This window comes from Dyella choica (genome assembly GCF_003977665.1).
Classification (GTDB): Bacteria; Pseudomonadota; Gammaproteobacteria; order Xanthomonadales; family Rhodanobacteraceae; genus Dyella_B; species Dyella_B choica.
This window is the reverse complement of sequence record NZ_RYYV01000010.1, coordinates 1-115,343: the sequence shown is the minus strand read 5'-3', so window position 1 is coordinate 115,343 and position 115,343 is coordinate 1. Positions and strand designations below refer to the sequence as shown.

99 protein-coding genes and 4 tRNA genes (1 of these 103 running past the window's edge) are annotated in these 115,343 nt (G+C 62.9%); 37 read left to right on the top strand and 66 right to left on the bottom strand.

Annotation, left to right across the window (positions count from 1 at the left end; translation table 11 throughout):
• On the bottom strand, window positions 1–1,272 hold the 5' portion of the coding sequence (locus EKH80_RS14430) for a M1 family metallopeptidase (RefSeq protein ID WP_230473695.1). 951 nt of this gene lie to the left of the window's left edge; 1,272 of the gene's 2,223 nt are visible here — the first part of the coding sequence; it begins with the start codon at window positions 1,270–1,272; the stop codon falls past the left edge of the window.
• Between the two features lie 202 nt (window positions 1,273–1,474).
• Here EKH80_RS14430 and EKH80_RS14425 point away from each other — a divergent pair, with 202 nt between their 5' ends.
• Both EKH80_RS14425 and EKH80_RS14420 read left to right on the top strand, forming a co-directional pair.
• Entirely contained in the window at window positions 1,475–2,149 is a 675-nt protein-coding gene (locus tag EKH80_RS14425; protein ID WP_126685474.1) for a response regulator, read from the top strand.
• Window positions 2,146–3,549, top strand: a complete 1,404-nt coding sequence (locus EKH80_RS14420; RefSeq protein ID WP_126685473.1) for a sensor histidine kinase — start codon at window positions 2,146–2,148, stop codon at window positions 3,547–3,549. The genes EKH80_RS14425 and EKH80_RS14420 overlap by 4 nt, the downstream gene beginning before the upstream one ends.
• A 184-nt stretch (window positions 3,550–3,733) precedes the next feature.
• Here the strand turns inward: EKH80_RS14420 and EKH80_RS14415 are convergent, their stop codons facing one another.
• Window positions 3,734–5,143, bottom strand: coding sequence for an aspartate aminotransferase family protein (locus EKH80_RS14415; protein ID WP_126685472.1), 1,410 nt, complete (start codon window positions 5,141–5,143; stop codon window positions 3,734–3,736).
• 131 nt (window positions 5,144–5,274) lie between these two features.
• Entirely contained in the window at window positions 5,275–5,976 is a 702-nt protein-coding gene (locus EKH80_RS14410; protein ID WP_425481150.1) for an HAD-IB family phosphatase, read from the bottom strand.
• Window positions 5,977–6,225: 249 nt separating this feature from the next.
• Between EKH80_RS14410 and EKH80_RS14405 the strand changes: the two genes are divergently transcribed.
• From EKH80_RS14405 to EKH80_RS14390, 4 genes are read left to right on the top strand one after another with little or no spacing between them, the layout of a single operon-like run.
• The gene (locus tag EKH80_RS14405; protein WP_230473694.1) at window positions 6,226–7,677 is read left to right on the top strand and encodes a TolC family protein; all 1,452 of its coding nucleotides are present in this window, start codon (window positions 6,226–6,228) and stop codon (window positions 7,675–7,677) included.
• Window positions 7,677–8,810, top strand: coding sequence for an ABC transporter permease (locus tag EKH80_RS14400; protein WP_126685470.1), 1,134 nt, complete (start codon window positions 7,677–7,679; stop codon window positions 8,808–8,810). The genes EKH80_RS14405 and EKH80_RS14400 overlap by 1 nt, the downstream gene beginning before the upstream one ends.
• Complete coding sequence (locus EKH80_RS14395; protein ID WP_425481149.1) at window positions 8,807–9,592, top strand: ABC transporter ATP-binding protein; 786 nt, start codon at window positions 8,807–8,809, stop codon at window positions 9,590–9,592. Before EKH80_RS14400 ends, EKH80_RS14395 begins: the two co-directional genes overlap by 4 nt.
• A 51-nt stretch (window positions 9,593–9,643) precedes the next feature.
• Window positions 9,644–10,546, top strand: coding sequence for an efflux RND transporter periplasmic adaptor subunit (locus tag EKH80_RS14390; protein WP_126685468.1), 903 nt, complete (start codon window positions 9,644–9,646; stop codon window positions 10,544–10,546).
• A gap of 1,120 nt (window positions 10,547–11,666) precedes the next feature.
• On the opposite strand, the gene EKH80_RS14385 is transcribed toward EKH80_RS14390, so the two are convergent.
• The 5 genes from EKH80_RS14385 to EKH80_RS14365 all read right to left on the bottom strand — a co-directional run bounded on the left by EKH80_RS14385 (window position 11,667) and on the right by EKH80_RS14365 (window position 18,760).
• On the bottom strand, window positions 11,667–12,977 hold the full coding sequence (locus EKH80_RS14385; protein ID WP_126685467.1) for a glycosyltransferase: 1,311 nt from the start codon (window positions 12,975–12,977) through the stop codon (window positions 11,667–11,669).
• Complete coding sequence (locus EKH80_RS14380) at window positions 12,970–16,968, bottom strand: non-ribosomal peptide synthetase (RefSeq protein ID WP_158628843.1); 3,999 nt, start codon at window positions 16,966–16,968, stop codon at window positions 12,970–12,972. The genes EKH80_RS14385 and EKH80_RS14380 overlap by 8 nt, the downstream gene beginning before the upstream one ends.
• 521 nt (window positions 16,969–17,489) lie before the next feature.
• Window positions 17,490–17,807, bottom strand: a complete 318-nt coding sequence (locus tag EKH80_RS14375; protein WP_126685465.1) for a non-heme iron oxygenase ferredoxin subunit — start codon at window positions 17,805–17,807, stop codon at window positions 17,490–17,492.
• Entirely contained in the window at window positions 17,804–18,343 is a 540-nt protein-coding gene (locus EKH80_RS14370) for a GNAT family N-acetyltransferase (protein WP_126685464.1), read from the bottom strand. Before EKH80_RS14370 ends, EKH80_RS14375 begins: the two co-directional genes overlap by 4 nt.
• Before the next feature lie 48 nt (window positions 18,344–18,391).
• Entirely contained in the window at window positions 18,392–18,760 is a 369-nt protein-coding gene (locus EKH80_RS14365; RefSeq protein WP_126685463.1) for a hypothetical protein, read from the bottom strand.
• 99 nt (window positions 18,761–18,859) lie between these two features.
• Between EKH80_RS14365 and EKH80_RS14360 the strand changes: the two genes are divergently transcribed.
• From EKH80_RS14360 to EKH80_RS14350, 3 genes are read left to right on the top strand one after another with little or no spacing between them, the layout of a single operon-like run.
• On the top strand, window positions 18,860–19,309 hold the full coding sequence (locus tag EKH80_RS14360) for a hypothetical protein (protein ID WP_126685462.1): 450 nt from the start codon (window positions 18,860–18,862) through the stop codon (window positions 19,307–19,309).
• A 15-nt stretch (window positions 19,310–19,324) separates the two neighbouring features.
• Complete coding sequence (locus tag EKH80_RS14355; protein ID WP_126685461.1) at window positions 19,325–19,894, top strand: RNA polymerase sigma factor; 570 nt, start codon at window positions 19,325–19,327, stop codon at window positions 19,892–19,894.
• Window positions 19,891–20,304: a hypothetical protein gene (locus EKH80_RS14350; RefSeq protein ID WP_126685460.1), complete on the top strand. Its 414-nt coding sequence runs from the start codon at window positions 19,891–19,893 to the stop codon at window positions 20,302–20,304. Before EKH80_RS14355 ends, EKH80_RS14350 begins: the two co-directional genes overlap by 4 nt.
• A gap of 78 nt (window positions 20,305–20,382) precedes the next feature.
• Here the strand turns inward: EKH80_RS14350 and EKH80_RS14345 are convergent, their stop codons facing one another.
• The 5 genes from EKH80_RS14345 to EKH80_RS14325 form a co-directional block, all read right to left on the bottom strand.
• The gene (locus EKH80_RS14345; protein WP_126685459.1) at window positions 20,383–21,630 is read right to left on the bottom strand and encodes a cysteine desulfurase; all 1,248 of its coding nucleotides are present in this window, start codon (window positions 21,628–21,630) and stop codon (window positions 20,383–20,385) included.
• An 8-nt stretch (window positions 21,631–21,638) separates the two neighbouring features.
• A complete protein-coding gene (gene sufD, locus EKH80_RS14340) occupies window positions 21,639–22,952 on the bottom strand; it encodes a Fe-S cluster assembly protein SufD (protein WP_126685458.1) in 1,314 nt (437 codons plus the stop codon).
• On the bottom strand, window positions 22,949–23,713 hold the full coding sequence (sufC, locus tag EKH80_RS14335) for a Fe-S cluster assembly ATPase SufC (protein ID WP_425481153.1): 765 nt from the start codon (window positions 23,711–23,713) through the stop codon (window positions 22,949–22,951). The genes sufD and sufC overlap by 4 nt, the downstream gene beginning before the upstream one ends.
• A gap of 133 nt (window positions 23,714–23,846) precedes the next feature.
• Window positions 23,847–25,313 (bottom strand): Fe-S cluster assembly protein SufB, encoded by a 1,467-nt coding sequence (gene sufB, locus EKH80_RS14330; protein ID WP_126685456.1) that lies wholly within the window; start codon window positions 25,311–25,313, stop codon window positions 23,847–23,849.
• Window positions 25,310–25,771, bottom strand: a complete 462-nt coding sequence (locus tag EKH80_RS14325; RefSeq protein WP_126685455.1) for an SUF system Fe-S cluster assembly regulator — start codon at window positions 25,769–25,771, stop codon at window positions 25,310–25,312. Before EKH80_RS14325 ends, sufB begins: the two co-directional genes overlap by 4 nt.
• Before the next feature lie 257 nt (window positions 25,772–26,028).
• Here EKH80_RS14325 and EKH80_RS14320 point away from each other — a divergent pair, with 257 nt between their 5' ends.
• From EKH80_RS14320 to murU, 4 genes are all read left to right on the top strand, one after another.
• Window positions 26,029–26,367, top strand: coding sequence for a P-II family nitrogen regulator (locus tag EKH80_RS14320; protein ID WP_126685530.1), 339 nt, complete (start codon window positions 26,029–26,031; stop codon window positions 26,365–26,367).
• Window positions 26,368–26,398: 31 nt separating this feature from the next.
• On the top strand, window positions 26,399–27,736 hold the full coding sequence (locus EKH80_RS14315; RefSeq protein WP_230473693.1) for an ammonium transporter: 1,338 nt from the start codon (window positions 26,399–26,401) through the stop codon (window positions 27,734–27,736).
• Between the two features lie 211 nt (window positions 27,737–27,947).
• Complete coding sequence (locus EKH80_RS14310; RefSeq protein WP_126685454.1) at window positions 27,948–28,961, top strand: aminoglycoside phosphotransferase family protein; 1,014 nt, start codon at window positions 27,948–27,950, stop codon at window positions 28,959–28,961.
• A complete protein-coding gene (gene murU, locus EKH80_RS14305; RefSeq protein WP_126685453.1) occupies window positions 28,958–29,650 on the top strand; it encodes an N-acetylmuramate alpha-1-phosphate uridylyltransferase MurU in 693 nt (230 codons plus the stop codon). The genes EKH80_RS14310 and murU overlap by 4 nt, the downstream gene beginning before the upstream one ends.
• Before the next feature lie 78 nt (window positions 29,651–29,728).
• Here murU and motB read toward each other — a convergent pair whose 3' ends face one another.
• The 15 genes from motB to EKH80_RS14230 form a co-directional block, all read right to left on the bottom strand.
• Window positions 29,729–30,646 carry a flagellar motor protein MotB gene (gene motB, locus EKH80_RS14300; RefSeq protein ID WP_126685452.1) on the bottom strand — a complete coding sequence of 306 codons (918 nt, stop codon included), beginning with the start codon at window positions 30,644–30,646 and terminating at the stop codon, window positions 29,729–29,731.
• Window positions 30,643–31,515, bottom strand: coding sequence for a flagellar motor stator protein MotA (motA, locus tag EKH80_RS14295; protein ID WP_126685451.1), 873 nt, complete (start codon window positions 31,513–31,515; stop codon window positions 30,643–30,645). Before motA ends, motB begins: the two co-directional genes overlap by 4 nt.
• A gap of 201 nt (window positions 31,516–31,716) precedes the next feature.
• On the bottom strand, window positions 31,717–32,682 hold the full coding sequence (secF, locus tag EKH80_RS14290; RefSeq protein WP_126685450.1) for a protein translocase subunit SecF: 966 nt from the start codon (window positions 32,680–32,682) through the stop codon (window positions 31,717–31,719).
• A gap of 12 nt (window positions 32,683–32,694) precedes the next feature.
• Window positions 32,695–34,614, bottom strand: a complete 1,920-nt coding sequence (secD, locus tag EKH80_RS14285) for a protein translocase subunit SecD (protein WP_126685449.1) — start codon at window positions 34,612–34,614, stop codon at window positions 32,695–32,697.
• A gap of 79 nt (window positions 34,615–34,693) precedes the next feature.
• Complete coding sequence (yajC, locus tag EKH80_RS14280) at window positions 34,694–35,023, bottom strand: preprotein translocase subunit YajC (protein ID WP_126685448.1); 330 nt, start codon at window positions 35,021–35,023, stop codon at window positions 34,694–34,696.
• Between the two features lie 159 nt (window positions 35,024–35,182).
• Window positions 35,183–36,307, bottom strand: a complete 1,125-nt coding sequence (gene tgt / locus EKH80_RS14275; RefSeq protein ID WP_126685447.1) for a tRNA guanosine(34) transglycosylase Tgt — start codon at window positions 36,305–36,307, stop codon at window positions 35,183–35,185.
• Window positions 36,308–36,537: 230 nt separating this feature from the next.
• On the bottom strand, window positions 36,538–37,581 hold the full coding sequence (queA, locus tag EKH80_RS14270) for a tRNA preQ1(34) S-adenosylmethionine ribosyltransferase-isomerase QueA (RefSeq protein WP_126685446.1): 1,044 nt from the start codon (window positions 37,579–37,581) through the stop codon (window positions 36,538–36,540).
• 152 nt (window positions 37,582–37,733) lie between these two features.
• On the bottom strand, window positions 37,734–38,957 hold the full coding sequence (locus EKH80_RS14265; protein WP_126685445.1) for an RtcB family protein: 1,224 nt from the start codon (window positions 38,955–38,957) through the stop codon (window positions 37,734–37,736).
• Between the two features lie 54 nt (window positions 38,958–39,011).
• Window positions 39,012–40,133 (bottom strand): slipin family protein, encoded by a 1,122-nt coding sequence (locus tag EKH80_RS14260; RefSeq protein ID WP_126685444.1) that lies wholly within the window; start codon window positions 40,131–40,133, stop codon window positions 39,012–39,014.
• 395 nt (window positions 40,134–40,528) lie between these two features.
• Window positions 40,529–40,596: transfer RNA gene (locus EKH80_RS14255), tRNA-Leu, on the bottom strand.
• Between the two features lies 1 nt (window position 40,597).
• Window positions 40,598–40,673: transfer RNA gene (locus tag EKH80_RS14250), tRNA-His, on the bottom strand.
• 666 nt (window positions 40,674–41,339) lie between these two features.
• Window positions 41,340–41,942, bottom strand: coding sequence for a response regulator transcription factor (locus EKH80_RS14245; RefSeq protein WP_126685443.1), 603 nt, complete (start codon window positions 41,940–41,942; stop codon window positions 41,340–41,342).
• Window positions 41,939–43,117, bottom strand: a complete 1,179-nt coding sequence (locus EKH80_RS14240) for a sensor histidine kinase (RefSeq protein WP_126685442.1) — start codon at window positions 43,115–43,117, stop codon at window positions 41,939–41,941. Before EKH80_RS14240 ends, EKH80_RS14245 begins: the two co-directional genes overlap by 4 nt.
• Window positions 43,118–43,161: 44 nt before the next feature.
• A complete protein-coding gene (locus EKH80_RS14235) occupies window positions 43,162–43,959 on the bottom strand; it encodes an ABC transporter permease (RefSeq protein ID WP_126685441.1) in 798 nt (265 codons plus the stop codon).
• On the bottom strand, window positions 43,959–44,873 hold the full coding sequence (locus EKH80_RS14230) for an ABC transporter ATP-binding protein (RefSeq protein WP_126685440.1): 915 nt from the start codon (window positions 44,871–44,873) through the stop codon (window positions 43,959–43,961). The genes EKH80_RS14235 and EKH80_RS14230 overlap by 1 nt, the downstream gene beginning before the upstream one ends.
• Window positions 44,874–45,149: 276 nt before the next feature.
• On the opposite strand from EKH80_RS14230, the gene EKH80_RS14225 reads away from it, so the two are divergent.
• From EKH80_RS14225 to upp, 3 genes are all read left to right on the top strand, one after another.
• Complete coding sequence (locus EKH80_RS14225; RefSeq protein WP_126685439.1) at window positions 45,150–46,646, top strand: aminotransferase class III-fold pyridoxal phosphate-dependent enzyme; 1,497 nt, start codon at window positions 45,150–45,152, stop codon at window positions 46,644–46,646.
• 223 nt (window positions 46,647–46,869) lie between these two features.
• The gene (locus EKH80_RS14220; protein WP_230473692.1) at window positions 46,870–47,187 is read left to right on the top strand and encodes a PsiF family protein; all 318 of its coding nucleotides are present in this window, start codon (window positions 46,870–46,872) and stop codon (window positions 47,185–47,187) included.
• A 97-nt stretch (window positions 47,188–47,284) separates the two neighbouring features.
• The gene (gene upp / locus EKH80_RS14215) at window positions 47,285–47,923 is read left to right on the top strand and encodes a uracil phosphoribosyltransferase (RefSeq protein ID WP_126685438.1); all 639 of its coding nucleotides are present in this window, start codon (window positions 47,285–47,287) and stop codon (window positions 47,921–47,923) included.
• A 184-nt stretch (window positions 47,924–48,107) separates the two neighbouring features.
• Here upp and pip read toward each other — a convergent pair whose 3' ends face one another.
• On the bottom strand, window positions 48,108–49,067 hold the full coding sequence (gene pip / locus EKH80_RS14210) for a prolyl aminopeptidase (RefSeq protein WP_126685437.1): 960 nt from the start codon (window positions 49,065–49,067) through the stop codon (window positions 48,108–48,110).
• Between the two features lie 97 nt (window positions 49,068–49,164).
• Entirely contained in the window at window positions 49,165–50,550 is a 1,386-nt protein-coding gene (locus EKH80_RS14205) for an FAD-binding oxidoreductase (RefSeq protein ID WP_126685436.1), read from the bottom strand.
• A 109-nt stretch (window positions 50,551–50,659) separates the two neighbouring features.
• Between EKH80_RS14205 and serA the strand changes: the two genes are divergently transcribed.
• From serA to pbpC, 4 genes are all read left to right on the top strand, one after another.
• The gene (serA, locus tag EKH80_RS14200) at window positions 50,660–51,892 is read left to right on the top strand and encodes a phosphoglycerate dehydrogenase (protein WP_126685435.1); all 1,233 of its coding nucleotides are present in this window, start codon (window positions 50,660–50,662) and stop codon (window positions 51,890–51,892) included.
• 140 nt (window positions 51,893–52,032) lie between these two features.
• Window positions 52,033–53,694: a methyl-accepting chemotaxis protein gene (locus EKH80_RS14195; RefSeq protein WP_126685434.1), complete on the top strand. Its 1,662-nt coding sequence runs from the start codon at window positions 52,033–52,035 to the stop codon at window positions 53,692–53,694.
• A 213-nt stretch (window positions 53,695–53,907) separates the two neighbouring features.
• Window positions 53,908–58,851, top strand: a complete 4,944-nt coding sequence (locus EKH80_RS14190; protein ID WP_484481970.1) for an alpha-2-macroglobulin family protein — start codon at window positions 53,908–53,910, stop codon at window positions 58,849–58,851.
• 49 nt (window positions 58,852–58,900) lie between these two features.
• Entirely contained in the window at window positions 58,901–61,309 is a 2,409-nt protein-coding gene (gene pbpC / locus EKH80_RS14185; protein WP_126685432.1) for a penicillin-binding protein 1C, read from the top strand.
• Between the two features lie 40 nt (window positions 61,310–61,349).
• Here pbpC and EKH80_RS14180 read toward each other — a convergent pair whose 3' ends face one another.
• The 10 genes from EKH80_RS14180 to thrS form a co-directional block, all read right to left on the bottom strand.
• A complete protein-coding gene (locus EKH80_RS14180; RefSeq protein ID WP_126685431.1) occupies window positions 61,350–62,015 on the bottom strand; it encodes a hypothetical protein in 666 nt (221 codons plus the stop codon).
• 95 nt (window positions 62,016–62,110) lie between these two features.
• Window positions 62,111–62,187: transfer RNA gene (locus EKH80_RS14175), tRNA-Pro, on the bottom strand.
• A gap of 57 nt (window positions 62,188–62,244) precedes the next feature.
• On the bottom strand, window positions 62,245–62,601 hold the full coding sequence (locus tag EKH80_RS14170; RefSeq protein WP_115493718.1) for a MerR family transcriptional regulator: 357 nt from the start codon (window positions 62,599–62,601) through the stop codon (window positions 62,245–62,247).
• Window positions 62,582–62,884 carry an integration host factor subunit alpha gene (gene ihfA, locus EKH80_RS14165; protein WP_115477488.1) on the bottom strand — a complete coding sequence of 101 codons (303 nt, stop codon included), beginning with the start codon at window positions 62,882–62,884 and terminating at the stop codon, window positions 62,582–62,584. Before ihfA ends, EKH80_RS14170 begins: the two co-directional genes overlap by 20 nt.
• 1 nt (window position 62,885) lies before the next feature.
• The gene (pheT, locus tag EKH80_RS14160) at window positions 62,886–65,330 is read right to left on the bottom strand and encodes a phenylalanine--tRNA ligase subunit beta (RefSeq protein ID WP_126685430.1); all 2,445 of its coding nucleotides are present in this window, start codon (window positions 65,328–65,330) and stop codon (window positions 62,886–62,888) included.
• 21 nt (window positions 65,331–65,351) lie between these two features.
• Window positions 65,352–66,347, bottom strand: a complete 996-nt coding sequence (pheS, locus tag EKH80_RS14155; protein WP_126685429.1) for a phenylalanine--tRNA ligase subunit alpha — start codon at window positions 66,345–66,347, stop codon at window positions 65,352–65,354.
• 126 nt (window positions 66,348–66,473) lie between these two features.
• Window positions 66,474–66,833, bottom strand: a complete 360-nt coding sequence (rplT, locus tag EKH80_RS14150) for a 50S ribosomal protein L20 (protein WP_026635108.1) — start codon at window positions 66,831–66,833, stop codon at window positions 66,474–66,476.
• 17 nt (window positions 66,834–66,850) lie between these two features.
• Window positions 66,851–67,048 carry a 50S ribosomal protein L35 gene (gene rpmI, locus EKH80_RS14145; RefSeq protein ID WP_019467379.1) on the bottom strand — a complete coding sequence of 66 codons (198 nt, stop codon included), beginning with the start codon at window positions 67,046–67,048 and terminating at the stop codon, window positions 66,851–66,853.
• A gap of 277 nt (window positions 67,049–67,325) precedes the next feature.
• Entirely contained in the window at window positions 67,326–67,850 is a 525-nt protein-coding gene (infC, locus tag EKH80_RS14140) for a translation initiation factor IF-3 (RefSeq protein ID WP_329955487.1), read from the bottom strand.
• A 197-nt stretch (window positions 67,851–68,047) separates the two neighbouring features.
• Window positions 68,048–69,949, bottom strand: coding sequence for a threonine--tRNA ligase (gene thrS, locus EKH80_RS14135; RefSeq protein ID WP_126685427.1), 1,902 nt, complete (start codon window positions 69,947–69,949; stop codon window positions 68,048–68,050).
• A gap of 383 nt (window positions 69,950–70,332) precedes the next feature.
• Here thrS and EKH80_RS14130 point away from each other — a divergent pair, with 383 nt between their 5' ends.
• Window positions 70,333–71,346, top strand: a complete 1,014-nt coding sequence (locus tag EKH80_RS14130) for an NAD-dependent epimerase (RefSeq protein WP_126685426.1) — start codon at window positions 70,333–70,335, stop codon at window positions 71,344–71,346.
• Window positions 71,347–71,437: 91 nt separating this feature from the next.
• On the opposite strand, the gene EKH80_RS14125 is transcribed toward EKH80_RS14130, so the two are convergent.
• From EKH80_RS14125 to uvrB, 3 genes are all read right to left on the bottom strand, one after another.
• A complete protein-coding gene (locus tag EKH80_RS14125) occupies window positions 71,438–71,887 on the bottom strand; it encodes a CopD family protein (protein WP_126685425.1) in 450 nt (149 codons plus the stop codon).
• Window positions 71,888–71,942: 55 nt separating this feature from the next.
• Window positions 71,943–72,017: transfer RNA gene (locus EKH80_RS14120), tRNA-Val, on the bottom strand.
• Between the two features lie 50 nt (window positions 72,018–72,067).
• Window positions 72,068–74,101, bottom strand: coding sequence for an excinuclease ABC subunit UvrB (uvrB, locus tag EKH80_RS14115; RefSeq protein WP_126685424.1), 2,034 nt, complete (start codon window positions 74,099–74,101; stop codon window positions 72,068–72,070).
• 133 nt (window positions 74,102–74,234) lie between these two features.
• Here uvrB and EKH80_RS14110 point away from each other — a divergent pair, with 133 nt between their 5' ends.
• The gene (locus tag EKH80_RS14110) at window positions 74,235–74,765 is read left to right on the top strand and encodes a GspH/FimT family pseudopilin (protein WP_158628842.1); all 531 of its coding nucleotides are present in this window, start codon (window positions 74,235–74,237) and stop codon (window positions 74,763–74,765) included.
• A gap of 12 nt (window positions 74,766–74,777) precedes the next feature.
• Here EKH80_RS14110 and EKH80_RS14105 read toward each other — a convergent pair whose 3' ends face one another.
• From EKH80_RS14105 to EKH80_RS14090, 4 genes are read right to left on the bottom strand one after another with little or no spacing between them, the layout of a single operon-like run.
• Window positions 74,778–75,284, bottom strand: coding sequence for a TPM domain-containing protein (locus EKH80_RS14105; protein WP_126685422.1), 507 nt, complete (start codon window positions 75,282–75,284; stop codon window positions 74,778–74,780).
• 1 nt (window position 75,285) lies between these two features.
• A complete protein-coding gene (locus tag EKH80_RS14100; protein ID WP_126685421.1) occupies window positions 75,286–76,179 on the bottom strand; it encodes a TPM domain-containing protein in 894 nt (297 codons plus the stop codon).
• A gap of 1 nt (window position 76,180) precedes the next feature.
• Window positions 76,181–76,801, bottom strand: coding sequence for a LemA family protein (locus EKH80_RS14095; RefSeq protein ID WP_126685420.1), 621 nt, complete (start codon window positions 76,799–76,801; stop codon window positions 76,181–76,183).
• Window positions 76,802–76,853: 52 nt separating this feature from the next.
• The gene (locus EKH80_RS14090; RefSeq protein ID WP_126685419.1) at window positions 76,854–77,228 is read right to left on the bottom strand and encodes a diacylglycerol kinase; all 375 of its coding nucleotides are present in this window, start codon (window positions 77,226–77,228) and stop codon (window positions 76,854–76,856) included.
• Between the two features lie 249 nt (window positions 77,229–77,477).
• Between EKH80_RS14090 and EKH80_RS14085 the strand changes: the two genes are divergently transcribed.
• From EKH80_RS14085 to EKH80_RS14075, 3 genes are all read left to right on the top strand, one after another.
• Window positions 77,478–79,028 (top strand): peptide MFS transporter, encoded by a 1,551-nt coding sequence (locus EKH80_RS14085; RefSeq protein WP_126685418.1) that lies wholly within the window; start codon window positions 77,478–77,480, stop codon window positions 79,026–79,028.
• A 49-nt stretch (window positions 79,029–79,077) separates the two neighbouring features.
• Complete coding sequence (locus EKH80_RS14080; RefSeq protein ID WP_126685417.1) at window positions 79,078–80,358, top strand: ATP-binding protein; 1,281 nt, start codon at window positions 79,078–79,080, stop codon at window positions 80,356–80,358.
• Window positions 80,359–80,473: 115 nt separating this feature from the next.
• Window positions 80,474–81,061: a response regulator transcription factor gene (locus EKH80_RS14075; protein ID WP_126685416.1), complete on the top strand. Its 588-nt coding sequence runs from the start codon at window positions 80,474–80,476 to the stop codon at window positions 81,059–81,061.
• Window positions 81,062–81,126: 65 nt separating this feature from the next.
• Here EKH80_RS14075 and EKH80_RS14070 read toward each other — a convergent pair whose 3' ends face one another.
• Window positions 81,127–82,119, bottom strand: a complete 993-nt coding sequence (locus EKH80_RS14070) for an isoaspartyl peptidase/L-asparaginase family protein (RefSeq protein WP_126685415.1) — start codon at window positions 82,117–82,119, stop codon at window positions 81,127–81,129.
• Between the two features lie 220 nt (window positions 82,120–82,339).
• Here EKH80_RS14070 and EKH80_RS24390 point away from each other — a divergent pair, with 220 nt between their 5' ends.
• Window positions 82,340–83,695 (top strand): 3-oxoacid CoA-transferase subunit B, encoded by a 1,356-nt coding sequence (locus EKH80_RS24390; protein WP_126685414.1) that lies wholly within the window; start codon window positions 82,340–82,342, stop codon window positions 83,693–83,695.
• A gap of 48 nt (window positions 83,696–83,743) precedes the next feature.
• Here the strand turns inward: EKH80_RS24390 and EKH80_RS14060 are convergent, their stop codons facing one another.
• The 3 genes from EKH80_RS14060 to EKH80_RS14050 all read right to left on the bottom strand — a co-directional run bounded on the left by EKH80_RS14060 (window position 83,744) and on the right by EKH80_RS14050 (window position 86,213).
• The gene (locus tag EKH80_RS14060; RefSeq protein ID WP_126685413.1) at window positions 83,744–84,730 is read right to left on the bottom strand and encodes a sensor histidine kinase; all 987 of its coding nucleotides are present in this window, start codon (window positions 84,728–84,730) and stop codon (window positions 83,744–83,746) included.
• A gap of 18 nt (window positions 84,731–84,748) precedes the next feature.
• On the bottom strand, window positions 84,749–85,480 hold the full coding sequence (locus EKH80_RS14055; RefSeq protein ID WP_126685412.1) for a response regulator transcription factor: 732 nt from the start codon (window positions 85,478–85,480) through the stop codon (window positions 84,749–84,751).
• A 106-nt stretch (window positions 85,481–85,586) separates the two neighbouring features.
• The gene (locus tag EKH80_RS14050) at window positions 85,587–86,213 is read right to left on the bottom strand and encodes an arylesterase (protein ID WP_126685411.1); all 627 of its coding nucleotides are present in this window, start codon (window positions 86,211–86,213) and stop codon (window positions 85,587–85,589) included.
• On the opposite strand from EKH80_RS14050, the gene EKH80_RS14045 reads away from it, so the two are divergent.
• The 4 genes from EKH80_RS14045 to EKH80_RS14030 all read left to right on the top strand — a co-directional run bounded on the left by EKH80_RS14045 (window position 86,212) and on the right by EKH80_RS14030 (window position 91,304).
• Window positions 86,212–86,913, top strand: coding sequence for an ABC transporter ATP-binding protein (locus tag EKH80_RS14045; protein ID WP_126685410.1), 702 nt, complete (start codon window positions 86,212–86,214; stop codon window positions 86,911–86,913). The genes EKH80_RS14050 and EKH80_RS14045 overlap by 2 nt on opposite strands.
• Complete coding sequence (locus tag EKH80_RS14040; protein WP_126685409.1) at window positions 86,910–89,393, top strand: ABC transporter permease; 2,484 nt, start codon at window positions 86,910–86,912, stop codon at window positions 89,391–89,393. Before EKH80_RS14045 ends, EKH80_RS14040 begins: the two co-directional genes overlap by 4 nt.
• 83 nt (window positions 89,394–89,476) lie before the next feature.
• Entirely contained in the window at window positions 89,477–90,106 is a 630-nt protein-coding gene (locus tag EKH80_RS14035) for a glutathione S-transferase family protein (RefSeq protein WP_126685408.1), read from the top strand.
• Between the two features lie 67 nt (window positions 90,107–90,173).
• Window positions 90,174–91,304 (top strand): SLC13 family permease, encoded by a 1,131-nt coding sequence (locus tag EKH80_RS14030; protein ID WP_126685407.1) that lies wholly within the window; start codon window positions 90,174–90,176, stop codon window positions 91,302–91,304.
• 2 nt (window positions 91,305–91,306) lie between these two features.
• Here the strand turns inward: EKH80_RS14030 and EKH80_RS14025 are convergent, their stop codons facing one another.
• The 7 genes from EKH80_RS14025 to EKH80_RS24180 form a co-directional block, all read right to left on the bottom strand.
• Entirely contained in the window at window positions 91,307–92,071 is a 765-nt protein-coding gene (locus EKH80_RS14025; protein WP_126685406.1) for a DUF4097 family beta strand repeat-containing protein, read from the bottom strand.
• A gap of 134 nt (window positions 92,072–92,205) precedes the next feature.
• Window positions 92,206–93,012, bottom strand: a complete 807-nt coding sequence (mazG, locus tag EKH80_RS14020; protein WP_126685405.1) for a nucleoside triphosphate pyrophosphohydrolase — start codon at window positions 93,010–93,012, stop codon at window positions 92,206–92,208.
• Entirely contained in the window at window positions 93,009–93,830 is an 822-nt protein-coding gene (gene cysQ / locus EKH80_RS14015; protein ID WP_126685404.1) for a 3'(2'),5'-bisphosphate nucleotidase CysQ, read from the bottom strand. The genes mazG and cysQ overlap by 4 nt, the downstream gene beginning before the upstream one ends.
• Window positions 93,827–94,387: an ADP compounds hydrolase NudE gene (gene nudE, locus EKH80_RS14010; protein WP_126685403.1), complete on the bottom strand. Its 561-nt coding sequence runs from the start codon at window positions 94,385–94,387 to the stop codon at window positions 93,827–93,829. Before nudE ends, cysQ begins: the two co-directional genes overlap by 4 nt.
• Before the next feature lie 58 nt (window positions 94,388–94,445).
• Window positions 94,446–95,228 carry an inositol monophosphatase family protein gene (locus EKH80_RS14005; protein WP_126685402.1) on the bottom strand — a complete coding sequence of 261 codons (783 nt, stop codon included), beginning with the start codon at window positions 95,226–95,228 and terminating at the stop codon, window positions 94,446–94,448.
• Window positions 95,228–95,998, bottom strand: a complete 771-nt coding sequence (gene gspN / locus EKH80_RS14000) for a type II secretion system protein N (RefSeq protein ID WP_126685401.1) — start codon at window positions 95,996–95,998, stop codon at window positions 95,228–95,230. The genes EKH80_RS14005 and gspN overlap by 1 nt, the downstream gene beginning before the upstream one ends.
• Window positions 95,999–96,074: 76 nt before the next feature.
• Window positions 96,075–96,212, bottom strand: coding sequence for a hypothetical protein (locus EKH80_RS24180; RefSeq protein ID WP_230473708.1), 138 nt, complete (start codon window positions 96,210–96,212; stop codon window positions 96,075–96,077).
• On the opposite strand from EKH80_RS24180, the gene bioA reads away from it, so the two are divergent.
• Window positions 96,201–97,487, top strand: a complete 1,287-nt coding sequence (gene bioA / locus EKH80_RS13995) for an adenosylmethionine--8-amino-7-oxononanoate transaminase (protein WP_230473701.1) — start codon at window positions 96,201–96,203, stop codon at window positions 97,485–97,487. The genes EKH80_RS24180 and bioA overlap by 12 nt on opposite strands.
• A 132-nt stretch (window positions 97,488–97,619) precedes the next feature.
• Here bioA and EKH80_RS13990 read toward each other — a convergent pair whose 3' ends face one another.
• Window positions 97,620–97,937: a hypothetical protein gene (locus EKH80_RS13990; RefSeq protein WP_126685399.1), complete on the bottom strand. Its 318-nt coding sequence runs from the start codon at window positions 97,935–97,937 to the stop codon at window positions 97,620–97,622.
• Between the two features lie 156 nt (window positions 97,938–98,093).
• On the opposite strand from EKH80_RS13990, the gene EKH80_RS13985 reads away from it, so the two are divergent.
• Complete coding sequence (locus tag EKH80_RS13985) at window positions 98,094–98,828, top strand: 16S rRNA (uracil(1498)-N(3))-methyltransferase (RefSeq protein ID WP_126685398.1); 735 nt, start codon at window positions 98,094–98,096, stop codon at window positions 98,826–98,828.
• An 85-nt stretch (window positions 98,829–98,913) separates the two neighbouring features.
• On the opposite strand, the gene EKH80_RS13980 is transcribed toward EKH80_RS13985, so the two are convergent.
• The 7 genes from EKH80_RS13980 to pilG all read right to left on the bottom strand — a co-directional run bounded on the left by EKH80_RS13980 (window position 98,914) and on the right by pilG (window position 110,873).
• Window positions 98,914–99,390, bottom strand: a complete 477-nt coding sequence (locus EKH80_RS13980) for a chemotaxis protein CheW (RefSeq protein ID WP_126685397.1) — start codon at window positions 99,388–99,390, stop codon at window positions 98,914–98,916.
• Window positions 99,387–101,168 carry a chemotaxis protein CheB gene (locus EKH80_RS13975; protein ID WP_126685396.1) on the bottom strand — a complete coding sequence of 594 codons (1,782 nt, stop codon included), beginning with the start codon at window positions 101,166–101,168 and terminating at the stop codon, window positions 99,387–99,389. The genes EKH80_RS13980 and EKH80_RS13975 overlap by 4 nt, the downstream gene beginning before the upstream one ends.
• Complete coding sequence (locus EKH80_RS13970; RefSeq protein WP_126685395.1) at window positions 101,161–107,313, bottom strand: Hpt domain-containing protein; 6,153 nt, start codon at window positions 107,311–107,313, stop codon at window positions 101,161–101,163. The genes EKH80_RS13975 and EKH80_RS13970 overlap by 8 nt, the downstream gene beginning before the upstream one ends.
• 97 nt (window positions 107,314–107,410) lie before the next feature.
• Window positions 107,411–109,444 carry a methyl-accepting chemotaxis protein gene (locus EKH80_RS13965; protein ID WP_126685394.1) on the bottom strand — a complete coding sequence of 678 codons (2,034 nt, stop codon included), beginning with the start codon at window positions 109,442–109,444 and terminating at the stop codon, window positions 107,411–107,413.
• Between the two features lie 111 nt (window positions 109,445–109,555).
• Window positions 109,556–110,101 (bottom strand): chemotaxis protein CheW, encoded by a 546-nt coding sequence (locus EKH80_RS13960; RefSeq protein ID WP_126685393.1) that lies wholly within the window; start codon window positions 110,099–110,101, stop codon window positions 109,556–109,558.
• A gap of 7 nt (window positions 110,102–110,108) precedes the next feature.
• Window positions 110,109–110,480 carry a response regulator gene (locus tag EKH80_RS13955; RefSeq protein WP_126685392.1) on the bottom strand — a complete coding sequence of 124 codons (372 nt, stop codon included), beginning with the start codon at window positions 110,478–110,480 and terminating at the stop codon, window positions 110,109–110,111.
• 33 nt (window positions 110,481–110,513) lie between these two features.
• The gene (gene pilG, locus EKH80_RS13950; protein ID WP_188795642.1) at window positions 110,514–110,873 is read right to left on the bottom strand and encodes a twitching motility response regulator PilG; all 360 of its coding nucleotides are present in this window, start codon (window positions 110,871–110,873) and stop codon (window positions 110,514–110,516) included.
• Between the two features lie 401 nt (window positions 110,874–111,274).
• Between pilG and gshB the strand changes: the two genes are divergently transcribed.
• The 5 genes from gshB to EKH80_RS13925 all read left to right on the top strand — a co-directional run bounded on the left by gshB (window position 111,275) and on the right by EKH80_RS13925 (window position 115,176).
• Window positions 111,275–112,243, top strand: coding sequence for a glutathione synthase (gshB, locus tag EKH80_RS13945; protein WP_126685390.1), 969 nt, complete (start codon window positions 111,275–111,277; stop codon window positions 112,241–112,243).
• Window positions 112,240–113,106 (top strand): energy transducer TonB, encoded by an 867-nt coding sequence (locus EKH80_RS13940; protein WP_126685389.1) that lies wholly within the window; start codon window positions 112,240–112,242, stop codon window positions 113,104–113,106. Before gshB ends, EKH80_RS13940 begins: the two co-directional genes overlap by 4 nt.
• A 125-nt stretch (window positions 113,107–113,231) precedes the next feature.
• The gene (locus EKH80_RS13935; RefSeq protein ID WP_196240394.1) at window positions 113,232–113,810 is read left to right on the top strand and encodes a YqgE/AlgH family protein; all 579 of its coding nucleotides are present in this window, start codon (window positions 113,232–113,234) and stop codon (window positions 113,808–113,810) included.
• Window positions 113,807–114,229, top strand: coding sequence for a Holliday junction resolvase RuvX (gene ruvX, locus EKH80_RS13930; RefSeq protein WP_126685387.1), 423 nt, complete (start codon window positions 113,807–113,809; stop codon window positions 114,227–114,229). The genes EKH80_RS13935 and ruvX overlap by 4 nt, the downstream gene beginning before the upstream one ends.
• 20 nt (window positions 114,230–114,249) lie before the next feature.
• The gene (locus EKH80_RS13925; RefSeq protein ID WP_126685386.1) at window positions 114,250–115,176 is read left to right on the top strand and encodes an aspartate carbamoyltransferase catalytic subunit; all 927 of its coding nucleotides are present in this window, start codon (window positions 114,250–114,252) and stop codon (window positions 115,174–115,176) included.
• Window positions 115,177–115,343: the final 167 nt, after the last annotated feature.

Genomic DNA, 115,343 nt, shown 5'->3' with positions numbered 1-115,343 from the left:
ATAGCCGTGGCCGAACTCGTGGATGTTCACGAAATCGCTGGAGGTCTGATACAGCGTGTCAGGCTCGACCTTTTCATAGCCTTCCGAGGTGAAGAAGGTCGGATACTCCATGCCGCCGGCTTCATCAGCGTTATAAGGCGGAATGACCGCCGTGACCGTTTCATAGGGATAGGCACCCAGCGTACGCGAGAAGTAGCCGAGCGAATCGATGGTCGACTTCAGCGTTGGCGCGGCGGTGGCTTCGTATTCCGATGGATAGATCACGCGTACCGCGACTTTCGGGCTGCCCGGCCCTTCATAACTGCCGTCCATGGTCTTGAAGCCCTTGGCGGCCACCCACGCGAAATCGTGCACGTCACCTTGCACAAAGTGGTAAATCGTCTTGCCGTTCTTCTGTTCCGGCGCGCCTTGCAGTTTGCCGACCGCGCCCACGGTGTAATCACTGGGCGCCGTCAGATGTACATCGTACAGCCCGAAGTCCGCATAGAACTCGCTCATAAAATGGAACTCATGCACGTTCCAGCGCACTTGCGTGGCGCCCCGCTCCCCGGGCAGCTCCAGCACACCGATCTTCGGGAACCACTGCGCGACCAGGTTGAAATCGCCCCACCATCCGGTGCGTTCCACCACGCGCGGCAATTGGCTGAGGAAGTCGATGTCCAGCGCCAGGCTGCCACCGGCCGGCACGGGTTGCGCCAGGTCGATACGCACTACCGTTTGATCCGTGTCCGGTCCGCCATCCGGATGCACGAAGCTCCACTTCAACGTCGCACCATTCTGCTGCACGCTTTGCAGACGGATACCACCCCACTGCCCTTTTTCCAGTACTGCATTGCCGCGCGATTGACCATGCGCGGTGAGCACCTTGCGCTCGGTGAAAAAGGTGCTGCCCTCACTCTGGAAAGCGTTGAGGTAGAGATGGAAATAGACACTGCTCACCGCGCGATCGCTGCGGTTGCGCCAGGTCATGTGTTCCTTGCCGGCCACTGCATGTTTGGCGGCATCCAAGTCCGCATCGATGGTGTAGCTCACCACGCGATCGGAAAGGGTCGGTTCCGTGCCGGTACGCTCCCCGCCCCAGGCGTTGGGCGCGCTCTGCGTGGTGATGATGGTGTCGTGCGCGGGCGCGAATGGAATTTCCTGCAGCGCGGCGGCCGATGCCGTGCCCGCCGGCTGTGCGGCGGGCGGCGTGGTCTGCGCCATGGCCTGGCTGGACCACAGCACCGCGCACGCCGCAAGCCACAGCCCGCTCCTGCTCGTTGCAAAGCTCATCGATGACCTCCCCTTCCCAAGTTGATCGAGCGTGCGCCATGCCCGACCGCAAGGGCATCGGCCAAACGTCATGTCGCGCGGTACATCTGGGCGAATCCGGATACAAGCGCTAAGCTGATCCTTAACTCGGCCTTTTCGACTGGAACCCGCTGAAAATCATGGCCCTACCGCAACATCCATGGCCTGACGGAGCCCTTCGACCATGCGTATCCTGATTGCCGAAGACGATCCCTCCATTGCCGCCGGCGTCAGTGCAGCGCTGCGTCAGGGCGGCCACGCGGTCGATCATGTGGCCGACGGTGTACGCGCCGACGCCGCGCTGAAAGATACCCCCTACGACCTGCTGGTGCTCGATCTTGGTCTGCCCGGCCTGGACGGCAGCGAAGTGCTGCAGCGCGTACGCAGACGCGGCAGTGGCCTACCGGTGCTGGTGATCACCGCGCGCGAAGGTTTGCGCGAGCGTGTGCGCGTGCTGGACCTGGGTGCGGATGATTACCTGGTCAAGCCCTTTGCGCTGGCCGAGTTCGAGGCGCGCGTGCGCGCCTTGTTGCGCCGCTACACCACGCAAGGCGCGCCGGAAATCAGCATCGGCCGCCTGCGCCTGGATCTGCCGGGCCATCGCGCCTGGGTTGACGACAAGCCGCTGGAACTGACCGCACGCGAATTCGGCCTGCTCGAAGCGCTGGCCGCGCGCCCCGATCGCGTTACCAGCCGTGCGCAATTGATCGAAGCCCTGTGCAGTTGGGACCAGGAACTCACCGACAATGGGCTGGACATCGCCATTTATCGCCTGCGCCGCAAGCTGACCGACTCGGGCACGCAGGTGCGCACCATCCGCGGATTGGGCTACCTGCTGGAAGGGGTCAAGGAAGCATGAGCCAGCGCCTGCGGTGGCGCCATGCCCGCCAGAGCCTGCGCAAGCGCCTGCTGACCACCCTGCTGGTGCCGCTCACCGCATTGCTGCTGTTGAACAGCCTGATCACCTACGTCGGCGCCCTGATCTACGCCAACCACGTGCATGACGTGAACCTGGTCAACGACACGCTGACCCTGGCGCAGCTGATGGCCGACAAGAGCCCGGATGGCCTCGTCACGCCGCAGGCGCAGTTCCTGCTGGAGTACGAACCGGAAGGGCGCAACTATTTCAGCGTATTCAGCGAACACCACGGCCTGATCGCCGGCAACCCGGCGCTGAAGCCGCCTAGCGGCTTGTTCACCGATGGCCACGCGCCGCAGCGTTACGACGTCCGGATCGAACGGCACGCTTTGCGCGCAGCCAGCATCCAGATGCGCAATCCGCGCGAGCCTGGCGACCAGTTGGAAGTGACCATCGCCGAGACACTGCGCGACCGGCATCTGGAAGCCAGGCAAATTCTGCTGCTCAGCATTCCGGCACAGGCATTGCTGATCATCGCGGCCTTTTTGCTGGTATGGCTGGGTGTGAGCACCAGCTTGCGCCAACTTGAGCCGCTCACCAACCAGCTCGCCAATCGCGAACATGATCTGGCGCCGATCGGCGACGCCGAAGTGCCGGTGGAAATCCTGCCGCTCACGCGCACCATCGATGGCCTGTTCGCGCGCCTGCGCGGCATGCTGGCCTTGCATGAGCGCTTCATCGCCGATGCCGCGCATCAGCTGCGTACGCCACTTGCCGGCTTGAGCGTGCACGCGGATCGCGCGCAAGCCACTGCTGATCCGGCGACGATCAAGGACGCCCTGAATCACATCCAGCGTTTGATCCTGCGGGCCAATCGCACTTCGAGCCAGCTGCTTGCGCTTACGCGGGCACAAACGGCCGGACACGAAGCAGGCGATACCGAACGGCTGGATCTGGCCATGCTGGTGCCCGAGCTGGTCAGCCAACGCGTGCATGAAGCATTGGTTGCCGACATCGATCTGGGTTACGAAGGCCCCACCGGCCCACTGCTGGTTGACGGCGACCGCCATCGCCTGCAGGAAATGCTGGACAACCTGATCGACAACGGCTTGCGCTATGCCGGACGCGGCAGCGTGATGACGGTGTCGCTTGATCGCGAAGACAAGCACATCTGCCTGGCCGTGGAGGACAACGGCCCTGGCGTGCCGCCCGCATGGATCGAACGCCTGGGTGAGCGTTTTTTTCGCGTGCCCGGCAGCGAGGAACAAGGCAGCGGGCTCGGCCTGGCGATCGTGCAGCGCATTGCCGAATGGCATGCCGCGCGCGTGCGTTATCGCAGCGGCAACAACGGACGAGGTTTGCGCGTGGAGATCGTCTTTCCGCCGGCGCACGGCACGTGAAAATCAGTAGGCTGGGATGACAATCCCAGCACCGCGACACCGCATAGATGACAATGCAGGGATTGCCGTCCAAGCCTACAAAAAAAGGCGGCGCTGCGCACCGCCATGTTTGTCAGCTTCCCCTGCATGGGAACATCGACAAAAAAATCCGGCCCTGTCCCGAGAGGGAAAGAGCGTAAAGGCTTTACATGGCCTTCTTCGCCTTGGTCAGCAGCTGGTCAAGCAGCACCATGGCTAGATCGATTTCCTCATAGCTGATGTCCAGCGACGGCGCGAACGTGATCACGTTCTTGTACCAGCCGCCCACGTCCAGCACGAGGCCGATCTTCTTGCCGTTGTGTTCGAGGTCCCCTGCCAGGCCGATGTCGACCATCTTGTCCAACAGTGCTTTGTTCGGCGTGAAGCCATCGTCAGTGCAGATCTCCGCACGCAACGCCAGCCCCAGCCCGTCCACGTCGCCGATTTCCTTGTGGCGCTTCTGCAGATCCTTCAAGCCGTCGAGGAAGTAGGCACCCTTTTGCGGCACGGTCTTTTCGTAATCCAGCTCGTAGCCCATCTTGATCACTTCCAGACCCAGCGAGGTGCCCAGCGGATTGGAATTGAACGTGGAGTGCGTGGAGCCGGGCGGGAAGATGGTCGGGTTGATCATCTCCTCGCGCGCCCACAGGCCGGACAGCGGATTCAGGCCATTGGTGAGCGCCTTGCCGAACACGATGATGTCGGGGGTGACGCCGAAATGCTCGATCGACCACAGCTTGCCGGTGCGCCAGAAACCCATCTGGATTTCGTCCACCACCATCAGGATGCCGTATTTGTCCAGCACGCGCTTCAAATCCTTGAAGAAGTTGCGCGGCGGTACGACGTAGCCGCCGGTGCCCTGGATCGGCTCCACATAGAAGGCGGCGTATTCGGCCTGGTTGACCTTCGGGTCCCACACGCCGTTGTACTCGGTCTCGAACAGGCGCTCGAACTGGCGCACGCAATGATCGGAATACTCCTCCGGCGTCATGCCCTTCGGGCGGCGGAACGGGTACGGGAACGGAATGAACATCGCGCGCTCGCCGAAGTGGCCGAAGCGGCGGCGATAGCGGTAGCTGGAAGTAATCGACGAAGCGCCCAGCGTACGGCCGTGATAGCCACCTTCAAAGGCGAACATCAGGCTCTTGCCGTTCTTGTAGTTGCGCACCAGCTTGAGCGAATCCTCCACCGCCTGCGCACCGCCCACGTTGAAGTGCACCCGGCCCTTCAGGCCGAACTTCTTCTGGGCGTCGACCGCGATGGTCTTGGCCAGTTCGATGCGCGTCTGGTGCAGGTACTGGCTGGCGACTTGCGGCAACACATCGATCTGGCGCTTCAGCGTGTCGTTCAGGCGCTTGTTGCCGTAACCGAAGTTGACCGCCGAATACCACATCTGCAGATCGAGGAACGGCACGCCGGCCGTGTCGTACATGTAGCTGCCCTGGCCGTGACGGAAAATCTTCGGCGGATCGACATAGTGCACGGTGTCGCCGAAGGAGCTGTATTGCGCTTCGTCGGCAAGCAGTTGTTCGTCGGGGATGACGTAGGAGGCGGCGTTGGGGTCGTAGGTGTTCATGCAAGAGAAGAGGGAATGGAATGAAAAAAAGGGCGACCGTGCTGGCCTGAGGCTGCCTGACCGCCGTTCCCGCATCCGCGGGAACGGCGAGGCAAGCAATCAGCTGTCACGAAAAATGGGCGGCTGCTCGACTAAAAATTCGAAACCGCCGGCAACACCCGCGGCCCGTGTTCAGCCAGCAGGCTGCCGTCCAGCAAACGTGGCAGCAGTTCCAGCGCATCCTCGAAGCCGGTGATCGGCACATAGGGAATGCCGGAAGCGCGGCAATGCTCGATCAAACGATGCTTGGCGAAGACGAAATCCACTCGGTCGGCCGCGCAGAAATCGGATGCGCCGTCGCCGATCAGCAGAGTCTTGCCGCCATCCTTGCGCGCTTGCGCTACGCACGCGCACTTGCAGGTACCGCTGCGGCAGCCTTCGCTCTGGAACGGCGAAGTGAGCTGCCACTGGCGAGGCGGGCTGCCCGGGGCCAGGTGATTGGCGGCGAGCGGAAGATTATCCAAACCGTAGCGTCCAAGAATTCGATGGATGGCGTAGTCGAGGCCGTCGCTTACGATGCGCATCGGCGTGCCGAGTTCTACCGTGCGCGCCACGAATGCCGGGAAAGCATGGTCGATCCACAACCCGTCCAGGTGCTCATCAAGGGCTTCGCGACTCACGTCCAGCAGGGCCACCTGGCCGCTCATGCACTCGCGCGACCCGATGCGGCCGGCGCGCCAATCCTGCTCCAACGCTTCCCAGCCAGGGCGGCCGAAACGATCCAGCAGCGAGTCGATCACGTCCTCGACGGAGATGGTTCCGTCGAAATCGCACAGGATGTTCCAAGCAGCCACTCGCACCCACTCCTACCCTAAGACGAAGTGCATCTTGACGAGGGACCCCTTTCGGTCGCCTTTCCAGCCCTTCCAGCCCTCCTGCGGCCCAGGCCTGGGGCCGTTTCCCCTTTTGCGACGCCAAACGTCTTCCTCCCATGCCCACCTGGATTCGCTTTCGCTCGGGCCAGGCGCGCCATGCGTAAACCAAATGGTGGCCTGAGCCGCTATGCTTAGCTTTTGCACGCCTTCATTGACGGTCACCAGCCCGTGCACGATTCCGCACCGCGCCAAGTCCTCCCTATCCTCCGCCTGCTGCCGGCGCTGCTGCTGACCCTTCTGGTTGGCTGCACCGCGCCCCCCCTGCCGGCCCTGAAGCCGCCGCTACCGCAGGCTTGGCGCAACGCGCCCACGGCAACCGCGGCAAACCCCGCGCAGCCAGACCTCAAGAACTGGTGGCAGGCGCTCAACGATCCCCAGCTGGACGCGCTGGTGAAGCGCGCGCTGGACCATAACCTGGAAGTCAAAGCCGCCTCCGAACGGCTGGTCGCGGCACGCATCCTGTATCGGCACAGCAACGACCCTTATTTGCCCAGCCTGCGCTTCGATACCAACCAGGTGATCCAGCCGGACGCCAGTGCTTCCTATTTCATCGTGGGCTTCGATGCGCTATGGGAAATGCCGTTGTTTGGGGCATTGAAGAGCACGCACCGGCTCGCCACCGGCAATCTCGATGCGGCGCGGGCAAACCTGCAAGGCACCTATGTCACCCTGGTGGCGGAAGTGGCTCGCTGCTGGGTCTCGCTGCGCACGGCCCAGGAGCAGGCGAAGCTGCTTGCCGGCGTGCGCGATGCGAACCAGGAAAAGCTGCACCTGCTGGTGTTGCGCGCGGGTTTGAAGCTGGTCGCCCCGACCGATGTCGCCTCGGCCAAGGCCGAGCTGGCACGTTCGGAAATGGCGCTGACCGATCCGCAGCACGCCATCAATGCGAACGCCCAGCAACTGGCGGTGCTGCTCGGCCAGAGCGAACCCGATCCGGCCTGGCTGGAAGGCGGCGTGCAGCCGCAATTGGGCGACTGGCAGATGACACACGCGCCAGCGGACTTGCTGCGCACGCGCCCTGAAATCGCCGCGGCCGAAGCGGAGGTGCTGCGGGCGGCAGGCGAAGCAGGTATCAGCCGTGCCGACATCTACCCGCATATCGGCCTGGGCAGTTCACTGGACTGGTCGGTGAACCTGTTGACCGAGCGCAGGCTCATTCGCTCCGGCGACAGCATCTTCTCGGCCGGGCCGGTGATCGACATGCCGCTGTTCGATTGGGGCATGCGCATGGCGAAGGCCAACTCTCAAAAGCATGGGCTGCAAGCGGCGGTATACGCGTACCGCCAGGCAGTGCTGCAGGGGGTTGCCGAAACCGAAACGGCGATGGGCGATCTGCAGCAGACACGCGTGCGAGAGACCTGGGCCCAGCAAGCTGCGCAAGCGCTCGACGACAACGTTTCCGCACTGAACAAGCGGCGCAGCCTTGGCCTTGCCAGCACCCTTGACCTGCAGGACGCGACGATCGCCCAAGCCAAAGCGCAGCTCGAACTGGTATCCGCGCGCGCCGAGCGTGACCTCGCCTACGTGTCGCTGTACAAGGCCCTGGGTGGTGCACCGTTGCCGCTGGTCAATGTGGCCGCCGATTACAAGGCACTGAGCAGCCGCAAGGAAGCCAAGTAATGGTGGCGCTGGCACGCAAGACCCTCGTCTACGAATGGCGCCGCTTTCTGCCGGCGATTCTGGCGGTGGGTTTCGCCAGCCTGCTGCAGCTGCTGCAGGCTGCGCTAGTGCTCGGCATCTTTGGCAGCGCAAGCGTGTACATCACCGGTTCCTCGGCTGATCTGTGGGCAGGCTATCCGGGCACGCAGAGCGTGAACCTCGGCCGCCCCATCAGCGAAGACGTGGCGATGCGCTTGCGCATGGATCCGGATGTGATGAAGGTGGAGCCGTTTCGCTGGGTGGATGCCGACTGGCGCGGCTCGCGCGACACTGGCGGCGTGTCGGTGTTCGTGTCCGGCATCGATGTGCATCCAGACGGCATGATGTTCGCGCGCGCGCTGCCCCCCGCGCTGCGCGCACGCCTGAACGAACCCGGCGCGGTGATCGTGGACAAGGCCGACCTTGACAGCCTCGGCGTCGACATCGGCGAGAGTGCGGTCATCAATGGCCAGCGCGTGAGAGTAGTCGGCGTGAGCAGCGGCTTGCGCGCGCTAGGCGGCGTGAACATCGTCGCTTCGCTGGAAACCGCACGCATGCTCGACCTCTCGCACGACGATGCCGGCATGATGACCTACTTCATTGCCAAGGTACGCCATGGCGTGAAGCCCAAGCTGGTGGCAAACCGTTTGAACGGTTCCAATGCATTCGGGCCGTACACCGTCTGGACGGCCAAGGCATTCGCACGCGAATCGAGCCTGTACTGGATGTTCGACACCGGCGCCGGTGCGGGCGTGCTGTTCCTCGCCGGCATCGTGTTCCTGGTCGGCTCGGTGATCACCAGCCAGACCCTGATCGCCGCAGTCATCGGCTCGATCCGCGAATACGCCACCTTGAACGCACTTGGCGTCGGCCGCGGTTCGCTGCGCAAGGTGGTGATGGAACAGGCGTTCTGGGTAGGTGCGCTGGGATTGATGTGCAGTATCGTGATCGGCCTGATCCTGCTCGTCATCGCGCGCAACCGCAGCGTGCCGATGGACTTGAATCCGCTCACCACCATCGTCTGTCTGGCACTGAGCATGGCTTTGGCGATCGTATCCGGCCTGGCCGCCGTGCGTACCCTGCGCCGTGCCGACCCGGCGAGCCTGCTGAGATGAGCATGTCCACCCTCGCTTCGACCTCTTCCCCAGGTACCCCGGCGCTGCAAGCCAGCAGCGTGCGCAAATCCTTCGTTTCGGGCCGCATTGAAAGCACGGTGCTGCACGACCTCACCCTGGACGTGCACGCCGGCGAACTCACGCTGATTTCCGGCCCCTCCGGCTGTGGCAAGAGCACGTTGCTGGCGATCCTGAGCGGCCTGCAACCCGCCGATGGCGGCGCAGTGCGTGCGCTCGGCCATGAACTGAGCGGAATGAGCACGCGGGCGCTGGAATCCTTCCGCCTGCAGCACACCGGCTTCGTGTTCCAGGGCTTCAATCTGTTCCCGGCGTTGACCGCCCTGGAGCAGGTGGAGCTGCCGCTGAGCTACATGGGACTGGCCAAGGACGTGGTGCGCAAGCGCGCGGCCGAATCGCTGGAGGAGGTCGGCCTTGGCCCGCGCATGCGGCTGCTGCCGGCCGAATTGTCCGGCGGCGAAAAACAGCGTGTCGCGATCGCTCGCGCGCTGGCCAAACAGCCGGAACTGCTGTTCGCCGACGAACCCACCAGTGCGCTGGATGCCGCCAATGGACAGATCGTGATCGACATCCTGCATCGCATCGCCCGAGCGCATGGCACCACGGTGCTGTGCGTCAGCCACGATCCGCGCCTGGTCCACCATGCCGACCGCGTGCTGGCGATGGAAGACGGCCGCATTCTGAGCGACCATGTGCCGCCTGCAGCTTCCGCCCCCTCCCCCCTTCCGGGAGAAAGCCTGCCCCCGGCGCGATCGGGGGCTTAGGGTGAGGGGCGAATCTTGCGGGCAAGCCTGCTTTCTTTTAGGAACCTATGCATGACTTTGCGTGATCTGCGCCTTCCGTTGGCCTTGCTTGTCGCGCTGCTGGCCGGCTGCTCGCGAGACCCGGCACCGGAGCCAAGCGCCGCTGCCAGGGCAGCGGCGTATGCGGCGGTAGCGCGCGGACGCATCGACATCGAAGGGGGCCTGCTCAAGCTCACCATGCCCAGTGAAGGCGTCGTCGCCCAGGTCGATGTGCATGAAGGCGACCACGTGCAGAAAGGACAGTTGCTGGCGCAACTCGACCTGCAGCCGGCCAAGCTGGCCCTGGACACCGCGCTCGCCGAACAGCAGCAAGCCATGGCGCAGATCGGCGCGCTGGAGCAGCGCGCCAAGTCGGCCGGATTGCGCGCATCGCGGTTGGAGCAGGCTGCCAAGCTTGGCGCCGGTGACGTACAAAGCGCGGACGATGCGCGGGAAGCCGCGCAGCAGGCTCAGACCGAATTGAACAACGCCCACGCGGCCGCAGCACTGGCTGCCCAGAAAGTAGCCGGTGCCCGCTATCAGTTGGAGCTGCGTAGCCTGCACGCGCCGGCTACCGGCGAGATCGTGCAGCGCATGGTGCAGCCAGGTGCTTCGGTATCGCCAGCGACGGGGCCCATCTTCGTGATGCTCCCCGATTCGCCGCGCATCGTGCGCGCCGAACTCAATGAGTCGTTCGTTGGCGTGGTGCATGAGGGCATGGCTGCCGAAGTGGATGACGACAGCGGCAGCGGCATGGCGCCACTGAAGGCACACGTGCTGCGCGTCGGCAAGGTGTTCGGGGCCAGCACGCTGGAAGATGATCCGCAGGTGCGCGCCAATACCCGGTCGGTGGATTGCGTGCTGACGCTCGATCAGGCGCCGTCGGCAGCTTTACGCATCGGTCAACGGGTGTTGGTGAAGTTCCCGCCGAACTGACGCACCTGCCTAACGTAGGCTTACGTTGCAAAACCCAGCATTGCCATGCACGCCACACACGCGATGCTGGGATTGGCATCCCAGCCTGCTTACGGATCGAGAACTCATCCTTGCTCAAGCGCAATACACCGCGCGTCGATGCGCGTACCAAGCTGCTGACCAGTGTAGGTGATATCGGCGATTTGCCAGAGCGATTAACCTCGCTTGCGAAGGTAGCCGTGCAGGGCAATAAGCGCGCATAGAACGCCGGAAATAGTCGACGTAATTAACGAAATGACAAGATTTTCGCTATTCATGCTGCCAGTATTCAGGATGTAAACAAAGCAATTCAGTACAAACATCCATGGCACGAAAAGCGCAGTCGCCGCAGCAAAGACCATGAGCCCTTTTTTTCGGGTAATGACCATCCAAACCACCTCGTCTATTTACGCAAAACTCCACGCTATTTCATGATGACGGAAAGCCTCCGTCCAGGCCTTGACTGATTAGCTCTACGCCAGACCAATCAAAAGTCTTGCCATTCCGCAAGGCGATGAGCTTGTCTACTGACGCGCTGATTGCCTCGCGATGTGCGATCAGGATGCTCGTCACGCTCAGGTGTGCAACGGCTTGATTTATGTGGCGGCCGTCGCCACAAGTCATGCCTCTCATTCCCCATTCTGTCGGCCGCAGCCGCATCGCAAAGGGCTAGATTGGAGAAGCATTTGAATGGTCGCTAGAGGACTTATGCGTTACGCAGCGTAAGATGACGCTTACACACTACGGCCGGCCAATCCGAAGCGGTCGGCAAGCTGATGCGTTCAAGCGGCGCATGATTTAGCGAGAAGCATGCTCGCTCTGGCATAAAACTGGAGCAGAGAGGCACTTTCCAATGTGTCACTTGGCCCTACTTAACGCTTCCAGGCTCAGCGTAGGAAAAATCAATTTGCCCCAAAAACAATCCAACCCAGAGGTATCCCCGCGATTTTTGCTCTTCATCAAAGCGAAGGCTGGTACCCAGTGCCTTTGCGGTCTGCAAGTCGCTGGATCCCAGCTTTCGCTGGGATGTCGGTAAGGTGGTTTGAAACTTCCCGGCGAAATGGGACGACCCGCGATCTTCCCGGCCCAAGCACATTTCGCCTCATCTTGCGACAGCAAGCGCAAACTCTTCATCATGAGCCGGCTTCAACAAGCCCCAGTTGCGCAGACACACTATCGCCTCCGCCACGCCGTTTTCCGCACGCACGTTTACCCCTAGCGATGCAGCCGCTCTTCGCATGGGCTGCTTGGTTGCCGCATCGATCGCCGCAGCCAAAGTTTCCGCACGCATGCTGCGCCGGTCCACGATCGGCGGTGCAGCCCCCTCGCGTTGCAAGCACCGCCCCCAGAACGGCTGATCGCCAAAAAAAGGCACGATTACCGAAGGAATCCCGGCGCGGACCGCCGCCGCCGTGGTGCCGGCGCCACCGTGATGAACCGCCGCGGCAACCCGTGGAAACAGCCAGTCATGCGGTGCGCCGCGAGTAAAGAAGATGGACCCGTCCTGGGTGCCCTCCTCGCCCGCCAAACCGCCCCAACCGGTGGCGAGCACGGCACGCTGGCCGCTGCGCCGGACGGCTTCGAGCACGGTCTTCGTGAATTGCTCGGCATGCGTGCTGACCATGCTGCCGAAACCGACATAGATCGGCTTGGGACCGGCATCGAGAAAGGCACGCAAGGGATCCGGTGGTTGCCAATCGGCTTGGTCGAGGAACCAGTAGCCGGTGATCTGCGCCGTCTCAGGCCAATCGCCCGGCCTGGGCACGACGTGACGGCTGAATCCGTACAGCACACGATGATGCCGATTCTTGAAGTAAGGCCCGTACCAGGGATATCCCGGCAGGCCGAGTTGCGGGCGCACGATGTCATTGATGGCCGGCTTCATCACGTACCAGACCAGCAGCCGCAATACGTTGTAGGCCGCCATGTTCAGCGCGGGCGGCAGCTTGCGTCCGCCGACCAGCACCAGCGGGGACATCTGGCGTGACGGTGTCAGAGGTTGCAATTGCGCGCCCACGAACGGGATGCCCTGCGCTTGGGCAACCGCCTTGGCCAGCAGGGTGCTGTTGGCCACCCCGATCAGCAAGCCCGCGCCTTGGGCCGCCGCCATGCCTTCGCTGGCCCAATGGGTGGCCCATTCGGCGTAGAAGTGGCGGGAAATGCGTGCCATCGCCGACATGTCCAAGCCCTGGTCGGCAATCTCGCGATGAGAGTCGAGCAGCGTCTGGAAATTCGCCGTCAGCGGAAAGAACGCCAGGCCGGCCGCACGCACCATGCTTTCGAAATTGTCGCTGGTGACGATGCGCACCGGATAACCGGCGCGTTGCAGGCCGACACCCAGAGCAACGCAAGGACGGATATCGCCTTGCGTGCCGATGGTGAAAATGGCGATGGGTGCGTGGGACTCAGGCATAGGCGGCGAAGCTCCCGGTAGGCGCATGATCCGGCGCATGCCGGACGAGTTGGGCGGATTGGGGACGGGCCGTCTGCAACGCATACAGCCGCTGCATGACCAGCCTGCCGATTTGCGCGGCCGGGGCCGCTTCCAGCATGGCCTGGTGATGGCAGGCGATGTCATGCACTTCGATTCGGCCATCCACGTAAAGCTGCCAGGCTTCGGGCCGGTCGTAGAGTTGCGCGCTCAGGTCGACGGATTCCTTCTGCGCTGCCCGGAAGAACAGCACATCGGTATCGATCCGCCTCGGCACGTGTTTGCGTGCCAGCTGCAGATTGTTGAGCGTGACGGCAGATACCTGCTCGACCAGTTGCGGATGGCTGCGTGAAATCTCCTGCACCAGCGGCATGCTGAACACCCCGTATTCCGTGCATAGCAGATTCGTCAGCGCGGCCAGGCTGGCAGGGGGATGCTCTACATGCTGGTGGAAGCCGAGGAAACGCAGGATGGCCCTGATCTCCTGCGACGTATCGGCGTTGGTCATCGCCTCATCCACCACGAAGGGATAGGCATCCAGCAGTGCCAGGAATTCCACTTGCCGGCCCTGCGATTGCAATTGCGCCGTCATCTCGTGCGCAATCAGGCCGCCCAGCGACCAGCCGAGCAGCCGGTAGGGGCCTTCCGGTTGGATGCGCCGGACCTGCGCCAGATAGTCGCCGGCCATTTGCGCGATAGTCGCCGGCAACGACGCAATGTCACTCAAACCGCCTGATTGCAGGCCGTATACCGGCAGTTTGTCGTCCAGGTGCCGCAACAGGCCCGTGTAGCCCCAAGCAAGCCCAACCGCTGGATGAATGCAGAACAAGGGCCGGTCCCGGAGCGAAACGCGCAACGGCAGCACCAAGCCCAGTGGATCGCTCTTGCCTTCGGCGCGCTGCAGGTACGCCGCGAGACCGGCGATGGTCGATGCTTCGAACAGGCTGGCGAGCGGCAGTTCCATGCCGAAGCAATCCGGAAAGCGCGCAATCATCTCCGCGGCGCTGAGCGAATCGCCGCCCAGCTGGAAGAAATTGTCGTTGAGGCCGATCCGCTCGACACCCAGCACTTGCTGCCACAGCGCGGCTAGTTTCTTTTCGACATCCGTAACCGGCTCGGTATAGCCAGCTCGCTGAGTGCGTACCGGCGGTGCCAAGGCTTTGCGGTCCAGCTTGCCGGTGGCCGTCAGCGGCATCGCTTGCGCTGCTATGAAATGGCTTGGCAGCATGTACTCGGGCAAGAACCTGGCCAAGTAGCTGCGCAGCTCGGAGGCGACCAGTTGCCGGTTTTCCTGCATCACTACGTAAGCTGCCAAAGCCATTGCGCCATCCTGGTCTCGGTGGGCGGTAACCGCTGCCTCGACTACCGCGGCATGCGCGACCAACCGGCTTTCGATCTCGCCCAGTTCAACGCGATGGCCGCGAATCTTCACCTGCTCGTCAGCACGGCCGACGAAATGCAGCGAGCCCTGGCTGTTCCAATAGACCAGATCGCCGGTACGGTACATTCGGCTGCCGTCAGCCGCGAAGGGATCCGGCAGGAAACGCGCCTCGGTCAGCTGACGATGATGGAGATAGCCTTTCGCAACGCCGGCGCCGGCAATATAGAGCTCGCCGATGGCACCGGTCTGCACGAGTTGCTGATGCTGATCCAGCACGTACAACCGCGTGTTGCATAAGGGGCGGCCGATCGGTGGCGCGTTTGAACTCACCTCCTTCAACTCGTACGACGTGGACAAGACCGTGGTTTCGGTCGGGCCATAAAGCTGTGTCACGCTCGATGCGCGCTGCAGCAGGCGATTGGCCAGTTCCGCGCTCAGGGCTTCGCCGCCGACCAATGCGTGCAGCTGTCCGAGCTGAGCGTCCGCGCTCGCCAGCAGCACCCGCCATAGCGAGGGTGTCGCCCACATGTGCGTGACTTGCTGACGCTGCAGCAGACGCAGCAAGCTGGGAGGATGGCGCACCGTCTCGCTGCCTGCGATCACTACGCTCGCTCCAGCCATCAGCGGCAGGAAGCGCTCCAGCAAGGCGATGTCGAACACCATGGTGGCTATGGCCAGGAAGCGATCGCTCGGGCCGAGCGCGAGCTGCAACCGCATGCCTTGCAGCAAATTGCCCAGATTGCGATGGGTGACCTCCACGCCCTTGGGGCGTCCAGTCGATCCCGACGTGTAGAGCACGTAGGCCGTGTCATCGGGTCGCGACCAGTCCGGCGCTTCGGCGTTCGCATCGAGCGAGCCACTCAGATCCTCAGGATGCAGTAGCAGCATGCCGCCAAGCCCGAAGCGCTCGCACAACTCGGGGGTGGCGATCAGCGCGATCGGCGCGGCGTCGTCCAGCATCATCGAAATACGCTCCGGCGGGCCGTCCGGATCCAATGGCAGGAAACTGGCACCCGTGCGCATGATCGCCAGCAGCACGATCAGCCACTGCTCGTTGCGCGGAAGCATTACGGCGACGGTGTCACCGGGCCGCACCCCATCGGCAAGCAATTGCCAGGCCTGCCACACACTGCGTTCGTGCAGTTCGCGGTAGGTCACGGTTGAATCTTCACAACACACGGCAGGCGCATTGGGTGTCAACTGCGCATGCTGTGCAATGAACGCGGGCAAGCTTTCCTGCGCCAGCGGGACGGCCGTGTCGTTCCAGTCGTGCAACAGGCGCCGGCGCTCTTGGACACCGAGGATGTCGATTTGCTCCAGCGGTCGATCGGGCTCGTCCAACACCCCATCCATCAACAGGGCCAAACGCCGACGATGCTCATCCAGATCGGCGACGCTGTACAGAACGGGATTCGCGTCGAGGTCGAAACGCAATTCGCTGCCGTTGCCCCGGTCGTAGACGAAGATCGTGAGATCTTCGCCGGAGCCGTTCGATACGTTGTGCGGAATCACGCGAGCGCCGGCAAACGCCAGCTGGTAATCGAACGGCTCGATGTTCACGCCGAGCCAGGCGATATGCTTGCCCTGTCCGATCAACCCAAGATCGCGCCGCAAATCCTCGTAACGATATTGCTGATGGCGCAGTGCCTGCCTGACCACCTGCGCGACTTGCGCGAACAAATCGATCGCGGTGGTTTCCGGGGTGAAGCGCAAGCGGATGGCCACGATGTTGGCGACCATGCCAGGCGTCTTGCGCAAGGCTGCATTGATGCGCCCTGAGACCGGCATGCCGATCACCAGATCTTGCGCGCCGGTAGCACGGTGATAATAGGCGGCCACCAATGCGATCAGCAACTGCGGCAGGCTGGTGGAAGTGCGCTTGCCCAGTTCGTGCAAGCGCTGCACCGTTTCGGCAGACAGATGCCCGGTGCTGCGGCGTAGCCCCCCCATGCTGCTGTGCGGCCCCAGACGCGACAGCGAAACAGCTTCGGGCAGGTCGGCAAGCTTTTCCTTCCAGTATTCCCGATCGCGCTGCAGCCGGTCCGAATCGCGGTACGCGGCCTCGGCCTCGATCAGTTCCTGCAAGGGACCGAAGCCGCACTGAGCCGGTTCGCATCCTTCCACATAGGCGTTATAGAGCTCGGCCAACCTTCGTGCGATTACACCGCCGCTATAACCGTCAAAGATTACGTGATGAGCGCGCTGGTACCAGTAGTAGCGATCCTCCGCAGCTTTGAACAGAGCACTCACCCACAGGGGATCATTGGCCAGATCCACGGGGCGGTTCAATTCTTCCATCATCCATGCTTCGGCTGCTGCGCGCGGACGGGCCTCGTGACTGACATCCAGATACGGGAACTCACCCGGATAGATCGACCGCACCACCTGACGTGGGCGGCCTTGATGCTCAATCACGCTTACACGCAGCGTGTCGGCTTCGCGAGTAACCTGCCATAGCGCGCGGATAAACAACTCAGGCCGCACCGGACCGCAAATCTCCAGCATCTCGGCGATGTTCAAGGTGGCATCCGCCGCGCCGATCTTCTGGCCTACCCACAATCCGCGCTGGGCGGTCGTCAATGGCAGCGACATAGGTGACTCATGATTCATTGCGCAATCTCCTTGCGAAGGCGCATGCAAAGGCCCGGCCGGCCGACTCAATGCCTCATTGATAGGTGGCTGCTCCGCCTGCGTTGCACTCGCATTCGTCATTCGTCATTGATTACCCCTGGGCACACTCTTCCGGCGCATGCGGCTGCGCTCTTTCTTTATGGCGCAAGCACACCGTCACGGCCGACTTCAGCCATGAAAAGGACGCTCGCGCGATTGACACCGCAAAAAGAAACGTTCACCGACACGCTGCCAGCCAACGTCATCCGCTTGACCTGCTTGCACCAGCCACGACGCACATCGACCTGCGTCTTGTCGCAACCCCTGCACGCGCGAGTCTCCACGCGTGCCACAGCATTCCACTACGAACTTCCACTTCCTATGTTGCGGTGTAGCAATCCTTCGATGAAAGCTCCGTCAACAACAGCTGCGTGCATGCTGCCCTGAGAACCAAGGCACAAAAGCGGGAGAGTTCTTTGCAAACAGATGACTGAACGTTGCGCTCAGCGATCGTCCCGCGTCCAGATCAAACCATGCTCTTCCTTTACCGGAAACCGATGGATCGGCTCATACGCCGGCGGACAGGTCGGCGCTCCCGTGCGCAAGTCGAAACGCGCACCATGGCGCGGACATTCCACTTCGTGGCCGATGATCTCGCCGCCGGCCAACTCGCCGCCGTCGTGGGTGCAGATATCCTCGACCGCATAAAGATCGCCGTCGACATTGAAGACAGCGATGGCGGTGTCGCCGTCCCAAACCACTTTGAATTCGCCCGGCAGCAGCTCCGAGCGCGTCCCGACTTCCACCCAAGCCTCGTTCATGCCGTCAGGTCCTTCACCATCAATTCGAACTTCAGATCGTCGCGGCGCGGAATGCCGAAGCGCTCATCGCCATAAGGGAAAGGCGAGCATTCGCCGGTGCGGCGATAGCCTTGCCGCTCGTACCAGGCCATCAGGTCACTGCGCACGTCGATCACCTTCATGTGCATCGCTGAGCACTGCCATGCTTGTCGCGCATGACGTTCGGCCTCGGCCAGCACCAGCCGCCCCAAGCCGCCACCTTGGCGCGGCGGATGAACGGCGAACATGCCAAAGTACGCCGCATCGCCGTGCCGCTCGACGTGGCAGCAGGCAAGCAGCTCGCCATCGATCGACGCCAGCAGCACGGCGCTGTCCGGCGCAGCCAGCGACCGGGCCACATCAGCCGCATCCGTGCGCTGGCCATCAAGCAGATCGGCTTCGGTGGTCCAGCCCTGGCGGCTGAATTGACCGCGATAGGCGGATTGGATCAGGGCGACGATGGCGCCGATATCGGTTTCGGCGGCCTTGCGGAATACGGGAATGATGACTGCAATCATCCGGTCATGATAATCCCTGTTGCGACCGGGCCAAAGCCATTCCCGCAACTACGGCATGACCTGCGAAACCCGACGATCGTGATGAAAGAGCGTGCCAGGCCGATAGGCATGGAAACGGCACAGGTCGAAGTTGCGCGCGAAGATCCGCCGGCCGTCCGACAGCACCGTGCGCAGGTCGCGCAGGCACCCGTCGCCGTCATGAAACTGCAGCAGCATGGCAAGCTGCTGCTCGAACGAAGACTCCTGCATGGACGTCCTGAAGTCGACCTCGATCCAACGATCGCTACCGGCCGGAGCCATCGAAAAGGTATCGATCCGGCTGTACGTGTCGTTGACCACCTCAATGGTGTGCACCGAATCGGCCAGCGCGGCAAAAGGAAAACAGGCAAGGCACAGTGCGGCTATGCACAAACGCATGGCTTTTCTCCTTGGAAAGGCGCAACAGCCCGCTGGCCGGGCATGCAGGGTACGCGGCAGGATGGATGGCTGCGGGAATGGCGAACTACGGATAGAGGGATGCACGCAGCGATCAATCGGTTGCAAGGCGTTCGGCTGCAACCGATCGGCGGGCGGCTGTATCTCTATACTCGTCGGCGCCACGTTCGGCGCCCTTTTCAGGAGCAGATGGTGGACAAAAGCGAGATCATTCCGGTTGTGCTTTTCCTGTGCATCACCTTGGGCATCACTTACATCGCCAGACTGCTGGTCAACGCGCGCTTACGCACCAAGATGCTGCAGACGTGCAGTTCGAAGGAACTGGTGGAGGCCATAGTGCAGGGTGATGCGCACCGTGACCAGATGACGGCCTTGCGCTGGGGTATTCTCACCGGCATGGAAGCGATCGGCTTCGGCGTCATCCAGGCGATGGGCTGGACCGACATCAATCCCGGCGTGGTGGCCATGCTGCTGGGCGCTTTCGGGCTTGGCTCCGTCCTGTTCTTTGTGCTCGCGCGACGTTTCAGCTGATTGGCGCCGCAGCGCATGAGCCATCAGGATCGCCAGTTGGTCGAAGCCGTACTGGCGAACGCACCCGGCGCGTTCGAACGACTGGTGCGCGAGCATCAGGCATTGTGCTGGCACATCATCTACCGGATGGTGCACCATCCCGAAGACGCGCGCGATCTATGTCAGGACACGTTCCTGCGCGTTCACCGGCATTTACGACAGTATCGCTACGAAAGCGCGCTCAAGTCATGGATCGGCCGCGTCGCGTATACCGTCGCGCTACGTCATCTGGAGCGAAAGCGCATCGCGGTACTCGATCCCGGCGAAAACGAGGACACCGCCGATGCGGTCGAGAACGCGGGCGACGGTTTCGACCTGGAAACCGCCTATGCCGACAGCGAAATCGCTGCGCGCCTGCACCAGGCGATCGAAACCCTGCCCCCAATGCAGCGTACCTTGCTTACGCTCTATCATCTGGACGAACTGTCCATCGACGAGATCGCCAGCATCACCGGCTTGGCGGCCGGCACGATCAAAAGCCATCTGTTTCGCACACGCCTTCGTTTGCGCGAACAGCTGGAGAGCGCGTACGGAGTATTGCCATGAACCGCAAACCGCCGTCATCACACGACGAACGCATGGAACGCGAATGGGTGCTGCAAGAGCAGGCGGTTCAAGCCGAGCGGCTTGGACTGGACGTTCGTCACGATGAAAGTCTCCTGCGCTATCGGACTGTGGCGCGCGCATTGCGACAGCCGCTGGACAGGGACTTGCCACCCGATTTTGCCAGCCAGGTTGCCGAGGAGGTTCACGCCCTCGCAGCCGATGACATGCGGCTGGAGCTTTATTTGAGCTGGGCGTTGCTCGGCCTATTGGCCGTGGTGCTACTTGGGCTGACTGCGCGTTACAGCAATCTGGTGATGGCCTGGCTGTCGAATCCATGGCTGGTGGCGCTGGCGGCCTGCTTCGCATTGCCAGGCTTGCTGGGCAGGCTGCCCAATCTGACACGACGATGAAATCGTAGGCTGGGATGGCAATCCCAGCTTTTCAATGGGTTTCCTGAAACTGGGATTGTCATCCCAGCCTACTAGGCGTTACATCAGCAGCTTGCGCACCTTCAGCAGCGCGGCGATGAACGCGTCCACTTCCTCGCGCGTGTTATAGAACGCGAGCGACGCGCGCAGCGTGGCCGGCACGCCGTAGAACTGCATCAGCGGGTGAGCGCAGTGATGACCGGAGCGCACGGCCACGCCTTCCAGGTCAAGCAGGGTCGCCAGGTCGGTGGCTTGCGCGCCTTCCAGCAGGAAGGAGATCACCGGCTCCTTCTCCCGGGCCTCGCCAAACAGGCGCATGCCAGGAATCTCACGCAGCCGCTGGGTGGCGTAGCTCAATAGCTCGTCTTCCCACGCCCGAACCGCTTCGAACCCCAACGACTGGTAGTAGTCGATGGCTGCGCCCACTCCCGCAAAACCAGCTATGTTTGGCGTGCCTGCCTCGAACTTGTGCGGCGGGTCGGCAAAGGTGGTGCCGTCGAAGCGCACTTCGCGAATCATGTCGCCGCCGCCGAAGAACGGCGGCATGGCCTCAAGCAGCTCGCGCTTCGCCCACAGTGCGCCGGTACCGGTCGGAGCAAGCATCTTGTGGCCGGTCAATGCATAGAAATCACAACCCAGCGCCTGTACGTCCACTGGCCGGTGCGGCAGCGCCTGCGAACCATCGACGACCAGCGGAATGCCACGCTTGCGGCATTCGCGCGCGATCTCGCGAACCGGGTTCACCGTGCCCAGCACATTGGAGACATGCGCCACGCAAGCGAGCTTCACATCCGGGGTAAGCAGCTCGAAGAACTTTTCCAGGATCAGCTCACCACTCTGATCGATCGGCGCCGCCTTCACCGTTGCGCCCGTACGCGCTGCAACAAGTTGCCACGGCACGATATTGGCATGATGCTCCATCACCGTGGTGACGATCGCATCGCCGGGCTTGAGCCGGGGCAGCGCATAGCTGTAGGCCACCAGGTTCATCGACTGGGTGGTTCCGGAGGTCAGCACCAGCTCGTTGCGCGATCCGGCATTGATGAACGCCGCCAGCTTGTCGCGCGCACTCTCGTAGGCGGCCGTTGCTTCCTCGCCCAGCTGATGCACCGCGCGCGCCACGTTCGCGTTGTGTACACGATAGTGGTTGTCGACGGCTTCGATTACCTGCCGCGGCTTCTGACTGGTGTTGGCATTATCCAGGTACACCAGCGGTTTGCCGTGTACGCTGCGCGACAGCAGCGGAAAATCCGCGCGCACGCGCTGTACATCAAAGTCGACGGAAGGATGGCTGGGCTTGAGGTTCATGGCATCGATCAGGGCAAATGCGCGAGCAGAGCGCTGGAGAAATGATCGCGCAGGGTTTCGTTGGGTAGCGCCGAGAACACCGCCCTGCAGAATGCAGCAGTGAGCAATGCGCGTGCCTCGGCTTGTGGCAGGCCGCGCGAACGCAGGTAGAACAGCGCCCGCTCATCGAGCTGGCCGACGGTGGCGCCGTGCGCTGCCTTCACCTCGTCGGCGTAGATTTCGAGTTCCGGCTTGGTATCGATCTCGGCCAGCGGCGACAGCAGCAGGTTCTTGTTGTTGAGACTGGCATCGCTGCCATCGGCGCCTTGCGCTACCACGATCGCACCACGGAACACCCCTCGCGCACGCTCGTCGGCAACGCCGCGCCAGATGGACTCCGAAGCGGTATTGAGCGCCTGATGGTGGATCGAGAGCTGCGTATCGACGTGCTGGCGCCCACGCAGTACGAAGACGCCGCGCGTATCGAAGCGCGCCTCGTCACCATGCAGTTCGGCGTGCAGATCATGCCGCACCAACGCACCACCGAGCTCCAATACGTGCAGCATGACTTGCGCCTTTGCACCGAGGCGGACGCTGCCACGGCGAATCAGCGTGCATTCCTCGGCTACGTTCTGCAGCAGCGTGTGCTGCAGCTTGGCGCCGTCGCGCGCCACGATCTCGCTGACCAGGGTGCTGAGGTGTTTGTGCTGCGCCGTAGCCAGATGATGCTCGACCAGATCCAGTTCGGCGCCCTCGCCCAGTTCGATCACGTTGCGCAGATGCCAGGCGACATCGCCTTGCGCCGGCGCCCCCGCGAAGCACAGATGGATCGGCTTGCCGACACGCACGCCCGGTGCGACGCGCAATACCATGCCGTCGCCGGCGAGCGCCGCGTTGAGCCGCGCAAAAGCATCGCCGGCTTCACGGTATTGGCGGCTGAGGGCGAAACGCAGCGGCTCCGGGTCATTCGCCAGCACCCTGGAAAGCGGCTGCAGCGACAAGCCCGGCGGCAACGCTTCGAGCTTCGAGAGATCGGCACGGAATACACCGTTGACGAAGACCAGGCGTGGCCCGTCGATGCCGGGCAAGGCCAGCGCGTGGGGATCGACCGGGTGCGTGGCCGCGTCCGCATCGCCCAACGCGAAACGCCGCTGTCCCAGCGCGCGCAGCGCAGTGTACTTCCACGCCTCCGCTCGCGTATCCGGCAAACCGGCCGCCATGAACGCTTCGAGGTTTTCGCTCCGCGCCGCATCCAGCCATGCCAGCCCGCTGCCCGGCAAACGCAGGTCGCCGGCTTCGCGCAGCGCATCGATGAAGGGCATGGGTGCCGGCGACCGATTCATGCACGCGCCTCATTGGCCAGGGCCGGATCGCGCTCGGCGACCCAGGCATAACCGTGTTCTTCCAGCTTCAGCGCCAGGCTCTTGTCGCCGCTTTCCACGATGCGCCCGTCGGCCAGCACGTGCACGAAATCCGGCTCGATATAATCGAGCAGGCGCTGATAGTGGGTGATGACCAGGAAAGCGCGGTCCGGCGAACGCAGCGCATTCACGCCTTGCGCCACTTGCTTGAGCGCGTCGATATCCAGGCCCGAATCGGTCTCGTCGAGTATCGCCAGCTTCGGCTCCAGCACGGCCATCTGAAAGATCTCATTGCGCTTCTTCTCGCCGCCCGAGAAGCCTTCGTTGACGGCGCGATGCAGCAGCTCGTCGGAGATCTGCATGATCTTCAGCTTCTCGCGCACCAGCTTGAGGAACTGCATGGAATCCAGTTCGCCTTGGCCACGCTGCTTGCGCTGCGCGTTGAGTGCCGCACGCAGGAAGTAGGTGTTGTTCACGCCGGGAATTTCCACCGGATACTGGAAAGCCAGGAACAAACCGGCCGCCGCGCGTTCCTCCGGCTCCAGCGCCAGCAGGTCACGTCCCTCGAACAAGACGGAGCCCGCGGTGACTTCGTAGCCCTCGCGACCGGACAGCACATTGCCCAGCGTCGACTTGCCCGCGCCGTTCGGACCCATGATGGCGTGCACCTCGCCCGGTTTCACGGTGAGCGTGAGGCCTTTGAGGATGTCCTTGCCCTCGACGCGGGCGTGCAGATTTTCGATCTTCAGCATGGCTAGAAAGTCAATTCAAGGTTGATGGGGTACGACGGCGGGATGTGCCGCCAGATCGGCGCAGGATGCGGTATCGCGCTCGCCATAGGCATCGCCGCGTAAAAATCCGTAGCGAGGGCACATCTCAACCCACCGCGCCTTCCAGCGAGATCTCCAGCAGCTTCTTCGCTTCCACTGCAAACTCCATCGGCAGCTCGCGGAACACCTGCTTGCAGAAGCCGTCCACGATCATCGACACCGCATCCTCTTCGCCGATGCCGCGCGAACGGCAGTAGAACAGCTGGTCGTCGGAGATCTTCGAAGTGGTGGCTTCGTGCTCGACGATGGCAGTCGGATTCTTTACTTCCATGTACGGAAAGGTGTGCGCGCCGCACTTCTTGCCGATCAGCAGCGAGTCGCACTGCGTGTAGTTGCGCGCGCCTTCGGCGCCCTTTTCCATTTTCACCAGGCCGCGGTAGCTGTTGGAGCTCCTGCCGGCGCTGATGCCTTTGGACACGATCTTCGAGCGGGTACCCTTGCCCTGATGGATCATCTTGGTGCCGGTGTCGGCCTGCTGCCGGTGATGGGTAAGCGCCACCGAATAGAACTCGCCCACCGAGCGGTCGCCGCGCAGCACGCAGCTGGGATATTTCCAGGTGATCGCCGAACCGGTTTCCACCTGCGTCCAGGAGATCTTCGAATCGTCGCCGCGGCAGTCGCCGCGCTTGGTCACGAAGTTGTAGATGCCGCCGCGGCCTTCTTCGTCGCCCGGGTACCAGTTCTGCACGGTGGAATACTTGATCTGCGCCTGTTCCAGCGCGACCAGTTCCACCACGGCCGCATGCAACTGATTCTCGTCGCGCATCGGCGCGGTGCAGCCTTCCAGGTAGGAAACGTAGGCGCCTTCTTCGGCAATGATCAGCGTACGCTCGAACTGGCCGGTGTGGCCGGCGTTGATGCGGAAGTAGGTGGACAGCTCCATCGGGCAACGCACACCCTTCGGAATGAAGACGAACGAACCGTCGGAAAACACCGCGGAGTTCAGCGCGGCGAAATAATTGTCGCCGGTCGGCACTACGCTGCCGAGGTACTTCTGCACCAGTTCCGAATGTTCGCGGATGGCTTCGCTCATCGAGCAGAAGATCACGCCGGCCTCGGCCAGTTCCTTGCGGAAGGTGGTGCCCACGGAAACGGAGTCGAACACCGCGTCCACCGCCACTCCGGCGAGCTTGGCGCGTTCGTGCAGCGGCACGCCCAGCTTGTCGTAGGTTTCCAGGAGCTTCGGATCGACCTCGTCCAGCGACTTCGGCTTGTTCTTCGGCGAGGCGTAATAGCTGATCGCCTGAAAATCGATCGGCGCGATGTTGAGCTTGGCCCAGTTCGGCATCGGCATGGTCAACCAGTGGCGATACGCCTTCAGGCGCCAATCGGTCATCCACTCCGGCTCGCCTTTCAGCGCCGACAACTGCCGCACGATGTCTTCGGACAGGCCAGGCGGCAGACTGTCCGTTTCGATGTCGGTGACAAAGCCCGCTTCGTAGCGACGGCCGAGCGCGGCGGCGACTTCAGCATTGTCGCGCAGCACGGCGGGGCTATCGTTCTCGATGGTCATGATGCTGTCCTGCCTTTCAATTCGGTGAGCGCCGCGCTGGCGGTGGCCGGCGGCGCAACGGGGCGCAGCATGTCGGCCAGACTCATCGTGCGCAGCGCGTTGTCGAGTACGTGATTGATGCGCTGCCAGCTGCCGCGTACGCTGCACTGGGCCTCGCGGTCGCACTGGCCTTCGCTGAGCGTGCATTCGGTCATGCCGAGCGGGCCTTCGATCGCCTCCACGATATCGGCCAAGCTGATCTGCTGCGCCGGCCGCGCGAGGCGGTAGCCGCCGTTCACCCCACGAAAGGAGTCCACCAGCCCGGCATGCCCCAGCGACTTCAGCAATTTGCTGACGGTGGGCAATTCCAGATGCGCCTCTTCGGCGATCTGGGCGGTGCTCAGGACGTCGCCAGGGTGCGCGGCGATGCAGGTCATCACCACGGTGGCGTAGTCCGTCAGTCGGCTGACACGAAACATGGGGAAGAAGGATAGCGCCTAATCAGGACTGAAATGGTACTGATTTCGGCCAAAACGGTCAAATGGCAGGCCGACGACCTCACGCAGATTTGCCCCATTGCGGTGCAATGCCTGCACCAGATGGTTCACCCCGCACACCCGTCTCAGCGCCGCTCAAGCCTGGAAATGGCGCGACCAAGCGGAATGCCAAGGCGCCCTCAGACTTGGCACGCAACCTGCTGTATTGCAGCAAATCCAGCTTTTGGGAGCCGCTGCGCATGAAATGGGTTACCGCGATCATCAAACCCTTCACCCTGGACGACGTGCGCGAGGCGCTTGGCGAAGCCGGCGTGCAGGGTATGACCGTTACCGAGGTTAAGGGCTTCGGCCGGCAGCGCGGCCATACCGAGCTGTACCGCGGGGCCGAGTACGTCGTCGATTTCCTGCCCAAGCTGAAGATCGAGATGGCCGTGGCCGACGACCAGGTCGAACTGGCGGTCGAGGCCATCATCCGCGCCGCGCGCACCGGCAAGGTGGGCGACGGCAAGATTTTTGTAAGTGACCTGGAACAGGTGATCCGCATTCGCACGCAGGAGGTGGACGCGGATGCGCTCTGAGCTGCGGGGAATGGGAAACGAGGAACGGGGGATGGGCAAGTATCGAATTGCCTTGCAGTTCGCCGCCGCCGTCTTGGCGTCCGGCTTGGCCATGCCTGCCCTCGGGCAGGCCGTACCTGCGCCTACGCTCAATGCCGGCGACACTGCCTGGATGATTGTCGCCAGCGCGTTCGTGCTGATGATGACGATCCCGGGCGTGGCGCTGTTCTATGGCGGCATGGTGCGGGCGAAGAACCTGTTGTCGGTGATGATGCAGTGCCTCGCTATCACCGCGCTGGTCACGGTGCTGTGGATGGCATACGGCTATTCGCTGGCCTTCAGCACCCTGGGGATGCACGCGGGCGTGACCAACTGGCATTCATTCCTTGGTGCTTTCGATCGCGTGATGCTGGCCGGACTCACGCCTTCCACGCTATACCAGACGGTGCCGGAAAGCGTGTTCGTGATGTTCCAGCTCACGTTCGCGATCATCACCCCAGCGCTGATCATCGGCGCCTACGCCGAGCGCATGAAATTCAGTGCGATGCTGTGGTTTTCCGGTTTATGGCTCAGCCTGGTGTATCTGCCGATCGCGCACATGGTGTGGAGCGGCCCGGGTTCGCTGCTGGGCGACCTGGGTGTGCTCGATTTCGCCGGCGGCACGGTAGTGCATATCAACGCCGGTATTGCGGGATTGGTCGCCTGCCTGGTGCTCGGCAAGCGGCGCGGATGGCCGCATACGCACATGCCGCCGCACAACTTGGGCTATACGGTCATTGGCGCCGCCCTACTGTGGCTGGGCTGGTTTGGCTTCAATGCCGGCTCTGCCGTGGCCGCCAACGGCAATGCAGGCATGGCCATGCTGGTAACGCAGATCGCCACCGCTGCCGCGGTCATCGGCTGGGTGGCGGTGGAGTGGATCGTGCACAAGCGCGCCAGCGTGCTCGGTGCGGCCTCCGGCGCCGTGGCTGGATTGGTCGCCATCACCCCTGCCGCGGGCACGGCCGGCCCCGCCGGCGCACTGGTGATCGGTTTGGCTGCAGGAGCAGCGTGCTTCTTCACCGCCACGCGCCTGAAGCACAAGCTGGGCTATGACGACAGCCTCGACGTGTTCGGCGTGCATGCGGTGGCCGGCATCATCGGCGCACTGCTTACCGGCATGTTCGCAGCACCGAAGCTGGGCGGCTTCGATAGCGCGGTAACCTCGCCGCTGCTGCAGTTATGGATTCAGGCCAAGGGCGTGGGCTTCACCGTGGCGTGGAGCGGCGTGCTGAGCTGGGTGATCCTGAAGCTGCTGGATCGCGCGATGGGCTTGCGCGTCGGCCCCGAACAGGAGCAGGTGGGACTGGATATCGCCGAGCATGAGGAGCGGGCCTACAACTTGTCTTGAGCATCGCTGCGTTAGCCGATCGTCACCCCGGCACAGGCCGGGGTCCAGTTCGAATACGTTGTGCGAAGCACTCAACATATGAAGGCGCTGTGTCCTTCGGACGCGTATTCAGACTGGATCCCGGCCTGCGCCGGGATGACTGCATGACAAGAGTTGAGTGAAAGGCACGAACTGGCACTAAGCTATTCACGTGTCCGCAACCAAGCCACTCATGCAAAGCACTACCGACCGCACGGCCGCCCGCCTAGCCTGGACGCGTGCAGCGCTTGGCGATCCTTCGCTAACGCTCGAACCCGCTTCCTCCGACGCAAGCTTCCGCAGCTACTGGCGCACCCAGCACGGTGGCCGCAGCTGGATCGTGATGGACTCACCGCCTGCGCAGGAAGATCCGCGTCCTTGGTTGAAGATCGGCAGGCAACTCGCCGCTGCAGGTCTGCATGTACCGGCCGTGCAGGAGCAGGATCTCGAACAGGGCTTCCTGCTGATCGAAGATCTCGGCACACGGCTGTATCTGAACGAGCTCGACGAGCACAACGCGGATGCCCTTTACGCTGACGCGATGGATGCCTTGCTGCTCATGCAAACGCGCATGGACTACCGCGACCTGCCCCCGTTCGACCGCGACCTGCTGATGCGCGGACTGGAAGTGATGCCGGAGTGGTTTCTTGGCCGCCATCTGGGCCACACCCCCGCCCGCGCTGAATGGGCTGCTCTGGAAACGGCCTTCGAAGTGATCGTTCGAAACGCGCAGGAGCAGCCGCGCTGCTTCGTGCATCGCGACTATCACAGCCGCAACCTGCTGGTGGTCGGGCAGAACAACCCGGGCATCATCGATTTCCAGGGTGCGCTGGCCGGCCCCATCACCTACGATCTTGCCTCGCTGCTGCGCGACGCCTATGTCGTCTGGCCTCGCGAACGCGTGGAGAGCTGGGCGGAATCCTATCGGCAGCGCCTGCGTCATGCCGGCGTAATCGACGCTGAGGTCGACAGCGAACGCTTCCGACGCTGGTTCGACCTCACCGGGTTACACCGCCACGTGCGGGTGCTCGGCCAGTTCTATCGCCTGTGGTATCGCGACGGCAAGCCTGGCTATCTCGCCGACGTGCCACGCGTGTATCACTACGTGATGTCCGTAGCGCACCGCTATCCAGAGCTGGCCGACTTTGCCGCACTGATCGAACGCCATGCCGAAGGCCGCGATTTGACCCAGGTCAGCCCGGCATGAGGCATGCGCTGATCTTTGCCGCCGGCCTTGGCGAGCGCATGCGTCCATTGACCGATCACACGCCCAAGCCGCTGTTGAGGGTGCGCGGCAAGCCGCTGATCGTCTGGCACCTGGAGAAGCTTGCGGCGATCGACGTGCGCTACGTGGTGATCAACACTTCGCACCTGGCCGAACAGTTCCCACAGACGCTGGGCGACGGCTCGCAATGGGGCCTGCGCATCCGGTATGCGTACGAAGGCGTGGTGCCGCTGGAAACCGGCGGCGGGATGCTCAACGCACTACCGCTGCTGGGGTCGGAGCCCTTTATCGTGATCAATGGCGATGTGTGGACGGATGCCGATTTCGGCATCCTGCCAGCGCAGCCGGATGGCCTTGCGCATCTGTTGATGGTGGACAACCCGCCGCATCATCAAACGGGTGATTTTGCACTGGATGAGCAGGGCAAATTACACGAGGAAGGTTATCAGCGGCTGACATACAGTGGCATCGGCGTTTACAGACGCGAGATCTTGCGCGATTGGCGAGCCGTCATCGATCCTGCCGATGAGAAACTTCCGCGCTTCAAGCTTGCACCGCTACTGCGGGCAGCCATGCGGCGGGGTGAGGTAAGCGGCCATCATCATCGTGGCGAGTGGACGGATGTGGGGTCGCCCGAAAGACTGGCGGCGTTGAACAGCGAAAATCCGTAGGCTGGGATGACAATCCCAGCATTGCCATGTATGCGGCATTCTGATGCTGGAATTGTCATCCCAGCCTACGATTTCGGCCTAAGTCGGCGGAACGGATGAAGATCGTGGCGCAGGTAGAGGTGCCTCCTCCTGGGACAGCGCCGCATCCTGCGCCTGCTTGGTCATCATGATGATGCTAATACGCCGATTGATCGGATTCCCGGGGTTGGTTTTGTCAAACGGCACCGAGGCAGCCAAGCCGACTACGCGCGCGATCTTCTCTTCTTCCAGGCCGCCCTCCAGCAGGGCGCGCCGCGCCGCATTGGCACGATCGGCGGAAAGCTCCCAATTGCTGTAACGGCTTTCGGTGCTGTAAGGCGCATCGTCGGTATGGCCGGAGATGCTGACCTTGTTCGGCGCCTGCTCGATAAAGGTCGACAGCTCATGCAGAATCGCCACCGTATACGGTTCGAGCATCGCGCTGCCGGTGGCGAACATCGGGCGGTTCTGTTTGTCGACGATCTGGATACGCAGGCCTTCCGGCGTGATGTCGAGCAGCAGTTGGTCCTTGAATGGTTCCAGCGCCTGGCTTTTCTCGATGGCCGCACGCAGTTGCAGCATCAGGTTTTCCAGGCGCTGCTTTTCGTGCTCGCGGGCCAGTTTCTCCACATCCGCGGAATCCAGGCGCGCGGCGCGGCGGTCCTTGCCGGGACCATGCGGCACGTCCATCGCACCACCGAGCTTGATCATGCTGTCGCTCGCGCCGCCCGGCCCCATCTTCCCGGGCGGCGCGATCGTTGCCGTGCCCGGCGCCATGCTGGGATTCTTGAAGTATTCGGCGATGGCCGCGCGCTGCTGACGCGTACCCACACCAAGCAGCCACATCACGAGGAAGAACGCCATCATCGCCGTGACGAAGTCGGCATAGGCCACTTTCCAGGCCCCACCATGATGACCATGCTTCTTGCGCCGCGAACGACGTACCACGATCAGGGTATCTCGACCCTGCTCGCTCACGCTGAAGCTCCGGCGCGGGAAGCCTCCTTGAGATGGTCTTCGAAGTCCTGGAAATTCGGCCGCGCCTGTGGCGAGAGCGTCTTGCGCGCAAACTCCACCGATACCTTCGGGTTGTAGCCGCGCAAGCTGGCCAGCAAAGCGACCTTGACGCACTCGAACGCCTTGCCGTCTTCCTGCACGCGGCTTTCCATCGCCGCCCCCAAGGGGCCAATGAAGCCGTAACAGAGCAGGATGCCCAGGAACGTGCCGACCAGCGCACCGGCGATGTGTTCGCCGATCTGCGAAGTATCCCCGCCTAGCTGCGACATAGTGTTGACGATGCCGAGCACCGCGGCCACGATGCCAAAGCCCGGCAAGGCGTCAGCCATCTTCATCACCGCCATCGCGGGCGCTTCGGCTTCGTGGTGATGAGTCTCCAATTCCACTTCCAGCAGTTGCTCCAACTCGTGCGGATTCATATTGCCGCCCACCATCAGGCGCAGGCAGTCGGTAATGAACTCGATCAGATGGTGTTCTTTCACCAATCGCGGATAGGCGCTGAAGATCGAGCTCGACTGCGGGTCTTCGATATGCGATTCCAAACCAAGCAAACCCTGCTTGCGCATGACGCCGAAGATGTCGTACAGCAGCGACAACAGATCAACGTAGTCCTGCTTGCGATACTTCGGCCCTTTGAATAGAGCGATAAGGTTTTGACCGACGCCTTTGACGATCTTCAACGGATTGGCGGAGAGAAATGCGCCAATGGCACCGCCGCCGATGATCATCAGCTCGTTCGGCTGCCACAGCGCAAGAATTTGTCCGTGTGACAGCAGAAAACCGCCAAGCACGCAGGCCATCACCACCAGGGAACCGATCAGGACAAGCATGGGGACTCCATTCGGGACGTCAGCGTCCTCTCCTGCTTATCGACCGCTGCGAGCCTAAATTTAGATCAAGAAAGGCCCGCATTGTGATCTGGATCAATGGCCAACATGGTCACATGCGATCGCTCCACGGCACTTCGTGGCCGCCAAAATGAAAACGGCCCGGAAGACCGGGCCGTTTAGCATGTTTGGGACGTGCTCAAATTACGGACGGCGCGCCAGCTCCGGGTTCTCCTTGGTCACCGGCATCAGGTCCTTCTTCGACACGCCCAGCCACAACAGGATCGGGCTGGCCACGAAGATCGACGACAGCGTGCCGACCAGGATGCCGATCAGCATGGTGATCGCAAAGCCATGCACCGACGGCCCGCCAAAGAAATACAGCGCGGCCATCGCGATGCTGGTGAACAGCGAAGTGATGATGGTTCGCGACAGCGTGCTGTTGATCGAGCGGTTGAGAACTTCCTCCGGATCGGCCTTGCGCGAGGACCGGAACAGTTCGCGGATACGATCGAACACCACCACCTTGTCGTTGATGGAGTAACCGATCACCGCCAGCACCGAGGCCAGCACGGTGAGGTCGAATTCGCGCTGGACCAGTGAGATCACGCCCAGCGTGACCAGCGTGTCATGCACTTCCGTGAGCAGAGCCGCGATCGCGAAACGACGTTCGAAGCGGATCCACAGGTAGATGCCGATGCCGATGATCACGAAGATCGCGGCGGTCACGCCATCACTGCGCAACTGCTCGCCTACCTGCGGACCGACATAGCTCTTGCCCGCGATCTTGGCGTCGGGGCGCACCGCCTGCAGAGCCTTGGCCACGTCGGCGGAGATCAGGTCGAGGTTGGGCGATTGGCCGTCCTGCTGGGTGTAATGATGGTCGTCCTTGGGCTGGAAGCGGATCGACACCTGCCGGGTACCGCCTACGCTCTGCACGACGACGTTTTCGATGGCGCCTTTGGCCAACGCGCTGCGCACGTCTTCGGTCGCGACAGGATTGTCGTAGGTGACCTCCATGCTGACGCCGCCGGTGAAGTCCAGGCCATAGTTGAGGCTGCGTGTAGCGAGCAATACGACCGAAGCGATCACCAGCAGCACGGCAAGGCCAATGCTGACCTTACGCAGACCCAGGAAGTGGACGTTGCTGTTGTGGCTGAAAATTTCCATGCGAGTCTCCGATTACACCGACAGCGTTTTGAGCTTGCGGCCGCCGTGAATGAGCGCGGTGATCGCGTGGGTAACCGTTACCGAGGTGAACATCGAGGTGAGGATACCGATCAGCAAGGTGACGCCGAAGCCCTTGATCGGACCCGAGCCCATCGTGGTCAGCGCCAGCGCGGCGATAAGGTGGGTGACGTTGGCGTCGAGAATGGTGGCCCAGGCTTTTTCATAGCCGGCGCGAATCGCCGCCAGCGGTGTGGAACCGTTACGCAATTCCTCGCGCACGCGTTCACAGATCAGCACGTTGGCGTCGATCGCCATACCCAGGGTCAGCACGATGCCCGCAATGCCCGGCATGGTGAGCGTCACGCCGATCATCGACATCACCGCCACCAGCACCACCAGGTTGAAGAACAGCGCAATGTCCGCCACCAGGCCGAACAGCTTGTAGTAGATCGCCGCCGCAACCAACACCAGGCCCAGGCCCAGCAACACCGCCTTCAGGCCCTTGTCGATGTTGTCCTGGCCCATGCTGGGGCCGATCACGCCCTCCGATACGATGTCCATGCGCGCAGCCAGCGAACCGCCTTTCAGCATCAGTGCAAGGTCCGAGGCGGCCTTGGTACTGGCCAGGCCGGTGGTCTGGAATTTATTGCTGAACACGCCGTTGATGGAGGCGTAGTTGATGACCTGGTAGGTGGTCTTGGGCGTGCGCACTTCCTTGCCGTCGACGATCTTGGTGTCCGTGCTGGTTTCCACGTACACCACGGCCATCGGCTTGCCGACGTTCTCTCGCGTAAAGTCGAGCATCTTGGCGGCGCCGGCGGAATTCAGCGTCACGCTCACCATCGGCGAACCGCTTTGCGGATCGTTGCCGGAGGCTGCATCAACCAGCTCGTCACCGCTGGCGATGATGTTCTTGCTGACCAGATAGGCGATCGTATTTTCCGCGTTGTAGTACAGATGTGCATCAGGCGGAATGTTGCCGCTGTGCACGGCATCCGCCACCGTCTGGTCGCCTAGCCAGTCCCTGCCGTTGAAGCGCGCTTCACCCAATCCCGCAACGTACTGCAGCGTGGCGGTTGCGCCGATCACTTTCTTCGCCTCGCCCGGATCCTGCACGCCCGCCAGTTCGACCGAGATATGGTCTTCGCCTTGCGCCTGGATCACCGGCTCGGATACGCCCAGCGCATTGATGCGGTTGCCCAACGTGGTGAGGTTCTGGCGAATGGCGTTGACCTGCAGATCATGCAGCTTGTTCGGCTTGATGACCGCATTGAGCACGAAACGGTCGCCGGTGCTCTGGCCGTCGGTGACGGCAAGATCGGTGTATTCGGTGACGATCGCATCACTTGCCGCGGTCCGGTCGGCCGCAGTCCCCAGGACCACGATCACGCCCTGGCCGCGCGTGGCGTTGCGCGTGACCGAAATGAACGAGATCTTCTTGTCCTTCAACAGGGCGGTTACGTCCTGCGCATAGCGATTTTCCTGGCGATCGATGATGTCGCTCTGGTCGACCGCCATCAGGAAGCGCACACCGCCCTGCAGATCCAGGCCCAATGGCATCGCGCGGCCGCCAAAGAGACTGAGCCAGCGCGGTACGGTGGACTCCAGGTTGAAGCCGACGTTGTACCTCTCGCCCAGGCCAGCCTTCAGCGCGTCCGCAGCGTTCTTTTGCAAATCGCCGTTGGCGAAGCCAACCACGATGTAATCGCCGCGGCTGGCATCGTGCTTGAGGCTTTCATTCACGTACGGCAGCTTGGCGGCCTGCAGCGTGGAGATGACCTTCTGCTGCGCCGTCGGATCGAGCGACGCGCCTTGGGTGGGCGCCACCTGCACGGCCTGCAGCGGCGGATAAATGTTCGGCAATGCGTACAGGATGCCCAGCACCAGTACGACGGCGACCAGAAAGTATCTCCAGCGTGGAAAATCACTCATGCCTTGCATCCGAATGAACCGCGGCAGCATTGCCGCGGGTAGCTTGAATTGATTGAGGGAGAAGGAACGGGCCGCCCGATCAGGACGACTTCAGCGTGCCCTTGGGCAGCACCTGCTGGACCGAGCCCTTTTGCAGCTTGACCTTCACGTTCGGCGCGATCTCCACCGTGATGAAGGTCTCGCCCACGTCATCGACGCGGCCGGCGATGCCGCCGTTGGTGACCACTTCGTCGCCCTTGGCCAGGCTCGACATCATCTGGCGGTGTTCCTTCTGCCGCTTCATCTGCGGGCGAATCATCATGAAATACATCAGGCCGAACAGCGCGATCATCATGATCAGCATGGACAGGCCGCCATTGGCTGCCCCTGGCGCGGCCTGCGCCAGCACGAAAGTCGTCGGAAAATTCATCAGCTTATCCCGCAAGTTGTGGCTGCGACTGGAGTTTTTGCCGCAAGCCCAATAAAAGACGTTGGATTATGCCATGCGCCCCGGTGCTATGCACGGCGGGAAAGGCCGGCCGGGCCGGGGCGCGTGAGCCTCAGACAACAGTGGACCGGCAGGGTTTCGCTACTGCGCCCCAGCACGCCGCCGGGCATAGAACTCGGCCACGAAGTCGTCCAGCGCCCCGCCTGCGATGGCCTCGCGCAGCCCTGCCATCAGACGCTGGTAGTGGTGGAGGTTGTGGATGGTGGCGAGCTGGCTGGCCAAGATCTCGTTGCAGCGATCCAGATGCCGCAGGTAGGCGCGGCTGAAGCCCTGGCTGCAGGCATAGCAGGCGCAGCCTTCCTCGATCACGCGGGTGTCATTGGCGTATTTGGCGTTGCGGATGCGCAGCGTGCCCTGCGAGGTGAACAGGAATCCGTTACGCGCGTTGCGGGTGGGCATCACGCAGTCGAACATGTCGATGCCGCGGCGTACCGCCTCGACGATGTCTTCCGGGCGGCCCACCCCCATCAGATAGCGTGGACGATCCTCCGGCAGCAGCGGCACGGTGACATCCAGCGTATGGTTGCGCTCTGCTTCCGGCTCGCCCACCGCCAGCCCGCCCACCGCGTAACCGTCGAAGCCGATCTGGATCAACCCCTCGGCCGAGCGTTTGCGCAGGCCTTCGTAGACGCTGCCCTGCACGATGCCGAACAGCGCATTGGGATTGCCCAGGTCATCGAAAGCGCGGCGCGAACGTTCCGCCCAGCGCAGGCTCAGCTCCATCGACTCCGCGGCGACCTTCTCCGTGGCGGGATACGGCGTGCACTCGTCGAAGATCATTACGATGTCCGAATCCAGCGCGGTCTGGATGCGCATGGATTCTTCCGGCGAGAGAAACACCTTAGAGCCGTCCACCGGCGAGGCGAAGGTCACGCCCTGCTCGGTGATCTTGCGCTTGTGCGCGAGCGAGAACACCTGGAAGCCGCCCGAATCGGTAAGGATCGGCTTGTTCCAGCCGATGAAGCGATGCAGGCCGCCGAACTCCCCGACGATGTCCAGCCCGGGCCGCAGAAACAGATGAAAGGTGTTGCCCAGGATGATTTCGGCGCCGACTTCGACCAGGTCACGCGGGGTCATGGCTTTCACCGAACCGTAGGTGCCCACGGGCATGAAGGCAGGCGTCTCCACGCTGCCGCGATCGAACGTGAGACGGCCGCGACGGGCGCCGCCGTCAGTGGCAAGGAGATCGAAGTGCATGGAGGTCATCAGGGAATTATGACATTGAAATCCCCTCCCCTCCGGGGGAGAGGCAAGTTAAAGGGCGGTCTGGCGATAAAACAGTGACGGCGCAGCTGTCATTCCCGCGCAAGCGGTGGCGCCTTTCAACAGCGAATGACGGTCAATCCAGGGTGCTCGGATGAGAAAAGGCGATTTTTGATTGACCAGCATTCGCTGTTGAAAGGCGCCACCGCTTGCGCGGGAATGACGGCCATGAACTACCTGGCGCCGTCCAAGCCCTGCGGGAGTATCAGCATCGCATCCCCGTACGAGAAGAACCGGTAACGCGCCTGCACTGCATGCCGATAGGCATTGAGGATGAACTCCCGCCCGGCCAGCGCGGACACCAGCATCAGCAACGTCGATTGCGGCAGGTGGAAGTTGGTGATCAGCGCATCGATGCTGGTGATGCGGTAGCCGGGAAAGATGAAGATCTGCGTTTCGCCTGCGAAAGGATGCAATTCCCCCTTCGCCGTGGCGCTTTCCAGCGCGCGCACCACGGTCGTGCCGACGGCGATGACCCGCCCCCCGGCACGCCGGGTCCGCTGGATCTGCTCGACCAGGCCGGCGCCGACGTTGAGCCATTCGCGATGCATCTTGTGCTGGGCAAGATCCTCGCTGCGCACCGGCTGGAACGTGCCCGCGCCCACGTGCAAAGTTACGTAGCCGAAATTCACGCCCAGCTCGCGCAATTGCTGCAGCAAGGCCTCGTCGAAATGCAGGCCAGCCGTGGGTGCCGCTACCGCTCCGGGTTCGCGCGCGTAGACCGTCTGGTAACGCTCCAGGTCGCTGGCATCGGCGTGCCGCGAGATGTACGGCGGCAAGGGCATCTCGCCCAGCTTCGACAGCAGGCGCTCCAGCGGCTGGGTCGACTCGAAGCGCAGCCGGAAGAAGCTCTCGTCGCGCCCCAGCACCGTGGCGTGGCTGCCGTCGGCCAGGATGATCACGGTGCCTTCGCGCGGCTTCTTGCTTACCCCGAGCTGCACGGTGGCTTCGTGAGCGCCGGTGACGCGCTCGATGAGTATCTCCACCGCACCGCCGCTCGGCTTCTGTCCGTACAAACGCGCCGGCAATACGCGCGTGTCGTTGAACACCAGCAGGTCGCCCTTGCGCAGCAGCGACGGCAGGTCGCGGAACATCCTGTCCTGCCAGGTGCGCGTGGGCACGTTGAGCGTTAGCAACCGGCTCGCGCTGCGCTGGGGCAGCGGCGCCTGCGCGATCAGTTCGGGCGGGAGATCGAAGTTGAAATCGGCTTTCTTCACGGGGCGGCGCTGGCTTGGGGTAGCCCATTATCGCGCAAATGGGACGCTCCCCGAGCCAGGGGCAATCGTAAGCTGGGATGATAACCCCAGCATTGCGCGGCGCGCATGCATGGCAATGCTGGGTTCGCAACCCGGCTTACGCGGCATTTCCGTTACCCCTTCACGCACAACACTTGACGCAGGGTATGCACCACGTCCACCAGGTCCGTCTGCGCGGCCATCACGGCATCGATCGATTTGTACGCCGCCGGCGACTCATCGATCACGCCCGCGTCCTTGCGGCATTCCACGTGCGCTGTCGCAGCACGATGCTGTGACAAAGTGATGTTCTGGCGGGCCGCCGTACGGCTCATCACTCGGCCCGCGCCATGGCTGCAGCTATGGAAGCTTTCCGGATTGCCCTTGCCCCGCACGATGTAGCTGCGCGTACCCATGCTGCCCGGAATGATGCCCAGCTCGCCTTCCCTGGCGCTCACTGCGCCCTTGCGCGTAACCAGCAGCGATTCGCCACCATGCGTTTCGCGCTGTACGTAGTTGTGATGGCAGTTGACGGCCAATTTGTCCAACTGGAACTTTGGCAGGCGATGGCGCATTTCATCCAGTACGCGCAGCATCATCGCCTCACGATTGTGCCGCGCGTAGTCCTGCGCCCAGGAGACCGCTTCCACGTAATCTTCAAACAGCGGCTCGCCTTCCATGAAGAAAGCCAGGTCCTTGTCCGGCAAATGGAAGCCAAGCACACGATAGGCCAGCTGTTCGCGTGCGCGTTCGATGAAGTAGGTTCCGATCAGGTTGCCGGTACCGCGTGAACCGGAGTGCAGCATGACCCACACCCTATCCGTCTCGTCAAGACAGATCCCGATGAAGTGATTGCCGCCGCCGAGCGTACCGAGCTGCTTGTCGAGCTTGTCGATGCGAATACGACGATGCTTGGCCTTGATGGCTTCAAGGCGCTCGAACAGCCCCGACATTCCCAGCCGCGTTTCAACGCTGCCCGGCACACGACGATGATCTCCATCGCGTCCGTTGCCCACCGGCACGCCGCGCTCGATGCTCGAACGCAGTTGCGCCAGATTGTCTGGCAGGTCTTTCGCGCCCAGAGTGGTACGCACAGCGGCCATGCCACAGCCGATGTCCACGCCCACAGCGGCCGGGATGATCGCGCCGCGCGTCGGCACGACCGAACCCACGGTCGCGCCCTTGCCAAGATGCACGTCTGGCATCACTGCCACCCACGGCCCGACGAACGGCAACGCGGCAATATTCTGCAGTTGGCGATGCGCCTGCTCTTCCAACGGTACGCCGCGCACCCAGCCCTTGATCGGGGTGGCGCTGCCTTCGGCGTGCAGCAGTTCGTAATGAGATTGCGTTTCCATATCCTTTATCTCTAAGGGTCGACATGGCGTCTCCATCCACCATGCCGAATTTTACTACTTGAGGCTCACGAGCTGCGTCAGCACGCCATCCAGGCCGCCGAACACGGTGAGCTTGTCGATCTTCTCGGTGACCTTTTCCAAGGCTTCCAGCTCCTTCAGGCGCATCAGCGTCGGGCTCTCCTCGATCAGCCTGGCCGTATTGAGTAGAGAGCGCGTCGCGTTCGCCTCCTCGCGACGGCGGATCACGTTGGCCTGGGCCGCCTTTTCTGCCTGCACCACGCTGTTGAGGATCTCCCTCATGTCTCCCGGCAGGATCACGTCCTTCACACCCACGCCGAGCACATCCAGGCCCAGCTCGCTTACGCGGCCGTGCACATACGCGAAGATGTCGGAGTCCAACGAAGCCTTGTCACCGAGCAGTTCGTCCAGCGTCTTGGCGGAGACCGCCTTGCGCAGGCCATACTGCAGCTCGCGGTACAGATAATCGCCATACTTGGCAACCTTCGTACGTGCCGCGACTGGATCGACCACACGCACGCTTGCGGCGAGATTCACACGCAAGCTCACCTTGTCACGCGTCAACAGTTCCTGGCCGGACACCTCCATGGACTGCACGCGCAAGTCGGTTACCTCAGCGGCGACGTTCTTGCGGAAACTCCAGAAGGCATAAGCACCCGGCGTCAACGCACGTACCAGCTTGCCGTCGACGAACAACAGGCCGGTGGACTCCACCGGCACGTCGACCGTCACGGCCACCTTGGACAGCGCGCCGAGCTGACGCAAGCGAGACACCACGTTGGCGTCGATCGCCAGCGATTCGGACAGCCATACCAGCTGGACTTCGATCGGCACCAATGCATGCCAGTACAGCTTGCGCGTACCCGGCGCCAGCACGTCCTCAAGCTTGCCGTTCTTCAGCACCAGGCCGACCTGGTCGGTACCTACGTCCGCCACCAGGAAGTGCCTGGCAAGCTCACTATCCGTGCAAGCCATCAGCACTTCGGCATCGTCGCCGCTGTATTCCGGGCGCGCGACGTTGTGCACGACCATGGCAATGCGATCGAACGGGTCGAAGTAGCGATACGCGCCGGCCGTCAGCACGGCCTGGACTCGACGGTTGCGGTACAGCAAACCGCGCTCGCCGTCGCCGATCACGATTTGCTTGATCCAGAACATGGGAAGACTCCTTTTTCGTTTCCCAATGGGGCCCGCCTGAATAATCCGTCACACCGGCGAACCAATATGTGTGACGGCCAACCCCATAATCGCGGGCACACTTCGCCCTCCCATTCGGGAAAATCGACGCACAAATCCGCAGTGCCGACTTAAAATAAAAAGTGGAAACACCCCTTTGCGTATACGGAGCGGGATACTCGCGCCTCGCAAGGGGAGACAATCGTTTGCATGCATCGGACGGTGTACCGCATCCGCTGCATTTCCACGGTCACCCGCCCGAGCTTGGGAACGAAAATCCGGTTCTGTACCCGCTGCACAAACTGACTCGTCGCCTACCCTGGTGATTTCATCAGTCCACGCACGGGGTGTTTCCTGTAGTAGGGCTTTCGCCCTGATTGGAGTGGGAGTCGAACCCACGACACACGGACTTTAAATCCGCTGCTCTACCCGACTGAGCTATCCAGTGGCTCGACGTGCCGGATTCGAACCGGCGGCCAACGACATCATCTGTCGTTGCTCTACCTTCTGAGCTAACGTCGACTCTCGCAACACCCACGTACGGGCTTCGGCATACGCTCAAGGCAAAGCCTCCGCGCACCGGATGGGTGTTTGAACCCATACCGCTGAATCCAGCCGTTTGGATGCTGCTTATTGCCGATGGCTTGCCATCGGCAATTCGTATGGGCGCAAGCGCCCGAATGCATGGAACCCTTTCTCGCGCCACCTGCACCGAAGCACCCAGGTGCAGCGCACATGCGCCTGTTGCGGCCGCGCCCTTTGCCGCGGCGCGTGCTCGCACCGGGTGCTTCAGGGCGGAAAAATTCTTCCGATGACCGGATTCACATTCGCTTTTCGCATGAACTTCCCTTGCAAACGCCGAAAACAAAACGCCCCCGGGTAGCGACCCGAGGGCGTTCGCGTTGCCTCGGGAGATCGGGGTGACCGATCTCCGCGGGCGGAGTCGGTCATTCAGTAAAATTCTTGGGCAGATGCCGCCCGCCGCGCACGCACGGTTTTGCATCGCGGATCTTCCGCGACGGCAAACCGAATTGTGCGACGTGATGCAGCATGACTAACCCTCGAATAAATTCGCCATAAGCGGCGAAGGATGCGAACAATACGTGAGCTTTATTTTCAATGCAAGTGATTTTCGGCTAGGAATATTTCCTAAGGGCGATGACGATTTTATTAATCGCTTACCGCGGATTAAAGCCATCCCTTCTGCCGCGCTAGGCGATACGCCTCGATGCGATTGGCTGCTCCCAGTTTGCCGATAGCTTCGGATAGATAATTGCGCACGGTACCATGTGAAAGATTAAGTCTGGCAGCGATATCGCTGGCAGACTGTCCTTCGCCGGCAAGACGCAACACCTGGCGTTCGCGATCGTTCAAGGGGTCGGCCTCCGACCACGCCTCCAGCGCAAGCTGCGGATCGATCGAACGACCGCCGCGATGCACGATGCGCAAGGCCTCGGCAAGATTTTCCGCCGGTGCATCCTTCAACAAATAGCCCGAAACTCCCGCATCCAGGGCGCGCCGAAGAAATCCGGGGCGCGCGAAGGTGGTGACGATGATGCATTTCACCGGCAACTCATGCCGATGAATGCGTTGCGCCAGTTCCAGGCCGGTGAGGCCGGGCATTTCGATATCGGTGACCAGCACGTCCGGCTTCAATCGCTGCAGTTCGCGCCAGGCGGATTCGCCATCGGCAACCGAACCCAGCACTTCGATATCCGATTCAAGATTGAGCAGCGCCGACAGCGCACCTCTGACCATGGCCTGGTCTTCGGCCAGCAATACACGGATCACGCGGCGCTCCTGGCAAGACCGGTTTCGGAAGAGTCCTGTTCTTTTCGTGCCCGCAACGGCACGCTGATCAGCAGACGCGTGCCGTGGCGCGGCGGCGAATCGATCTGCAAGCTGCCACCGATGGCGCACACGCGCTCACACATACCGCTCATACCGTTGCCGTGGACAGCGAGCCCGCCTTTTCCATTGTCGCTGATCTGCATGTCCAGCCTGTCTGTCGCACGAGCAAAGCGAACGCAGGCCTCGGTGGCAGCTGCGTGCCGATGGATATTGGTCATGGCTTCGCGAATGACCAGAGCGAGTGTGCGCTCGACATCTTGTGGCAACGAATCGGGCAGGCTGCCGTAGTCGAGGTGCACGGCGGACGATTCCAGCAAAAGTCGCGCCGAGGCGAGTTCCGCAGCCAGATCGGTGGAGCGGATGCCGGTCACCGCGGCGCGCACTTCCGCCAGCGCATGGCGGGCAACACGCTCGGCCTCTTCCAACTCGCGCCTCGCGGCGGCGCTGTCGCGATCGAACAGCTTGCGTGACAGCTCCAGTTTCAAGGTGATCAGCGACAAGGTGTGCCCCAGCAGATCATGCAGGTCACGCCCGATTCGCTCGCGTTCCGCTGTCGCCGCGAGCCGGCGCACTTCATCGTGCGAAAGCCGCAGCTCGGCGTCTTTTTCGTCGTTGGCGATCTCTGCATTGACGACGATGCCGACGATGAAACACGTTACCGGAACCGATATCACAGCCTGCCATGAATAATGCAGGAGCCATGCCTCAAACAGGCAACCGAGGTTGAGCACCGCCAGCGCCAATAGATAGGAGCGGAACGGCAAGCGGCAGCTGCGCAGCATCACGCAGCCATAGATAAAATAGGTCAGCCCGCTCGGGTACCATGGCATCAGCGCCAGCGCGAGCGCAACCAGGGCCAGCGCGTAGACTTGCGTATCCCGCCGCGAAGCCACGCAGCATTTGGCATACAGGACCAGGAAAACAGGATAGGTGGCGAGCGTGATCAGCGCCCATTGCCAGGTGTAATGATCGAATATGGGAGTGATGAACAACCACACCGACCACAGCAGGTGCACCGCATCCACCCAGACGGACTTGCCCTTGCGTAAGTTGGAAGCAGCGTAGGAATCCGGCGCCGGCGTAAACCATGCGAGTATCGCTGTCGTCGTGTTCATGGCTGCACTCCCCACGCTGCTACCTTCCCCTGCGCCATCGTACTTCAACCGTAACGCCGCAGTCTGCGCACGGCGATGAGGAAGAATATCGCGGCGAAACCCAGCAACACCGCAGAATGCCGGATCACGCTGCCATGCTCCATCCCTGACGCTGCCAGCCCCAATTGGTGCAGGTGATAGCTCGGCCATAGCGGCGCGATCTGCTGCAGCAGCTTCGGCAACATATTAAGCGGAATCCACAAACCGGACAGGAAGGACATCGGCAGGTAGACAAGGTTGAGCATGCCCGGTGCGCCCTGCCCCTTGATCAGGGTGCCCACCAGCATGCCCAGCGCGCAGAATGGCAATACGCCCAGCACGCCGGTCAGCAACAGCAGCGCGGCTTGCTGCCAGGACAGGGGGACGTGTCCTAGCGCCAGCCCCATTGCGAGCAGCAGCAGGATCACCATCGCAGCCGCCACCATGGCCATCAGCATCTTGCCTAGCAGATACGCTCCCGGCGGCATGGGCAAGGCACGTTTATAGGTGAGCAGGCCACCATCACGTTCCAGCGCCAGCGAGACACCAAATCCGAACAGGCCAGGACTCATCACGCCGAACACGCCATAGCTCACCAACAGATAGCGCGTGGTGTCCGCACCTGCCGACCGGCCCATGACGATGCCGAACAACAGGTAGAACATGGTGGGGAAAAGGATGATGGGCAGCATGAAGCCCGGTGCACGCATGTAGCGCAGGCACTCGCTGCGTGCTTCGGCGATGTAGGCGCCGATGACGCGCCGGGTGTTCATGCCGGCAGAGGATGCTGCGGCCGGCGCGACGGATATCGATACGGTGTTCATCAAGCGGCCTCCTGTTGTTCGCCTTCTTCGCGCGTCAATTCGGTAAATGCCTCCGCCAGACCCGCGCGCTGTACTTCCAATGCGCCGAGCCCTGCATCTGCATCAAGCAGACGCCGCAGGACGTTCTCAGGCTCGCTGGTGTTGATGAGCAGACGCGCGCCCTCGCGTTCGACCGAAGTTACTTGCGGCCAAGCCGATACTGCCGCCGGATCGAGATCCGTGGCGCAACGAATGCGCGTAAGCGGCACTTGCGCGCGCAACGCATCGACGCTGCCTTCGCTCAGCACACGTCCCTTTGCCATCACGATCACGCGTTGCGCCAACGCTTCGGCCTCTTCCAGGTAGTGCGAGGTCAACACCACCGAGCAGCCTTCGGCGACCAGGGTTCGCATCGCGTTCCACAATTTGCGGCGCGCGTCGATGTCCATGCCTACCGTTGGCTCATCCAGGAACACCAGTTCGGGCCTGCCGCACAGGGCGAGCGCAAACTGCACCCGGCGCTGCTGGCCACCCGAAAGCTTGCCGTAAGGCCGGTTCAGCAGGTCACCGATACCTGCCAACGCGGCACTTTCCTCAAGCGGGCGCGGCTGCGGGTAGTAGCTGGCGACCAGGCGCAGCAGCTCACCGACACGCAGCGTAGGCGGCAGCATGGCCGTTTGCAGCATCACGCCAATACGGCGCCGTGCGTCGATGCGCTGCGGGTCCAGGCCGAACAATTCCACCTGGCCGCGGTCCGGCCGCATCAGTCCAAGCAGCAGGCCAATGCTGGTGCTTTTGCCGGCACCGTTGGGCCCCAGTACCGCCAGCAGCTCGCCGCGCTGCAGCAGAAGATTCACGCCGTCGAGCGCGGTAACACCGTTATAACGCTTTTCCACCCCGTCAAGACGGGCTACGACATCGGATGAGATAGGCATAGTGGCCTCCTTGCATTGCAGCGTAAGGATGCCAAGCGCGTTACTACAGTTGTCCGCGTCAGCGATCCGGCATGACAGCCGTCACCCTTGGGGGTACCGCCGACCTGTCCCAGCGGTTATCCTGACGCCCGTGCGCCGGCGGTTTCCCCATACACGGCGCAGTGCGAACGGGCGCATCGGCCCGGGCTCCCGTAGCCCTTCACGCACAAAAAACATCCTGCCGGCCTGCTTCGCGATTGGGTGCGCGAGGCGCTGTCAGATTCGAGGAGAGTAGTCATGGGTGTCATCGATCAGCTGCGCGAACTGCGCGAATTTGGCGGCAAGCCGCGGACCACCGGCCTGGACGACGCCACCATCGAGCGCATGGCGGCGCTGGACCCGCAACTCGTACAGGCTGTTGCCGAGGCTGTCGCACGCCATCGCGAATTGCGCGCCGAACTGAGCGATTTCCTGAAGCTGGATGAGGCCGAGCAGCTCACGCTGGCGCTGCGCGATTTCGTGAATTTCTATCCCGACGACGCCATCAATCCCTACGTGCCGGCCGCGGCACGCGGTCCATGGGTCGTCACGCTGAAAGGCTCCGTGGTGCACGACAACGGTGGCTACGGCATGCTCGGTTTCGGCCACAACAACGCTGCGATCGATGCCGCGCTGGCGCATCCGCAAGTGATGGCCAACGTGATGACGCCGAGCATTTCGCAGATGCGCTTTTCGAAGGCGCTCAATCGCGAGCTTGGCCGCCATCGCGGCAACAATCCCTATACGCGCTACTTGTGCCTGAATTCCGGTTCGGAATCGGTGGGCCTGGCCTGCCGCATCGCCGACGTGAATGCCAAACTGATGACCGACCCGGGTGCCCGCTATGCCGGGCGCACGATCAAGCGCATCGCCGTGAAAGGTGCCTTCCACGGCCGCACCGATCGCCCTGCTCTGTATTCGGATTCCTCGCGCCGCACCTACGTGCAGCACCTGGCGAGCTACCGCCATGAAGATACGCTACTTACTGTGGCGCCCTACGACACTGCGCAATTGGAAGCCGTATTCGCTGACGCGGACAAGCACGGCTGGTTCATCGAGGCGATGTTCTTGGAACCGGTGATGGGCGAAGGCGACCCGGGCCGTTCGGTGACGCCGGCGTTCTACCAGGCCGCGCGCGAGCTGACCGAATCGCACGGCTCGCTGCTGCTGGTCGACTCCATCCAGGCCGGCCTGCGCGCGCATGGCGTGCTGTCGATCATCGACTACCCCGGCTTCGAAAAGCTGGCGCCGCCGGATATGGAAACCTTCTCCAAGGCGCTCAACGCGGGCCAGTATCCGCTTTCGGTGCTTGCGGTGAGCGACCGCGTCGCCGGCCTGTATCGCAAGGGCATCTATGGCAACACCATGACTGCCAATCCGCGCGCGCTGGACGTGGCGCTGGCCACGCTGGACCAGCTCACCGATGAGGTGCGCGCCAACATCCGCACTCGCGGCAAGGAATTCGTCGACAAGCTCAACGGGCTGAAAGACGAACTGGGCGGCCTGATCACCAAGGTGCAGGGCACCGGACTGCTGTTCTCGTGCGAACTGGCGCCACAATTCAAGTGCTACGGTGCAGGCTCTACCGAGGAATACCTGCGCGAGCGCGGCATCGGCGTGATCCACGGCGGCGCCAATTCGCTGCGCTTCACCCCGCACTTCAAGATCACCAGCGCGGAAGTGGACATGGTGATTGCGCACGTGCGGCACGCGCTGCTGGAAGGACCGCGCAAGAGCGAAGCGCAGGCGGCCTGACGCTTGTCGCCCTTCGAGGTAAGCTGGGATGCCAATCCCAGCTTGCTTCTCTCGGCATAGTGCTGGGATTGTCATCCCAGCCTACAGAACCCTCCGCGCGAAGATAAAGCTCCGCGAAATGCAGGCATTGTCCGCGCCCTTGCGCCCCGTTCCCCTCTTTCTTCACAAGGCATAGACTGCCGTGACCGGTACCGCCGCCGGTCATAAATCAGGAGGAAGAATCATGTCCATGCGTCTGAGCCTGGTCGCAGCCAGCGCTGCGCTGGTATTCGCCAGCGCCGCCTTCGCTGCCGCACCGCAAAGCAAACCGCTCTCCTCGTCACAGCAGAAAATGGCCGATTGCAGCCACGCCGCCAAGGGCAAGACCGGCGCCGACTACAAGAATGCCGTCAGCTCCTGCATGAAGGGCGACACCACCGCTGCCGCCGCTCCCGCCAAGATGACCCCGCAGGAACGCATGTCTGCCTGCTCCAAGGAAAATGCGGGCAAAAAAGGGGCCGAATACAAGAGCGCCGTCAGCGCCTGCATGAAGGCGCATTGATGCGCTGAGGCTGCTGCGAATTCGAGGCGCCGCCGAGAAGCGGCGCCTTTTTCGTTTCCGGCTATGCTTGCGGCCATCTCTTTGCATGGCCTTGCGCATGAAGATCGTCGAAGTCCGCCACCCGCTCATCCGGCACAAGCTGGGCTTGATGCGCCGAGCCGGCATCAGCACCAAGGAATTCCGCGAGCTGGCCTCTGAAGTCGCCTCGCTGCTGACCTATGAAGCCACCAAGGACCTGGAAACCATCGAGGCGCAGATCGAAGGCTGGGCCGGCACCGTGCGCGTGGAGCAGATCAAGGGCAAGAAGATCACCATCGTGCCGATCCTGCGCGCCGGCCTGGGGATGCTGCCCGGGGTGCTGGAGCTGATTCCATCGGCCAAAGTCAGCGTGGTGGGTTTGCAACGCGACGAGCAGACACTGCAGCCGATTGCCTACTACGAAAAACTCACCGGTCGCATGGACGAGCGCATCGCGCTGATCGTCGACCCGATGCTGGCTACGGCCGGCACGCTGGTGGCAACGGTGGAGATGCTCAAGGCTGCCGGCTGCAAGCGCATCAAGGGCTTGTTCCTGGTGGCCGCGCCGGAAGGGCTCAAGCGCATCGAGGCGACGCATCCGGACATCGAGATCTATACCGCGGCGATCGATGAGCGGCTCAACGAGCACGGCTACATCCTGCCTGGCCTGGGGGATGCGGGGGACAAGATTTTCGGGACCAAGCAACTGCCGGCGTGAACCGCATCTGGCGACCCATCCACTCTCCGCCTCACCGTCATTCCGGCGCAGGCCGGAATCCAGTTTAAATACGCGTCCGAAGGACACAAAACCGGGCTTAGAGTGCTTCGCACATCATATTGAAACTGGATTCCGGCCTGCGCCGGAATGACAGTCCTCAAAAAAATAGCTTCCGTGCTGGAAGCTAGCGATGCCCAAACCGGTCCGTCGCCTCCACCAGCTCGTGCGTAATGCCCGGCTCGAATGCCGAATGCCCGGCGTCCTGCACGACGCGCAGGTCCGCTTCCGGCCACGCGCGATGCAGATCCCAAGCGCTGCGCATCGGACAGACCACGTCGTAGCGCCCTTGCACGATCACCGTTGGAATGCGGCGAATGCGCTCGACATTGCGCAACAGCTGATCATCGTGTTCGAAGAAGCCGCCGTTCACGAAGTAATGGCATTCGATGCGCGCAAAAGCCAGGGCGAATTCATCTTCGCCGCTGCTGTGGATATAGGCCTCATCCTGATACAGAAAACTCGTGGCGCCTTCCCACACCGACCACGCACGCGCCGCATTCAATCGCACTTGCGCATCCGGACTGGTCAGGCGGCGGTGGTAGGCGCTCATCAAATCGCCGTGCTCGGTGGCGGGGATCGCGGCCAGGTACGTTTCCCATGCATCCGGATACAACGCATCGCAGCCTTGCTGGTAGAACCACTCCAATTCCCAGCGCCGCAGCATGAAGATACCGCGCAGCACCAGCTCGGACACCTTGTCCGGGTGGGCCTGAGCGTAGGCCAGCGACAGCGTGGAACCCCACGAACCGCCGAAGACCTGCCAGCGTGCTATCCCCAGGTGCTCCCGCAGGCATTCGATATCCGCCACCAAATGCCAGGTGGTGTTATCGGTCAACTCGGCATGCGGCGTGGACTTGCCGCAGCCGCGCTGGTCAAACAGCACGATGCGATAGATCGCCGGATCAAAGAAACGGCGGCACTTGGGATTGGTGCCCCCGCCCGGACCGCCATGCAGGAATACCACCGGCTTGCCGTTCGGGTTACCGCTCTGCTCATAGTAGAGCGTATGCAGATCGGAAACCCTGAGCTGGCCGGCATCGTAGGGTTCGATCTCGGGATAGAGGCTGCGGCGATGCTGGGACATGGTCATTGGCTGTCTGCGGTAGCGGGAAGGCACATGGTACGGGGGAGAGCCGCGCAACCCAAATTTGCTGATCGGGATTGGTATCCCGGCCAGGCATTCAGGCCAACAGCTTGCCGGGATTGAGTATCCCGTTCGGATCGAACACTGCTTTCACGCCACGCATCAATGCAATCTCCGCTGCGCTGCGCGTGCTCTCAAGATACGCGCGCTTCACCAGGCCTATCCCGTGTTCCGCGGAAATACTCCCGCCATGCCGCTGCAGGGTGTCCGCCAGCAGCTTGGTGACGTGTTCGCACTGCGTAATGAAATCCGCATCGGACAGGGACGCGGGCTTCAGCACATTGATATGCAGATTGCCGTCGCCGATATGCCCGAACCACACCACTTCCATCTCAGGATATTCACGCGCAAGCAAGGCCTGAATCTGCCCCAGGAACCCGGGCACGGCGCCGATCCGCACCGAGATATCGTTCTTGTAGGGTCGGTGAACCGCCAGGCTTTCCGTAATGCCCTCACGCAGGCGCCATAGCGCGGCAGCTTGTGCCTCGCTCTGCGCCATTACGCCGTCAGCAATCAGGCCCTGCTCCACCGCTTGCTCGAATACGGCCAGTGCCATCTCCTGCGCACGTTCGTCCACGGCATCGAATTCGGTAACCACGTAATACGGGTAATCGCCTTCGATGGCACGTTGTGCGCCGGCGCCGAGCACATGCTTCAAGGCCACTTCGGTGAAGAATTCGAACGCCTGCAGCGACAGCCGGGCGCGAAACAACGCGAACACCTGCATGAGCGCATCCATGTCCGGCAGCGCCAGCAGCATCACCTGCGAGGCCGGCGGCGGGTCGGTGAGACGCAGCGTCGCCTCCACCACGATGCCCAGCGTACCTTCCGAACCGATCATCAATTGCCGCAGGTCATAACCACTGGAGTTCTTGATCAAGGCGCGATTGAGATCCAGCAGCTCGCCATTGCCGGCTACCACTTTCAGGCCGGCGATCCATTCGCGTGTATTGCCGTAACGGATCACACGGATCCCGCCGGCGTTAGTGGCAATGTTGCCGCCGATGGAACAGGAGCCACGCGCGGCGAAATCGACCGGGTAGATCAGGCCGTGCTCCCGGGCGGCGGCCTGCACGGCTTCCAGCGCGATGCCAGGCTGCACGGTCAGGGTGCGGTCGACGGCGTCGAAGCCGAGCACCCGGCTCATTCGCGCCAGGCTCAGCACCAGCTCCCCCTGCGCCGCCACTGCCCCGCCCGAAAGTCCCGTGCGGCCGCCGGAGGGTACGATCGCCACCTTGTGCTGGTTGGCCCAGCGCACAATGCCTTGCACCTCCTCGACCGATGCCGGAAGTGCTATCGCCAGCGGAGCCGGGGGCCAGCGCCGGGTCCAATCGCGGCCGTAGTGCTCCAGGTCGCCGGGCTCGGTGAGCAGGCGCAGGGCCGGCAGGCGGCTGGAGAGTTCGGCGAGGGCTGACGGGTTCATGGCGGCTCCGTAGGGAAGCGTCCAGCCTGCCAGCGCCCGGCGCGATCGTCTAGTGCTGCAACGCGGCAAAATCTGGCATAGTGTTTGGACTTCCAAATCGCGGGCCGCCATGAAGACCTCGTTCCCCAGGCAAGACATCAAGGTGCTGCTGCTCGAAGGCGTGAGCCGCACGGCGGTGGAGACGTTCCAGCGCGCGGGCTACAGCCAGATCGAGTACCACGCCAAATCCCTGCCTGAGGACGAACTGAAGGCGCGCATAGCCGACGCCCACATCGTCGGTATCCGCTCCCGCACGCACCTCACTGCCGATGTGCTGGAACACGCCAAACGGCTGATCGCCGTAGGCTGCTACTGCATCGGCACCAACCAGGTCGAACTCGATGCGGCGGCGAAGCTCGGCATTCCCGTGTTCAACGCGCCCTATTCCAATACACGCAGCGTCGCCGAACTGGTGATTGCCGAAGCGATCATGCTACTGCGTGGCATTCCGCAGAAGAATGCGCTGTGTCATCGCGGTGGCTGGACCAAATCGGCCGCCGGCAGTTTCGAAGTGCGCGACAAGATCATCGGCATCGTCGGCTACGGCCACATCGGCACGCAGGTGGGCGTGCTGGCCGAAAGCTTGGGGATGCGCGTGATCTTCTACGACATCGAATCCAAGCTTGCGCTCGGCAATGCGCGTGCCGCCGCGGGCCTGGACGACCTGCTTGAACGCGCAGACATCGTTACGCTGCACGTGCCGGAAACACCGGCCACCAAGCTAATGATCGGCCGCAACGAACTGGTGAAGATGCGCAAGGGCGCGACGCTGATCAATGCCTCGCGCGGCACCGTGGTCGACATCGATGCGCTGGCCGGTGCCTTGCGTGAGGAGCATCTCGGCGGTGCGGCCATCGACGTATTTCCAGTGGAGCCGAAGGGCAACGACGATCCGTTCGTCTCGCCGCTGGTGGGCATGGACAACGTGATCCTGACACCGCACATCGGCGGCAGCACGCTGGAGGCGCAGGACAACATCGGCATTGAAGTCGCCAGCAAGCTGGTGCGCTACAGCGACAACGGCTCCACTTTGTCGGCCGTCAATTTTCCTGAAGTGACGCTGCCCGAACATCCGCGCAGCCGCCGCCTGCTGCACATCCACCGCAACGTTCCGGGCGTGCTTTCACGCATCAACGAACTGTTTTCCGCAGGCAACATCAACATCGACGCGCAGTTCCTGCAGACCCATGCGGAAGTGGGTTACGTGGTGATCGACGTGTCCGCCGACGAGCAACAGGCCGCCGCGCTGAAGGACAAGCTGGCGGCGATTCCCGGCACCTTGCGCACCCGCGTGCTGTATTGATGAATATAGGCTGGGTTGAAAAACCCAGCTTTGCCATGCTGGGATTGCCATCCCAGCCTACGCCTGAACGCCTGATTCAAGCCAAGCCGCATCTGTGCCGATAGTCACGGTGACACAGCCCTTTTTGTTGCGGTTTTCCCATGATTGTCCGTTTTCGTGATTTGCGCATCGCCGTCCGGCTTGGCCTGCTTGGGGTCATCCTGCTGGCGGCCACGGTCATAGTAGGCCTCGGCGGCTGGCGCGGATTGACGCGCACGCATGAACTGCAGGTTCGCTCGGCCACCACGGCTGCCCAATTCGCCGCGGCGGTGGATGCGGCACGCATTGCCCAGGTCGATTTCAAGAAACAGGTACAGGAGTGGAAGGACCTGCTGCTGCGCGGTGCGGATGCTGTTTCCTTCAAAAAATACCATGAGGCCTTCATCGCACAGGCGCATGCTGTCGATAGGGATCTCGCCGCGCTGAAACGGCAAATGAGCGAACTCGGCCTGGACACACGCGGTGTGGACAGTGCCATCGCGACGCACGCCGATCTCGGCACGAAGTACTTGGCTGCCATCGGGCACTACGACGCCAAGGATGAAAAGAGCGTGCATGTGGTTGACGCTTTGGTGGTGGGTATCGATCGCGCGCCCACGGCCGCCATTGACGGACTGGTCGCCGAAATGAAGCATGAGGCCGAAGCCGCGTCGGCGCGCATTGACGAGCAAAGCCGCGCGGCATTTGGCGAGGCGTGCATGCTGCTCGTGTCGGTGGTCCTGAGCGCCATGGTCGCCGGTGCCGTGCTGGTGTGGCTGCTTGCCTACAGCATTACCGCACCCCTGGGGCGGGCCGTGAAAGTGGCCGAGGCGGTGGCGGAAGGCGACCTTTCCACCGAGATCGTGGCAGCCGGCGGCGATGAAACGGGTAAGCTGCTTTGCGCGCTGGCTGCCATGAATGGGCAATTGCGCAACGTGGTAAGCGTGATCCGTGCAGGCTCCACCGAGATTTCCGCCTCCACACGGCAGATTGCCAGCGGCAACCAGGACCTTTCCCAGCGCACCAGCGAGCAGGCCGCGGCCCTGGAAGAAACCGCTTCGTCGATGCAGTCGTTTACCAACAGCGTGAACGCCAATGCCACGCGCGCGCGCGACGCAAGTCGCCTGGCCAAATCGGCTTCCGACATCGCCCGCCAGAGCGGCACCGCCATGTCGGAAGCCGTGGGTGCGATGACGCAGGTACAGGATGTGGCCAGCCGCATCACGGAAATCACCGAAACGATGGATCGCATCGCCACGCAGACGCACATCCTGGCGCTGAATGCCTCCGTGGAAGCAGCCCGCGCCGGCGAGGCCGGCAAGGGTTTCAACATCGTGGCGGCCGAAGTACAGGCGCTGGCGCGCAGCTCGCGTACGGCATCCAGCGAAATCCGCGCCTTGATCGAAGAATCCGTCACCATCATCGAAAACGGCACACAGATCATCAGCCGCACGGAATCGATGGTTGGCAAGCTGCTCGATAGCGTGGCTGACGTTACCGAGACCGTGGAATCCATCGCCACCCTGAGTATGGAACAGGCAGACGGCATCCTGCAGGTGAACCGAGCCGTGCGGCAGATGGACGAGGTGACGCAGAACAACGCCGCGCTGGTGGAGGAAGCGGCTGCCGCAGCCGATACAGTGCAGTTGCGTGCGCGTTCACTGGTGCAGAGCGTGGAATTCTTCAAGCTGTCCAGCCAGGAGACGGCTCATGGTTCGGCGGTGCCGGGGGCCAGCCAGGCAAGCACGCCGATGGCGCTTCGTCCAAGGCTGGAAGCAGCTTAATTCTCCCGGCGTGCGAAAAATCCGAGCCAAGCCCTCCAGTCCAATTCTTCCGCAGGCACGGGCGGAAGCCGGCCACCGGGGCGGATAAGGGTGAAATCGCGGCGCCCCTTCCCCGCCTCCACGGCGCCACAAATGCGTGCGACACTTTTCTCCGTATACAGGGAGAGTCCTATGCCGCGCGCAACGATCGGCCGCCGTCTGCACGGCGGCATGATGGCTTTATGTATGTTATCGATGGTCGGGCTGCTGGGAGCCTGTAGCCACCACGAGGCAGGCGAGCCGGCCCTGCAGGGAGCGCCCGCAGCAAGCCGTTCCGCCCATGCCCCCGCCAAGCAGCCGTTCGCATTGGTTGCGGCAGGATCGCAAACCACCGATTCGCGCACGGCGATCACCCTGCATTTCAGCGCCAAGCTGGCGTCTGCCCAACCGTTCGACCAGCAACTGGCGGTGACCGGGCCGAAGGGCGAAGTCGTCAATGGCAGTTGGGATCTGAAGGATGATGGTCAGACCCTCAGCTTCCCCTATGTATCGCCAAACCAGCACTACGCCGTGCTGCTGCATGCGGGCCTGCTGGCCGCGGACGGCAGCACCTTGGGGCATGAGGTGAAGCGCGACGTCTATTCCGGCAATCTCACCCCGGCCGTTGGCTTCGCATCCATGGGCAGCGTGCTGCCGGCACGCGGTTCGCGCGGCCTGCCGCTGGTATCGATGAATGTGGATGATGCAGACATCGAGTTTTTCCGCGTGCACGACGACGCGTTGTCGGATCTGTTCTGCGCCTACCCCAACAACAAGCATCGCGATAACTACGAACTGCAGCACGAACCCACCACCTGGGACGGCTGCCAACACGGCGAACGCGCGAAACGCTCACTCACCGACATGGGCGACTCCGTCTACGCCAACCACTACACGCTAGGCGGCGGGCAGAACGAACGCACCATTCGCTACATTCCGATCCAGGACATCCCGCAACTGGCACAGCCAGGCGTGTACATGGCCGTGCTCAAGCAGGGCGGCACGTTTGCCGGCGGCTACGACACTTCGATCTTCTTTGTCAGCGACCTGGGCCTGCATCTGCGTGTCTATCATGACAATGCCCTGCTGCACGTCGCATCGCTGCGTGACGGCTCGCCGGTCAGTGGCGTGGACGTGGAAATCGACGATGCCAGCGGCAAGGCCAAATTGAAGGCCACGACCGATGGCGACGGCAATGCGCTGATCGCTTACAAGGTCGATCCCGCCGACGTGCTGATCGCACGTCATGGCAAGGATGTTTCGGTGCTGCCGTTCAACAAGCCGGCGCTGGACGTTTCCAACTTCGATATGACCGGACGCAGGCAGGCGCCGTTCGAAGTGTTCGCCTGGTCGGGGCGCGACCTGTATCGCCCCGGCGAAACGCTGCGCGCCTCGGCACTGCTGCGCGACTATGACGGCAAGCCGATGAGGCCGCAGGCGCTGTTCGTGCGTCTTAAGCAACCGGACGGGCGCAGCCTCGTGGACACCCGGCTGGAGCCGCGCGACCTCAACTATTTCGAGCTGAGCCAGGTGATTCCCGCCGACGCCCCGACCGGCCTGTGGCAGCTCGAATTCCGCCTCGATCCGACCAGCAAGGAAGCCGTGCAGGCGTTTCCCTTCCACGTCGAGGAATTTCTGCCCGAACGCTTGAAGGTGGATCTTGCCAGTCCGCAGACTCGCCTCGCCCCGAATGAAGCGCTGAAGCTGGCGGTGAACTCCAGCTATCTGTATGGCGCACCCGCCGATGGCAACCGCTTCACCGCGAAAGTGATGGTGAAGCCCGAAGTGCATCCGCTGGCCAACCTGCAAGACACCTTCTTCGGCGATCCGCTGGTCGATCTGCCGAAGCAGGCCAACGACGTAGTGGACGACAAGCTCGATGCGCAAGGTCATCTGGAACAGGACATCAATCTGCCCGACGATGTGAAACCGATGGCGCCGCTGACCGTGACCGTATCGGGCAACGTATTCGAAACTGGCGGCCGCGCGGTGACCCGCCTGTTGAATCGCGTGTACTGGCCGGCGCCCGAACTGGTCGGCGTGCGTCCCCTGTTCGATCCCAAACAAGGCGCGGAAAGCGAAGGCCGCGCCTCGTTCGAAATCCTGCGCGCCAATGTAGACGGCAAGTTGGTGGCGGGTTCGCATCTGAAGGTGCGTCTGCAGCGCGAGATACGCAATTTCTACTGGCTGTACGAGCACGGCGACGATTGGAAGTCCAACGCCAACGTGGAATTGCAGCTGGTCGAGGAGAAAGATCTGGACGTAGCCGCCGGCCAGCGCGTGCAGGTGGATTTCCCCGTGCAATGGGGCGGCTATCGCATGGAGGTGTACGACCCCGCCACCCAGCTCACTACCGTGTTCCCCTTTTTCGCCGGCTACAGCTGGGAAGACGAGAATCTGGGTAAGGAAGCGCGTCCGGACAAGGTGAAACTGGCGCTGGACAAAGCGCGCTACCGCGCCGGCGACACGATGAAAGTGACTGTAACGCCGCCCCACGACGGTCCTGGCGTACTGCTGGTGGAATCCGATCACCTGCTCTACACACGCAATATCGACGCCAAGGCTGGCGCCACGTTCGAAATACCCGTCACCAAGGACTGGGAACGCCATGACGTATACGTGGTGGCATTGGTGTTCCGCGGCGGCGAAGCAAGCGAACACACTACGCCCGCGCGTGCCATGGGCATCGAGCATGTCAGCATGGACCGCAATGACCGGCGCATTCCGCTCGGCCTCAACGCCCCCACCTTGATGCGACCCGGCAATCCGCTGGACGTTTCGATTGAGGCAAAAGGACTCTCCGGGCAGCATGCCTATGTCACCTTGTCCGCCGTGGACCAGGGCGTACTGAACATCACCAACTATCCGGTACCGGATGCCTGGGCATGGATGTTCGCCAAGCGCGCACTGGGCGTGGACGCCTATGATCTCTACAGCCGCGTGATCGAAGCAGTTGACGGCGAGGAGGCGAAACTGCGCTACGGCGGCGACATGAGCGGCAAGGGCCTGCCGCATGCGGCACGTCTGAATCCCAAGGTGCAGATCGTGGACCTGTTCACCGGCCCGGTCGCCTTCAATGCGCAAGGCAAGGCCACCCTCCACGTGCAAGTGCCCGACTTCAATGGCAGTCTGCGCCTGGCCGCACTCGCCTATACCGATGACCGTTTTGGTGATGCCAACGGCAACGTCACCGTGCGTGCGCCGTTGGTGGTGGAACCCAGCACACCGCGCGTGATGGCCGGTGGCGACAAGGCGCAACTCAGCCTGGACCTGAAGAATCTTTCCGGCAAGGACGGCATGGCCAGGATCAGCGTGCAGACCAACGACGAAATCAAGCTGGGCAATGCCACACGCGACGTACCGATCAAGGATGGCGGCAGCACTACCTTGTTGATGCCCGTTGCAGCGCAGGGCGGCGCCGGCGTAGCAAGCATCGATATCCATGCCGAGCTCAACGACTACAAGACCGACCGCCATTTCGAGTTCGCCGTGCGTCCGGCCTGGCCCGAGCAGATTTCCACCACACCGATGGCGCTGGAAAACGGCAAGCCGGCGCGCTTGGATGGCTCGACCGCCGGCCTGATTCCGGCGACGTTGCACACCGCGCTCACGCTGAGCACGCTCCCGCCACTGCCTTACAGCACTGCGTTGCGTAACCTGCTGCTCTATCCCTACGGCTGTATCGAACAGACCACGAGCAAGGGCTACGCCGCGCTGTACATGGACCAGAAAACAGCCAAGGCGCTCGGCACCGAAGGCCTTTCCGATGCACAGCGGCAAGCGGCGGTGGAAAGCGCGCTCGCGCGCATCGCTTCGTTCCAGGCCAGCAACGGGCATTTCAGTTTCTGGGGCGGCACCAGCCCGATCGAGACCTTTACGACGCCCTACGTGGTGGATTTCATGCTCGATGCCCGCGACGCCGGTTTTGCCGTGCCGCAGGATGTGCTGCAAAAAGCGCTGCAGCGTTTGAACGATGATCTGCTTGCCGGCGGCCACCCATACTACAGCTACGAGCATCACGACCATCTGCGCGTCGCCGATGAAGCGTATTCCGGCTTCGTACTGGCACGCGTCAATCGCGCACCGCTGGGTACGCTGCGCGCAATTTTCGACAACGACCGGCAGAAGCTGGTGGCGCCGTTGCCATTGGTGCACCTGGGGATAGCGCTCAAGCTGATGGGCGACAACGCGCGCGCGCAGAAGGCGATCGATGAGGCGTTTGCTTGGAACAAGGAGCGTCCGTGGTACGTAGGCGACTACGGTTCGGACCTACGCGACCTGGCGACGATGGTGGCACTTACTCATGCCTACGGCATGAACAAGCCCGAATACGACGCCAAGCTGATCGACTGGGCGCGCAACGCCACCGCCAACGTGCATGCCACACAGCAGAAGATCGAGTACTACCACTGGTCCTGGTCGTACTTGAGCACGCAGGAACAAGTCGCCATAGCCCGCGTGGCGCATACCTTCGACGCGGCCAATCATCCGCCGCTCGTGGCATCGCTGACCATCGGCGGCAAGACGGAAGCGGTGCCGCCCAACACCTTCCTGTGGACGCGCACGCTCACGCCGGGAGACCTGGCCAGCGGCGTTAGCGTACAGCCCAACGACAAATCCACTGTGTTCGCGACATTCGATGTGGCCGGCATCCCCACCAAGGCGCCGCCCGCCGACCCGAGCCAGGTCGACGTGCGCCGCAGTTATTTCACCACCGACGGCAAGCCCTGGACGGGCGACACGCTGAAGGAAGGCGACAGCCTGATCGTGGAATTGACCATAGAAGCACGCATGGACATGCCCGATGCGCTCGTGACCGACCTGCTCCCTGGCGGCCTCGAAGTGGAAAATCTCAACCTGGGTGGTGCACAGCAATGGGAAGGCGTTGCCGTCGACGGCATTAACCTGGATCAGCACACCGGGGCCGCGGAGATCGTGCACGAGGAATACCGCGACGATCGCTATGACGCTGCATTGAAACTCCAGCGTGGACAGGCGGCGCACGTTTTCTACCTGGTGCGCGCGGTGACGCCGGGTACGTACACCGTTCCGCCGCCGCTGGTGGAGGACATGTACCGGCCTGCAGTACGCGGTATTGGCGTGGTGTCGCCGGCGCAATTGAAGGTGGTGGAGCCATAAGCCCCGCACTCCCTCTCCCCGCCGGGGAGAGGGAAACCCGCCAGCAAGCATGAAAGTTCCAGCAAACCACGCCCCTCACCCTGACTCCTCCCCTGCCCTGGGGAAAAGATGGATACGGCAACGTCTACGTCGCTCGGTTCGAGCGATGCTGCTGAGCATTACCGCTTTGCTGTTCGTTGCCGCTGTACTTGACCGCATCTTTCCGCTGCGCCTTCCCGCTGCCGACACCGGCAGCACGGTCGTGCTCTCCCGCGACGGAACTCCGCTGCGCGCCTTCGCCGACAGCGATGGCGTCTGGCGCTATCCAACTACCGCCAGGCAAGTCTCGCCGCTCTATCTGCAATCGCTGTTCACCTACGAAGACCGCTGGTTTTACCGTCATCCCGGCATCAACCCGTATGCATTGCTGCGCGGCACATTCGGTTTGTTGCGGCACGGGCACGTCGTCTCGGGAGGTTCAACGCTCACCATGCAGGTGGCGCGAATTGTTGCGCCGATTCCGCATACGGTGGGCGGCAAGCTGGTACAGATCTTCCGCGCGCTGCAACTGGAAGCGCATTTGAGCAAAGCCCAGATCCTTCAGCTCTATCTCGATCATGCTCCGTTCGGCGGGCCGATCCAGGGGGTGGAGGCCGCATCGTGGGCGTATCTGGGCAAGCCAGCCGCACGGCTGTCGCATGCGGAGGCCGCCTTGCTCACGGTATTGCCGCAATCGCCGAGCCTGTTGCGGCCCGATCGCCATCCCGAAGCCGCGCGCCGCGCACGCGACAAGGTGCTCAAGCGCCTGCGCGACCAAGGTATCTGGAGTGATGCACAATGGCACGATGCCGAGATCGAACCTGTGGTGGCGCGCTCACTGCGCGCTCCGCTGGATGCCGCGCTGCTGGCCGAACGACTGCATCAGCAGCAGCCACAAGCACGACGCATCGTAACGACCATCGATGCCAACCTGCAGCGCGCAGTGGAGGACCGCGTCAGCGATTATCTTTCGCGTCTGCCACCACGCACCTCTGCAGCCGTGCTGGCGGTGGACAACGCCACGCTCGAAGCGCGCGTATATGTCGGCACCGCGGCTTTCGCCGATCCGCTGCGGCTGGGGCACGTCGATATGGTACGCGCGCCTCGTTCTCCCGGTTCCACGCTGAAGCCGTTCCTGTATGGCCTTGCGCTGGAAGACGGGCTGATCACCTCACAAACCCTGCTGACCGACGCCCCGCAGGATTTCGGCGGCTACAAACCTTCCAACTTCGACGACAGTTTCAACGGTCCCGTCAGCGCGGCGGAAGCGTTGCAGCGGTCGCTCAACGTGCCGGCGGTGGATGTGCTCGACCATGTCGGGCCGAATCGTTTCGTTGCTCGCCTGGCCAACGGCGGCGTCGATCTGGAGCTGCCAGCAGGTGCGCAACCGAATCTTTCCATCATTCTCGGCGGCGCTTCGACACGGCTGGAAAACCTGGTGGGGGCCTATACGGCATTCGCCAACGAAGGCATCGCCGGAGCCCCACGCTATCTGGCGGACCAACCGAAGCAATCGCGCCGCCTGCTGTCGCCTGGCGCGGCATGGATCATCCGCGACATCCTTTCGACCAATCCCGCCGATGTCGCAGGCGCCCCTCTTGAAGGCACGATCAGCCGGCACGATGCGGTCGCGTGGAAAACCGGCACCAGCTACGGCTATCGCGACGCCTGGGCGGTCGGCGTGACCGACAGCTGGACGATCGGCGTTTGGATTGGGCGGCCCGACGGCACGCCATCGCCGGGCCAATACGGTGCGGTCACTTCGTTGCCGTTGATGTTCGCAGTGATCGACATGCTGCCGATCGACCGCAGTCGAGTGCATGCAGTACAACCGGCTGGCGTGCGGCAGGTGGACATCTGCTGGCCACTCGGCGGCGCTGCCGCAAGCACGCCGCCCGTGCTATGCCGCCAACGACGCAAAGCATGGACGCTGGATGGAGCGATACCGCCGACCTTTGCCGAGCGCGATATCACTGCCTGGTCGGCAGGATTGCTCAGCGTGCGCGTCGACGCAAAAGGGCGACGTCTTAGCGCTACATGCCATGGCGAAGGCGAGCACAGCATGCAGATTGCACGGTGGCCCGCCTTGGCCACGCCCTGGTTGAGTGCGGACGACGCCGCGCAATCCGCCTTGCCGCCACTGGCGCCGGGCTGTGCGCAGGATTCGCTCGAAGTAGCCAGTCCCATCCGCATTGCGGGACTGAGCCAGGGCGCCCGCTTGCGACAAGCACCGAACAGCACACAGCCTTTGCACGTGACCTTGCAGGCCCTTGGCGCCACCGGCGAAGTGCAGTGGCTACTGGATGGGCGCCTGCAAGGAAGCAGCTTGGGCAACGCAAACATGCAATTCATGCTGCCGCAGTCGGGTGATCATCGGATCACGGCGCTGACGCGCGATGGTGCCTTTGCGCAATTGCTGGTGCACGTCGACAGCGCTTGAGTAGCCTGCGATGCCAAGGTTTAGGCGGAAGACCACAGCTTCATGCGGTGCGGTCTGCAGCCTTCTTCGCCACCGTAGCCTTCTTGCGTGTGGCCACAGTTTCCGCCTTTGCGTGCGTGTGCAATTCTTCGCGAAAGGCGGCTGCGTAGCTTTTCAGCTCGGCCTTTCTGTTTGACGCGAGTGATCTATCGCGTGCGAGGTGCTGCTCCATCCGGTGCAGCAGGTCATAGTCGTGATAGTCGCGATACGGCTTCAGATCGAGATCGGCCGGTACCTTGCTCAGGCGTTCATCGCCGATCTTCTTCACGTACTTCTGCATGAAGCGGTCGTATGCCTTCCACGTTACACGCTGCGCGTGTACCGCAGCTTCCTCGGCGCGAGTGGCGATCTGGTGCGCATGCAGGTAGTGCAGGCCAAGCTGGTCGATCAGCGTCTTCTCCACTTCCTCGTGCAGGATCAGAAAGCGATCCACCTCGATGATGCGCCCACGGAAGCTGAAGGACTTGGGCAAATGCCGATCGATGTAGATGGTCTTGCCGTCCTGGCTGTAGCCGGCGAGGTAAGGAATGTCGTGCTTGCGGTCGAGCTTCTTCACCCGGCGCAGAACGGCGTCGAGCGCACGGTCCATCATCAGCGAGGAGATGTACCAGTCAGGGGCCTGCAGCTTCACGTGCGGGGCATTCGGGTGACAGGTGTTCGACGGCATGGTGGTCAGCTCCTGGTGGGCTGTGCCGAGATTAACGCGTCGATCCCGAGAAACGAAAAACGGCGCTCAAGGCGCCGTTGATCGGTACTGCGAATTGGTCGGGGCGGCCGGATTCGAACCGACGACCCTTTGCCCCCCAGGCAAATGCGCTACCAGGCTGCGCTACGCCCCGACTGTCCAGCAAAGAAGAAAATTGTAGCAGTACCGGCGGGTCTGCCGATAGGGTGGTTCAGCGGCGCAGCAGTGCCAGCACTTCCTCCAGCTCCATGCGCACCTGGCGCACGATCTGGTGCGACATGCTGGCTTCCATGCGGGCCTGGGGACCTTCCAGGCGCGCACGCGCACCAGTGATGGTGAAGCCTTCGTCGTACAGCAGGGAGCGGATCTGCCGGATCATCAGCACATCATGGCGCTGATAGTACCGGCGGTTGCCGCGGCGCTTGACCGGGTTGAGCGCAGGGAACTCCTGCTCCCAATAGCGCAGCACATGGGGCTTCACCCCGCACAGTTCGCTGACTTCACCGATGGTGAAATAGCGCTTGGCCGGGATGGCGGGCAGCTCGGTGTTATTCCCCTGATCCAGCATAGCCCTCGACTCTCACCTTGAGTTTTTGTCCCGGCCGGAACGTCACCACGCGGCGGGCGGAGATGGGAATCTCCTCGCCGGTCTTGGGATTACGCCCGGGTCGCTGGTTCTTCTGGCGCAGATCGAAATTGCCGAACCCCGACAGCTTCACCTGCTCGCCCCGTTCCAAGGCTTCGCGGACCACTTCGAAATAAGCGTCCACGAACTCCTTGGCTTCTCGTTTGTTGAGGCCCACCTCGAGGAAGAGGCGCTCTGCCATCTCCGCCTTTGTCAGCGCCGCCATCTTACCCTCGCAATTTCGCCTCGCATCCAGCCTCCAACGCCGACACCACATTGCGTACGCAGCAGTCCGCGTCGTCGTCGGTAAGGGTGCGTGAAGCGTCCTGCAAAATCAAGCCCATAGCGAGACTCTTTCGGCCCGCTTCGACCCCTTTTCCACTGTAGCGATCAAACAGCCGCAACTCTGCCAGGGTGGTGCCCAGGGTCGCGCGGACGGCCTGCTCAATCTGTGACCAGCTTACCTGTTCAGGGACATCAACGGCGATATCCCGACGGACGGACGGGAAGCGTTGCACCGGCAGCGCCTTAGGTAGGCGGCGCCCGAGCAGCGGATCCAGGGCAAGCTCCAGCACGTGCACGTCGGGGCTCAGGTCCAGCTCCTTGGCCAAGCGCGGATGCAAGGCTCCCAGGTAGCCGACCGTCTCTCCGTCCCGGGTGACCCTTGCGGCTCGCCCAGGATGCAACCAGCCCGGCAGGCCATCGGCATGGGCTGCCCAGCGCTGGGGTTCGCCACCCCAGGCGATCAGGGCGTCCAGATCGCCCTTGAGGTCGAAGAAATCCAAGGGCCGCGCCGCTTCGCCCCATTGCTCGGCGCGGGCATGACCGGCGGAGACGATGGCGAGGCTGGGGGTCTCGACGGGTGGGATGTTGCTTGTTTGAGGAGTCCGACCAGGGATGGTCGGGCTTTTGTGGAGGGACCCACATTCATGGAACACTCGCCCCATTTCAAACAGGCGCACGCGATCCTGCTGGCGCGCGCGGTTGTGGGACAGCGCCTGGATCAAACCGGGCAGCAGCGATGGGCGCATCACGGCCAGATCGGCGGAGAGCGGATTGGCGAGCGGCACCAGTTGTTCGGTGAAACTCCACTTCTCCAGCAAGGTGTGACTGACGAAAGCCAGGTTCACCGCTTCGTGGTATTCGCGTGCTGCGAGCTGTTCGCGTAGGGCCAACTCGTTAAGGCGCGCCTCCGGCTCGGTCACCAGCGCCAGCGCGCCTGCGGGCGTATGGGTCGGGATATTCTCGTAGCCGTGGATACGGGCGACCTCTTCGATCAGGTCTTCCTCGCGCTCGATGTCGAAACGACGGCTCGGTGCGGTAACTCGCCAGCCATCGTCCAACGGCTCGAGCTTCATGCCGAGCGCCGTGAAGATGCGTACGACTTCACCGTCGGCAACGGTCAGACCAAGCACTCGCGCCAGCCGAGTACGGCGCAGCACAATGGGCTTCGGCGCATGTAGATGCTCCGACAGCGTAACGTCGATCAGCGGGCCGGCAACGCCGCCGGCGATATCGAGGATCAGCCGAGTTGCGTATTCGACGGCGATGCCGGGCAGTTGCGGGTCGACGCCACGCTCGAAACGATGCGCGGCGTCCGTGAACATGCCCAGCTTGCGGCTGCGGCCGATGATCGCCGAGGGAATCCAGTGCGCGGCTTCGAGGAAGACATTACTCGTCGCATTGGTGACGCGCGTATCCAGCCCTCCCATGATGCCTCCGAGCGCCACCGCATGCACTGCCCTGCCGCCGCGGCTATCGGAGACCACCAGAAAATCTTCGTCCAGCTCGACCGTGCGGCCATCAAGCAAGGCCAATGATTCGCCCTTACGCGCCGGACGCACCACGATCTCGCCCTCCAACGTGTCCTTGTCGAACGCATGCATCGGTTGGCCGAGCTCCAGCATGACGTACTGCGTGACGTCAACCAGGAAACTGACCGGGCGCAGACCGCTGCGACGCAACCGTTCGGCCATCCACACGGGCGTTTGGACCGTAGCATTCACGTTATCGATGACACGACCCGTGAAGCGAGGCACGCGCGCTCCCGCTTCGAGCGAAACCTTCATCGTGGCATCGCTCTGGGCCGGCACGGGCTCCGCGTCCAGCGGAATGACGTTTCCATCAAGCGCCGCCGCAACGTCGAAGGCGATCCCGCGCACGCAGAAGCAGTCGGCGCGATTAGGCGTCAATTTGATCTCGATGGTGGCGTCCGGCAGGCCGATATACGTGGCCAACGGCATGCCAACAGGCGCGTCGGCAGGGAGTTCGAGCAGACCCGATGCGTCTGGATCAATGCCCAGCTCCTTGGCCGAGCACAGCATGCCGGACGACTCCACTCCGCGCAGCTTCGCCGCCTTGATCGCGATGCCACCGGGCAGCTGAGCACCCACCATGGCTAGCGGAGCGATCAGGCCAGCGCGTGCGTTCGGCGCGCCGCAGACGATTTGGACGACACCGTTACCGGTATCGACCTCGCACACCTGCAGGCGATCGGCCTCGGGATGCTTTCGCGCGCTGACGATGCGCGCGACGATCACACCATCCAGCGCTTCGCCCAGCGCGGTAACGTCTTCAACCTCCAGGCCTATCGCCGTTAGAGTAGCAGCGAGCTCGCCGCGCGAGGCGTTCGTCGGCACATGGTGCCGCAACCAGTTTTCCGAAAATTTCATGCGTGCCGATTCCTGCTTCGATTACGCGAATTGCTTGAGGAAGCGCAGATCGTTCTCGAAGAACGCGCGCAGATCGGAAACCCCGTAGCGCAGCATCGCAAAGCGTTCCACGCCCAGGCCAAAGGCAAAGCCGGTGTAGCGCTCCGGATCGATGCCGCAGTTCTTCAGCACATTCGGATGCACCATGCCGCAGCCGAGCACTTCCAGCCAGCGCGTGCTGCCGTCCTCAGCGTCCCAGCGGATATCCACTTCGGCCGACGGCTCGGTGAAAGGAAAGTAGCTGGGACGGAAGCGCATTTCGAAATCGCGCTCGAAGAACGCGCGCACGAATTCGGCCAGCGTGCCCTTCAGGTCGGCAAAGCTGGAAGTTTCGTCCACCAGCAGGCCTTCGATCTGGTGGAACATCGGCGAGTGCGTCTGATCGGAGTCGCTGCGGTACACCTTGCCGGGCGCAATGATGCGGATCGGCGGCTGCCGCCCTTTCATCGAACGGATCTGCACCGGCGAGGTGTGCGTGCGCAGCAGACGGCCGTCACCGAAGTAGAAGGTGTCGTGCATCGCACGCGCCGGATGATGCGGCGGAAAGTTTAGCGCTTCGAAGTTGTGCCAGTCGTCCTCGATTTCCGGACCGTCGGCACGTTGATAACCCAGACGCGCGAAGATCGCGGCAATGCGCTCGAGTGCACGCGTGATCGGATGAATGCCGCCACGCTCGCCATTGCGCCCAGGCATGCTGATGTCGAGCTTTTCCGAAGCCAGGCGGCGATCGAGTTCGGCTTGCTCCAGTACCTGCTTACGTGCACCGAGCGCGTCGCTGAGCCGCTCTTTCACGCGATTCACTTCGGCGCCGCGCGTCTTGCGCTCTTCCGGCGACAACGTGCCGAGCACCTTCAGCGCCGCGGTGACGATGCCGCTTTTGCCGAGCAGGCTTACACGCAACGCGTCGAGCGCGTCGAGCGTGTCGGTCTTGTCGATTTCGGCCAGCGCCTGGCCGGCGCGGCTGTCCAGATCTTCCATCGATGCGACTCCCGTTCTTCTCCTCTCCCAAGCAGGAGAGGCCAGAAGCTGAAACAAAAAAAAGCGGGGAGAAGGCTTAAGGCCTTCTCCCCGCTTGATTCACATCATCTCGTCAGTGCTTGACGATCAAGCGGCCAGACTGGCCTTCGCTTTTTCTGCGATGGCCCCAAAAGCCTTGATGTCATGCACGGCGATGTCGGCCAGCACCTTGCGGTCCACCGTGATGCCGGCTTTGCTCAGGCCGTTGATCAGGCGGCTGTAGGACAGGCCGAACTGACGGGCTGCCGCATTGATACGCACGATCCACAGGGCGCGGAACTGACGCTTCTTCTGCTTGCGGCCGATATAGGCGTACTGACCGGCCTTGATGACGGCCTGGTTGGCAACGCGGAAGACTTTGCGACGGGCGTTGTAGTAGCCCTTCGCGCGGCCGATGATTTTCTTGTGACGACGACGGGCGGTAACGCCACGCTTAACACGAGCCATGGTTCAGGTCCTCCCGCTCAGAGATACGGCAACATGCGTGCGACGCCCTTGGTGTCGCATGCCTTGACGTGGTTGGTGGCGCGCAGGTTGCGCTTACGCTTGGTCGACTTCTTGGTCAGGATGTGCGACTTGAACGCATGGCCGGCCTTGAACTTGCCGGACGCGGTCTTGCGAAAACGCTTCGCCGCCGCGCGGTTGGTCTTGATCTTGGGCATTTGAATGCTCCTTGATGGGGTGCCTGCCCGATCACGAGCAGCCCCGGTTTCTGACTGATCTGGCGGCGACCCCGTGGGGTTGCGCTTTCCGTCCTGCCAGCATCGGTTCACGACCCTTCCTTGCGGGTCGAACCGACGATTATACGGAGGTCGGGGGCCCAAAGCCAGACCCATCGCGGCGTAGGCTGGGATGACGATCCCAGCTTCGCGGTACGGCTTACATGGCCATGCTGGGACGGTCATCCCAGCCTACACGGCCAGCCCGCCGCCGGCGGGCTTACTTCTTCTTGGGCCCGATCATCATCACCATCTGGCGGCCTTCCAGGCGCGGGAAGGATTCGACCACGCCCTGCTCCCCCACATCCTTCTGGATGCGCGTAGCCAGCTCCTGACCGAGATCCTGGTGGGACATCTCGCGGCCGCGGAAGCGGATGGTGACCTTGACCTTGTCGCCCTCTTCCAGGAAGCGAAGCATGTTGCGCAGCTTGATCTGGTAGTCGCCCACGTCCGTGACCGGACGGAACTTCACTTCCTTGATCTCGACCTGCTTCTGCTTCTTCTTGGCGGCCTGGGCCTTCTTCTGGGCTTCGAACTTGAACTTGCCGTAATCCATGATGCGGCAGACCGGCGGATCGCCGTTAGGCTGGATCTCGACCAGGTCGAGCCCGGCTTCCTCGGCTGCGCGCAGCGCCTCGTCGCGGGTAAGGATGCCGAGCTGTTCGGAATCCGGACCGATCACGCGCACGCGCGGTACGCGGATTTCATGGTTGCGGCGGTTGCCCTTAGTTTCTGTGGTGGCGATACCACTATCCTCCAGAAGTATTTATAGGATTGTTGGGGAAGTGCTTTCCTGCACCTCCTCAACTCGCCGAGTTCGGCACGTGTCCGAATCCGGCTCCGACGAATCAAGCACTTACGTGCCCGATTCGCGACAGGCCATCCGTGGCCTGCTCAACAGGCTGTCAAAACAACCTGTTGCACATCGGCCGGGCGGCTTCATCAGCGCCGCGTCTCGGCCTCCAGGCGTTCGATGAAGCTGGCCAACGGCATACTACCGAGGTCTTCTCCCGAGCGCGTACGCACGGAAACAGTGCCCGAAGCCTTTTCGCGATCACCGACCACTAGCAGGTAGGGTACTTTCTGCAACGTATGTTCGCGGATTTTATAGCCGACCTTTTCGTTGCGCAAATCGGCATGCACGCGGAAACCTTTGTCGACAAGGGTTTGCGCCACCTCCCGGACATAGTCCGACTGGGCATCGGTAATACTGAACACCTGGGCCTGCACCGGCGCCAGCCAGGCGGGCAGGTTGCCGGCGTGGTGTTCGATCAGGATGCCGATGAAACGCTCCATCGAGCCTACGATGGCCCGGTGCAGCATGACCGGATGCCGGCGCTGGCTGTGCTCGTCCACGTATTCGGCGCCCAGGCGCTCGGGCATCATGAAATCCACCTGCATGGTGCCGACCTGCCAGGCGCGGCCGATCGAATCCTTCATGTGGTACTCGATCTTCGGGCCGTAGAACGCGCCTTCACCCGGCAGTTCTTCCCACTGCACTCCGGCCGCGCGCAATGCGGCGCGCAAGGCATCCTCGGCGCGCTCCCATACCTGATCGCTACCGATGCGCTTGTCGGGGCGCAGGGCGATCTTCAACGCTATATCGTCGAAGCCGAAGTCGGCGTACACCTGCATGGCCTGCTGGTGGAAGGCGGTCACTTCCGACTCAATCTGCCCTTCCGTGCAGAAGATGTGACCGTCGTCCTGCGTGAACGCACGCACGCGCATGATGCCGTGCAGGGCGCCCGACGGCTCGTTGCGGTGGCATCCGCCGAATTCGCCGTAGCGGACCGGCAGGTCGCGGTAGCTGTGCAAGGTGGTGTTGTAGATCTGCACGTGGCCAGGGCAGTTCATCGGCTTGAGCGCGTACGTGCGCTTCTCCGACTCGGTGAAAAACATGTTTTCCTGGTAGTTGTCCCAGTGGCCGGACTTCTTCCACAGGCTCACGTCCATGATCTGGGGCCCGCGCACTTCCTGGTAGCCGCTTGTGCGATAGACGCCACGCACGTACTGCTCCACCGTCTGCCATATGGCCCAGCCGTTGGGATGCCAGAACACCATGCCGGGCGCCTCTTCCTGCTGATGGAACAGGTTCAGCGCCTTGCCGATCTTGCGATGGTCGCGCTTCTCGGCCTCCTCGAGCTGATGCAGATGGGCCTTCAGGTCCTTGTCGCTCAGCCATGCCGTGCCATAAATGCGCGTGAGCATGGCGTTATTGGAATCGCCTCGCCAATACGCGCCGGCCACCTTCATCAGCTTGAACGCGCGCAGCCTGCCCGTATTGGGTACGTGCGGACCGCGGCATAGGTCGGTGAATTCGCCTTGCGTGTAGAGCGAAAGCTCCTCGTTCTGCGGAATGCTTTCGATGATCTCGGCCTTGTATTCCTCGCCGATGCCGCGAAAGAACTTGATCGCGTCGTCGCGCGTTTTCACGCTGCGCGTCACGGGCAGCTGTTCCTTCACGATCTTTTCCATCTCCGCCTGGATCTTCTCAAGATCGTCGGGCGTGAAGGGGCGTTCGTACGCAAAATCGTAATAGAAGCCATTGTCGATCACCGGACCGATCGTCACCTGCGCACCGGGAAACAGGCGCTGCACGGCCTGCGCCAGCAGGTGCGCGGTGGAATGGCGCAGGATCTCCAACGCATCAGGACTTTTCTCGGTGACGATTTCGAGGCTGGAGTCGTGGTCGATGGTGAAGCCGGCGTCCACCAGCCTGCCATCCACCTTGCCTGCCAGCGTGGCCTTGGCCAGGCCGGCGCCGATGGAGGCAGCCACGTCCTGGACCGTGACGGGATGTTCAAAGGGGCGTTTGCTGCCGTCGGGTAGCGTGATTTCGATCATGTCGTTACCTAAGTCCGCACGCTCCCAAGCGAAGCGTGCTTTTTTGAAGAGTCCGGCCAAGGATGGCCGGTCTTTGCGATTGCCGCCTGGATGGCGACTCTTCATCAACCCTCCGGCCACGGGTGGCCGGTATTGCCCTTGTCCGCTCGGACGACGGACAAAAATAAAGGCGCCGCGCGCCCTTTTTTTGTATGGGACACAAGGCGTGGCAGGGTCAGTGCTGGAAGCTCGTAGTTGCCATGTCGCACACTCGGCCGGCGCTTGGGCGCGGGCCACCTTGTCTCTGATTCGAAAAGCGAACGCTAGTTTAGCGCGGCGGCCGTGTCAATTGAGCGACGACCAGCCAGCTATACAATAGCTACCTCAACATAAGGACACTTCCGATGCGTGTACTCGTCACCGGCTCGGCCGGCTTCATTGGCGCCGCCCTCACGGAACGTCTTTTGGCCCGGGGCGATCAGGTTCAAGGCATCGACAACCACAACGACTACTACGACCCGGCGCTGAAGGAAGCCCGCCTGGCCCGCTTCGCCGGGCACCCGAACTATACGCATGCGCGTGGCGACGTCGCCGATGCAGTGGCGCTGAACCGGCTGTTCCGCGACTTCCAGCCCGAACGCGTGGCCAACCTGGCCGCCCAGGCCGGCGTACGCTATTCGTTGAAGAACCCCCAGGCCTACGTGCAGAGCAATCTGGTCGGCTTCGTCAACATCCTGGAGGCCTGCCGGCATAACCAGGTGGAGCACCTGGTCTACGCCTCCTCCAGTTCCGTCTATGGCGCCAATCGCAAACTGCCGTTCGCGGTGGAAGACGCCGTCGACCATCCGGTGAGCCTGTACGCGGCCAGCAAGAAAGCCAACGAGCTGATGGCCCATACCTACAGCCATTTGTATGACCTGCCCACCACTGGCCTGCGCTTCTTCACCGTATACGGACCGTGGGGGCGACCGGACATGTCGCCCATCCTGTTTGCCGACCGCATCACGCGCGGCGAGCCGATCGACGTGTTCAATCACGGCAACCACAGCCGCGACTTCACCTTTGTCGATGACATCGTCGAGGGCGTGATCCGCACACTCGATCGCGTGGCCCAGCCCGACCTGAATTACGATGCGACCCAGCCCAATCCAGGCGCGTCGAGCGCGCCGTACCGTTTGTACAACATCGGCAATGACCAGCCGGTACCGCTGATGCGCTTCATTGAACTGATGGAGCACAACCTGGGCCGCACGGTCGAGAAACGCCTGCTGCCGATGCAACCGGGCGACGTCCCCGACACCTGGGCGGATGTATCCGCGCTACGGCGCGATGTCGGCTACGCACCGAGCACGTCGATCGAGGAAGGTGTGGCCAAGTTCGTGAAGTGGTACCGCGAATACCATCACATCACCGCGTAGGCCGGAATGACAATTCCAGCATCGCGCGGATTTATGCATGGCAATGCCGGGCTTTCCAACCCAGCCTACGATGGTCGTCCCGGCCTGCGAGTCAGAACGGTTTCGCCAGCACCAGGTACAGCACGCCCAGCAATACCAGCACGGGCAGCTCGTTCAACAGGCGCAATGTACGCGCCGACGGCAATGCCCCGCCCATTTCACCACGCTTGAGCACGCGCCCCATCCACACGAAATACGCCAGCAGCAGCGCCACAAGCCCCAGCTTGGCGTCGATCCAGTGCATGGAAGCGGTGACGTTCGGCAATTGGCGGGGAAATACGCGCCAGCCCTGCCACAGCGTCAGTCCAAGCGCAAAGGCCAAACCGAACAGGTTGTGCCCGAAGCGGTACAAACGCCGCCCCATCAGATACAAACGCGCCTGCACGGCCGCATCGCCGCCCGCCTCGGCGATGTTCACCAGGATCCGCGGCAGATAGAACACGGCCGACATCCAGGCAATCACGAACAACAGGTGAAATGTCTTGACCCACGGGTAGAGCATGTCCAGCTCCCACTAACGAAAACGGCGTGCCGAAGCACGCCGTTTTATCGGGATTTGGTGGGCGGTACAAGGATCGAACTTGTGACCCCTTCCATGTCAAGGAAGTGCTCTACCGCTGAGCTAACCGCCCGTAGGTTCGCACGGAGCACCGCGCGAGCCGCGTAGTGTACCGGAACCGCTCTATTCGCGCAAAGCCTGCTCGCGGAGCCGCTGGATTCGGTCGCGCAGGCGGGCCGCCTCCTCGAATTCCAGGTTTTCCGCGTGCTTGCGCATCTCGGCCTCCAGCCGCTTGACCATCTGTGCGGCCTGGTCGGCACTGAGGCTGGCATAGTCTGCGGCCTGCTCGGCCACGCCTGCCGCACGGCCACGCGCAGCCTTGCCGCGCGCCCGGCCCGGGGCGTCGCTGCGCGCACCCTCCATGATGTCGGCGATGCGGCGCACCACGGATTGCGGCGTGATGCCGTGGATCAGGTTCCAGGCCACCTGTTTTTCGCGACGACGGCTGGTTTCGTCCATCGCCGCCCGCATCGAGCGGGTGACTTCGTCGGCATAGAGGATCGCCCTGCCGCGCACGTTGCGCGCAGCGCGGCCGATGGTCTGGATCAGCGAGCCGGCCGAACGCAGGAAGCCTTCCTTGTCGGCGTCAAGAATCGCCACCAGCGACACCTCGGGCATGTCCAGACCCTCGCGCAACAGGTTGATGCCCACCAGTACATCGAATTCCCCCAGGCGCAGATCGCGGATGATCTCCACGCGTTCCACCGTTTCGATGTCCGAATGGAGATAACGCACCTTTATATCGTGTTCGCTGAGGTATTCGGTCAGGTTTTCGGCCATGCGCTTGGTCAGCGTGGTGACCAGTACGCGATCGCCCATGGCGATGACCTTCTTCGCTTCACCAAGCAAGTCGTCCACCTGCGTACGCACCGGCCGCACCTCCACTTCCGGGTCGATCAGGCCGGTGGGGCGGACCACCAGCTCCACCACGGCGTCGCCGGACTTTTCCAGCTCGTATTTGGAGGGCGTGGCGGAGACGTAGATCGTTCGCGGCGCGCGGCGCTCGAACTCTTCAAAGCGCAGCGGACGGTTATCCATCGCCGATGGCAGACGAAATCCGAATTCCACCAGCGTTTCCTTGCGCGAGCGGTCGCCCTTGTACATCGCGCCGAGCTGCGGCACGGTGGCGTGCGACTCGTCGATCACCAGCAAGGCATCGGCTGGCAGATAGTCGAACAGGGTCGGCGGCGGTTCACCCGGCGCGCGGCGCGTGAGGTGCCGCGAATAGTTTTCGATACCCTGGCAGTAACCCACCTCGGCCATCATTTCCAGGTCGAAGCGCGTACGCTGGTCCAGGCGTTGCGCCTCCACCAGACGGTTTTCCTTGTAAAGCAGCTCCAGACGCTCCTTCAGCTCCACCTTGATGGTCTCGATCGCGTTCAGGACGCTCTCGCGCGTGCTGGCGTAGTGAGTACGCGGATAGACGGTGTAGCGAGGCACTTTGCGAATGGTTTCACCGGTAAGCGGATCGAACAGCGCGAGGTTTTCCACTTCACCATCGAACAGTTCGATGCGCAATGCCTCGGTTTCCGATTCGGCCGGAAACACGTCGATGACCTCGCCGCGCACGCGATAGGTGCCGCGGCGCAGCTCGGTTTCGTTGCGCGTGTACTGCAGTTCGGTGAGCTGGCGGATCAGTGCGCGCTGCTCAATGCGCTCGCCACGCGCAAGGATAAGCCGCAGCGACAGGTAGTCCTCCGGATCGCCCAAGCCGTAGATGGCCGAGACGGTGGCAACGATCAACGAATCCTTGCGCGAAAGCAGTGCCTTGGTCGCGGCCAGCCGCATCTGCTCGATGTGCTCGTTGATCGAAGCGTCCTTCTCGATAAAGGTATCCGAGGCGACCACATACGCTTCCGGCTGGTAGTAGTCGTAGTAGCTGACGAAGTATTCCACCGCATTGTTCGGAAAGAATTCCTTGAACTCGCCGTAGAGCTGCGCCGCCAGCGTCTTGTTATGCGCCAGTACGATGGTGGGGCGCTGCACCTGCGCAACCACGTTGGCGATGGCGAAAGTCTTGCCGGAGCCGGTGACACCCAGCAGGGTCTGCCCCGCCAGGCCGGACTCGAAGCCCTCGACCAGGCGTCTGATGGCCTCCGGCTGGTCACCGGCGGGCTGGTAGCTGGACACAAGTTCGAAACGGTCGCGATCAGTCATGGGCGTCACTTCAGGCAGTTCCAGAACATTTTAAACATGAGTGCTGACAACGTTTGTCAGCAGAGCCTGACCGGCTCCGCGGCATGAGCCGCTAGGCCCTGCGAAAGCCGGGCCTAGCATGGCGTGAATGAGAATGACCCATGCAAGAGGCTTCGGGCTGATCGAGCAGATCGTCGTCCTGGCGGTGCTGGCCATACTGGCGATGATCGCCGTGCCGGGCCTTCGCCGCCTGATGCTGGGTCATGAATTGCGTGTTGCGCAGGGCGACTATATCGCGGCCTTGCAGTATGCGCGCAATCTGGCCGTGAACGAGCAGGCGCGCATCATTCTCTGCCCTAGTCGCAACGCACTCACTTGCAACAAGGACAACGATTGGCAGGGCGGCTGGTTGATCGGGCGCGACTCGGGCGGCAGGCAGCAGGTGGACGGGAAACCGCTTTACACCGGGGGCAAATACTCCAACTCGATCCGTATCGTGGGCAGCGACAAGAAACAATTCTGGTTCAAGCCGGATGGCACTTCCGCGGGCAGCATGCAGAGCCTGGTGTTCTGCACGCGCGAACAGCCCCCACGAATTCTGGTGGTGCGTGTGGCGATGCAGGGACGTATCCGAGCCGCGATACCCGAGCGGGAGGATGTGGCCAAATGCGCATCGGGCAGCTGATGAGCAAGTGGCTCAGAGCAGCACCGGGCGATCCGGCAATTCATCCGGACGCGCCCGCCCGTGGCTGGGAAAATGCTTCGCCAGCAGCGCATGCACCTGGGTGATGCCGTGCAAGGCCCCCGCACGCCATTGCCCCGCGGCAAAATTCTCCCGCATGCCAGCACAGATCGCCCCCCATTCCTCCTGCGGCACACGCCGTGCAATGCCGCGATCGGCGACGATTTCGATGCGATGCTCCGACATCAGCACATAGATCAGTACGCCGCAGTTGTGTTCGGTATCCCACACGGCAAGTTGCCCGAACACTTGCCGTGCACGCGTGCTGGCATCCAGCCCTGCCCACACCACCGGCAGCGGAAGGCGCGACTCGATGGCGAAACGCACTTCGCCCAGATGCACGCGTTCGCCATCGGCAATCGCGGCGGTCATGTCATCCAGCAGTTCGGCTGGAAAGCGCCGGTGGAGCTGGAACCAGCCTTCGAACAGATTCGCCATGATTCGTTGCGTACGCGAAGGCATGTCACCAGCTCCCCGAAGCACCGCCGCCGCCGAAATCGCCGCCGCCACCGCCAAAGCCGCCGCCGGTTCCACCGCTGCCGAAACCGCCACCCCCGCCTCCGCCAAACCCGCCGCCGCCCCAACCGCCCCAGCCGCCACCTCCGATGGATCGGCCCGAACCAGCCGGCAGCAGCATGAACAGGCTGCCGAGAAGGCCGCCAACGATGCCCACACCCGCCGACGCCAGCATCCATAGCAAGCCGCCCACCACGACGCCCCCCAGGGGCGCGCGCACCAGTACAGGCGTGCGGCCGAAGATGCCGCGCATACCGATCAACGAGAACAGGGCAATGAAAAACAACCCCTGCAGATTCGGACCATGCCGCACTTCATTGCCGTGCACGGGCGGCGGCAAAGGCTCGCCATCAATCAACTGCGTCAGCGCGCCCACGGCATCGTGGATGCCGCCGAAGTAATCGTCATTGCGAAACTTTGGCGCAATGTACTCGCGAATGATGCGAGCCGCAGCCGCATCGGGAATCGCACCTTCCAGGCCGTAGCCGGTCTCGATGCGGACCTGCCGGTCATGCTTGGCAATGAACAGCAATACGCCATCATCGATGCCTTTGCGGCCGACCTTGTTCGCCTCGGCAACGCGCAGGGAGTAGTCCTCGATCTCATCGGGCTGCGTGCTGCCGACCATCAGCACGATGAGTTGCGCGCCCTTGCGCTTTTCCAGATCAACGAGCCGGGTATCGAGCTGATCGATCTGCTGCGATGTCAGCGTACCCGTAAGATCGGTTACGTGACGCGTTAGCTTGGGCACCGCAGGCTGATCGTCCGCATGCAATAGGGCCCAAGGCGACAGCAGGGCTATCGCCAGCACCATCCACAGGCGCAGGCCGCGCCGCAGCATGTCAGTGCGCCGAAGCGGCAGCAGCGGGCCTGCCGCTACCGAAATCCACGGTGGGGGCAGTGGAAATCGCCTTTTCATTCTCCACCGAGAAATTCGGCTTCACCTGGTAGCCGAACAGCTTGGCGGTGAGATTGTTGGGAAAGCTGCGGACCAACGAGTTGTATTGCTGCACCGCCTGGATGTAGCGATTGCGCGCCACCGCGATGCGGTTTTCCGTACCTTCCAACTGTGCCTGCAGGTTCTGGAACACGCCGTCCGCTTTCAGGTTCGGATAGCTCTCGCTTACCGCCATCAGCCGCGACAAGGCGCCGGTGAGCTGGCCCTGCGCGGCCTGGAATTTGGCCAGGGCTTCAGGATTGTTCGCCAGTTCGGGAGTTACCTGGATGCTGCCCGCGCGCGAACGTGCCTCGGCCACTTCGGTAAAGATCTTGTCTTCGTGCGCGGCATAACCCTTGACCGTGTTGACCAGATTCGGCACCAGGTCCGTGCGACGCTGATACTGGTTGAGCACTTCGGACCATTGCGCCTTGACCATCTCGTCCTGTTTCTGGATGGCGTTGTAGCCACAACCGGACAGCATGAAGGTCAACAGCAACAGCGCAACAACGCGTAGGATTTTCATGGGAATGCTCCTTTCCTGTTGACGGCCATTGCAGCACCTGGCTGGTTCAACGTCAAAACCAGCGCGGCCCCAGAATCAGCCCCCAGCACAGCACCACCAGCACCAGCAGCAGGAATACCGCTGCCGAGCCCATGTCCTTGGCCCGGCCAGCCAGCTCGTGAAATTCGGGACTGACCTTGTCGACCACGGCCTCGATCGCGGAATTGAGCAGTTCCACCGAAAGGACCAGGATGACCGGGAATACCAGGGCGATTTTCTCCAGCGCTCCGTTTCCGATCCACAAGCCGACGGGAACCAGGATGACGGTAAGCATCGCCTCCAGCCGAAACGACGCCTCGTGACGCCAGCCTGCCCGCAAGCCGCTCATCGACCATCGGAAAGCGCGCCACAGCTGGCGCGGGTCGCCGCGAAACCCGTTACCGGGCATGGCTGAAAAGGCTTGGCCATAAGGGCATTACGGCATTTTTTTGCATGGCGGGCAATGCTCCCGGGCGGCGGCAACAGGACGGTCATGATGCCATAAGCCAGCAGGCACACAGGCGCTCCGCAGGATTTTGCTTGCCGCATTGCAACTTTTAGCTAATGACATTTGCGTTACGCTGGAACGAATATGCCTCGCCGCAGGCGAAATCAGGTCTATATCGACCTAGTAGTACACGTATTACGGAAGCGCCCCATGACCACTATGAGTCATCCTGTTTCATCCACCCGCTCCTTTACCACGGTCTTCCTCATCGAAATGTGGGAGCGCTTCGGCTTCTACGGCATGCAGGTGCTGATGGTCACCTTCATGATGAAGAAGCTGGGTTTCGTCGACACCAAGGCCAATCTGGTCTGGGGTGCGGCGGCAGCGTTGATCTACGCCACTCCGGCGATCGGAGGCTGGGTCGGCGACAAGCTGCTGGGCACTCGGCGCAGCATGCTGATCGGCGCCAGCATCCTCGCGCTCGGTTACGCGATGCTTTGGATCCCCACGGAAAACGCGTACGTCACCTATCTCTCCCTCGGCGTGATCGTGGTCGGCAACGGCTTCTTCAAGCCCAACGCCGGCAACCTCGTACGCAAGATCTACGAGGGCGACGAAACGCGCATCGATAGCGCCTTCACCATCTACTACATGGCGGTGAACATCGGTTCGATGGTCTCGATGACCGCGACGCCGTGGATCCGCAATTACATCGGCGCACGCCTCGGCGATGACCTGGGTTGGCACACAGCCTTCGGCGCATGCTCCGTCGGTCTGGTTCTGGGCCTGATCAATTACACGCTGATGCGACGCACGCTGTCGCATATCGGCGCGCCCAGCGACGAACGCCCGCTCGACTTCAAGCGCCTGGGTGCCGTGCTGCTGGCGGCAGTGGCGACAGTGTTCATCGCCGCCTTCATCCTGCAAAGCGAAACCATCGCCAAATGGTGCGTGTACGGCGCCGGCATCGTGATCCTCGCCATCTTCGTGCACCTGATCCGCAGCAGCCAGCCAAGCGAACGCGCCGGCTTGACGGCAGCGTTGGTGCTGACGGTGCAGACGATCTTCTTCTTCATTTTCTACGCGCAAATGGCGACGTCGCTTAACCTGTTCGCGCAGCGCAACGTAGATCTTTCGTTCTCGATCTTCGGCTTCCAGCTGTTCAACTGGATTCCCGAGCAATACCAGAATTTGAACGCCATCTGGATCGTATTGCTGAGCCCGGTGCTGGTCTTCATCTACAACTCGCTCGGCAAGCTCGGCAGGGATCCTTCCGTAGCAACGAAATTCGCCTGGGGTTTCGCTGCGGTGGCGCTGGGCTTCTTCATGTATGGCTTTGGCGCAAACTGGGCGGTGAACGGGCAGGTGTCGTCGTGGGTGATGATCTGGGGCTACGGCCTGTATTCACTGGGCGAACTGCTGGTAAGCGGCCTTGGCCTGGCGATGATCGCGCGCTATGTACCCGAACGCATGGGCGGATTCATGATGGGCGCCTACTACGTGGCAGTGGGCATTTCGCAATACCTCGGCAGCGTCGTGGCCAACGTTGCGCACATTCCGGACAACCTTACCGACCCGCTCCAATCACTGGCGATCTACACGCACCTGTTCAATATCCTCGGCTTCGTGGGCATCGGCTGCACGGTTGTCGCCATCCTCATATTGCCGCTGATGAACAAGCTGTCGGCCACGCACTCCGGCTCGGCCGCCAATTACGCACCGCTGCCCGCCGCACGCAGCGAGGAGTTCGATACGCCTTGATTTGATGCCCCCCTCCCCGACGGGGAGAGGGGCCTGCTAGGCTGCGGCCATGCCGCAACACCCCCTCAATCAGCCCTTCGGGCCGTTCGCGCTCACGCGTACTCTCGCGTGGCTGCGCCTATGCGCCATCGCCGGCCAGAGCATGGCGGTGATGGTGTGTTCCTGGTGGATGCACATCGACATCCCCACGCTTTCGCTGCTGCTCGGCATCGACCTGCTTGCCGTGTTCGCAGTATTCGCCGCATGGCGGATCAGCCAGCCATGGCCGGTTCGCGAATGGGAAACGGTGTGTCATATCGTCGCGGACACGCTGGTGCTGGGCTATCTGCTGTATTTCACCGGCGGCGCCAGGAATCCGTTCGTCACCCTGTTGCTGGTCCCCATCGCGCTCAGCGCAGCAGCCCTGTCGGGGCGCGCGATTCTTGCCGTGGCCGCCACCGCGGGCGCTGCGTACTTCGTGCTATTGCGCTGGTACGTGCCGTTGCCAATGAACGAGCTGACGCTAAACGACCACGGCTTCTCGCTGCACGTGGCGGGCATGGGCGTGAACTTCGGCATTACCGCCGTGCTGCTTGGCTTCTTCATCAACCGGCTGGCCACCGCGGTACGCACCCAGCAGCAGGAGGTCCAGCGCGTACGCGAACGTGCCTTGCGCGACGAAGGCATCATGGCCATCGCCACGCAGGCGGCCGGCGCCGCGCATGAACTCAACACTCCGCTTTCCACCATGCGCACGCTATTGCCGGAACTGCGCCGCGAGCACGCTTCGGATGCCACGCTGGATGAAGACCTGGCCTTGCTGGAGGGCCAGGTGGAACGCTGCCGCACCATCCTTCGCGAGATGGTCGCCTTCGGCAAGGCGCAGCTGTCGCAGGAGTCCGAACGGGTCACCCTGGCGACCTTCATCCATGGCTGCCTCAAGCGCTTCCAGTTGCTGCGCCCTGAAGCAGAGCTAGAGTTGCACGTACCGCCGCAACTTGACCAGCTCGTACTGCGCACGCCGCCTGGCCTGCGCCACGCCTTGCTCAACCTGCTCAATAACGCGGTCGATGCCTCGGCGCTGCGCGATTCGAACAGCGTGACGCTCGAAGTGCGCCGGGACGGAACGTGGCTGGATTGGATCGTGCGCGACCGCGGCCCTGGATTTGCCCCGACCGGTGCACGCACGATCCTCGGCGAGAGCGGCAAACAAAGCGGTTTGGGCATTGGCCTGGCGCTGGCTGAAGCCACCGCCGAACGGCTGGCCGGCGAGCTGATCACCAGGAACACGGAATATGGCGCGGAGATGTGTCTGCGGCTGCCCCTTTCCACCGTCTCCGAGGGTGCGTAGATTGGGGTGCAAACCCCAACCTCGCCCTCCCATATCCAGCCGTGCGGCATCCAGGCGCGCACGCGAGCCGCGTATCCGGCAAAATAGACAGGCAAAATACGAGTAGAAGCAGCACATGAATCACCCCACCCCCGCCAGCGGCTCGCGTCCATTACTGATCGTGGACGACGATGCGACATTCGTACGCGTTCTTACCCGGGCCTTGACCTCGCGCGGCTTTGAAGTGCTCACCGCCGGCAACGCCGACGAAGCCCGCGCGCTCTCGCAACGCCACCAGCCTCGCCATTGCGTGCTGGACCTCAAGCTGGGCGAGGAAAACGGCTTGCGCCTGATCCCCGAACTGCGCGAGCTGGTACCCGATGTGCGCATCCTGCTGCTTACCGGCTACGCTTCCATCGCTACCGCCGTCGAAGCGATCAAGCGCGGAGCCCACGATTACCTCGCCAAGCCGGTGGATGCCGACGCCGTGGTGCGCGCACTGCTCGAAGGCGATACGGTGCAGCAAGGCGAGGATGAGGTGATCGACGCCCCCGAGGCCCCTCTCGCCTTGCGCCGCCTGGAATGGGAGCACATCCAGCGCGTGCTCACCGAGTGCGACGGCAATATCTCCGAAACGGCACGGCGCCTGGGCATGCATCGCCGCACCCTGCAGCGCAAGCTGAGCAAGCACCCGGTACGCGAGCGGCCGACTCAGGGCGGTTGAATCGCCAAGGCTGCGCCATTGCGCGCAGATCTCATCCAGTGCAACGCACAGCTTCGCCCAGACAATCACTCGGTCGAAGACGGTGCGGCTGGTGCCGGCTGATGATTCGTCGGATCCGGCTCATCATCATAGACCGCCACGTGCGGCACGCCATCCGCGCCGATCCAGCCCCGGAACATGCCATCGGTATTGAATGGCATCGCGATGTTGCCATTCGCATCCAGCGCGATGGCGCCGCCATTGCCGCCCATCGAAGGGATTTCCTGATTAATCACTTCAGCGGCGGCGCGCTGTACCGGTTCGCCCAGCAGCGACACTTTCATGCAGATCTCGTGCGCGGCGACAGTACGTAGGTAGAACTCGCCCCAGCCGGTGCCCGAGACTGCACACCAGGCGTTCGCGTAAGTGCCGGCGCCGATGATCGGAGAATCCCCGACACGGCCCCAGCGTTTGTCGGTCATGCCACCCGTGGAGGTGCCGGCTGCGAGATGCCCGGCGCTGTCGAGCGCGACCGCGCCGACGGTACCAAAATGCTTGGCGGCCGCCTGGTCGTCGTGCGGCTTTTTCCCGCTGTCTTCCTGCAGCGCCTTCTGCCATTGCTGCCAGCGTTCTTCAGTGCGGAAATAGGCAGGATCGACCAGGGTGATGCCCTGCTCCCTGGCGAACGCTTCAGCACCTTCACCGATCAGCATGATGTGCGCCGAGTGCTCCATCACCGCCCGCGCCAGCAAGATCGGGTTCTTCACACGCTGCACGCCGGCCACTGCTCCTGCGCGCAAGCTTTCCCCCTCCATCACGGCGGCATCCATCTCGTTCTTGCCGTCGTGCGTAAACACCGAGCCCTTGCCGGCGTTGAAATGGGCATCATCCTCCAGCACGGTGATGGCCGCCGTCACGGCGTCGATGGCGGGCTTGCCGGCCTTGAGCTGGGCATAGCCATCATGCAGCGCCTTGCTCATCGCTGCACGCACGGCTTTTTCCTTGGCGGGGTTCATGTCGCGCCTGATCACACCGGCGCCGCCGTGGATCACCAATACCAGTGGGGTGGCGTGCGTCATGGCGGCAGTTCCCAGGGCAGTGAGCGCGACAAACAAGCGGAACGGCTTCACATGGCACCTCTCGCGAACATATGGCGAGTATAGCCAGCCGCACGTGACGTGCTCCGCCGTATGGCGGAGCGGCGACACCGGCAGCCGCGTCTTTCGACCTTCGTACAGCATGTCCCGTCGTCATTCCGTCGTATCCTAAGCAGCTGTCCCCCGCAAGAAAGGCATCCTCATGGAAAAGGTCTACGCAAGCGCGACGAAGGCTCTGGACGGTTTGTTGTTCGATGGCATGACCATCGCGGCCGGAGGCTTTGGCTTGTGCGGCATTCCGGAAAACCTGATTGCTGCCCTGCTCGCCGCCGGCACCAAGGGCTTGACCATCGTCGGCAACAATGCCGGCGTGGATGATTTCGGTATGGGCCCGCTGCTGAAGACACGGCAGGTCAAGCGCGTATACGCCTCCTACGTCGGCGAGAACAAGGAATTCGAGCGCCAGGTGCTGGCCGGCGAGCTGGAACTGCATCTGGTGCCGCAGGGTACGCTGGCCGAGAAACTGCGCGCGGGGGGTGCGGGCATTCCAGGGTTCTATACGCGTACGGCCTTCGGCACCAAGCTGGCCGAAGGCAAGGAAACCAAGCGTTTCGGCGACAAGGAATATGTGCTGGAAGAAGCGATCCACGCCGACGTTTCGATCGTGAAGGCATGGAAGGGCGACCGGCTCGGCAACCTGGTGTTCCGCAAGACGGCGCGTAACTTCAATCCGATGATCGCCACCTGCGGCAAGCTTTGCGTGGCCGAGGTGGAAGAGCTGGTGGAAGTGGGGGAGCTCGATCCAAACCAGATCCATGTCCCGGGTATTTACGTCGACCGCATCATTCAGGGCGGGAACTACGAGAAGCGCATCGAATTCCGCACCGTGGCCGGCGCCAACACCGGCAAGGAAAGCCCGATACGCATGGCGATGGCGCAACGTGCGGCAAAGGAATTGCGCGACGGTTTCTACGTCAACCTCGGCATCGGCATTCCCACCCTGGTGGCGAATTTCATCCCGCCGGGGATGGACGTGACGCTGCAATCGGAGAACGGCCTGCTCGGCATCGGTCCATTCCCGGATGAGGCGCAGGTGGATCCGGACCTGATCAATGCCGGCAAGCAGACCATCACCGCCCTGCCCGGTTCGAGCTATTTCTCCAGCGCCGAATCGTTCGCCATGATCCGCGGCGGACACATCGATCTGTCGATCCTGGGCGGCCTGGAAGTGTCCTGCACCGGCGACCTGGCCAACTGGATGGTGCCGGGCAAGATGGTGAAGGGCCCCGGAGGGGCGATGGATCTGGTCAGCGGCGTGAAGCGCGTGGTGGTGCTGATGGAGCACACCGCCAAAGACGGGTCGCCGAAGATCAAGACGCAGTGCGATCTGCCCCTGACCGGCCAGCATGTCGTCGACCTGATCATCACTGACCTGTGCGTGTTCGAGGTAGCCAAAGGCAAGGGGCTGACGCTGATCGAACTGCAGCCGGGCGCGACGGTGGAAGAGGTGCAGGCGAAGACCGAGTGTCCGTTCGAGGTGAGCGCGTCACTGCGCTGATGCGCCTTTCGACGAGCTTGCCGCGTAGGTTGGGATGCAAATCCCAGCCTACGCCGACACCGGCATCGGCTTCGGAAACCGGATCTCCGCCACGTAACGATTGCCGCCCTGCACGTGCAAGCTCAGCGGCCAGGCAAAGCGCTCGCTGATACGTTGCGCGATGGCGTATTCGAAACCACGCTGCCCGGCCGCATGCGGAACCTGTTCGCCACCAGCCACGGCGCTTACGCTCACCATGCCGGGCAGCACGGTGACCTGCACCACGCCCTGCCCGGTGTACTGGCTGGCATGCCGAATCAATTGCCAGCACAACACGGCGAACACACGCGGCGAACCGTGCAGCGCGAATTTCGCCGGCTCTTCCAGCCGCAGTTCGATCGGATGCCCATGCAGCATCTCGCGCGCGTTGGCGAGTTCGTCGCGCAGCACGTCGTTCACCACGAATTCCTGCTCGCTCTGTCCGTTATCGGCTTCGCGCGCCAGGATCAGCAAGGCCTCGACCAGTGATTCCATTTCGCGCGTGGCACGCCGAATGCGCTGCACGCTACGCTTACCGAACTCGCTCATGCCTGCCTCATCCGACAGCATGTCGGTGGACATCTTGATCACAGTGAGCGGGCTGCGCAGCTCATGGCTGGCGTCGCGAGTGAAATTGCGTTCGCGTTCGTTGTAGCCGGCGATGCGGCTGGCGAAGTTGTGGAAGCCGCGCGCCAGCGTGGCGATGTCGCTATCGGTCTGGCGCAGGCGGTCCGACTGCAAGGCGTCCAGGTCGGTCTGCCCTTCTTTCCAGTCACCCACCCAGCGCGCCAGCGCGCTGACCTGCCGCCAGATCCGCTCCGTGGCCAGCCAGGTGAGTCCGCTTACGATCACGATCAGCAACACCACTGCGACGGCCGGTGCCACGTTGTAATAGCCCATCAGGCACACCACCACCACGGCCACCAGCTGCATGCCGAAAATCAGCAGAAGGCGTCGTTGAAACCCGCCGCGCAGGCGTTCAGCGCGCGGCACTTGGGCACCCGTGGTGATGGTCATGTAGATGATTTTGGGCGTTTACGCGATATGACTGACGGGGGTGGTCTCTGCCTCCAGGTCGGCAAGGCGGTAGCCGGCCGAATGGATGGTGTGCAGCAAAGGTCGATCGAACGGCTTGTCGATCACCCGGCGCAGATTGTAGAGGTGCGAGCGCAAGGTGTCCGAATCCGGCAGGGTATCACCCCAGATTTCCCGTTCGATGTCCCGCCGGCTGACTACCCGCGGTGATTCGCGCATCAGGATCGCCAGCAGCTTCAGGCCGATCGGCGAAACCGTCAGCTCCTGCCCGGCACGGGTGAGCCGCAGGGTGGCCGTATCCAGGGTCATGTCGCCCACCGTCAGCACCTCACTGGATACCTGCCTGCGGTCGCGCCGGATCAAGGCGCGCAGGCGCGCTTCCAGCTCCCGCACTTCAAACGGTTTCACCAGGTAGTCGTCGGCGCCGGCCTCCAGGCCTACCAGCTTGTCCTCCAGCGTGTCGCGTGCCGTCAGCATGAGCACCGGCGTGGACTTCTTGGCGTCGCCACGCAGCTTGCGGCAGACGTCCAGGCCGTCGATGCCAGGCAGCATCAGGTCCAGCACCACCACGTCGTAACTGTTGGAGACCGCCAGATGCAGACCGCTCACACCATCTTGAGCAAAATCAACCGAGTAGCCTCGGCGCTCGAGGAACTCGCCGACCATTTCAGCGATCTGACGGTTGTCTTCTACCAGCAGGATCAGCCCTGCATGCTCGTCACGTGAACTCATATACGCCTCGCCACCTGGGGGTCTTCACATTTGTGAAGGCTAATCCTTCAGGGGGTAAGAGCAACGTGAATTTGAACGGACGAAAGCGTGGTGATGGGCTCGCCCGCTATAGCAACGGTGCAAATTTTGGCCATACGTTGTCCAAAACCCGCGGTTCGCCTGCTGCCACAGGGTGCAAGCCGTCTTCCTGCATCAGCGCCGGATCGAGGGCCACGCCTTCCAGCAGGAACGGCACCAGCGAGGTGTGCTTCTCGCGGGCGAGATCCGCGTACACAGCCCGCAAGCCGTCGCGATATTGCTGCCCGTAATTCACCGGCAGTTCGATGCCCAGCAGCAGCACCTTGGCACCGGCATGCTGGACCGCATCAATCATGGCGGTCAGGTTGTTGCGCAGGTCGCTCAGCGGCAGGCCACGCAGCCCGTCGTTGGCGCCCAGTTCGATCACCACGATGCGTGGATGCTGTTGTGCCAGCAGCGCTGGCAACCGATTGCGCCCACCTACCGACGTTTCACCGCTGATGCTGGCATTGATCACCGCCCAGCCCGGCTCCATCTGCTTGAGACGTACTTCCAGCAGATGCACCCAGCCTGCCTCTACGGGAATGTTGTGCGCGGCGGAGAGCGAATCGCCAAGCACGAGCACGGTTTTCGCGGGCGCAGTCTGCGTGGGTGCCGCCTGCACTGCACCGCCGCTTCCCACAAGCAGCAGCAACAAACATAGGAAACGACGCATGATCGGTGGTTCTCTTCCGGGGGTTGAAAAGCAGGTGCTGGAGGTTCGCGATGTTAGCAAGTCGGTGAACGGTCCCGAGGGAAAGTTGGACATCCTCAGCAATGTCGCGATGCAGGTAGGCGCGGGCGAGAGCTTCGCCATCGTGGGCGCCTCCGGTTCCGGCAAAACCACCCTGCTGGGCCTGCTCGCCGGCCTGGATACGCCCACGCACGGCAGCATCCACCTCGATGGCCATGCGCTGGAGCAGCTCGACGAGGAAGCTCGCGCAGACCTGCGCCGACGCCTGGTCGGTTTCGTATTCCAGTCGTTCCATTTGCTGCCCGCACTCACTGCCGAGCAGAACGTGATGCTGCCACTGGAGCTGGAAGGCCACGCCGATGCGCGGGAACGGGCTCGCCAGGCGCTGGATGCGGTCGAACTCGGTTCGCGCCGCAAGCACTACCCGGCCCAACTTTCCGGTGGCGAGCAGCAGCGTGTGGCGATCGCGCGCGCCTTCGTGCATGGCCCGCGCGTGTTGTTTGCGGATGAACCGACCGGCAATCTGGATCGCCGCACCGGGCGGCACGTATGCGACCTGCTGTTCGCACTCAATCGCGATCATCACACCACGCTGGTACTGGTCACCCACGACATGCAACTGGCTGAACGCTGCATGCGGCGCGCGGAATTGCAGGAAGGAAGGCTGGAGCCGCTGACATGAAAATCCTGCTGCTGGCCTTGCGCAGCCTGCGCCGCGAATGGCATTTGCCGGAGTTGCGCACGCTGGCGGCATCTCTGGTCCTGGCCGTGGTTGCGCTGGGCGTGGTGGCAACGCTCAGCACGCGGATGGAGCGAGGGGTACTCGCCAGTGCGGCCGAGTTGATCGGCGCAGACATGGGCATATCGGCGCCCCAAGCGATTCCGGACAAATTTGCGGCGGCGGGTCGGCAACGTCATTTGTCGATCACGCGCACCGCGGGTTTTCCCAGCGTTGCCTTCGCCCGGCAACGAAGTCAATTGCTGGACGTGCTTGCCGCCGATACCGCATACCCGTTGCGCGGCACACTGCTGGTAGCGGACGCACTCGGGCGGCAAGCGCCCAGCCAGGGGCCAGTGGCGGGAAGCGTGTACCTCGATCATCGGGCGCTGGTGGGGCTGAACCGTCGTGTGGGGGATAGCGTGCAGCTCGGCGGGCGCGAACTGCGCATTGCCGGGGAGCTGATCCGACAACCGGACGGCGGCGAACTGGTGGCCATGGCTCCGCGCGCCTTGATGAATATCAACGATGCGCAACAGGCCGGATTGCTGGGCGTCGGCAGCCGTGCAAGGCATAACCTGCTGCTGTCGGGCGAACCCGCCGCCGTACAGAACTGGCGTGCGTGGGCGCAATCGGCGACCTTGCCGCAAGGCGGCGAACTCATCACGCCGGAGCAGACCCAGGAACGCATGCGCAGCGCGTTCGATCGTGCCGGTGCGTTCCTGCGCCTGACTGCGTTGCTGTCCGCGCTGCTTTCCGGCGTTGCGATTGCGCTTGCCTCACAACGATATGCGCGCCGCAAGACGAATGAAGTGTCGTTGCTGCGGGCACTCGGCACATCGCGTGGCCGCGTCTTTACGTTGCTGCTGGGCACGGTAGGTGGCCTGGCACTGCCTGCTGCGCTGCTTGGCATACTGCTGGCATTGCTGCTGGCGCAAGGCGCCTGGATATTCGCCAGCCAGTTGTTCTCGGGCGTGCCGACAGTGTTGCCTATCCTACCTGCGCTGGCTGCTGCCGGCATGGGCATCGCTGTGCTGGTCGGTTTTGCCCTGCCTCCACTGGTGCGGCTGGCGGATGTACCGCCAGTCGCGGTTTTTCGCGCGAGCATGGCGCGGCGCATCCGCCGCTTCGATGCGCTGTACCTGATTCCCGCGCTGGTGGCGCTGGCACTGATCTGGAACCTCAGCGGATCCGCCAAGCTAGCCGGCATTCTCGCGGTAAGCCTGCTTGGCGTCGCCATGGTCGCCGCGTTGCTTGCGGCCTTGCTGCTATGGATCGCCCGGGGAATTGCACCCGGTGGTCATCCAGCGCTACGGCTAGGCATGGCTGCGCTGGCGCGTCGTCGTGGCTTGAGCATCGTGCAAGCCACCGCTTTGAGCATGGGCCTTACCGCATTGCTGCTGCTGGCCGTGGTGGCGCCGGCATTGCTGGATGGCTGGCGCAAGGAATTGCCCGGCGATACGCCGAACTGGTTCGTGCTGAACCTTCAAGATGACCAACGCAACGACTTTAGCGGGGCATTGGCGCGGATCGGCGCCAACCAGCTCAACATGATGCCGCTGGCGGTCGGCAAGCTTACCGCCATCAACGGACAGCCGATCGATGGGCTGAAATTCAAGGACGAACGCGCGAAGGAATGGAGCGATCGCCAGCTGCGCCTGTCATGGTCGGACGAATTGCCGCCATCCAACAGGGTGATCGCCGGCCATTGGTTTGATCTTCATCCGGCCCAAGCGGAAGTATCGGTGGATACGATGTGGCGCGACATGTATGCGCTGAAACTTGGCGACAGCATGCGTTTCGATGTCGGCGAGGGCCAGGTCGAGGCGAAGATCACCAGCTTCCGCCAGGTGGACTGGGCCTCATTTCGCGTGAACTTCTTCCTGCTGCTCGATCCCACGCATGCCAGCACCCTGCCGCATACCTGGCTGGCCAGTTTTTATCTGCCGCGCGGCAATGCCGAAGCGCTGGCAGCACTGTCGCGCGACTATCCGAACTTGAGCCTGGTCGATGTGGACGCGCTGCTCGACCGGGTGCGTGAGATTGTCCAGCGCGTGACCGGCGCGGTGCGCTGGGTGTTGGGCTTCAGCCTGCTGGCCGGTGCCTTGGTGCTTGCCGCAGCGCTGGCTACGAGCGGCCAGGAACGGCGCCACGAGGCTGCCCTGTTGCGCACCTTGGGTGCACGGCGCGGCCTGCTGCGCGTTGCCGCGGCGTGCGAGTTTGCCTTGCTCGGCTTGATCGCGGGCATCACCGCTGCGCTGGGTTCCATGCTAGGCGGGTGGTGGCTGGGGCGCAGCGTGTTCCACATCAAGGACTTCATGCCGCAGCCGCTGCCACTGACGCTGGCAGCCTTGGCCGCGGCCTTCGTGGTCATGCTGCTCGGCCTGGCCGGAACGCGCAAGGTGACCCATACGCCGCCCATGCGATTGCTGCGAGCGGAGTGATAGGCCGTTAACTTCCTCTCCCTGCAGGGGAGAGGAAGCAGCCATGCGTTACGATGCATGTCCCTCCCTGACCAGGACCGCGCATGTACACCCTCCATTACTCCCCCGGCACCGCCAGCATGGTCGTGCATCTGGCACTGCTCGAAATCGGCGCGCCCTATCAGCTCAAACTGGTGGATATCGACAAGCGGGAGCAATTCGACGATGAGTACCTGAAGCTCAATCCGGGCGGCAAAGTACCTACGCTGATCATCGAAGGCCGCGCGGTGTACGAGTCGGGGGCGCTGCTGATCATCCTGGCCGAGCGTCATCCGGAAGCGAAGTTGATTCCGCCGCCAGGCACGCCGGGGCGCGACGCGTGGCTTCAGTGGACGGTATTCTTAAGCAACTCGCTGATGTCCACCTATCGGTTCTGGTTCTATCCGCAAGAACTGGGGCATCAGGAATCGCCACCGGACATCCGCGCTGCGATACAACGCAAGATCGAAGGTGTGTGGGACCGCATCGAGGCGCATCTTTCTACGCATGGACCGTATCTGCTCGGCAAAGAGTTTTCCGGCGTCGATCTGATGCTGACCATGCTGATGCGATGGTCGCGCAACATGCCGCGTCCTGCGACCGAGTGGCCTGCGTTGAAACGGCAGGCGGATCTGGTGCGCGCGCGGCCGAGCTGGAAGAAGCTGTATGAATTGGAAGGCTTGAAGGAGTGGTGACGCCCTGCTGCTCCGGCCGGCGTGGGAATGGTTCCTGGCCATGGCCTGACTGCCTTTGGCCGCAAGGATGACGGCCAACCACACGGCTGCCGCCCAAACCTGGCGCAACCGCATCAAGCAGGAGTTCCTGCTGCTGCTTTTCACCGCACTCAGCGTGATGCTGGCCTGCGTCGATCCGCAGCCGTGGTCGCGCTACCAGGGCTGGCTGCAGTGGCCCACATTGTGCGGCCTGTTGGGCTTGATGGTTTCCATCCAGGGCATTCGCGACAGCGGCCTGGTACAGCGCGTGGCCGGCATGCTGGTCGCGCGCATGCACTCGCTTCGCGGCGTCGGCCTTCTGCTGGTGAGCATGACAGCCATGCTGTCCATGGTACTCACCAATGACGTAAGCCTGTTCCTGATGGTGCCCTTGACGCTCGCCATCGCGAGCGTGTCCAACCTGCCGATCCTGCGCATGGCCGTGCTGGAGGCGCTGGCGGTGAATGCCGGATCGACACTCAGTCCGATCGGCAATCCGCAGAACCTGTTGATCTGGCAGCATGCGCAAATACCGTTTTTCCGGTTCTTGGGTGCCCTGCTTCCTGCTGCAGCCGCGATGTTCGCATTGGTCGCGGCGGTTACCTGGCTCTGGTTGCCGAAGGGGCGCGTGGAGCTGCAAGCGGACAAGCTTGACGGACACCCGGTGTCCGCATCGCTGGCAGTCCTGTCCATCATCGCGCTCGCCACGATGGTGCTGATGATGGAAGGCGGTCACGCACCGCTTGGCGCATTGTTGTTGGGGGTCCCGTTCGCCTTGTTTTCCTGGCGCACACTGAAATGTATCGACTGGCTGCTGATGGCGACCTTCGCCATGATCTTTCTAGGCCTGGGCCACCTCGCCTCCCTGCCCATCGTGGAGCACGCTTTTGGGGAGATCGATTCTCCGCTTTCGCTCTATCTCACCGGCATCGTCAGCTCGCAGCTGATCAGCAACGTCCCTGCGACAGTGCTACTGCTCGACCGCACGCCAGACGCGATAGCGCTGGCCGTTGCCGTGAACGTAGGCGGCTTCGGCGTGGCGATCGGTTCGCTGGCGAACCTGATCGCCCTGCGCCTGGCAAAACAGCCGCACGGCATGCAGCTGTTTCATGCAGTATCGGTGCCCTTCCTGCTGGTGTGCGGGGCCTTGGTTTATCTGCTCACGCGCCTGCAAGCCTGAGCTCAATCCTCGCGCGGCACGCTGACCTTGCCGCCGACATCCGTGTGCTCCACGTCGCCGCTACCCTTTGCACCCACCGTGAAATCACCGCGCACGTCTTTCACCACCACGTCGCCGGAACCGATCGTACCCACGTAGACGCTGCCGCCCACGTGTTCCAGCGTGATGTCGCCGGAGCCGACGTTGCCGATGTTCACGCCCTCGTGCACGTCGCGCGCCTTGACGTCGCCGGAGCCAACCGAGTCGACGCGCAGGCGGCCGATATCGGACAACTCGACGTCGCCCGAACCGCTCGTCACGGAAACCTCGCCTGCGATATGGTCCACATGCAGATCGCCCGAGCCAGTCTGCGCATTGAGTTGCGCCAGGCCGCCTACGTAAACGTCACCCGAACCGGAGTGGATGCTGACTGGCATGTTGGCAGGCAGTTGCGCCTGCAGGTCCAGATTGGCATAGGAAACGCCAAGGATGCCGATGTTGAACGCGCTGTGGCCGCCAACGTCGATGATGAGCTGATCGCCTTCGCGATGCGAGGTCAATTGCAGGTTGTCCAAGGCGGACTGCGAGGAAGCACAGGCACGGCCATTGATCTGTAGGCCGCCGGCAGCATTGCCGCCAACCAGGTGCAAGTCATGGCTGTGCACTTCGATCTGCACGCGATGCACCCCGACCAGGTCGTCATGCAAGTTGCGGGGGGCGCTGTAACGGCAATCCGTAGCAGTCGCCGCCAGCGGCAGCAGGGCAAGCAAAGCGAGTAGGCAACGCATACGAAATCTCCTGTGGGTTCGAATGCTTCAGATGCGCGAACTTAGGGAAAGGTTGAAAGGCTGCGTAGGCAGGGGTGCAAACCCCGGCATTACCAGGCACGCAACCCGCGCGATGCTGGGACGGTCATCCCAGCCTACCGTTCCTCCGCCTTGGCCCTCCGCCAAAGCGCTTCCTGCTCTGCCAGGCCCTGCGCCGCCAATGGCTCCCCATCCGCGGCCGCCAGTTGCTCCATGCGCCGGAAGCGCCGCTCGAACTTCTTGTTGGCATGCTTCAAGGCCCGCGCGAAGTCCACCTTGGCGTGACGGGCCAGGTTCACGGCCACGAACAGCACGTCGCCGATCTCGTCCTCCAGGCGGGTCGGATCGGCACCGGCTTCGAATTCGGCCGCGACTTCGGCCAGTTCCTCGCGCAGCTTGTCGATCACCGGCTGATGGCCGGGCCAGTCGAAACCGACGGTAGCGGCGCGCTGCTGCAGCTTCCGCGCAAGCTGCCATTCCGGCTGGCCGTGCGAGACGCCTGCCAGCGCGCTGTCGTCGGGTGCAGCACCTTTCGCCACGCGCTCGGCGTTCTTGATCTCCTCCCAGGCGCGCGTCTGCTCTTCCACGTCCGCATAGCTGACGTCGCCGAACACATGCGGATGCCGGCGCAGCATCTTTTCACTGATCGCGTGCGCCACGTCGTTGAAATCGAACAGCTGTCGCTCTTGCGCCATTTGCGAGTGAAACACCACCTGCAACAGCAGATCGCCCAGTTCGTCGCGCAGATCGTGCCAATCCTCGCGGTCGATGGCATCGGCGACTTCGTAGGCTTCTTCGACCGTATAAGCAGCGATGGTGCTGAAATCCTGTTGCAAATCCCACGGGCAACCGCGCGCGGGATCGCGCAGGCGGGCCATGATGGCTAGCAGGTCGTCCAGGCTGTGGCGCGTGGTTGTGCTCATGGCAGCCCCGCATCGCGCAGCCGCGCAGGCCAGTCGATGGCGGCGTCGCCCACGGCCAGGAATTCCGGATTGATCAGCGATTCGCCGCGGTTGTAGCACAGTGGATTGCCGGTCAGGTCGAGCACCGCGCCACCGGCCTCTTCCAGCACGCATTGCGCGGCGGCGGTATCCCATTCGCTGGTAGGGCCGCGGCGCAGATAGATGTCTGCCGAGCCGCGCGCGATCAGGCAGAACTTCAACGAAGAACCCAGCGCATGCAGCTGATATTCGTCGCCGAGCAAACGGCGCAGCGTCAATTCCGACAAGCCGCCATGCGAACGGCTGCCAGCCGCCACCGGGGGGGTGGCCAGTGTGCGCGTGGAGATGCGCTCCCACTCACCATCACGCTGCACCTGCCACCATGCTCCCTGTCCGCGCGCGGCGGCGAACAATTCTTCGGTAACCGGCGCCAGCACCGCTCCTAGCACCGGCCTGCCGTTTTCGACCAGCGCGATGTTGACGGTGAATTCACCGTTGCGCTTGACGAATTCGCGCGTACCGTCGAGCGGGTCGACCAGCCAGTAGCGCGACCATACGCGACGCTCCTGCCACGGCAGCTGGCTGGCTTCCTCCGACACCAGGGGCAACCGCGGATCGAGCTGCGCAAGACCCGCTGCGATGACATTTTGGGCCGCGAGGTCTGCCGCGGTGAGGGGCGAGAAATCGGCCTTGATCTCGACCTCGAAGTCTTCGCGATAGATCGCCATGATGGCTTCGCCGGCGTCGCGCGCCAGAGCGCCGACCTCGAGCAGCAGGGGATGAGCAGGGGCGGCGCTCATGTGCGTTGCAGGCGTCCGGCGAGGTATTCGCGCGCCAGGAACAGCGCCGCGATGGAACGGCCTTCGGTGACATCGTCCCGCGCGACCAGGGTATGCAGGTCGGAGAGTTTCCAGGGCACCACTTCGAGCGGCTCGGGTTCGTCACCTGGCAGGCGCTCGGGGTAGAGATCCTGCGCCAGCACGACATGCGCCATGTGCGTCATGTAGGCGGGCGACAGCGAAAGGCTGTGCAGGATCTTCAACTTGCGTGCGCCGTAGCCGACTTCTTCCTTCAGCTCGCGGTCGGCGCCCTGCTCCGCCGTCTCGTCCTGGTCCAGCCGGCCCTTGGGCAGGCCCAGCTCGTAGCGATCCACTCCTACGCCATATTCGCGCACCAGCAGTACCGTTTCATCGTCCAGCATCGGCACGATGATGACCGCGCCCAGGCCATGCCCCTTGAGTCGTTCGTAGGTGCGGTGTTCGCCGTTGGAGAATTCCAGGTCCACCTGCTCCGCGTGCAGAAAACGGCTGGTGTCCAGGTCACGCGTCGCGTGGATGATGGGATAGCGAGGTGGCATAAGCGGGATTGTAACCGGCTTTCGCTGCCGCTCCCGTAGGTTGGGGTGCAAACCCAACCTACGCGGTCGGAGCGAGGCGAGCCAGAGCCTGCGCGTGAAGCGCCGGCGTACCGGCCAGCACGCTGCGGGTATCGAGGTTCAACGGCTCGCCCTGAAGATCGGTGAATACGCCGCCCGCCTCACGCACGATCACCGCCAGCGCCGCGACATCCAGGATGCTTACGTCGGATTCGATCACCAGATCCAGGCTACCCCGCGCCAGCAGGTGGTAATGGCAGAAATCGCCGTAGCCACGGATGCGGTTGCTGTCGCGAATCATCGCACCCAATGTCTGCCAGCGCGCGTCGTCGGTAAGCGTTTTGACGTTGCCGATGGAGATGGATGCTTGCGCCATCTCCGTGGTCGGCGCCACCTTTACGCGCTCCCCATTGAACCAGGTGCCGCCACCTTTGCTCGCCCACATCGTTTCGCCGTATACCGGGGCACTCGATACGCCCAGCACCAGTTCGCCCCGCTGCATCAGCGCGATTTGGGTGGAGAAGAATGGCGTGCGGCGCACGAAGCTCTTGGTGCCGTCGAGCGGGTCGACCAGCCAGAGCAAGTCGCTGCCGCTATGGTCCAGGCCGAACTCCTCGCCGTAGATCGCAGCTCCCGGCAAGCCCTGGGCAAGGATGCTACGGATGGCCTGTTCGGCTTCCCGGTCGGCGATCGTCACCGGCGTAGCGTCGGGTTTGATCTCCACCTCAACACCGCGGTGCCAATAATGACGAATCACTTCGGCGGCCGCGTCCGCCGCTTCCCGGGCGGCCTTTAGCGCCGCCTCCCATCGTTGCTCGTTCATCATTGCTTGATCGCAGGGCCCCATTGAGCCAAACCCCCACGATAGCGGAGTTCGAACGTGCCGTCCGCTGCGGGCGTGCCCTGGCTGCGCAGCCAGCTCAACACGGCCGGATCATGGTTGCGCGGGACGAGGCGCAGTTGCAGGTCCCAGCCGAGCGGGCTGAGGGCTAGCCGCCCGGCAGTCTGCACCGAGCCGCTGCCGTCATCGCTGAGCGTTCCCTGCAACGCCCCGGATTGGCCGGTGACCGCCAGCATCACCTGTCCCAGCGGGATGTTGCCTTGCGCGGTATGGATGGCGGCCTGCGACCAGATGCCGGTGGCATCCAGCTGTATGGGCCAGGCGCTGCGCAGTTGCGCTTGCGGCACCTGCAGGTCTAGCTGACCTTGTGGCCGCCCCCGCAACCAGGGTTGCATGCCGAGCATCGCCATATCCAAGTGCAGCTTGACGTCGTGCAAGGCGATTTGCGCGGGGGAAAGACGATGCACTCGGCCCTGCAACTGCAGCTGTGGCTGGCGCAGTTCCACACTGGCCTGGAGGTCGCCCAGCAAGGCCCGGCGGGAAATGACCCAAGCAAGGCTGCCGAGCGGCGGGCCATCTGCGATCGAAAACTGCTGGGCGCAGCCTTCCCACAATGTTCCGGTGACACCGTCCATCCGCACGCCACGCCATTGCGTTTGCAGCAGCGGCAAGGCCCAGCTTGCGGGGAGGAACCATACCAGCACCCCAAGGGCGAGTACGACTATTGCCGGAATTGCAAACCAACGCTTCATCGATGTTCCTGCTGCACGCTACACCTCTTGGCGCGACGCCACGGTTCCTGCCCTTACGACAGGCCAGAGCCGTCCCCTACGATAAGCAAGGGTTGAACGGCGGCACGACCGCATCGATCATAACCGGATGATTGATCAGTCCCACGCGAATGCCGAACTTGCCCGGCGCGACTTGCGCCATATCTGGCACCCCTGCACCCAGATGCACGATCATCAGCACGTCCCCATGGTGCCGATCGTGCGGGGCGAAGGCGCCTGGCTGATCGATGCGGGTGGGCGCCGCTATCTTGATGGCATCAGCTCCTGGTGGACCAACCTCTTCGGTCACGCCAATCCCCGCATCGCCGCAGCCCTGGCCGAGCAGGCGAGGACGCTGGAGCACGTGATTTTCGCGGGCTTCACGCATCCGGTGGCGATCGAACTGGCCGAACGGCTGGTGGCGCTCACCCCGCAAGGCCTGGATAAGGTCTTTTTTGCCGACAACGGCTCGGCTGCCATCGAAGTGGCGCTGAAGATGAGCTTCCACTATTGGCTCAACCAGGGCCATGGCGGGAAAACGCGCTTCATCGCGCTTACCGGCAGCTATCACGGCGAAACACTTGGCGCCTTGTCGGTTAGCGATGTAGCGCTGTATCGCAAGACTTATGCACCTTTGCTGCTCACCCCCATGCTCGCGCCTTCGCCCGATGCCTACGAAGGTGAACCCGGCGAGTCGCCCGAGCACGTCGCCATGCGCCGCCTGGCGGCGATGCGCGTGTTACTTGAAGGCCACGCGCACGAAACCTGTGCAGTGATCGTGGAGCCGCTGGTGCAATGCGCTGGCGGCATGCGCATGCATCACGCCGCATTCCTCACCGGCCTGCGTGCGCTTTGCGACCAATACAACGTCCACCTGATCGCCGATGAAATCGCCGTGGGCTTCGGCCGCACCGGCACCTTGTTCGCCTGCGAGCAGGCACATGTCGCGCCGGACTTCATGTGCCTGTCCAAGGGACTGACCGGCGGCACCTTGCCACTCTCGGCTGTATTGACGACGCAACAGGTGTATGACGCGTTCTATGCCGAATACAACGCCGGCAAGGCGTTCCTGCACTCGCACAGCTACACCGGTAATCCGCTTGCCTGCCGGGCCGCGCTGGAAACCTTGAACATTTTTCGCGACGAACCGGTGCTGGAGCGCAATCGCACCCTGGCTACCCATCTTGCAAGACGACTCGCACCGCTGCGCGACCATCCCAATGTAGCCGACTTGCGGCAGCACGGCATGATCGCCGCCGTGGAATTGGTGGCCGACAAAGCGAGTCGGCGCACCTTTCCTTCGGAGGAGCGGCGCGGCCTGCGCGTTTACTTGCATGGGCTTGGACGCGGCGCGCTGCTGCGGCCGTTGGGCAACGTGATCTACTTCATGCCGCCCTATGTGGTGAGCGAAGGAGAGATCGACCACCTGGTTGACGTGGCAATCGAGGGAATCACCCACGCAGTCGCCTAGGTTGGGGTTTGCGCCCCAAGCTATGAATGGTCTGAAAAAATCCGTCCTGGATTTATTCAGACGCGTCGTGGGCGATGCATCCTTGCACCGCGGAGGCTCTGAATAAATCAGAGCTTCCTTTCGTCTCACGCGTCAATGACCACCGTTACCGTGGATCGTCACGGCCGGATCGAGCCTCTCCAAGGCCGGCGCAAGGCTCGTCGCGCCGGTAGCATCGATATCCTGCTTGGAATAGGACCGGCCCGCGACCGGCAGGCATTCACCTGGCTTGGGTTTGAGCAGGCTGCCGGTGTCTCGGATACATCCGCGATCACCCGGTTTGAGGGGCGAACGCGTCACGGCTTTGGATGGCTGAGACGCGTGCTGATCTGTTTGAGGCGCACTCTGGGGGGCAGCAATCGCTGCCGCCGCACCAAGCGCCAGCACTGCGGAAACTAGCAATCTGAACATGGCAAACCTCCTTGCTCGCTGCGGGGAAGAAAACGAGCCTCGTAGGTGAGACCATGCTGCTACCAGGATTGGTTCATCGCAAGGGTTAGCTTCTTGCACGCCATTCAGATGGCTGAACCGCAGTATGCTGCACGGCCAGCCATTGATCGAAAGCTTATGCGAACCACCCGCATTCACGTTGACCACCCGCTGGCGCTCGCCGCCGAGCTGCCGCTGCCTGCGCAGGCGGCCGAACACGTAGCGCGGGTATTGCGTATGGAAGTCGGCGACGCGCTGACAGTGTTCAACGGTGATGGCTTTGACTACGCCGCCTGCCTGGTCCGGGTAGGCAAGCGCGAAGTGATCGTTCGCGTCGACGATCGCGAAGAAATCACCAGCGAATCGCCGCTTCGGCTGACCCTGGTACAAGCTGTTGCGCGCGGGGAAAAGATGGACCTAATCGTGCAGAAGGCCACGGAACTTGGCGTAGCCCGCATCGTGCCGCTGTTCACCGAGCGTTCTGAAGTGAAGCTGGATGCCGCGCGCGCAGAAAAGCGTTTGCAGCATTGGCGCGCGGTAGTCGCCAGCGCTTGCGAGCAGAGCGGCCGCGGGCGCATTCCCGAGGTCATGCCGGCACAGTCGCTGCAGGCCTGGCTGGCTGGCCTGCGCGATGACGGGTCACAGCGCCTGGCTTTGCTGCCTGAGGGTACATTGCGGGCGCGCGAACTCCGCTTTGGCGAAGCCGGGGGATGGCTGGTGGTTGGGCCGGAAGGCGGGCTGGGGGAGCGCGATGTGGCGGTGCTACGCGAAGCGGGTTTTCAGGGGCTGTGCCTGGGGCCACGGATCTTGCGCACGGAAACGGCTGGATTGGCGGCGCTGGCGGCGTTGCAGGCACTCCATGGGGATTTGTAGGCCGGGAAGATAATTCCAGCTTTGGCCGCGGCATCCCGGTGCTGGGATTGCCATCCCAGCCTACGCCGTTAATTCATGCGGGGACTCAGCTCGCCTCCCGCAGCAACTCCGTCACTTCCAGCTCGATCCCTTCGAGATCCGGAATCACGGCAATATCGTCGCGTACCAGCACGTGCGCCTTCACGCCGTGCGGCAAGGGCTTGCCGTCATGCGTAGGAATGATCAGCTCGGCGTTGAGCGTGGTCAGGCGCGGAAAGCCCTGGGTAACCACCGCCACGAAAGGCACATCGGGATTGTCGCCCAGCGCCTTCAGCACCGCCACGCGCACGCTCAGTTCCGCGTCGCCTTCTTCCGCACCCGCCAGCTTGGTGAACGAAACCAGCGGTACGCGCCAGCCGCGCCACGCGATGCGGCCGAGCAACCACTCGGGTGCGCCGGCGACGGGTTCGGGGGCCGCGAAGGTGATCACTTCGGCCACGGTGGCATTGGGCAGCAGCAGGCGCAGATTGCCGACCGGCACCAGCACACAGCGGATTTCGCGGGGTAACGGTTGTTCGCTCATCGTAAGTCCTCCACCAGACGCACCGCGAGTTCTTGCGGCGAACCGGAAAAACTGGCCAGGCGTTCGGCCATTACGCCGTTGACCATGTCAGCATAGTGATCGCTGGCGGACGCCTCCACCCACACCTGCCCGCCGCGATCATGGATCGCTTGGGCGCCCGCCACCGCATCAGTGGCCTCGCCGGCAAACACGATGGCCAGCGCGCCGCGCCCGAACACGTTGGCGGCCATGGTGAAGCTGCTGTCGATGGAAGGCGACTGCCCGTTGACATCATCGTTGGCGGCGCTGAGTTCCACATGGCCATCGCGGGTGATGCGCACCTGCTGTCCGCGCGGCACCACCACTACTTCACCGGTGCGTGCACGCATACCCGCAGCGGCTACCTTGACCGGCAGGCGGCAGCGTGTTGCCAACGATGCAACCATATGTTCGAGCGCATCGTTGGTGTGATGCTGGGTGAGCAGAATCGGCAGCTTCAGATCGCCGGGCAATGCGCCGAGAAAGTCGGCCAGCGAGGCTCCGCTATCACGCGCCGCACCCAGCACCAGCAAGCGTGCAAATGCCACCTCCAGCTCGTGCAGGTGCGACTCGAACGGCTGATATTCATCCTGCGGCGCAATGGCGTCTTCCATGGACACCAATTCGAGGCTCATGCCGGGCTTGACCGGGGACTCTTCTTCTAGAAACTCCACGCCAGGCGCCAGGTAGTCCGCAGCGCTGACCTTTTCGACGCTGAGCGACGCCTTGTCGCCAGCGGCCTGCGCCGGGGCATGATCGTGCTCTTCCACGAAGCCCCATTCCGGCGCAACCGGCGTGGGTGTCTGTTGGGCCAGCGTTGCCTTTTCGATCACCGGCGGGGTGAACTCTTCCTCGACCGACGCAAGCGAAAGATGATCCAGGCTGATGTTGAACGCCGGCGCTTCCATGCTCGCGGGTGCAGGGACAGGCGCCGGCGCCGGCGCAAATCCGGGTGAAGTCGGGATCTGCTCGTGCAATTCGGGCGCCACCTGCGTCTGGTCCTGCCAGCCGAAATCGCCGTCATGCAGGGGCGGCAACTCGTCTTCCGCCTTGAATTTCAGGGAGCCGAATTCACCCTCTGACGAGGGTTCGGTCAGGTCGTCACCCGCCAGCAGGGCTTCCAGTTCGGCGGCCAGGGTGTCCGATGCTTCGTGCCGGACGGGCGCCTCGTCGGGTTGTTGCAACAAATCCGCAAGCGCCGCCTGTTTGGGTGACGCTCCTGCTTCCGGCGTCGGTGCGGCCGCCACCGTCGCCGGTTCCGCCGGAAGTTCGGGCTGGACCGGCGCTATGTGCATCAGCTCTGGCTCGCTCGCCGGCTCGGCCAAGGCAACGGGTTCGGCGGGAAATTCGGACTCGGCCTGGACCGGCATGGCAACGGGCGGCGTCACCTCCCGCGCATGCTCGGGGCGCGGCGGGTCGATCGTGTCCTTGTTGAGCGTCTTTGCTGCCAGGTGGCGCGCCCAGCGCGCACGATCCCAGCCGTCCAGGCCACGGCTGGCTTGTGCATCGTTGAACACGACCGGAATGTCGCCGGCAGCGACCAGTTCGTAGACCAGATCGAGTGCGGTGTCGTCCACCGATTCGTCCAGATTCACCACCAGCACGTCAACGCCGGCCTGCCGCAATTTGGAGACATCGAAACTGCTGACCGGACCTTCATGTGCGATCCGGGCGCCATGCTCGGAGAGTGCGGCGCGCAGATGACCACCCAGCTCAGCGTCATCGAACAACAGCGCGACCGCAACAACCTTCTCACTCATTCACCGGCTCCTGCACGTGCTGCTCCAGTACTTCGCTGATCTGCGCCAGCAATTCGGCTTCCTGGTAGGGCTTGCCGAGGTAACGTTCCACGCCTATGTCGAAGGCGCGCTGACGATGCTTTTCGCCGGTGCGCGAGGTGATCATGATGATCGGCACGTGGCGCAGGCGCGGATCGGCCTTCATCTGCGTCGCCAGTTCGTAGCCGTCCATGCGCGGCATCTCAATGTCGAGCAGCATCAGGCTCGGAACACGCTCGTGCAATTTTTCGAGTGCGTCGAGGCCGTCCTTCGCCGTTTCCACTTCGTACTCGTGGCGTTCGAGCACGCGGCCGGTGACCTTGCGCATGGTGATCGAATCGTCGACCACCATCACCAGCGGACGTACGCGTTCTTCCTCAATCACCGGCGCCGTCGTGGCGTAATCCACACCTTCGGCCAGGCGCTGTTCGCGACGAGCCAGGCCATGACGCACCAGCGGAGCGAGGTCGAGAATCACGAGCACGGAACCGTCGCCCATGATGGTGGCGCCGAGAATGCCGGGGACCGAACTTACCTGCGGGCCGACCGACTTGACCACGATTTCGCGCGAGCCGATCACGGCGTCGACGCGGATCGCGGCGCGCAGTTCGCCGGAGCGGGTCAGCAGCAGCGGCAACTGTTCTTCATCGCCGATCCCGGGGACCACGCCAAGCAGCCCGGCCAGGTCATGGATCGCGTAGTCCTCGCCATTATAGTCGAACTGCGCATTGTCCTGCGCCAGGCGCTCCGCCAATTCGTCAGGACTGATGCGTGCCACGCCCTGCACCGAAGTCATCGGGATGGCGAAAGTGGATTCACCGATGCGCACCAGGATCGCCTGCGTTACCGCGAGGGTGAACGGCAGACGCAGCACGAAGGTGGTGCCCTCGCCCTGGCGCGATTCGATCGCGAGCGAGCCGCCCAGCGACTTGATCTCGTTGGCCACCACGTCCATGCCCACGCCGCGGCCGGCGAGCTGGGTGACGGTGTTGGCAGTGGAGAAGCCGGTCTGCGTTATCAATGCAAGCAATTGATCATCGGAAAGGCGCGTTTCCGTACGGATCAGGCCTCGCTCAACCGCGCGCTTGCGGATTGCCTCGCGATCCAGGCCGCGGCCGTCGTCGCTGACGCGAACCACCACCTCGGTAGCTTCGCGCGCCACGCGTATGCGTACCGCACCTTCTTCCGGCTTGCCTGACTTCAGGCGATCTTCCGGCTGCTCGATACCGTGCGCAACGGCGTTGCGCAGCATGTGCTCGAACGGGGCCTTGATGCGGTCGAGCAGGTTGCGATCCATTTCACCGTGCGCGCCTTCCACGTACAGCTGCGCTTTCTTGCCTTCTTCCTGCGCGGCCTGACGCAGCGTGCGGCGCAAGTTCGGTACCATGGTGTCGAACGGCAGCATGCGCGTACGCAGCAAACCTTCCTGCAGCTCCGAACTTACCCGCGACTGCTGGATCAGCAGTGTTTCGGCCTGGCGGGTCAATTCGTCCAACATGCTCTGGATCGATACCAAGTCCGACACCGATTCGGCAAGCGCACGCGAGTACTGCTGCAATTGCGAGAAGCGGTCCAGTTCCAGCGGATCGAACACGCTCATGCCACCTTCGCGGTGTTCGCGCTGGAAGCGCGCGATGATCTGCGCTTCCGTTTCGATTTCAAGCATACGCAGCTGGCTACGCAGACGCGATACGGTCTGCTCGAGTTCGACCAGGTTGAAGCGGTAGGCCGATACCTGCTGTTCCAGGCGCGAACGGTAGATCGCCACCTCGCCGGCATGATTCACCAGGCTGTCGAGCAGTTCCGCGCGGACGCGGATCTGTTCCAGTGCGGTGCGTCCGGCTTCTTCGGCTTGCGACTCGTCTTCGATGGGCAATAGAGCAGGCAGATCTTCCGCGCTTGCTGGCGCGTCCGGCACAGGTGCCGCCTGCACCTCGACGGGTGCAGGTGCAGGTGCAGGTGCTTCGGCGACCGGAGCCACCGGTTCCTGCCCCCCCCCCTGCAGCCGCGCGACCATCGCGTGCGGATACGCAATGGCCTTGCCTTGCGAAACTCGCTGCACGAGGCCATGCATCTCGTCGAAAGCCGCTTCGAGCGTACCGATCAGCAGGCCGGTCTTGTTTGGATCAATGCCATGCGAGCGTTCCAGCAAGCTTTCCAGCGCATGGCTGAGATCGCCTACCGGCGTGACACCGGCGATACGTGCGCCACCTTTGAGAGTGTGCAGCGCTCGCAGGAGGCCGGCCATGTGCGATACATCGGTCGGCTCGGCATGCCATTTCGCCAGCGTGCTGTCGGCGTCGTCGAGAATCTCGCGCGCTTCTTCGCTGAAGATTTCCAGCAAGTCCGGATCGATATGACCGAAGCTCATCAGCTCGCCGGCCGGCACGCGTTCGGCCGGTGCTTGGGCCGCAACCACCTCTTCAAAGCGGGGCGCCTGGCTAATGGGCTCTGCAACCGGTTCTTCGTGAGCCGGCTCTTCGTGCGGCTGACTTTGCGCGACCTGCTCTTCTAGCGGCTCTTCAAATTGGGGAGCCGGTGCGGCCGGTTCTGCGTCAAACTCGTCGGACTGCGCCTCGACAACATGCCCCACCTCATGCCCGACCGCTTCCGGCTCGACCGCAGGCGCTGCCTCGGATACCGGATCGTCTGCCGGAGCATGCAAGGATTCTTGGTGCACGGACTCGTCGAGCAGTTCGTTCGCTGCCGCGTGGCCGAAATCCAGAGGGTGCTCGATCGGCGCCGGCTCTTCGGCCGCCGGCTCGCCAGCGGCGTATTCAGGCTCAAGTGCCTCCAGACTGGCAAGCAACTCAGCGAACTCCACATCTTCGGCGCTCGGATCGGGTACGCGATAGTGCAGCGCCGATTCGGCTTCGGCCGGCTCCTCCGCCGCAATCGATTCAAGCAGCTCGGCGGTGTAATCGTCCTCTGCGGAAGCCGGTGCTTCGGTCGGGGGCTCAATGGCAGCAGCCCCCTGCTCCTCGTCCTGGTGCCCGGCGACAACTGGCTCCTGCTGTTCGCCCTCGTATGCCTCGTCCAGGCCTTTAACGGACTGTGCAACCTGCACCGGAGCCGGCGGCTCGAACGGCACCGGTTCCGCCGTATGCGGCTCGAACACCACATGCGCCATTTGCGGCTCGGGCTGGTGATCCCGCAGCTCGGCCAGGCGCGCGATGATCGCGGAGGCATCCGGCAGATGTGGATGCGTAGCGTCGAACTGCGCCATGACTTCGTCAACCACGTCCGCGCTCTGGCGCAACAGACGCACGCCTTCGCTCGACAGCGGTTCGCCCACTGCGCGCAGGCGCTTGAGCAGGCTTTCCAGCGGCGACAGCAGCTGGATCAGCACCGGGATGTCGACCATCGCGATGGCGCCATGCAGCGTGTGTACGGCGCGCAACAGACCGTCGTCGACCGGCAGGTCGCCTACGGCGAAGGTCACTGCATTGCGGATCGTTTGGAGATATTGCGCCACTTCGCTGCGCAGGATTTCCAGCAGAACCGGATCGACTGGCGGGAGTACCGGCGCTTCGAGCGCTTCAGCGACCGGCGCGACCGCTTCGAACGGCTGCGCAGCGGCAACCGAATGATCGGTATGCGTGGCAGTGGGAATCGCTTCAGCCGACACACGCGGCACACGGCGACGCACCACATGGCGTACGGTCTGCGTCCCGCTAGTGGCGAATTGCTCCACGCTGGCCTGTTCGCCGGCAGCAAGATGGTCGGCCGCCTGCATGATGCCGGTGAGTGGCGCCGTGGGCACGGTACCGTCCTTCAATGCGGAGTACAGTTGCGGTAACGCATCGATGGCATGCCCAACCAGCGCCTGCACGCCAGCGTGCGGCTGGACGGTACCGTCCAGCACACGATTGAGCAAGTTTTCCACACGCCATGCGAATTCGCCCAGCACGGTGGCGCCAACCAGCCGGCCCGAGCCCTTGAGCGTATGGAACGAGCGGCGGATCGGCATGAGCTCGGAGGACTGCGAAGGATCCGCCATCCACCCCTGCTGCGCCTGGCGCAGGCTGTTGATCTCTTCCTGCATTTCCTCCAGGAAGATGTCGCGGATGTCGTCGTCGATGCCTTCGGTGGTGGTCTGGAAGCCGGCGGTGGCCGCCAGCGGATCAACGCCGGACACCTGCTCTTCGACTTCTTCTTCGATCTCGACCCAGTCTTCGCCTTCCTGGACCATCGCCACAGGTGGTTGCGATTCGGTCTCGGCCAGGTGCAGGCCGGTAACGTCATGGGCAATCGGCGCAGGCGTTTCGCTGCTACCTACGAACAACGCGCTGGCGTCTTCGCCGTGCGCGACGGAGACCGATTCGCTGAGCGCGGGCGCGGGTGCCGGCGCAAACGCATCCGCAGGAGCCGGCACCGGAGCGACTGCTTCGGGTACGGACTCCGATGCCGCCTTGGGCAGCGGCGGTGGCCAGTAGCCCAGGCCGCCCAGGCTGTGTTCGGCCACGTCCAGCACATGCTCGAGGCCGCCGCGGTGTTCGCTCGCAGCTTCGAGGTAGTACTCCAGCGCGGCCAGCGCATCAGCGAGCTGATCCATTTGCGCACTACTGGGAATGCGCTTGTCGATGCACAGTTCGTTGCCGATGAAGCGGCCCACACCCTCGGCGATCTGCGCCGATCGCGGCGACGACAGCATGCGCATCGCGCCGGCGACTTCGTCCATCAGCTCCGGCATACCGCCGAGCTGCTCATGCTGCCAGCCCGATTCGACGAACGCGACGATGCCGTTCTTGACCTTGCCGGTGTTGACGATGGCCTCGCTCATCAGCGTGGCGAGAATGTGCCGCGCCTCGCTGCGCGGCAGCATCGTCGCCCTGTGTTCTTCCTCCGGCGGATTTTCCGCGCCCAGGCTTTCGATGTGATCGTCCAGCGACGCCTCGACATAGAGCAACGCGCCAGCCACATCGAGCAGCGATTCCTCGTCGGGACTACGCAGGCGGTTGGCGACTTCTTCCAGCACACGCCGCTGTTCATTCACCACGCGGCGCGGCACGTTGAGCGCCAGCATGCCGAGCGTATCGCCGACGCGCTCCAGCACTTCGGCCTGCGCCCCCAGCTGGGCCGGATCGGCATCGCTCTGGCGCAGGAACAGGTCCAGCGCTTCCTTCACGCGCAGCAGATCATCCTTCAGCGCGCGCGCGACCGAATCGAGCAGTGCGCGGTTGTGTCCGGCCATCGAGCCGCGCGCATGTTCGACCTCGCTGGCCTCGGGCATCAGGTTATCGAGGTTGTAGGTCTGCGCAAGCTGCAGCATATGCGGGCTGCGCTGCTTGGACTGCGCCACGATGTAAAGCAGCTTGCGCGCGAGGTCATCCGCATCACCGCCCTGCATGGCATCTTCGCCTTGCTCGATCAGCTGGCGAATGCTGCGGTCGACCTTGCCGATCAGTTGGCGCACATCGGTGACATGGGCCTTGAGCATGCCTTGGTCGAGGCCTTCCAGCACGCCGGCGGTGATCCACCACAACCGGCGACCCGGCACGGTACTGCAGCGCGCGGCGATTGCATTGAGCGAGTTACGCATGCCGGCCAGTTGCTGCGAACCACCCTGACCGCGGAACCAGGCCAGCAACTGCTGCTGGAACCGCAAGCGCAGCTCGTTGACCTCGCTCTTGCGGCGCTGTACGTCGACGGGACCGGCGGCGGCCGGCGCCTGGGGCGGCAGCGGCACTTCCAGATTCGGCGTAAACAGCGCCGCTTCGCTCAGCGCTTCCTGTTCGCGGCTGGCACGCAGTTCGTTGAGCAACGGCAGCAGCACTACCGGCACATCGCGGTGGCCGCTGGACAGGCGTTCGAGGTAATCGGGAAGTTGCATCAGGCCGCGCATCAGCGCGGCATACGCGTCCTCGCGGTTGCGTATGTGGTCTTCGAGCAACGAGATGGCGAGTGTTTCCATCTCCTCGGCAACCATTGCCGCGCCGTACAGCTCGACCATGCGCAAGGTACCCTGCACCTGGTGCAGGTTCTCGGCACAGCCGCGCATGACGCCGCGATCGCCGGGATTGTCCACGTAGGACTCGAGCGCCTGTCGCGCGAGCGCAAGCGTCTCGTCAAGCTCGGGCTTGACCCACTGGAGCGTGGTGAAATCGATGTGGTCTTGAAGTCTCATGCGCCCCCCTCAGCGGCTGCGCTCTTGCGCATTGACACAACCGTCGAGGCTGCCCTCTTGTGAATGCCTAATAACACTTCGGTCCAGTATCAACCGCTCAACCCGGCAACTTGAAGTGCGCCACCGAACGGCGCAGATCACTGGCCAGCTGCGCCAGGTAACCAATCGACTCAGCCGTCTGGCTTGCGCCTTGCGACGTCTGCGAGGTGATTTCCTGAATCGCGTTCATGGATTGCGAAATATCCGTTGCGGCGATCGACTGCTGACGCGCAGCGGAAGAGATGTTTTGAATCAGTGCGGACAAGTCGTGCGATACGCGCTCGATGTCGCCCAGCGCGCTGCCGGCGTCCTCGGCCTTGCGAGCACCGGCCACCACTTCGGCGGTGGTCTGTTCCATTGAATTCACCGCTTCGTTGGTGTCGGACTGAATCGTCTGTACCAGCGTTTCGATTCGCTTCGTGGCGCTCGCGGATCGTTCCGCGAGGCGCTGCACTTCGTCCGCCACCACCGCAAAACCGCGGCCCGCTTCACCCGCCGAGGCGGCCTGGATCGCGGCGTTCAAGGCGAGGATGTTGGTCTGCTCGGCAATGTCGTTGATCAGTTCCACGATCGAGCCGATTTCCTGCGAGGATTCACCCAGGCGTTTGATACGCTTGGAGGTTTCCTGGATCTGGTCGCGGATCGAGTCCATCCCCGAGATGGTTTCACGCACCACTTCCGCGCCACGCGAGGCGATTTGCACCGAGCGCTCGGCCACGTCGGCCGACTCGGCGGAATTCTTGGACACATCATCCATCGAACTCGCAATCTGGTTGATCGCCGTGGTGGCCGTGCTGATGCGATGCGCCTGCGCTTTCGCGGCGTCGGCCAGGTGGCGCGCGGTGGTCTGCGTTTCCTGCGCCGAGGACGACACTTGCTCGGAGGTTTCGTTGATCGTCGTCACCAGGGTGCGCAACTCGTCGATAGCGTAGTTCACCGAGTCGGCGATCGCGCCCGTGATGTCCTCGGACACGGTGGTTTTTACGGTCAGGTCACCTTCGGCGAGCGAACCCATTTCGTCCAGCAGGCGCATGATCGCCTCCTGGTTGCGCTGGTTGAGTTCGGTACTTTCGCGGAAGCGGCGGCGCTGGTCGCCCACCAGCTGGATAACCAACAGGATGGCGAAGGCCACGGCGCCGAGCGCACCGACCAGGCCCCAGCCCACGTTCGGGAACAGGCGCCGTACCGGCAGCTGGCCAATCTGTTCAGACAGGTCGTTCGCGCGCAGCAGCACGTTCTGCGAATCCAGCGAGGCCTGGTTGCCGGCGCTCTTCACCTCAGCCAGGTTGCTGGCGGCGGCGGCAAGCTTGGAGACCGGATCGCTCAGCTTGTCCCATTCCCCCTGCATCTGGGCAAGGATTTTGCGGGCATTGGCGTCGCCCAGCTGCTGCACGCCCATGCTCTGATTGCCCTGCAGCAGGCCCTTCAGCACTTCTCCGTAATTCTGCGCGTCGCGCGACAGGCCGTCAGCGGACGCCTGGGCGGATTCGCCGCCCTGCAGCACTTCCTGCACACGGCGGATGACGCGGTCGGCCGTCAGCATCTGGCGCGAGGCGCCGAGCATCTCGTCCGCGCTGGTGCCCTTGCGCTGCTGCAGGATGTTGACCACCTGCTCCATGTTGGAGTTGAGCAGCGGCAATTGTTTGGAAAGATCGTCGGCGCGCTGCGCCGAATCGAGCACCACCGCCTTGTTGGAAAGGATTTTGCCGATATCGCGATCAAGCTGCTTCCAGGCATCGGCCAGCTTGCTGACGGAACGGCCGGTAGGCGTGGCGTTCTGGTCGGCATAGGGCTTCATGCCGGTCTTGGTGTCGCCATTGACCAGGCGCTGCACGGCAGAATCGATGGTGTCGCGCGCGTTCTCGAGTTCCGCGAACGAATCGGGGTTACCGCCGGAAGCTTCCAGCGCGTACTTGGCCGTTTGCTGCGACAGCACCTGGATCTGCGTGGTCAACGCGATGGCCTGGCGATCTTCGCCGTTCTTGAGGTTGAGTAAGACGAAGTCGACCGCCGCGAAGCCGATCGAAACCACCAGCAAGACAATCAGGATGGTATATCCCCGTTCCTTGCCGACGCCCCCTGTAATGCTCATGTTCTTCACCTCATCCGTCTACCACACCGGCACGCCCAAGCGCGCCGGTCAAGAATTTCACCAAGCCACCGCCCCGCTGCGAGTACCGCTCGCTCCAGCCGCCGTGCATCATCAGGCGGCCGCCTGGCGGAAATCGGGCGCGCGAACCAACCTACCCATGCTAAACAGCGCCAGGCGCTGCCCGTCCACTTCCACGCGATCCTCGACGAAACGCGTCAGGCGTGGATCCTCCTCGCGCTCAGCGTCGCGGCGCTGTTCCGCGTCCACCGTACGCTGGCCGAATACTTCGTCCACTAGCAGGGCCACGCTGCCGCTGCCCTGGCGAACCACCAGCAGACGCGCGCGCTCGGAATGCTGCGTACGCTCGCTGAACAGGAAGCGTGCCATGTCCACCACCGGCATCAGATTGCCGCGCACGTTCGCCACGCCCAGCAACCACGGCTTGGTCCCGGGCACGGGCGTCAGCACGGGTACTGCCAGTAGTTCGTTGATCTCGTCGATCGCGCTCACGAACAGGTAGCTGCCTGCGCGATAGCCGATACCGCGCCACAGGCCCGGCGCTTCGAAACGCTCCTGCGTACCGGATGCGTGCGCCAGCGAAAGCCGCTCGTAGCGGGCCAGGATCTCGAACGGCGACTGGGCGGCCGATACAGTCATGCCCGCCTCACGCCGCCTTCGGCAGCAGCTCGTTGATGCACGAAAGCAGTTCCTTCTCGTTCACCGGCTTGGTGATGAAGGCCTTGGCACCCTGGCGCATACCCCACACGCGGTCGGTCTCCATCGACTTGGTGGTGATGATCACGATCGGCACATGCGCGGTAGCCGGATCGCGCGTAAGCGTGCGCGTGGCCTGGAAACCGTTCATGCCCGGCATGATGACGTCCATGATGACGAGGTCCGGCTTGGTGGCGCGCACGCGCTCGATGCCGTCCTCGGCGTTGTTGACCGCATCGACGCGATGCCCCGCCCGTTCGAGCAGCATCGAAAACACGCGCACGTCGGTGGGTGAATCGTCAATGATGAGGATATTGGCCACGGCTCCCCCTTTAGAGCTAATTATCACGAGCCTTCAGACCGTACTGGCGACGTGTCGGTGGATGGCGCCAAGCAATTCGTCGCGGGTGAACGGCTTGGTGAGGTACTGCTCCGCGCCGACGATGCGGCCGCGCGCCTTGTCGAACAGGCCGTCCTTCGAGCTCAGCATGATCACCGGCGTCGAACGGAATTGCGGATTGTTCTTGATGAGCGCGCACGTCTGGTAGCCATCCAGTCGCGGCATCATGATGTCCACGAAGATGATGGCTGGCTTTTGGTCGGAGATTTTTGCCAGCGCCTCGAAGCCATCGACGGCGGTGAGCACCTCGCACCCTTCTTTCTTGAGCAAGGTTTCCGCCGTGCGGCGGATGGTCTTGGAGTCGTCAATCACCATGACCTTCAGACCCGCTAGGCCGTTCGTAGCTACGTTCAAGTTCACTTAACCCCCCCTGCTGCCTGCCCCAGGCTCAGGTACGTCATCCGCCAAGCGGCAAACGGGCCACCCGACGGATGCAGATGAAAAATTCCTGCTCAGACTTTTCTTGGGTGCCCTCTTCTTGTGCGGGCGCTCCGTCGTTGCTGTTTACTGCCTGGCCGCTCTTCCGTCAAGGAAAAAACGTTGTAGCGGGGGCGCTTATCACCAAAATCGCGAACACAAATGTGAAATAAAGACCCTTCATGACGGCTCCCGGCAAGGGAGTGTCCGCGACCTGGTCAGATTTGCGCATGCCGCACCCTTGTCGGCTCCCGACCACCTCGGCGAACATGCACGCCCCACCCGCCACCGGAACCGCCATGCCCCGTTCGGTCGCTGTGCTGATGGACCCCATCGGCAGCATCAAGATCGCCAAGGACACGAGCTTCGCCCTGCTGCTGGAAGCCCAGCGCCGCGGCCACCAGCTCTACTACATGGAGCAGGGTGACCTGGCCCTGCGCGACGGCGCGCCCTGGGCCCGGCTGCGTCCGCTACGCGTAAAGGACGACCCGGCCGGCTGGTACGCCCTGGGTGAAGCCCGCTGGACCGACTTGCGCGAAATGGGCACCGTGCTGCTGCGCAAGGACCCGCCGGTCGACCCCCAGTTCGTCTATGACACGCTCGTGATGGACGTGGCCCAGCTTGCCGGCGTGCAGGTGGTCAATGACCCGCGCGCACTGCGCGACTGCAACGAGAAGGTGTTCGCCTTGCACTTCCCGCAATGCATGGCGCCGACCCTGGTGGCACGGGATCCGGCCGAGCTGCGCCGCTTCGTGGCCGAACACGGCGATGCCGTGCTCAAGCCACTGGATGGCATGGGCGGGCGCGGCATCTTTCGCGTGCAGTCGGGCGACAAGAACCTCAACTCCATGCTGGAAACACTGGTCCAGGGCGACTCGCACGGCCAGAACCGCCAGTTCACGGTGGCGCAAAAATTCATTCCGCAGATCAGCGCCGGCGACAAGCGCATTCTGATGATCGACGGCGAACCGGTGCCCTACGCCCTCGCGCGCATTCCCCAGGGTGACGAATTCCGCGGCAACCTGGCTGCGGGCGGCCGCGGCGAGGGCGTGCCGCTAAGCGACCGCGACCGCTGGATCGCCGCCGAGGTAGGCCCTGAATTGCGCCGCCGCGGGCTGCGCTTCGTCGGGCTGGACGTGATCGGCGACTACCTGACCGAGATCAACGTCACATCGCCGACTTGCGCTCGGGAACTGGACAAACAATTCGGGCTTAATATCGCAGGAATGTTGTTCGACGCCCTTGAGACCAGGCCGACCTTCGCGTGAATGCTGTAGCCCGCCGCCCCGGCAACAACAAGATCGGGGCCACCTTCGTTTTTTCGCTGCTGGTGCATGGCCTGCTGCTGTTCGGCATCGGCGTCAGTTACGTCGCGACGCGCCCGGCCTTGCCCACGCTTGACGTGACGTTGGTAAACGTCGCCAACAGCGAGGCGCCGGACAGGGCCGATTTCCTGGCCCAGGCCAACAACAAGGGCGGCGGCGAGAGCGACAAGGCACACCGGCCTTCGCAACCTTTCTCCGGACTCCTCCCCCTGCCCAGCCAGGGCACTGCCCCGCAGCCGGTGACTGCAGCAACTCCCGCGCCGCAGCAAGCTACAGACCAGCGTATGCTGACCACTACCGGACAGGCCAATTTCAGCGTCAACAGCAACGATGCCAAGGACGCGCGCGACACCCCGGATACCGCTACCGCGGATGAAGCCCGTGTCGAACGGCAGATCGCACAGCTTTCCGCCGAGACACGCAGGGAGCGCGAAGCCTATGCAAAGCGCCCGCACAAGAAGTTCATCAGTGCCAACACCGCCGCGAACATTTACGCCGCCTACATGCGCGGGTGGGCCGATCGCATCGAGCGCGTAGGCAACTTGAATTATCCCGAGCAGGCCCGCGAGCAAGGCATCCACGGCGATGTGATTCTGACTGTCGGCATAAACAGAGACGGCAGCCTGGCCAGCATCGACATACAAAAGAGTTCCAGCTACCCCATCATCGACAAAGCCGCGGTCGCCATCGTAAAGCTGTGCGCACCGTTCCCGCCGCTGCCGCCGGACAGCAAGGAAAAGGTGGATATCCTGTATGTCACCCGCACTTGGCAGTTTCAGCCTGGGGACGTGTTGAAGACTCGATGATGTTTGCCGCCCCTCTCCCGCCGGGGCAAGGGGAAAAAGCGTGCGCAATAACACGGCGATAACACCACCAGGCGCGATACTGGGTCACTTGTTTGCCGCAGACGCCACCTCGCACAGCGCTTACAATGGCCACCATGCAGACCAAGTCCCCCCAGTCCCTCGCTGGCCAGTTTTTGATCGCCATGCCCAGCCTGACCGAACCGCCGTTTTCGCGCGGGGTAGCCTTCATCTGCCAGCATGACGAAGACGGTGCGGTAGGCCTGTTGATCAATCAGCTCTCCGAATACCGCTTCGGCGACGTGCTGGCGCAAATGAAGCTCAGCTGCAACGACCCGGAACTGGTCGACGCGCCGGTGCTGATCGGCGGCCCCGTGCAGCAGGAGCGCGGCTTCGTGCTGCATCGCGAGCACGGGCACTGGGAATCGAGCTACCGCATCAACGGCGATTGGTCGGTCACCACTTCTCGCGACATCCTGGTGGCGATGGCCGCCGGCGAAGGCCCGCGCCTGGCGCTGATGGCCCTGGGCTATTCGGGCTGGGGGGCCGGCCAGCTCGAGCAGGAGCTGAAGGACAACACCTGGCTCACCGCCGAAGCCAATGAACGGGTGATCTTCCACACCCCGCTGGAGGAACGCTGGAGCGCCGCCGCCGGCCTGGTCGGCATCGATCCCCTGCAACTTCCCGGCTACGCAGGTCACGCATGAGCTGCGTGCTTGGCTTCGATGTCGGCAGCAAATTCATCGGCGTCGCAGTTGGCAATCGCGTCACCGCCAGCGCCCGCGCCATCGCCACCATCGCCATGCGCGACGACGCGCCCGATTGGGCAGCCCTGGATGTCTTGCGCAGCGAATGGCTGCCCGAAGGCTTCGTGGTGGGGCTGCCGCTTACCCTCGATGGCGAAGAACAGGCAGCAAGCAAACGTGCGCGCCGTTTCGCCGAACGCCTGCGCGAACGCTACCGCGTGCCGGTGGCCATGGTGGATGAACGCCACAGCTCCCTTGAAGCCGCAGAGCGTTTCGCCCAGTCACGCGCCATGGGCTTGAAACGCCGCAGCGGCGCTGCACAACTCGATGCCGAAGCCGCCGCGGTGATCCTCGAACGCTGGTTGCACGAAGCCGCATAACAACACCAAAGACAATCACCATGTTCTCACGCCTGCGCCACCTCACCACGCTCGAAAACCTGCCGCGCGAATGCATCGAGCGCTTGCTGGACCGCGCCATCACCATGCGCGACGCCTGTGCGCATGGTACGCGCAAGCTGGATCTGCTCAACGGACGCACCATCCTCAACCTGTTCTTCGAACCGTCCACTCGCACACGCACTTCGTTCGAGTTGGCCGCGCGCCGGCTCGGGGCGGACGTGATCAATTTCGACATCGGCTTCTCCTCCACGGCCAAGGGCGAGGAGTTGTTCGATACCTTGCACACGCTGGAAGCGATGCACCTGGATGCCATCATCGTGCGCCACAAGGTGTCCGGAACTCCGGATGAGCTGGTACGCCATGCGATGAGCGGGGTGTCCGTGATCAACGCGGGCGATGGCAATCGCGCGCATCCCACGCAAGGCTTGCTCGACGCACTGACGATCCGGCAGCATCGGCCGGATTTCAGCGCACTCACGGTGGTGATCTGCGGTGACGTGAAACATTCCCGCGTAGCGCGTTCCGACGTGCATGCCTTCACCAGGCTGGGGGCAAAGGAAATCCGCCTGTGCGGCCCTGCCCCCTTGATGCCGGACCAGCAGGAATTTCCCGACTGCAAGTTCTACAACAATTTCGACCAAGCCATCGAAGGCGCCGACGTGGCGATCATGCTTCGTCTGCAGAAAGAGCGCATGTCAAGCATTGAGCTGCCGGATGAAGCGGCCTACTTCCGCGAATACGGCCTGGACAGCCGCCGCTTGGCCATGGCCGCCCGCGGCTGCCTGGTGATGCATCCCGGCCCGATCAACCGCGGCATCGAAATCGCGCCGGAGGTGGCCGACGGTCCGCAGTCGCGCATCCTCGAGCAGGTGGGTAATGGTGTGTTCGTGAGGATGGCGGTGTTGGGCGAGATGCTCGCCCGCTGAGGCCCGTAGGTTGGGGGCATGCCCCCCCCAACATCCCCCTGATCGCACTGTTGTTGCATGCCGTAGATGGCTGCATTGCCTGCGGCGCTTTCGGTCCCTAAAGGGCCCGAGTCACTTTTCTTTGCTGGCCCAAAGAAAAGTAACGGCGGTCTCTAAACTCAAGTGCA

Bases quoted from the DNA above. Each gene is read 5' to 3' on its own strand.
- EKH80_RS14425 (WP_126685474.1), top strand. From the start codon at position 1,475: ATGCGTATCCTGATTGCCGAAGACGATCCCTCCATTGCCGCCGGCGTC.
- EKH80_RS14420 (WP_126685473.1), top strand. From the start codon at position 2,146: ATGAGCCAGCGCCTGCGGTGGCGCCATGCCCGCCAGAGCCTGCGCAAG.
- EKH80_RS14415 (WP_126685472.1), bottom strand. From the start codon at position 5,143: ATGAACACCTACGACCCCAACGCCGCCTCCTACGTCATCCCCGACGAA.
- EKH80_RS14400 (WP_126685470.1), top strand. From the start codon at position 7,677: ATGGTGGCGCTGGCACGCAAGACCCTCGTCTACGAATGGCGCCGCTTT.
- EKH80_RS14395 (WP_425481149.1), top strand. From the start codon at position 8,807: ATGAGCATGTCCACCCTCGCTTCGACCTCTTCCCCAGGTACCCCGGCG.
- EKH80_RS14390 (WP_126685468.1), top strand. From the start codon at position 9,644: ATGACTTTGCGTGATCTGCGCCTTCCGTTGGCCTTGCTTGTCGCGCTG.
- EKH80_RS14385 (WP_126685467.1), bottom strand. From the start codon at position 12,977: ATGCCTGAGTCCCACGCACCCATCGCCATTTTCACCATCGGCACGCAA.
- EKH80_RS14380 (WP_158628843.1), bottom strand. From the start codon at position 16,968: ATGTCGCTGCCATTGACGACCGCCCAGCGCGGATTGTGGGTAGGCCAG.
- EKH80_RS14375 (WP_126685465.1), bottom strand. From the start codon at position 17,807: ATGAACGAGGCTTGGGTGGAAGTCGGGACGCGCTCGGAGCTGCTGCCG.
- EKH80_RS14370 (WP_126685464.1), bottom strand. From the start codon at position 18,343: ATGATTGCAGTCATCATTCCCGTATTCCGCAAGGCCGCCGAAACCGAT.
- EKH80_RS14365 (WP_126685463.1), bottom strand. From the start codon at position 18,760: ATGCGTTTGTGCATAGCCGCACTGTGCCTTGCCTGTTTTCCTTTTGCC.
- EKH80_RS14360 (WP_126685462.1), top strand. From the start codon at position 18,860: ATGCACGCAGCGATCAATCGGTTGCAAGGCGTTCGGCTGCAACCGATC.
- EKH80_RS14355 (WP_126685461.1), top strand. From the start codon at position 19,325: ATGAGCCATCAGGATCGCCAGTTGGTCGAAGCCGTACTGGCGAACGCA.
- EKH80_RS14350 (WP_126685460.1), top strand. From the start codon at position 19,891: ATGAACCGCAAACCGCCGTCATCACACGACGAACGCATGGAACGCGAA.
- EKH80_RS14345 (WP_126685459.1), bottom strand. From the start codon at position 21,630: ATGAACCTCAAGCCCAGCCATCCTTCCGTCGACTTTGATGTACAGCGC.
- sufD (WP_126685458.1), bottom strand. From the start codon at position 22,952: ATGAATCGGTCGCCGGCACCCATGCCCTTCATCGATGCGCTGCGCGAA.
- sufB (WP_126685456.1), bottom strand. From the start codon at position 25,313: ATGACCATCGAGAACGATAGCCCCGCCGTGCTGCGCGACAATGCTGAA.
- EKH80_RS14325 (WP_126685455.1), bottom strand. From the start codon at position 25,771: ATGTTTCGTGTCAGCCGACTGACGGACTACGCCACCGTGGTGATGACC.
- EKH80_RS14320 (WP_126685530.1), top strand. From the start codon at position 26,029: ATGAAATGGGTTACCGCGATCATCAAACCCTTCACCCTGGACGACGTG.
- EKH80_RS14315 (WP_230473693.1), top strand. From the start codon at position 26,399: ATGGGCAAGTATCGAATTGCCTTGCAGTTCGCCGCCGCCGTCTTGGCG.
- EKH80_RS14310 (WP_126685454.1), top strand. From the start codon at position 27,948: ATGCAAAGCACTACCGACCGCACGGCCGCCCGCCTAGCCTGGACGCGT.
- murU (WP_126685453.1), top strand. From the start codon at position 28,958: ATGAGGCATGCGCTGATCTTTGCCGCCGGCCTTGGCGAGCGCATGCGT.
- motA (WP_126685451.1), bottom strand. From the start codon at position 31,515: ATGCTTGTCCTGATCGGTTCCCTGGTGGTGATGGCCTGCGTGCTTGGC.
- secF (WP_126685450.1), bottom strand. From the start codon at position 32,682: ATGGAAATTTTCAGCCACAACAGCAACGTCCACTTCCTGGGTCTGCGT.
- secD (WP_126685449.1), bottom strand. From the start codon at position 34,614: ATGAGTGATTTTCCACGCTGGAGATACTTTCTGGTCGCCGTCGTACTG.
- yajC (WP_126685448.1), bottom strand. From the start codon at position 35,023: ATGAATTTTCCGACGACTTTCGTGCTGGCGCAGGCCGCGCCAGGGGCA.
- tgt (WP_126685447.1), bottom strand. From the start codon at position 36,307: ATGACCTCCATGCACTTCGATCTCCTTGCCACTGACGGCGGCGCCCGT.
- EKH80_RS14265 (WP_126685445.1), bottom strand. From the start codon at position 38,957: ATGGAAACGCAATCTCATTACGAACTGCTGCACGCCGAAGGCAGCGCC.
- EKH80_RS14260 (WP_126685444.1), bottom strand. From the start codon at position 40,133: ATGTTCTGGATCAAGCAAATCGTGATCGGCGACGGCGAGCGCGGTTTG.
- EKH80_RS14240 (WP_126685442.1), bottom strand. From the start codon at position 43,117: ATGAACACGACGACAGCGATACTCGCATGGTTTACGCCGGCGCCGGAT.
- EKH80_RS14235 (WP_126685441.1), bottom strand. From the start codon at position 43,959: ATGAACACCGTATCGATATCCGTCGCGCCGGCCGCAGCATCCTCTGCC.
- EKH80_RS14230 (WP_126685440.1), bottom strand. From the start codon at position 44,873: ATGCCTATCTCATCCGATGTCGTAGCCCGTCTTGACGGGGTGGAAAAG.
- EKH80_RS14225 (WP_126685439.1), top strand. From the start codon at position 45,150: ATGGGTGTCATCGATCAGCTGCGCGAACTGCGCGAATTTGGCGGCAAG.
- EKH80_RS14220 (WP_230473692.1), top strand. From the start codon at position 46,870: ATGTCCATGCGTCTGAGCCTGGTCGCAGCCAGCGCTGCGCTGGTATTC.
- upp (WP_126685438.1), top strand. From the start codon at position 47,285: ATGAAGATCGTCGAAGTCCGCCACCCGCTCATCCGGCACAAGCTGGGC.
- pip (WP_126685437.1), bottom strand. From the start codon at position 49,067: ATGTCCCAGCATCGCCGCAGCCTCTATCCCGAGATCGAACCCTACGAT.
- EKH80_RS14205 (WP_126685436.1), bottom strand. From the start codon at position 50,550: ATGAACCCGTCAGCCCTCGCCGAACTCTCCAGCCGCCTGCCGGCCCTG.
- serA (WP_126685435.1), top strand. From the start codon at position 50,660: ATGAAGACCTCGTTCCCCAGGCAAGACATCAAGGTGCTGCTGCTCGAA.
- EKH80_RS14195 (WP_126685434.1), top strand. From the start codon at position 52,033: ATGATTGTCCGTTTTCGTGATTTGCGCATCGCCGTCCGGCTTGGCCTG.
- EKH80_RS14190 (WP_484481970.1), top strand. From the start codon at position 53,908: ATGGCTTTATGTATGTTATCGATGGTCGGGCTGCTGGGAGCCTGTAGC.
- pbpC (WP_126685432.1), top strand. From the start codon at position 58,901: ATGAAAGTTCCAGCAAACCACGCCCCTCACCCTGACTCCTCCCCTGCC.
- EKH80_RS14180 (WP_126685431.1), bottom strand. From the start codon at position 62,015: ATGCCGTCGAACACCTGTCACCCGAATGCCCCGCACGTGAAGCTGCAG.
- EKH80_RS14170 (WP_115493718.1), bottom strand. From the start codon at position 62,601: ATGCTGGATCAGGGGAATAACACCGAGCTGCCCGCCATCCCGGCCAAG.
- ihfA (WP_115477488.1), bottom strand. From the start codon at position 62,884: ATGGCGGCGCTGACAAAGGCGGAGATGGCAGAGCGCCTCTTCCTCGAG.
- pheT (WP_126685430.1), bottom strand. From the start codon at position 65,330: ATGAAATTTTCGGAAAACTGGTTGCGGCACCATGTGCCGACGAACGCC.
- pheS (WP_126685429.1), bottom strand. From the start codon at position 66,347: ATGGAAGATCTGGACAGCCGCGCCGGCCAGGCGCTGGCCGAAATCGAC.
- rplT (WP_026635108.1), bottom strand. From the start codon at position 66,833: ATGGCTCGTGTTAAGCGTGGCGTTACCGCCCGTCGTCGTCACAAGAAA.
- rpmI (WP_019467379.1), bottom strand. From the start codon at position 67,048: ATGCCCAAGATCAAGACCAACCGCGCGGCGGCGAAGCGTTTTCGCAAG.
- thrS (WP_126685427.1), bottom strand. From the start codon at position 69,949: ATGATCGAAATCACGCTACCCGACGGCAGCAAACGCCCCTTTGAACAT.
- EKH80_RS14130 (WP_126685426.1), top strand. From the start codon at position 70,333: ATGCGTGTACTCGTCACCGGCTCGGCCGGCTTCATTGGCGCCGCCCTC.
- EKH80_RS14125 (WP_126685425.1), bottom strand. From the start codon at position 71,887: ATGCTCTACCCGTGGGTCAAGACATTTCACCTGTTGTTCGTGATTGCC.
- uvrB (WP_126685424.1), bottom strand. From the start codon at position 74,101: ATGACTGATCGCGACCGTTTCGAACTTGTGTCCAGCTACCAGCCCGCC.
- EKH80_RS14110 (WP_158628842.1), top strand. From the start codon at position 74,235: ATGACCCATGCAAGAGGCTTCGGGCTGATCGAGCAGATCGTCGTCCTG.
- EKH80_RS14105 (WP_126685422.1), bottom strand. From the start codon at position 75,284: ATGCCTTCGCGTACGCAACGAATCATGGCGAATCTGTTCGAAGGCTGG.
- EKH80_RS14100 (WP_126685421.1), bottom strand. From the start codon at position 76,179: ATGCTGCGGCGCGGCCTGCGCCTGTGGATGGTGCTGGCGATAGCCCTG.
- EKH80_RS14095 (WP_126685420.1), bottom strand. From the start codon at position 76,801: ATGAAAATCCTACGCGTTGTTGCGCTGTTGCTGTTGACCTTCATGCTG.
- EKH80_RS14090 (WP_126685419.1), bottom strand. From the start codon at position 77,228: ATGCCCGGTAACGGGTTTCGCGGCGACCCGCGCCAGCTGTGGCGCGCT.
- EKH80_RS14085 (WP_126685418.1), top strand. From the start codon at position 77,478: ATGACCACTATGAGTCATCCTGTTTCATCCACCCGCTCCTTTACCACG.
- EKH80_RS14080 (WP_126685417.1), top strand. From the start codon at position 79,078: ATGCCGCAACACCCCCTCAATCAGCCCTTCGGGCCGTTCGCGCTCACG.
- EKH80_RS14075 (WP_126685416.1), top strand. From the start codon at position 80,474: ATGAATCACCCCACCCCCGCCAGCGGCTCGCGTCCATTACTGATCGTG.
- EKH80_RS14070 (WP_126685415.1), bottom strand. From the start codon at position 82,119: ATGACGCACGCCACCCCACTGGTATTGGTGATCCACGGCGGCGCCGGT.
- EKH80_RS24390 (WP_126685414.1), top strand. From the start codon at position 82,340: ATGGAAAAGGTCTACGCAAGCGCGACGAAGGCTCTGGACGGTTTGTTG.
- EKH80_RS14060 (WP_126685413.1), bottom strand. From the start codon at position 84,730: ATGACCATCACCACGGGTGCCCAAGTGCCGCGCGCTGAACGCCTGCGC.
- EKH80_RS14055 (WP_126685412.1), bottom strand. From the start codon at position 85,480: ATGAGTTCACGTGACGAGCATGCAGGGCTGATCCTGCTGGTAGAAGAC.
- EKH80_RS14045 (WP_126685410.1), top strand. From the start codon at position 86,212: ATGATCGGTGGTTCTCTTCCGGGGGTTGAAAAGCAGGTGCTGGAGGTT.
- EKH80_RS14050 (WP_126685411.1), bottom strand. From the start codon at position 86,213: ATGCGTCGTTTCCTATGTTTGTTGCTGCTGCTTGTGGGAAGCGGCGGT.
- EKH80_RS14040 (WP_126685409.1), top strand. From the start codon at position 86,910: ATGAAAATCCTGCTGCTGGCCTTGCGCAGCCTGCGCCGCGAATGGCAT.
- EKH80_RS14035 (WP_126685408.1), top strand. From the start codon at position 89,477: ATGTACACCCTCCATTACTCCCCCGGCACCGCCAGCATGGTCGTGCAT.
- EKH80_RS14030 (WP_126685407.1), top strand. From the start codon at position 90,174: ATGACGGCCAACCACACGGCTGCCGCCCAAACCTGGCGCAACCGCATC.
- EKH80_RS14025 (WP_126685406.1), bottom strand. From the start codon at position 92,071: ATGCGTTGCCTACTCGCTTTGCTTGCCCTGCTGCCGCTGGCGGCGACT.
- mazG (WP_126685405.1), bottom strand. From the start codon at position 93,012: ATGAGCACAACCACGCGCCACAGCCTGGACGACCTGCTAGCCATCATG.
- cysQ (WP_126685404.1), bottom strand. From the start codon at position 93,830: ATGAGCGCCGCCCCTGCTCATCCCCTGCTGCTCGAGGTCGGCGCTCTG.
- nudE (WP_126685403.1), bottom strand. From the start codon at position 94,387: ATGCCACCTCGCTATCCCATCATCCACGCGACGCGTGACCTGGACACC.
- EKH80_RS14005 (WP_126685402.1), bottom strand. From the start codon at position 95,228: ATGAACGAGCAACGATGGGAGGCGGCGCTAAAGGCCGCCCGGGAAGCG.
- gspN (WP_126685401.1), bottom strand. From the start codon at position 95,998: ATGAAGCGTTGGTTTGCAATTCCGGCAATAGTCGTACTCGCCCTTGGG.
- bioA (WP_230473701.1), top strand. From the start codon at position 96,201: ATGCACGATCATCAGCACGTCCCCATGGTGCCGATCGTGCGGGGCGAA.
- EKH80_RS24180 (WP_230473708.1), bottom strand. From the start codon at position 96,212: ATGATCGTGCATCTGGGTGCAGGGGTGCCAGATATGGCGCAAGTCGCG.
- EKH80_RS13990 (WP_126685399.1), bottom strand. From the start codon at position 97,937: ATGTTCAGATTGCTAGTTTCCGCAGTGCTGGCGCTTGGTGCGGCGGCA.
- EKH80_RS13985 (WP_126685398.1), top strand. From the start codon at position 98,094: ATGCGAACCACCCGCATTCACGTTGACCACCCGCTGGCGCTCGCCGCC.
- EKH80_RS13980 (WP_126685397.1), bottom strand. From the start codon at position 99,390: ATGAGCGAACAACCGTTACCCCGCGAAATCCGCTGTGTGCTGGTGCCG.
- EKH80_RS13975 (WP_126685396.1), bottom strand. From the start codon at position 101,168: ATGAGTGAGAAGGTTGTTGCGGTCGCGCTGTTGTTCGATGACGCTGAG.
- EKH80_RS13970 (WP_126685395.1), bottom strand. From the start codon at position 107,313: ATGAGACTTCAAGACCACATCGATTTCACCACGCTCCAGTGGGTCAAG.
- EKH80_RS13965 (WP_126685394.1), bottom strand. From the start codon at position 109,444: ATGAGCATTACAGGGGGCGTCGGCAAGGAACGGGGATATACCATCCTG.
- EKH80_RS13960 (WP_126685393.1), bottom strand. From the start codon at position 110,101: ATGACTGTATCGGCCGCCCAGTCGCCGTTCGAGATCCTGGCCCGCTAC.
- pilG (WP_188795642.1), bottom strand. From the start codon at position 110,873: ATGGTGATTGACGACTCCAAGACCATCCGCCGCACGGCGGAAACCTTG.
- gshB (WP_126685390.1), top strand. From the start codon at position 111,275: ATGCCCCGTTCGGTCGCTGTGCTGATGGACCCCATCGGCAGCATCAAG.
- EKH80_RS13935 (WP_196240394.1), top strand. From the start codon at position 113,232: ATGGCCACCATGCAGACCAAGTCCCCCCAGTCCCTCGCTGGCCAGTTT.
- ruvX (WP_126685387.1), top strand. From the start codon at position 113,807: ATGAGCTGCGTGCTTGGCTTCGATGTCGGCAGCAAATTCATCGGCGTC.
- EKH80_RS13925 (WP_126685386.1), top strand. From the start codon at position 114,250: ATGTTCTCACGCCTGCGCCACCTCACCACGCTCGAAAACCTGCCGCGC.